The 115343-nt window shown below is 39.2% G+C and carries 112 protein-coding genes, 10 tRNA genes and 1 pseudogene (2 of these 123 cut by a window edge); 56 read left to right on the forward strand and 67 right to left on the reverse strand.

Going from position 1 to position 115343, the window contains the following annotated elements:
* The 3 genes from fdxH to fdhE form a co-directional block, all read left to right on the forward strand.
* A protein-coding gene (gene fdxH / locus E4T92_RS00245; protein WP_077540435.1) for a formate dehydrogenase subunit beta crosses the window boundary here: on the forward strand, window positions 1–440 show its final stretch. It extends 484 nt beyond the left edge of the window; the window shows 440 of its 924 coding nt (coding positions 485–924); its start codon lies off the left edge, out of view; it ends in the stop codon at window positions 438–440.
* Complete coding sequence (locus tag E4T92_RS00250) at window positions 433–1143, forward strand: formate dehydrogenase subunit gamma (protein ID WP_135092966.1); 711 nt, start codon at window positions 433–435, stop codon at window positions 1141–1143. The genes fdxH and E4T92_RS00250 overlap by 8 nt, the downstream gene beginning before the upstream one ends.
* Window positions 1144–1212: 69 nt before the next feature.
* Window positions 1213–2124, forward strand: coding sequence for a formate dehydrogenase accessory protein FdhE (gene fdhE, locus E4T92_RS00255; protein WP_077540431.1), 912 nt, complete (start codon window positions 1213–1215; stop codon window positions 2122–2124).
* 39 nt (window positions 2125–2163) lie between these two features.
* Here the strand turns inward: fdhE and rimI are convergent, their stop codons facing one another.
* The 3 genes from rimI to E4T92_RS00270 are packed head-to-tail and all read right to left on the reverse strand — an operon-like array spanning window position 2164 to window position 3601.
* On the reverse strand, window positions 2164–2604 hold the full coding sequence (gene rimI, locus E4T92_RS00260; RefSeq protein ID WP_135092967.1) for a ribosomal protein S18-alanine N-acetyltransferase: 441 nt from the start codon (window positions 2602–2604) through the stop codon (window positions 2164–2166).
* 4 nt (window positions 2605–2608) lie between these two features.
* Window positions 2609–3013 (reverse strand): DNA polymerase III subunit psi, encoded by a 405-nt coding sequence (gene holD, locus E4T92_RS00265; protein ID WP_135092968.1) that lies wholly within the window; start codon window positions 3011–3013, stop codon window positions 2609–2611.
* A gap of 9 nt (window positions 3014–3022) precedes the next feature.
* Window positions 3023–3601 carry a hypothetical protein gene (locus E4T92_RS00270; protein WP_135092969.1) on the reverse strand — a complete coding sequence of 193 codons (579 nt, stop codon included), beginning with the start codon at window positions 3599–3601 and terminating at the stop codon, window positions 3023–3025.
* A 112-nt stretch (window positions 3602–3713) separates the two neighbouring features.
* Between E4T92_RS00270 and rsmC the strand changes: the two genes are divergently transcribed.
* The 6 genes from rsmC (at window position 3714) to E4T92_RS00300 (ending at window position 10500) form a co-directional block, all read left to right on the forward strand.
* Window positions 3714–4706 (forward strand): 16S rRNA (guanine(1207)-N(2))-methyltransferase RsmC, encoded by a 993-nt coding sequence (gene rsmC / locus E4T92_RS00275; protein WP_135092970.1) that lies wholly within the window; start codon window positions 3714–3716, stop codon window positions 4704–4706.
* Window positions 4707–4709: 3 nt separating this feature from the next.
* A complete protein-coding gene (locus E4T92_RS00280; protein ID WP_135092971.1) occupies window positions 4710–5654 on the forward strand; it encodes a substrate-binding domain-containing protein in 945 nt (314 codons plus the stop codon).
* Window positions 5655–5961: 307 nt separating this feature from the next.
* Window positions 5962–7377, forward strand: coding sequence for a PTS trehalose transporter subunit IIBC (treB, locus tag E4T92_RS00285; protein ID WP_135092972.1), 1416 nt, complete (start codon window positions 5962–5964; stop codon window positions 7375–7377).
* Window positions 7378–7390: 13 nt separating this feature from the next.
* A complete protein-coding gene (gene bla / locus E4T92_RS00290; protein WP_135092973.1) occupies window positions 7391–8239 on the forward strand; it encodes a class A beta-lactamase in 849 nt (282 codons plus the stop codon).
* Window positions 8240–8297: 58 nt separating this feature from the next.
* Complete coding sequence (gene treC / locus E4T92_RS00295; RefSeq protein WP_135092974.1) at window positions 8298–9923, forward strand: alpha,alpha-phosphotrehalase; 1626 nt, start codon at window positions 8298–8300, stop codon at window positions 9921–9923.
* Window positions 9924–10002: 79 nt separating this feature from the next.
* Window positions 10003–10500 carry a YbhB/YbcL family Raf kinase inhibitor-like protein gene (locus E4T92_RS00300; protein WP_135093242.1) on the forward strand — a complete coding sequence of 166 codons (498 nt, stop codon included), beginning with the start codon at window positions 10003–10005 and terminating at the stop codon, window positions 10498–10500.
* A 24-nt stretch (window positions 10501–10524) separates the two neighbouring features.
* Here the strand turns inward: E4T92_RS00300 and E4T92_RS00305 are convergent, their stop codons facing one another.
* From E4T92_RS00305 to rng, 8 genes are all read right to left on the reverse strand, one after another.
* Window positions 10525–11796, reverse strand: a complete 1272-nt coding sequence (locus E4T92_RS00305) for an MFS transporter (protein ID WP_135092975.1) — start codon at window positions 11794–11796, stop codon at window positions 10525–10527.
* A gap of 1 nt (window position 11797) precedes the next feature.
* The gene (gene uhpB / locus E4T92_RS00310; protein WP_135092976.1) at window positions 11798–13309 is read right to left on the reverse strand and encodes a signal transduction histidine-protein kinase/phosphatase UhpB; all 1512 of its coding nucleotides are present in this window, start codon (window positions 13307–13309) and stop codon (window positions 11798–11800) included.
* Entirely contained in the window at window positions 13306–13914 is a 609-nt protein-coding gene (gene uhpA / locus E4T92_RS00315; protein ID WP_135092977.1) for a transcriptional regulator UhpA, read from the reverse strand. The genes uhpB and uhpA overlap by 4 nt, the downstream gene beginning before the upstream one ends.
* A 245-nt stretch (window positions 13915–14159) precedes the next feature.
* Window positions 14160–15548 (reverse strand): hexose-6-phosphate:phosphate antiporter, encoded by a 1389-nt coding sequence (gene uhpT, locus E4T92_RS00320; RefSeq protein ID WP_135092978.1) that lies wholly within the window; start codon window positions 15546–15548, stop codon window positions 14160–14162.
* Window positions 15549–15928: 380 nt separating this feature from the next.
* Window positions 15929–18661, reverse strand: a complete 2733-nt coding sequence (locus tag E4T92_RS00325; RefSeq protein ID WP_167753968.1) for a M16 family metallopeptidase — start codon at window positions 18659–18661, stop codon at window positions 15929–15931.
* An 86-nt stretch (window positions 18662–18747) separates the two neighbouring features.
* Window positions 18748–21381 carry a Plug domain-containing protein gene (locus E4T92_RS00330; RefSeq protein ID WP_135092980.1) on the reverse strand — a complete coding sequence of 878 codons (2634 nt, stop codon included), beginning with the start codon at window positions 21379–21381 and terminating at the stop codon, window positions 18748–18750.
* A gap of 169 nt (window positions 21382–21550) precedes the next feature.
* Window positions 21551–23338, reverse strand: a complete 1788-nt coding sequence (locus E4T92_RS00335; protein WP_135092981.1) for an ABC transporter ATP-binding protein/permease — start codon at window positions 23336–23338, stop codon at window positions 21551–21553.
* 341 nt (window positions 23339–23679) lie between these two features.
* Complete coding sequence (gene rng / locus E4T92_RS00340; RefSeq protein WP_135092982.1) at window positions 23680–25155, reverse strand: ribonuclease G; 1476 nt, start codon at window positions 25153–25155, stop codon at window positions 23680–23682.
* Between the two features lie 131 nt (window positions 25156–25286).
* Here rng and cmoB point away from each other — a divergent pair, with 131 nt between their 5' ends.
* Window positions 25287–26252, forward strand: a complete 966-nt coding sequence (gene cmoB, locus E4T92_RS00345) for a tRNA 5-methoxyuridine(34)/uridine 5-oxyacetic acid(34) synthase CmoB (RefSeq protein WP_135092983.1) — start codon at window positions 25287–25289, stop codon at window positions 26250–26252.
* A gap of 71 nt (window positions 26253–26323) precedes the next feature.
* On the opposite strand, the gene E4T92_RS00350 is transcribed toward cmoB, so the two are convergent.
* Window positions 26324–28594, reverse strand: coding sequence for an NADP-dependent malic enzyme (locus tag E4T92_RS00350; RefSeq protein WP_135092984.1), 2271 nt, complete (start codon window positions 28592–28594; stop codon window positions 26324–26326).
* A 191-nt stretch (window positions 28595–28785) separates the two neighbouring features.
* On the opposite strand from E4T92_RS00350, the gene E4T92_RS00355 reads away from it, so the two are divergent.
* The 3 genes from E4T92_RS00355 (at window position 28786) to E4T92_RS00365 (ending at window position 31412) form a co-directional block, all read left to right on the forward strand.
* Window positions 28786–29409 carry a DUF1919 domain-containing protein gene (locus tag E4T92_RS00355; protein WP_135092985.1) on the forward strand — a complete coding sequence of 208 codons (624 nt, stop codon included), beginning with the start codon at window positions 28786–28788 and terminating at the stop codon, window positions 29407–29409.
* 109 nt (window positions 29410–29518) lie between these two features.
* Window positions 29519–30217 (forward strand): 16S rRNA pseudouridine(516) synthase RsuA, encoded by a 699-nt coding sequence (rsuA, locus tag E4T92_RS00360; protein ID WP_077550553.1) that lies wholly within the window; start codon window positions 29519–29521, stop codon window positions 30215–30217.
* 1 nt (window position 30218) lies between these two features.
* The gene (locus tag E4T92_RS00365) at window positions 30219–31412 is read left to right on the forward strand and encodes a Bcr/CflA family multidrug efflux MFS transporter (RefSeq protein ID WP_135092986.1); all 1194 of its coding nucleotides are present in this window, start codon (window positions 30219–30221) and stop codon (window positions 31410–31412) included.
* Window positions 31413–31554: 142 nt separating this feature from the next.
* On the opposite strand, the gene E4T92_RS00370 is transcribed toward E4T92_RS00365, so the two are convergent.
* From E4T92_RS00370 to E4T92_RS00380, 3 genes are all read right to left on the reverse strand, one after another.
* Window positions 31555–32988, reverse strand: coding sequence for a sodium:alanine symporter family protein (locus tag E4T92_RS00370; RefSeq protein WP_135092987.1), 1434 nt, complete (start codon window positions 32986–32988; stop codon window positions 31555–31557).
* Between the two features lie 177 nt (window positions 32989–33165).
* Complete coding sequence (gene nagK / locus E4T92_RS00375; protein WP_135092988.1) at window positions 33166–34080, reverse strand: N-acetylglucosamine kinase; 915 nt, start codon at window positions 34078–34080, stop codon at window positions 33166–33168.
* A 64-nt stretch (window positions 34081–34144) separates the two neighbouring features.
* A complete protein-coding gene (locus E4T92_RS00380; protein ID WP_135092989.1) occupies window positions 34145–34864 on the reverse strand; it encodes a phosphatase PAP2 family protein in 720 nt (239 codons plus the stop codon).
* Window positions 34865–34934: 70 nt separating this feature from the next.
* On the opposite strand from E4T92_RS00380, the gene ribA reads away from it, so the two are divergent.
* On the forward strand, window positions 34935–35594 hold the full coding sequence (gene ribA, locus E4T92_RS00385; protein WP_077540378.1) for a GTP cyclohydrolase II: 660 nt from the start codon (window positions 34935–34937) through the stop codon (window positions 35592–35594).
* A 141-nt stretch (window positions 35595–35735) separates the two neighbouring features.
* On the opposite strand, the gene E4T92_RS00390 is transcribed toward ribA, so the two are convergent.
* The 7 genes from E4T92_RS00390 to gloB all read right to left on the reverse strand — a co-directional run bounded on the left by E4T92_RS00390 (window position 35736) and on the right by gloB (window position 39114).
* Window positions 35736–35810, reverse strand: a tRNA-Gln gene (locus tag E4T92_RS00390).
* A 45-nt stretch (window positions 35811–35855) separates the two neighbouring features.
* Window positions 35856–35930: transfer RNA gene (locus E4T92_RS00395), tRNA-Gln, on the reverse strand.
* 29 nt (window positions 35931–35959) lie between these two features.
* A tRNA-Leu gene (locus tag E4T92_RS00400) sits at window positions 35960–36044 on the reverse strand.
* 1 nt (window position 36045) lies between these two features.
* Window positions 36046–36122 (reverse strand) — tRNA-Met (locus E4T92_RS00405).
* A gap of 132 nt (window positions 36123–36254) precedes the next feature.
* A complete protein-coding gene (locus E4T92_RS00410; RefSeq protein WP_077540376.1) occupies window positions 36255–36974 on the reverse strand; it encodes a phosphodiester glycosidase family protein in 720 nt (239 codons plus the stop codon).
* The gene (hemA, locus tag E4T92_RS00415; protein ID WP_135092990.1) at window positions 36958–38280 is read right to left on the reverse strand and encodes a glutamyl-tRNA reductase; all 1323 of its coding nucleotides are present in this window, start codon (window positions 38278–38280) and stop codon (window positions 36958–36960) included. The genes E4T92_RS00410 and hemA overlap by 17 nt, the downstream gene beginning before the upstream one ends.
* A 132-nt stretch (window positions 38281–38412) precedes the next feature.
* Complete coding sequence (gene gloB / locus E4T92_RS00420; RefSeq protein WP_135092991.1) at window positions 38413–39114, reverse strand: hydroxyacylglutathione hydrolase; 702 nt, start codon at window positions 39112–39114, stop codon at window positions 38413–38415.
* 26 nt (window positions 39115–39140) lie between these two features.
* Between gloB and E4T92_RS00425 the strand changes: the two genes are divergently transcribed.
* Both E4T92_RS00425 and ycaO read left to right on the forward strand, forming a co-directional pair.
* A complete protein-coding gene (locus E4T92_RS00425; RefSeq protein ID WP_135092992.1) occupies window positions 39141–39869 on the forward strand; it encodes a methyltransferase domain-containing protein in 729 nt (242 codons plus the stop codon).
* A gap of 85 nt (window positions 39870–39954) precedes the next feature.
* Window positions 39955–41703 carry a 30S ribosomal protein S12 methylthiotransferase accessory factor YcaO gene (gene ycaO, locus E4T92_RS00430; RefSeq protein WP_135092993.1) on the forward strand — a complete coding sequence of 583 codons (1749 nt, stop codon included), beginning with the start codon at window positions 39955–39957 and terminating at the stop codon, window positions 41701–41703.
* 96 nt (window positions 41704–41799) lie between these two features.
* Here ycaO and uxuA read toward each other — a convergent pair whose 3' ends face one another.
* Together uxuA and E4T92_RS00440 are read right to left on the reverse strand one after the other, a co-directional pair.
* Complete coding sequence (uxuA, locus tag E4T92_RS00435) at window positions 41800–42984, reverse strand: mannonate dehydratase (protein ID WP_135092994.1); 1185 nt, start codon at window positions 42982–42984, stop codon at window positions 41800–41802.
* A gap of 28 nt (window positions 42985–43012) precedes the next feature.
* Window positions 43013–43765, reverse strand: a complete 753-nt coding sequence (locus E4T92_RS00440; protein ID WP_135092995.1) for a GntR family transcriptional regulator — start codon at window positions 43763–43765, stop codon at window positions 43013–43015.
* Between the two features lie 161 nt (window positions 43766–43926).
* On the opposite strand from E4T92_RS00440, the gene E4T92_RS00445 reads away from it, so the two are divergent.
* The 8 genes from E4T92_RS00445 to E4T92_RS00480 all read left to right on the forward strand — a co-directional run bounded on the left by E4T92_RS00445 (window position 43927) and on the right by E4T92_RS00480 (window position 51684).
* Window positions 43927–44967, forward strand: a complete 1041-nt coding sequence (locus tag E4T92_RS00445; protein ID WP_135092996.1) for a zinc-binding alcohol dehydrogenase family protein — start codon at window positions 43927–43929, stop codon at window positions 44965–44967.
* 16 nt (window positions 44968–44983) lie between these two features.
* Complete coding sequence (locus E4T92_RS00450; protein ID WP_135092997.1) at window positions 44984–45967, forward strand: TRAP transporter substrate-binding protein; 984 nt, start codon at window positions 44984–44986, stop codon at window positions 45965–45967.
* Between the two features lie 71 nt (window positions 45968–46038).
* Window positions 46039–46509 (forward strand): TRAP transporter small permease, encoded by a 471-nt coding sequence (locus E4T92_RS00455; protein WP_135092998.1) that lies wholly within the window; start codon window positions 46039–46041, stop codon window positions 46507–46509.
* A 9-nt stretch (window positions 46510–46518) separates the two neighbouring features.
* Entirely contained in the window at window positions 46519–47790 is a 1272-nt protein-coding gene (locus E4T92_RS00460) for a TRAP transporter large permease (RefSeq protein WP_135092999.1), read from the forward strand.
* A gap of 30 nt (window positions 47791–47820) precedes the next feature.
* A complete protein-coding gene (locus tag E4T92_RS00465) occupies window positions 47821–48765 on the forward strand; it encodes a sugar kinase (RefSeq protein ID WP_135093000.1) in 945 nt (314 codons plus the stop codon).
* 12 nt (window positions 48766–48777) lie between these two features.
* Window positions 48778–49623, forward strand: a complete 846-nt coding sequence (locus tag E4T92_RS00470; protein WP_135093001.1) for an SDR family oxidoreductase — start codon at window positions 48778–48780, stop codon at window positions 49621–49623.
* Window positions 49624–49632: 9 nt separating this feature from the next.
* Window positions 49633–51036: a glucuronate isomerase gene (gene uxaC / locus E4T92_RS00475; protein WP_135093002.1), complete on the forward strand. Its 1404-nt coding sequence runs from the start codon at window positions 49633–49635 to the stop codon at window positions 51034–51036.
* Window positions 51037–51045: 9 nt separating this feature from the next.
* Complete coding sequence (locus E4T92_RS00480; protein WP_135093003.1) at window positions 51046–51684, forward strand: bifunctional 4-hydroxy-2-oxoglutarate aldolase/2-dehydro-3-deoxy-phosphogluconate aldolase; 639 nt, start codon at window positions 51046–51048, stop codon at window positions 51682–51684.
* Window positions 51685–51748: 64 nt separating this feature from the next.
* Here E4T92_RS00480 and E4T92_RS00485 read toward each other — a convergent pair whose 3' ends face one another.
* Window positions 51749–52075: a zinc ribbon domain-containing protein YjdM gene (locus E4T92_RS00485; RefSeq protein WP_135093004.1), complete on the reverse strand. Its 327-nt coding sequence runs from the start codon at window positions 52073–52075 to the stop codon at window positions 51749–51751.
* A 106-nt stretch (window positions 52076–52181) separates the two neighbouring features.
* Here E4T92_RS00485 and E4T92_RS00490 point away from each other — a divergent pair, with 106 nt between their 5' ends.
* Window positions 52182–52739, forward strand: a complete 558-nt coding sequence (locus E4T92_RS00490) for a YtfJ family protein (protein WP_135093005.1) — start codon at window positions 52182–52184, stop codon at window positions 52737–52739.
* 16 nt (window positions 52740–52755) lie between these two features.
* On the opposite strand, the gene E4T92_RS00495 is transcribed toward E4T92_RS00490, so the two are convergent.
* Window positions 52756–52950, reverse strand: a complete 195-nt coding sequence (locus tag E4T92_RS00495) for a zf-HC2 domain-containing protein (RefSeq protein ID WP_077540341.1) — start codon at window positions 52948–52950, stop codon at window positions 52756–52758.
* 9 nt (window positions 52951–52959) lie between these two features.
* Complete coding sequence (locus E4T92_RS00500) at window positions 52960–53511, reverse strand: sigma-70 family RNA polymerase sigma factor (RefSeq protein ID WP_135093006.1); 552 nt, start codon at window positions 53509–53511, stop codon at window positions 52960–52962.
* A gap of 109 nt (window positions 53512–53620) precedes the next feature.
* Here E4T92_RS00500 and E4T92_RS11130 point away from each other — a divergent pair, with 109 nt between their 5' ends.
* On the forward strand, window positions 53621–53854 hold the full coding sequence (locus E4T92_RS11130) for a hypothetical protein (RefSeq protein WP_077540337.1): 234 nt from the start codon (window positions 53621–53623) through the stop codon (window positions 53852–53854).
* Window positions 53855–53890: 36 nt separating this feature from the next.
* On the opposite strand, the gene prfC is transcribed toward E4T92_RS11130, so the two are convergent.
* Complete coding sequence (gene prfC, locus E4T92_RS00510) at window positions 53891–55471, reverse strand: peptide chain release factor 3 (RefSeq protein ID WP_135093007.1); 1581 nt, start codon at window positions 55469–55471, stop codon at window positions 53891–53893.
* 178 nt (window positions 55472–55649) lie between these two features.
* Between prfC and E4T92_RS00515 the strand changes: the two genes are divergently transcribed.
* Both E4T92_RS00515 and argG read left to right on the forward strand, forming a co-directional pair.
* On the forward strand, window positions 55650–56516 hold the full coding sequence (locus E4T92_RS00515) for a phosphoribosylaminoimidazolesuccinocarboxamide synthase (protein WP_077540333.1): 867 nt from the start codon (window positions 55650–55652) through the stop codon (window positions 56514–56516).
* 176 nt (window positions 56517–56692) lie between these two features.
* Entirely contained in the window at window positions 56693–58027 is a 1335-nt protein-coding gene (argG, locus tag E4T92_RS00520; RefSeq protein ID WP_135093008.1) for an argininosuccinate synthase, read from the forward strand.
* A gap of 73 nt (window positions 58028–58100) precedes the next feature.
* Here argG and E4T92_RS00525 read toward each other — a convergent pair whose 3' ends face one another.
* Complete coding sequence (locus tag E4T92_RS00525) at window positions 58101–58805, reverse strand: YggS family pyridoxal phosphate-dependent enzyme (protein WP_135093009.1); 705 nt, start codon at window positions 58803–58805, stop codon at window positions 58101–58103.
* Between the two features lie 315 nt (window positions 58806–59120).
* Between E4T92_RS00525 and thrA the strand changes: the two genes are divergently transcribed.
* From thrA to E4T92_RS00570, 9 genes are all read left to right on the forward strand, one after another.
* Window positions 59121–61568, forward strand: a complete 2448-nt coding sequence (gene thrA / locus E4T92_RS00530; protein WP_077540326.1) for a bifunctional aspartate kinase/homoserine dehydrogenase I — start codon at window positions 59121–59123, stop codon at window positions 61566–61568.
* A gap of 12 nt (window positions 61569–61580) precedes the next feature.
* Window positions 61581–62525 (forward strand): homoserine kinase, encoded by a 945-nt coding sequence (thrB, locus tag E4T92_RS00535; RefSeq protein WP_135093010.1) that lies wholly within the window; start codon window positions 61581–61583, stop codon window positions 62523–62525.
* 67 nt (window positions 62526–62592) lie between these two features.
* On the forward strand, window positions 62593–63867 hold the full coding sequence (gene thrC, locus E4T92_RS00540; RefSeq protein WP_135093011.1) for a threonine synthase: 1275 nt from the start codon (window positions 62593–62595) through the stop codon (window positions 63865–63867).
* 44 nt (window positions 63868–63911) lie between these two features.
* A complete protein-coding gene (locus tag E4T92_RS00545) occupies window positions 63912–64622 on the forward strand; it encodes a 4'-phosphopantetheinyl transferase superfamily protein (RefSeq protein WP_135093012.1) in 711 nt (236 codons plus the stop codon).
* Between the two features lie 119 nt (window positions 64623–64741).
* A complete protein-coding gene (hflK, locus tag E4T92_RS00550; protein WP_077540318.1) occupies window positions 64742–65965 on the forward strand; it encodes an FtsH protease activity modulator HflK in 1224 nt (407 codons plus the stop codon).
* A complete protein-coding gene (hflC, locus tag E4T92_RS00555; RefSeq protein WP_135093014.1) occupies window positions 65965–66852 on the forward strand; it encodes a protease modulator HflC in 888 nt (295 codons plus the stop codon). Before hflK ends, hflC begins: the two co-directional genes overlap by 1 nt.
* Window positions 66853–66993: 141 nt before the next feature.
* Window positions 66994–67069, forward strand: a tRNA-Gly gene (locus E4T92_RS00560).
* Window positions 67070–67073: 4 nt separating this feature from the next.
* Window positions 67074–67160 (forward strand) — tRNA-Leu (locus E4T92_RS00565).
* A 49-nt stretch (window positions 67161–67209) separates the two neighbouring features.
* A tRNA-Lys gene (locus tag E4T92_RS00570) sits at window positions 67210–67285 on the forward strand.
* 191 nt (window positions 67286–67476) lie between these two features.
* On the opposite strand, the gene rlmC is transcribed toward E4T92_RS00570, so the two are convergent.
* The 11 genes from rlmC to rpmH form a co-directional block, all read right to left on the reverse strand.
* Window positions 67477–68628 (reverse strand): 23S rRNA (uracil(747)-C(5))-methyltransferase RlmC, encoded by a 1152-nt coding sequence (rlmC, locus tag E4T92_RS00575; RefSeq protein WP_135093243.1) that lies wholly within the window; start codon window positions 68626–68628, stop codon window positions 67477–67479.
* A complete protein-coding gene (gene nagZ, locus E4T92_RS00580; RefSeq protein ID WP_135093015.1) occupies window positions 68625–69671 on the reverse strand; it encodes a beta-N-acetylhexosaminidase in 1047 nt (348 codons plus the stop codon). The genes rlmC and nagZ overlap by 4 nt, the downstream gene beginning before the upstream one ends.
* Window positions 69672–69674: 3 nt before the next feature.
* Window positions 69675–70025 (reverse strand): DUF1425 domain-containing protein, encoded by a 351-nt coding sequence (locus E4T92_RS00585; RefSeq protein WP_077542838.1) that lies wholly within the window; start codon window positions 70023–70025, stop codon window positions 69675–69677.
* On the reverse strand, window positions 70022–70375 hold the full coding sequence (gene hinT / locus E4T92_RS00590) for a purine nucleoside phosphoramidase (RefSeq protein WP_135093016.1): 354 nt from the start codon (window positions 70373–70375) through the stop codon (window positions 70022–70024). The genes E4T92_RS00585 and hinT overlap by 4 nt, the downstream gene beginning before the upstream one ends.
* Window positions 70376–70497: 122 nt before the next feature.
* On the reverse strand, window positions 70498–72360 hold the full coding sequence (locus E4T92_RS00595; RefSeq protein ID WP_135093017.1) for a SurA N-terminal domain-containing protein: 1863 nt from the start codon (window positions 72358–72360) through the stop codon (window positions 70498–70500).
* A 63-nt stretch (window positions 72361–72423) separates the two neighbouring features.
* Window positions 72424–72990 carry a manganese efflux pump MntP family protein gene (locus E4T92_RS00600; protein WP_135093018.1) on the reverse strand — a complete coding sequence of 189 codons (567 nt, stop codon included), beginning with the start codon at window positions 72988–72990 and terminating at the stop codon, window positions 72424–72426.
* A gap of 12 nt (window positions 72991–73002) precedes the next feature.
* On the reverse strand, window positions 73003–74361 hold the full coding sequence (gene mnmE, locus E4T92_RS00605; RefSeq protein WP_135093019.1) for a tRNA uridine-5-carboxymethylaminomethyl(34) synthesis GTPase MnmE: 1359 nt from the start codon (window positions 74359–74361) through the stop codon (window positions 73003–73005).
* 136 nt (window positions 74362–74497) lie between these two features.
* Window positions 74498–76117 (reverse strand): membrane protein insertase YidC, encoded by a 1620-nt coding sequence (gene yidC, locus E4T92_RS00610; protein WP_135093020.1) that lies wholly within the window; start codon window positions 76115–76117, stop codon window positions 74498–74500.
* Window positions 76117–76377 (reverse strand): membrane protein insertion efficiency factor YidD, encoded by a 261-nt coding sequence (yidD, locus tag E4T92_RS00615; protein ID WP_077542832.1) that lies wholly within the window; start codon window positions 76375–76377, stop codon window positions 76117–76119. The genes yidC and yidD overlap by 1 nt, the downstream gene beginning before the upstream one ends.
* Window positions 76341–76700 (reverse strand): ribonuclease P protein component, encoded by a 360-nt coding sequence (rnpA, locus tag E4T92_RS00620; protein WP_077542831.1) that lies wholly within the window; start codon window positions 76698–76700, stop codon window positions 76341–76343. The genes yidD and rnpA overlap by 37 nt, the downstream gene beginning before the upstream one ends.
* An 11-nt stretch (window positions 76701–76711) precedes the next feature.
* A complete protein-coding gene (rpmH, locus tag E4T92_RS00625) occupies window positions 76712–76846 on the reverse strand; it encodes a 50S ribosomal protein L34 (protein ID WP_005539760.1) in 135 nt (44 codons plus the stop codon).
* A 328-nt stretch (window positions 76847–77174) separates the two neighbouring features.
* On the opposite strand from rpmH, the gene dnaA reads away from it, so the two are divergent.
* The 7 genes from dnaA (at window position 77175) to E4T92_RS00660 (ending at window position 84174) form a co-directional block, all read left to right on the forward strand.
* Window positions 77175–78533, forward strand: coding sequence for a chromosomal replication initiator protein DnaA (gene dnaA / locus E4T92_RS00630; protein ID WP_077542830.1), 1359 nt, complete (start codon window positions 77175–77177; stop codon window positions 78531–78533).
* Window positions 78534–78542: 9 nt separating this feature from the next.
* Window positions 78543–79643 (forward strand): DNA polymerase III subunit beta, encoded by a 1101-nt coding sequence (gene dnaN, locus E4T92_RS00635; RefSeq protein ID WP_077542829.1) that lies wholly within the window; start codon window positions 78543–78545, stop codon window positions 79641–79643.
* Between the two features lies 1 nt (window position 79644).
* A complete protein-coding gene (gene recF, locus E4T92_RS00640) occupies window positions 79645–80721 on the forward strand; it encodes a DNA replication/repair protein RecF (RefSeq protein WP_135093021.1) in 1077 nt (358 codons plus the stop codon).
* A gap of 237 nt (window positions 80722–80958) precedes the next feature.
* Complete coding sequence (gene manX, locus E4T92_RS00645) at window positions 80959–81933, forward strand: PTS mannose transporter subunit IIAB (protein ID WP_135093022.1); 975 nt, start codon at window positions 80959–80961, stop codon at window positions 81931–81933.
* 10 nt (window positions 81934–81943) lie between these two features.
* Window positions 81944–82744: a PTS mannose/fructose/sorbose transporter subunit IIC gene (locus tag E4T92_RS00650; protein ID WP_077542826.1), complete on the forward strand. Its 801-nt coding sequence runs from the start codon at window positions 81944–81946 to the stop codon at window positions 82742–82744.
* Between the two features lie 13 nt (window positions 82745–82757).
* Complete coding sequence (locus tag E4T92_RS00655; protein WP_077542825.1) at window positions 82758–83594, forward strand: PTS mannose transporter subunit IID; 837 nt, start codon at window positions 82758–82760, stop codon at window positions 83592–83594.
* A 118-nt stretch (window positions 83595–83712) separates the two neighbouring features.
* Window positions 83713–84174 carry a DUF986 family protein gene (locus E4T92_RS00660; protein WP_135093023.1) on the forward strand — a complete coding sequence of 154 codons (462 nt, stop codon included), beginning with the start codon at window positions 83713–83715 and terminating at the stop codon, window positions 84172–84174.
* A gap of 89 nt (window positions 84175–84263) precedes the next feature.
* On the opposite strand, the gene E4T92_RS11175 is transcribed toward E4T92_RS00660, so the two are convergent.
* On the reverse strand, window positions 84264–84422 hold the full coding sequence (locus E4T92_RS11175) for a hypothetical protein (protein WP_245232412.1): 159 nt from the start codon (window positions 84420–84422) through the stop codon (window positions 84264–84266).
* Window positions 84423–84470: 48 nt separating this feature from the next.
* Between E4T92_RS11175 and E4T92_RS00670 the strand changes: the two genes are divergently transcribed.
* Entirely contained in the window at window positions 84471–85010 is a 540-nt protein-coding gene (locus tag E4T92_RS00670; protein ID WP_245232418.1) for a class I SAM-dependent methyltransferase, read from the forward strand.
* A 134-nt stretch (window positions 85011–85144) separates the two neighbouring features.
* Here E4T92_RS00670 and iscX read toward each other — a convergent pair whose 3' ends face one another.
* The 20 genes from iscX to E4T92_RS00770 form a co-directional block, all read right to left on the reverse strand.
* Window positions 85145–85339: a Fe-S cluster assembly protein IscX gene (iscX, locus tag E4T92_RS00675; RefSeq protein WP_077542821.1), complete on the reverse strand. Its 195-nt coding sequence runs from the start codon at window positions 85337–85339 to the stop codon at window positions 85145–85147.
* Window positions 85339–85680, reverse strand: coding sequence for an ISC system 2Fe-2S type ferredoxin (gene fdx / locus E4T92_RS00680; RefSeq protein ID WP_077542820.1), 342 nt, complete (start codon window positions 85678–85680; stop codon window positions 85339–85341). Before fdx ends, iscX begins: the two co-directional genes overlap by 1 nt.
* Before the next feature lie 88 nt (window positions 85681–85768).
* Window positions 85769–87628: a Fe-S protein assembly chaperone HscA gene (gene hscA, locus E4T92_RS00685; RefSeq protein ID WP_135093025.1), complete on the reverse strand. Its 1860-nt coding sequence runs from the start codon at window positions 87626–87628 to the stop codon at window positions 85769–85771.
* Between the two features lie 25 nt (window positions 87629–87653).
* On the reverse strand, window positions 87654–88340 hold the full coding sequence (locus E4T92_RS00690; RefSeq protein ID WP_135093026.1) for a DUF2625 domain-containing protein: 687 nt from the start codon (window positions 88338–88340) through the stop codon (window positions 87654–87656).
* Window positions 88341–88388: 48 nt separating this feature from the next.
* On the reverse strand, window positions 88389–88907 hold the full coding sequence (gene hscB / locus E4T92_RS00695) for a Fe-S protein assembly co-chaperone HscB (RefSeq protein WP_135093027.1): 519 nt from the start codon (window positions 88905–88907) through the stop codon (window positions 88389–88391).
* A 17-nt stretch (window positions 88908–88924) separates the two neighbouring features.
* Window positions 88925–89248 (reverse strand): iron-sulfur cluster assembly protein IscA, encoded by a 324-nt coding sequence (gene iscA / locus E4T92_RS00700; protein ID WP_077542816.1) that lies wholly within the window; start codon window positions 89246–89248, stop codon window positions 88925–88927.
* Window positions 89249–89302: 54 nt separating this feature from the next.
* Window positions 89303–89686, reverse strand: a complete 384-nt coding sequence (gene iscU, locus E4T92_RS00705; RefSeq protein ID WP_077542815.1) for a Fe-S cluster assembly scaffold IscU — start codon at window positions 89684–89686, stop codon at window positions 89303–89305.
* Window positions 89687–89753: 67 nt separating this feature from the next.
* Window positions 89754–90968, reverse strand: a complete 1215-nt coding sequence (locus E4T92_RS00710) for an IscS subfamily cysteine desulfurase (RefSeq protein ID WP_077542814.1) — start codon at window positions 90966–90968, stop codon at window positions 89754–89756.
* Window positions 90969–91023: 55 nt separating this feature from the next.
* Window positions 91024–91473, reverse strand: coding sequence for a Fe-S cluster assembly transcriptional regulator IscR (gene iscR / locus E4T92_RS00715; protein ID WP_135093028.1), 450 nt, complete (start codon window positions 91471–91473; stop codon window positions 91024–91026).
* Window positions 91474–91523: 50 nt separating this feature from the next.
* Complete coding sequence (gene trmJ, locus E4T92_RS00720) at window positions 91524–92243, reverse strand: tRNA (cytosine(32)/uridine(32)-2'-O)-methyltransferase TrmJ (protein WP_135093029.1); 720 nt, start codon at window positions 92241–92243, stop codon at window positions 91524–91526.
* 201 nt (window positions 92244–92444) lie between these two features.
* Window positions 92445–92520, reverse strand: a tRNA-Lys gene (locus tag E4T92_RS00725).
* A 174-nt stretch (window positions 92521–92694) separates the two neighbouring features.
* On the reverse strand, window positions 92695–93162 hold the full coding sequence (gene pal, locus E4T92_RS00730) for a peptidoglycan-associated lipoprotein Pal (RefSeq protein WP_077542840.1): 468 nt from the start codon (window positions 93160–93162) through the stop codon (window positions 92695–92697).
* Window positions 93163–93183: 21 nt separating this feature from the next.
* The gene (gene tolB / locus E4T92_RS00735; protein WP_135093030.1) at window positions 93184–94467 is read right to left on the reverse strand and encodes a Tol-Pal system beta propeller repeat protein TolB; all 1284 of its coding nucleotides are present in this window, start codon (window positions 94465–94467) and stop codon (window positions 93184–93186) included.
* A gap of 41 nt (window positions 94468–94508) precedes the next feature.
* On the reverse strand, window positions 94509–95672 hold the full coding sequence (gene tolA, locus E4T92_RS00740; RefSeq protein ID WP_135093031.1) for a cell envelope integrity protein TolA: 1164 nt from the start codon (window positions 95670–95672) through the stop codon (window positions 94509–94511).
* A gap of 15 nt (window positions 95673–95687) precedes the next feature.
* Window positions 95688–96107, reverse strand: coding sequence for a colicin uptake protein TolR (tolR, locus tag E4T92_RS00745; protein ID WP_135093032.1), 420 nt, complete (start codon window positions 96105–96107; stop codon window positions 95688–95690).
* 67 nt (window positions 96108–96174) lie between these two features.
* A complete protein-coding gene (gene tolQ, locus E4T92_RS00750) occupies window positions 96175–96867 on the reverse strand; it encodes a protein TolQ (RefSeq protein ID WP_135093033.1) in 693 nt (230 codons plus the stop codon).
* Between the two features lie 3 nt (window positions 96868–96870).
* Window positions 96871–97293, reverse strand: coding sequence for a tol-pal system-associated acyl-CoA thioesterase (gene ybgC, locus E4T92_RS00755; RefSeq protein WP_135093034.1), 423 nt, complete (start codon window positions 97291–97293; stop codon window positions 96871–96873).
* A gap of 89 nt (window positions 97294–97382) precedes the next feature.
* Complete coding sequence (gene ybgE / locus E4T92_RS00760; RefSeq protein WP_135093035.1) at window positions 97383–97667, reverse strand: cyd operon protein YbgE; 285 nt, start codon at window positions 97665–97667, stop codon at window positions 97383–97385.
* A gap of 110 nt (window positions 97668–97777) precedes the next feature.
* Window positions 97778–98914 carry a cytochrome d ubiquinol oxidase subunit II gene (gene cydB, locus E4T92_RS00765; protein ID WP_135093036.1) on the reverse strand — a complete coding sequence of 379 codons (1137 nt, stop codon included), beginning with the start codon at window positions 98912–98914 and terminating at the stop codon, window positions 97778–97780.
* Window positions 98915–98928: 14 nt separating this feature from the next.
* Window positions 98929–100494, reverse strand: a complete 1566-nt coding sequence (locus tag E4T92_RS00770; RefSeq protein WP_135093037.1) for a cytochrome ubiquinol oxidase subunit I — start codon at window positions 100492–100494, stop codon at window positions 98929–98931.
* 571 nt (window positions 100495–101065) lie between these two features.
* Here E4T92_RS00770 and E4T92_RS00775 point away from each other — a divergent pair.
* The gene (locus E4T92_RS00775) at window positions 101066–102397 is read left to right on the forward strand and encodes an anaerobic C4-dicarboxylate transporter (protein WP_135093038.1); all 1332 of its coding nucleotides are present in this window, start codon (window positions 101066–101068) and stop codon (window positions 102395–102397) included.
* A gap of 165 nt (window positions 102398–102562) precedes the next feature.
* On the opposite strand, the gene E4T92_RS00780 is transcribed toward E4T92_RS00775, so the two are convergent.
* Both E4T92_RS00780 and trmB read right to left on the reverse strand, forming a co-directional pair.
* Window positions 102563–102907 (reverse strand): YggL family protein, encoded by a 345-nt coding sequence (locus E4T92_RS00780; protein WP_135093039.1) that lies wholly within the window; start codon window positions 102905–102907, stop codon window positions 102563–102565.
* 82 nt (window positions 102908–102989) lie between these two features.
* Window positions 102990–103730, reverse strand: coding sequence for a tRNA (guanosine(46)-N7)-methyltransferase TrmB (gene trmB / locus E4T92_RS00785; protein WP_135093040.1), 741 nt, complete (start codon window positions 103728–103730; stop codon window positions 102990–102992).
* Between the two features lie 102 nt (window positions 103731–103832).
* Here trmB and priA point away from each other — a divergent pair, with 102 nt between their 5' ends.
* From priA to E4T92_RS00820, 7 genes are all read left to right on the forward strand, one after another.
* The gene (gene priA / locus E4T92_RS00790; RefSeq protein WP_135093041.1) at window positions 103833–106025 is read left to right on the forward strand and encodes a primosomal protein N'; all 2193 of its coding nucleotides are present in this window, start codon (window positions 103833–103835) and stop codon (window positions 106023–106025) included.
* Between the two features lie 77 nt (window positions 106026–106102).
* Window positions 106103–106906: a cell division protein FtsN gene (ftsN, locus tag E4T92_RS00795; RefSeq protein ID WP_135093042.1), complete on the forward strand. Its 804-nt coding sequence runs from the start codon at window positions 106103–106105 to the stop codon at window positions 106904–106906.
* Window positions 106907–107016: 110 nt separating this feature from the next.
* The gene (gene apaH, locus E4T92_RS00800; RefSeq protein WP_135093043.1) at window positions 107017–107844 is read left to right on the forward strand and encodes a bis(5'-nucleosyl)-tetraphosphatase (symmetrical) ApaH; all 828 of its coding nucleotides are present in this window, start codon (window positions 107017–107019) and stop codon (window positions 107842–107844) included.
* Window positions 107845–107885: 41 nt separating this feature from the next.
* A complete protein-coding gene (locus tag E4T92_RS00805; protein ID WP_135093044.1) occupies window positions 107886–108533 on the forward strand; it encodes an HI_0552 family protein in 648 nt (215 codons plus the stop codon).
* 78 nt (window positions 108534–108611) lie between these two features.
* Entirely contained in the window at window positions 108612–109946 is a 1335-nt protein-coding gene (locus E4T92_RS00810; RefSeq protein ID WP_077542854.1) for an NAD(P)/FAD-dependent oxidoreductase, read from the forward strand.
* A 144-nt stretch (window positions 109947–110090) separates the two neighbouring features.
* Window positions 110091–110279 (forward strand): transposase, encoded by a 189-nt coding sequence (locus tag E4T92_RS00815; RefSeq protein WP_228063515.1) that lies wholly within the window; start codon window positions 110091–110093, stop codon window positions 110277–110279.
* Between the two features lie 204 nt (window positions 110280–110483).
* Entirely contained in the window at window positions 110484–110924 is a 441-nt protein-coding gene (locus tag E4T92_RS00820) for an IS3 family transposase (protein WP_135093045.1), read from the forward strand.
* A 588-nt stretch (window positions 110925–111512) separates the two neighbouring features.
* Here E4T92_RS00820 and E4T92_RS00830 read toward each other — a convergent pair.
* Window positions 111513–111986: a hypothetical protein gene (locus E4T92_RS00830; protein ID WP_135093046.1), complete on the reverse strand. Its 474-nt coding sequence runs from the start codon at window positions 111984–111986 to the stop codon at window positions 111513–111515.
* 93 nt (window positions 111987–112079) lie between these two features.
* On the opposite strand from E4T92_RS00830, the pseudogene E4T92_RS00835 reads away from it, so the two are divergent.
* Window positions 112080–112298, forward strand: a pseudogene (locus tag E4T92_RS00835) (IS3 family transposase); the annotation flags it as partial.
* A gap of 49 nt (window positions 112299–112347) precedes the next feature.
* Here the strand turns inward: E4T92_RS00835 and folD are convergent.
* Window positions 112348–113205, reverse strand: a complete 858-nt coding sequence (folD, locus tag E4T92_RS00840) for a bifunctional methylenetetrahydrofolate dehydrogenase/methenyltetrahydrofolate cyclohydrolase FolD (protein WP_135093048.1) — start codon at window positions 113203–113205, stop codon at window positions 112348–112350.
* A 175-nt stretch (window positions 113206–113380) separates the two neighbouring features.
* On the opposite strand from folD, the gene E4T92_RS00845 reads away from it, so the two are divergent.
* Both E4T92_RS00845 and E4T92_RS00850 read left to right on the forward strand, forming a co-directional pair.
* Window positions 113381–113457: transfer RNA gene (locus E4T92_RS00845), tRNA-Pro, on the forward strand.
* Between the two features lie 56 nt (window positions 113458–113513).
* Window positions 113514–113590 (forward strand) — tRNA-Arg (locus tag E4T92_RS00850).
* Between the two features lie 1048 nt (window positions 113591–114638).
* Here E4T92_RS00850 and crp read toward each other — a convergent pair.
* Both crp and E4T92_RS00860 read right to left on the reverse strand, forming a co-directional pair.
* Window positions 114639–115310, reverse strand: coding sequence for a cAMP-activated global transcriptional regulator CRP (crp, locus tag E4T92_RS00855; protein WP_135093049.1), 672 nt, complete (start codon window positions 115308–115310; stop codon window positions 114639–114641).
* Between the two features lie 19 nt (window positions 115311–115329).
* Window positions 115330–115343, reverse strand: the final stretch of a protein-coding gene (locus tag E4T92_RS00860) for a YheU family protein (RefSeq protein ID WP_077542858.1). The gene runs 205 nt beyond the window's last position; 14 of the gene's 219 nt are visible here — the last part of the coding sequence; its start codon lies beyond the right edge, outside the window; the stop codon is at window positions 115330–115332.

Raw genomic sequence — 115343 nt, forward strand, 5'->3', positions numbered from 1 at the left:
CCCTTTGTGTCGATCGCGTTTCTGTCGGACAAGAGCCGGCTTGTGTCAAAACCTGTCCAACGGGGGCGATTCGTTTCGGCTCAAAAGAAGAAATGAAGATCTATGCGGAACAACGTGTTGCCGATCTTAAATCACGTGGTTATGAAAATGCCGGACTTTATGATCCACCGGGAGTCGGTGGCACGCACGTGATGTATGTGCTACATCACGCAGACAGACCTGAACTTTACAATGGTCTCCCGAAAGATCCGCAAATCGACCTCAGTATCACCTTATGGAAAGATGTGTTAAAACCGGTTGCAGCTGTTGCAATGGGTGGCTTAGCCCTAGCTGAACTAGGTCATTACTTAACTGTTGGCCCAAATGTTGAGACGGATGTCGAAGATCACCATGAAAAATTTGAGAATGAAGATAAACATGGAGGAAAAAAAGATGAGTAAATTTGAAATTACGAACGATACCCGTATCGTTCGTCATCGAATTCCTGCACGTTTAAGTCACTGGTTCTTGGTGATCACCTTTTTCCTAACCATGTTTACCGGGGTTGCATTTTTCTTCCCTGATTTTGCCTGGCTAACGGATATTTTAGGTACACCACAACTTGCACGAGCAGTTCATCCGTTCACAGGGCTTTTAATGTTCGTTGCCTTTATCTTCTTATGTTCTTTATATTGGCATCATAACATTCCTGAAAAAAATGATATTCGTTGGTTAAAAGGTGTCGTTGAAGTCCTAAAAGGTAATGAACACGAAGTGGCATACAACGGAAAATACAATCTTGGTCAGAAAATGCTATTTTGGACATTGATTCTTGCTATGTTCACCTTATTAGCAACCGGTATTGTGATGTGGCGTCAATATTTTTCACACCACTTTTCAATTCCAGTTCTAAGATTTGCAATTCTTCTCCATTCTGCAAGTGCATTTATGCTCTTCACCGGTATTATGGTGCATATGTATATGGCATTCTGGGTGAAAGGTTCAATTCGCGGGATCATAGAAGGCTGGGTCACCGTTCGTTGGGCGAAAAAACACCATCCAAAATGGTATCGTGAAGAAATTCTACCTGAATTAGAAAAAGACGGAGAACGTGAAACCAAAGGTGAAAAAACCAAAGCTTTATTTAAACGTATCTCAGACTAAGTCCAGTTCACTCACTCAAAAAGTGCGGTCATTTTTAACCGCACTTTTTACTTATAGACAGAGAATATTATGAGTATCAAAATTCTTTCCGAAGCTGAAATCAAAGAACAGAAAAAAAATGCCTACGAAACACCCGCCGTACTGTTTGCCAATCCGAAAAATCTTTATCAACGCCGAGCCAAACGCTTACGTGATTTAGCCCAAGATCATCCATTGGCAGATTATCTTTTATTTGCTGCCGATGTCGTAGAAAGCCAACTGGCAACCCTTGAGAAAAATCCGCTTCCTCAGCAAGAGATTGAAAATACAAGCGGTATAGAACCACTTAATGCCAAAATATTTAAACGTGACGGCATTTGGCGTGAATACCTTGCAGAAATCCTGCACAACATCAAACCCAAAGCCAATGAACAAATGGCGGCAACCATTGAGTCTTTAGAGAAAGCCTCCAGCACAGAGTTAGAAGGAATGGCAAGCCAATTATTGGCGGAAGAATTCAATCTTGTAAGCAGTGACAAAGCCGTATTCCTTTGGTCGGCGCTTTCCCTATACTGGCTACAACTCTCTCAACAAATTCCACATGCAAGCCGTTTAGAAAATACAGAAAATATCCATTATTGTCCTGTTTGTGGTTCAGCGCCGGTAGCAAGTATGATTCACATCGGCACCTCACAAGGTTTACGCTATTTGCATTGCTCACTATGTGAAAGTGAATGGAATCTGGTACGGGCACAATGCACCAATTGTAATGGCCACGATAAATTAGAAATGTGGTCACTCAATGAGGAATTAGCACTCATTCGGGCAGAGACCTGTGGCAGTTGCGAAACCTATCTAAAAATGATGTTTCAAGAAAAAAATCCAAATGTTGAAGCGGTCGCCGATGATTTAGCCTCTATTTTCTTAGATGTCGAAATGGAAGAAAAAGGCTTTTCTCGAAGCGGCCTCAATCCATTTCTTTTTCCTTCACAAGAAATGTAATAGAAAACGGTCGTTATTTCCTCAATAACGACCGCTCTTTTATAAATAACACGCCATAACAACCGCATTCTCTCTTTTCCCATCAGGCAATGGATAGTAATTTTTACGGATATCCACCTCGTTAAATCCTTGTTTTTCATAGAGCCAACGAGCCGGATTTGATTCCCTCACTTCAAGCCATAGAGTTTGGATTCCCTTTTCTTTAAGCTGTTCTATGAGTTCCTTCAAAAGGAATGAGCCGAATCCCTTTCCTTGCATAACAGGTTCAATAGCAATATTAAACAAGGTTGCTTCATCTAATACTTTTTGGCAAATTGCGAACCCGATAATTCGATCATCTTTAACCAATTTCAGATTCAAATACCGCTCGCCTTGATTATTTTTTAGCGTTCCGAAAGACCAAGGCACTAAATGTGCTTGTTGTTCAATCTCGTACAAACGTTCAAAATCGCATTCTTCAATAGTAAATATTTGAGGCATAGCATTAAATTTGTTGAATTTGCTGCCAAAGTTCACGTTTAGCAGCGGGGGAAGATTGGAAATCCCGATAACACGGTGAGCGATAAATACGTTCAGCATGCAAACAATGAGGCAAAGTGCGGTCAATTTTCTCCGTATTTTCAGCAAGTAGCCAATAACGTACGGAATGGTTTAACTCAAGATGTTGAATTTGATCGTAATTCAAACAAAGGCAATCCTCTTTTTTCAATGTTAGGCTTAACAACACATCCGTAAATAAAGGCGACTGACTCAAATTTTCATCAGATACAATAATAAACCGAATATGCTCCGCCACAGCAATCCCCACCTCTCCTTGCAAAACTTCAGGGCGGTGTAATTGCCATTGGGTAATCCCCATTTCTTTCAAAAGAAGATTGCGTCTGTCCATATTAAATGATTAGCGGGAAATAGAATCAAACGGATAGCTCATTAAGCCTTTTACAATGGCTTTTTCTTCCACCTCTGTTGGTTTTTGTTGATAGGCTTTTAAGCTACGGAATGACAAAATATTTTTCTCTTTATGGATCACCGCAATAAAACGTTGGAAATCCTTACCATTACATACATAGTAAGAAGATGTATCATCGCTTAAGGTTTGCAAATCACATATTTTTTTATTAGCTTCTAAATATTTTGAAATTAGGTTAGGTTCATGAGTCAAATCTTTTAAATAATAAGTCTCACTGAGAATTGATTTTCTGTTTTTACGATCCACACTTGCCGCAAGACTCACAAAACGCGGTTCTTCACTCTTTATAGCTTGTGTTTGTTTCACATATTTTTCGCCATTAAATTCAATTTTAATGCCCGCTTTTTTCACACGCTCAAATTGAGCATCTAATTTCTTGTATTGTTCAATTTGTTCCGGTGTCTCTTCTATTTTAGAAGGTGTTTGAGGCTTACCTTGTAATTGCTCAATTAATTGACACCCTGACAACAACATCGCCATAGTTGTTGCTAATACGATTTTTTTCATAAAACATTCCTTAACAGTAAAATGGCATAATGCCATGAAATCATTTTTTATCAGTGCTATCTTTGTTAGAATAGCACGTGATTTTAAACCAATAATTCATAGGATTCAAAGCGTGATTTCTCTTGAAAGCGAAGTTTTAGAACGCCATCTTCCCCTTTTCCACGGTAAGTCCATTATCCTCGCCGGCGGCATTAAGGATCAATTTCCACAAAAATTAGCACCGTATTGCCAATCCATTCAGGTTTGGAGCTGCTATTTTGATTATGCCCGCACCCAAAGTGCGGTCAATTTTTCCATTGAATTTCAAGGTAAAGCAGATCTCATTGTTTATTACTGGACAAAAAACAAGCAAGAAGTACAATTCCAGCTAATGCAACTCCTTGCCAATGCACAAGACGGACAAGAAATCCTCATCATTGGTGAAAACCGCTGCGGTGTACGTTCGGCAGAAAAAATCCTCTCACCGTTTGGCGACATTGCCAAAATTGATTCTGCACGTCGCTGCGGTTTATATCATTTTTCTCTGAAAAAACGACCGCTCTTTTCCCTCAATACTTTTTGGAAAACCTATCAACATCCTCAACTACAAGGCTTAACAATCCATAGTTTGCCCGGCGTGTTCAGTGCAAATGAATTAGATGTGGGGACGGCACTTTTACTTTCGACACTCAATCACCCGATTAAAGGGAAGGTACTTGATCTCGGTTGTGGGGCCGGCATAATTGGTTCACTCATCAAAAAAACAAATCCTAAATCAACCGTCATAATGACCGATATTAATGCAATGGCATTGGAATCTGCCCGCAAAACCCTTTCGGAAAACCAATTAGAAGGCAAGGTTTTTGCCAGCGATGTGTTCTCTAATATTGAAGGAAAATTTGACTTAATCATTTCCAATCCACCATTCCACGATGGGATTGATACGGCTTATCAGGCGGTAGAGACACTGATTAGCCAAGCCAAATGGCATTTAAATCAAGGGGGTGAACTCCGTATTGTAGCCAATGCGTTCCTCCCCTATCCCGATTTATTACAACAATATTTTGGAAAATTTGAGATATTGGCACAAACCTCTAAATTTAAAGTTTATTCTGTAAAAAATTAATCCATGACGGAAAAACATTATACGATTAAGGATATCGCAAAACTATGCCAAGTGGGAAAATCCACGGTTTCCCGTGTATTAAACCACGATCCTAAAGTCAATGAGACAACACGGAAAAAAGTCCAAACTGTCATTGATTCCATTGGGTTCAAACCAAATCGCTCTGCCCGAGCGATGCGTGGTGCACAAGATCCCGTAGTGGGCATTATCGTTTCAAAACTCAATTCAAGCGGTGAATCTCAAACATTACGTGCGATTCTGACCGCACTTTATCGCCAAAAAATTACGCCGATCATTGTTGAAAGCCAGTTCGATGAAAAACAAGTTGCCCACCATCTCAATTTATTCAAACAACGTCAAGTAGATAGTGTCATTGTCTTTGGGTTTTCCCCTCTTTCCAAAGATATACTACAACAATGGCAGGGCAATATGGTTGTGATTGCTCGCTATTTTAAGGAGATTTCTTGCGTTTATTATGATGATCAAGGTGCAATTCATGCGCTTATGCATAAACTCCATAGCCAAGGCTATCACCATATTGGCTATCTCGGCATACACAATCAAGATGAAACAACCGGACGATTACGAACGCAAAGCTATTTGGATTTCTGCCACCGGCATAAACTCCCCCCTAATTTTTCCCTCACTGAACTTAATATTGAAGCGGGCTATCAGCACTGTGCTCGACTCAGTCTCCCGATTGATGCCTTATTATGTGCCACCACCAGCCTTGCTGTTGGTGCGGTAAAGTATTTACAAGAGCAGAAATTAATGTGCCCGCTTGCTTACATTGGACAAAATCCCCTTTTGGAACATTTCGTACCAAATTTGATAAGCCTAGATTTTGGCTATGAACAAGCCGGAAACCAAGCAGTGGACTTACTACTGGCACAAATTCGTGGAAATAGAGACGTACAACAGCAATTAGTTTCGTTTCAGCTATCTTAATTGCACTCCCTAAAAAATTAGGTAAAATTATGAAGTCAAAACATAATTATGCTTACCTTACATAATTTTGCATAAAAGGAATAAAAAATGACCGCACTTAAGCCTGATCTATTCTATTTCCCCTGTCTATAACTTGCCGATCTGCTTACATCTCATACAAATAACCCATAATTTCTCAATTTCGTGATCTTCCTCACATTTCTGATATAAACTTTTACCATCATGGGAACGTTCCCATTTACTTTCTCTATCTAAAGCGTATAATCCGCAACGGTTTAATTTTTATACGAAAAAGAAGGTTTTTCTTATGGCAAAACAAAAAATTGATCCGCAAAATGTGGATAAGCTGATCGTAGCGATTGGTGGACGTGAAAATATTGCAACAGTGACACATTGCATTACCCGTTTACGTTTCGTGTTAAATGATGAAAGTAAGGTTGACGCCAAGGCGATTGAAGCCTTACCAATGGTAAAAGCCAATTTCTCAACCGGCGGACAATATCAAGTTGTGATCGGTCAAGAGGTCGGCGACTATTACAAAATTTTGCTTGAAAAAACAGGCTTGGCAAGCGTGGATAAAGAACAGATAAAAGCAGCCGCACGTCAAAATCAAAAATGGTACGAAAGCCTAATTTCGCACATGGCGGATATTTTTATTCCCCTTCTACCGGCATTAATTAGCGGCGGTTTGATTCTTGGTTTCCGTAATGTGATTGGCGATATAGCCATGTTCGACGGTAAAACGCTAACACAAATCAGCCCATTCTGGAACAGTATGCACAGTTTCTTATGGTTGATTGGTGAAGCCATTTTCCATTTCTTACCGGTGGGAATTTGTTGGTCTATTGCCCGTAAAATGGGTACTTCGCCTATTTTAGGTATTGTTCTTGGGATTACCCTTGTTTCCCCACAGTTAATGAATTCTTATGCTCTTGGTTCACAATTGCCGGAAGCTTGGAATTTTGGTTGGTTTAGTATTGAAAAAGTCGGCTACCAAGCACAAGTGATTCCGGCAATTATGGCGGGTTTAACGCTCTCTTACATTGAGCGTTTGATGACAAAAATCGTACCTGATTTCTTAAACCTTATCATTGTACCGGTTGTCTCCATTATCCTTGCCGTGTTCCTAGCTCATAGCATTATCGGACCTATCGGTCGTGAAATCGGTAATGGCGTAGCCTTTGTGGTGAAATATGCCATGACGGGAGATTTTGCCCCAATCGGTGCAGCATTATTCGGGTTTCTCTATGCGCCGCTTGTGGTTACGGGCGTACATCAAACCTCACTTGCGATTGATATGCAGATGATCCAAAGTATTGGCGGAACACCGGTATGGCCAATCATTGCGTTGTCCAATATCGCTCAGGCATCTGCGGTTGTCGGAATTATCTATGTGAATAAAAGTGCGCAATCTCGCGAAGTGGCAGTTCCTGCCGCTCTTTCCGCTTATCTCGGCGTAACCGAACCCGCCATGTATGGGATTAACCTCAAATATCGTTTCCCGATGTTATGTGCAATGATCGGTGCAGCCGTAGCAGGCTTAATCTGCGGTTTATCCGGCGTGTTAGCCGGTAGTATTGGTGTGGGTGGCTTGCCTGGTATTCTTTCCGTTCAACATCAATATTGGGGCGTATTCAGTCTTGCAATGCTCGCAGCGATCGTGATCCCATTTGTGTTGACAACCATTGTTTACAAACGTAAAGCCGCAACAGGAACCTTATAATAGGAGAACCCTGATGTGGAATAAGGGAATTTTAGTCTTCAGTTTACTTTTGGCATTGCCCCTTACGGCAATGTCAAAGGCAGATTGGAAACAAACCATTACGCAGCAAGAACAAAAATTAAAAGCGGATATTGGGGTAGCCCTGCTTTCATCAGATGGAGAAGTACTGTTTGAATATCAAGGAAACCGTGCTTTTCCGCTTAATAGTACCCATAAAGCTTTCATTTGTGGGATTGCATTAGATTTAGCGGAAGACAATGCTCTTTCTTTCACACAGAAATTGCCGATTCAGGCAACGGACATTGTCAGCTACTCACCGATAACCAAAAATAAGACCACAATGAACTTGGCGGAACTTTGCTCAGCAGCGGTCAGTTATAGTGATAACACGGCAGCCAACCTCATTGTAAAGCAAATTGGTGGCGTGAAAGCAGTCAGTGATTATTTCAAACAGCACGGGCTAAATAAAACCCGTCTTGATCGGCGTGAACCTGAGATGAACAGAGATAATCTCCAAAAAGGATTGGATCTCACCACCCCAATTGAAGCGGCTCGATTACTTCACCAATTTGTTTTTACTGATCTACTCACCGCTCCCTCAAAAATGCTGCTCACCCAATGGATGTTAGATGATCAAGTAGCCAATGATCTACTTCGCTCAACCTTGCCAGAGGGGTGGAAAATTGCCGATAAAACGGGGGCAGGAAGTCATGGCTCAAGATCAATCATTAGCATTTTCTGGAAACCTGACGGCACCGGCTATCTGCTCTCAATTTATCTCACAAACACCCGAGCAACAATGGCACAACGTAACCAAGCTATTGCAGAAATTGGCAGAGTAATTTTTGAGCAATTGCCTTGATTAGACTAATAAATTGATGTCAATCACTTTTGGCACAAAATATAAAAAGGACAATAAAATGAATAACCAAAACTGGTGGAAAAACGGCGTTATCTACCAAATCTACCCAAAATCATTCCAAGATACCAGCGGCAGCGGTACAGGCGATATTCAAGGCATCATTAAACGTTTGGACTATTTACAAACCCTAGGCATTGATGGCATTTGGATCACGCCTATGTATCTTTCCCCACAAATTGATAACGGTTACGATATCGCCAATTACCGTGAAATTGATCCGATCTACGGTACGATGGCAGATTTCGAGCAGCTGATCGCAGAAGTCCATAAACGCAATATTCGTATTGTGATGGATATGGTGTTTAATCATAGTTCTACTTTCCACCGTTGGTTTGAAGAAGGGGAAAATCCGCAAAGTGAATACCACGACTACTATGTTTGGCGTGAAAACCCGACTAACTGGAAATCAAAATTTGGCGGTTCGGCATGGAAATGGTCAGACAAAGCACAAAAATATTATTTGCACTTATTCGCCCCCGAGCAAGCAGATTTAAATTGGGAAAATCCCAAAGTGCGGTCAGAATTGTTTGAAATTTGCCGTTTTTGGGCAGAAAAAGGCATTGACGGATTGCGTTTGGATGTGGTGAATTTGATTTCTAAACCCGAGCATTTTGAAGATGATTTCGAGGGAGATGGTCGCCGTTTCTATACCGATGGACATAAGATCCACGAATATTTGCAAATGCTCAATCAACATGCTCTCACGCCTTACGGCTTGATGAGTGTGGGTGAAATGTCTTCCACCAGTCTTGAACATTGCCAACGCTATGCCAATTTGAACGGCACAGAGTTATCTATGACTTTCAATTTCCATCACCTCAAAGTGGATTACCCGAACGGTGACAAATGGACATACGCCCAACCTGATTTTGTCGAACTGAAGTCAATTTTTAACTACTGGCAACAGGGAATGCACAGCAAAGCGTGGAATGCCTTATTTTGGTGTAATCATGATCAACCTCGCATTGTTTCACGTTTTGGCAATGAAGGGAAACTTCGCACGGTTTCCGCTAAAATGTTAGCGATGCTGCTTCACGGTATGCAAGGTACGCCTTATATTTATCAAGGTGAAGAAATTGGTATGACCAATCCGAATTTCACCACGATAGAAGAATATCGCGATGTGGAAAGCTTAAATGCGTATGAGGAACTCAAAGAAAAAGGCGTCAATGACGATCTGATTATAAAAATTCTGGCACAGAAATCCCGTGATAATTCCCGCACGCCGGTACAATGGGACGAGAGTGAAAATGCCGGTTTCTCCACAGCCCAACCTTGGATCGATGTCGCACGCAACTATACTGAAATCAATGTAGAAAAAGCGTTAGCGGATAAACACTCGGTGTTCTACACTTATCAGGCACTCATCAAACTTCGCAAAGAATTATCTATTCTAACCGAGGGCAATTACACCGATTTACTGCCGAATCACAAGTTCGTTTGGACATATCAACGCCAAGCCAACGGACAAACCTTGACCGTGTTGGCAAACTTAAGCGATCAACCACAACAAATTGCGTTAAATGTGAAAGGCGAGATTCTAATGAATAACTATGATGATCTGTCATTAGAAGAAAATAAAGTGTTGTTAATGCCTTATCAAAGCATCTATTTGTTGGATTAACCTCATCAGTGGTGGTTTTCTAAGCAAGATATGCTAGTATTTCAGACCACCGCTTATTACTCAAAATAAGGAGAATATGATGATCGTAACCAGCTCCGCTATCAAAAATGGCGTATTCGAAGACAAATATGGCAAACGAGGCACACAATTTAGCCCAAACGGTATGCCAACTTATTCCATTCCCTTTGAAATCAAAGATGTGCCGGAAGGCACAAAATCTTTTGCTGTGGTGCTTGAAGATAAAGATGCCATTACCGCAAGCGGATTTGTCTGGATTCACTGGCTAATCGCCAATCTTGAACGCACAAGCGTGCAAGAAAATGAAAGCCAAACCGCAACAGATTATGTGCAAGGCGCCAATTCTTGGGCAAGCGTATTAGGCAAATTTGAGCTTGAGGAAGCCTCCGCTTACGGTGGAATGGCACCGCCTAATTGCTTACACCGCTATGAATTAATCGTCTATGCTCTTGATACCAAACTCGATCTCAAAACGGGATTTCGTTTCAACGATCTCCATTTTGCTATGCAAGGGCATATTTTAGATCAAGCTATGGTAATGGGCACTTATGATGTTTAACGAAAAATAAATAGAGGAAAAAAGCTATCCTTGCGCTTTCAAAAACGGCAATAAGGAAAGCGCAATGCCGGCGGCACAACAAGCCACCACGATAAAAAATCCAGTCCAATGGAATTGTTGCACGATGAGAGCTAAAGGATAGCCGGCAATCGCAGCACCAAGATAAGCAAATAATCCCACAAACCCGGTCGCAGTGCCGGGTGTTTTTTTATGGGAACATTCTGCCGCTGCCATACCGATTAACATTTGAGGGCCAAAAATAAAAAAGCCAACCACAAAGAAAAGTGCGGTCTGTAAAATATAATTTTCTTTTGGTAGCAACCATAAAGCGGTAATGGAAAAGAAAATACCAATGGCGAAAAGCAATGCCATCGGCCCACGATTACTGGAAAATAGACGATCCGATCCCCAACCGGCTACAAGTGATCCTAAAAAGCCCCCCACTTCAAATAACGCTAAGACACTGTTGGCTGAAACCAAGTCGTAATGGTATTTTTCAGTAAGATAAATATTGCCCCAATCATTAATCGCTGTTCGCACCACATAAACGAGGGTATAACTTAACGCTAACAACCAAATATATTTATTCAAAAAAACATAACGGCGCAAAATTTCCCGCCAACTTAAATGGGGAGCTAGAGATTCTTGCTTGAGTTCCAATTCGTCATTTCGCCAATGTCCGACACTGGGTAGTCCCATGGACTCCGGTGTATTACGTAATCGCCATAACAAGAAAAAACCAATAAAAATCGCCAATCCCCCGGCAATGGCAAAACCATGGCGCCAACTATAATGTAACGTCACATAACCAATAAGCAAAGGAATCAATGCGCCTCCCACATTGTGCGCTGTATTCCAAATCGACCACCAATGCCCACGTTCATGACGAGAATACCAACTCGTCAATAACTTAGAACAGGCAGGCCAGCCCCAGCCTTGAAACCACGCATTAGCCACCCAAAGTGCGGTAAAAAACAACACAGAATTTGATAATCCAAAGACAATATTAAGAATCCCCGTCATAATCAGACCCATTGCCATAAAATGACGAGGATTTGATTTATCGGAAAATATCCCTGAAAAAAATTTTGATCCCCCGTAGGTGATATAAAATAAGGTCGCCATCAACCCAATATCACTTTTTTCAATACCAAGATCGGTGATCATTTCCGGTACGGCAAAATTAAAACTCTTTCTTGTGAGATAAAAGCCTGCATAACCGATATACATGGCGATCATCAAATGCATACGCCAATAGCTATAAGTGCGGTCAATTTTTGAGGAAAATATTGTCATCTTAAATCCTTGGCAGAGTAATTTTAATCGTTGTGCCGTGCTGCTTTGGTGATATTCTTTGTTCACAGGAAATCAATTGAAATGTCCCACATAAAATATCAACCCGTTCTTGCATCCCTTTCAAGCCAAAACCTTGTTTGACTTTTGTCGGATCAAATCCCTTACCGTTATCCTGAATGATTAATTGAATATCTTTACGAATAATAATGGCAAGACTCACCGCAGTGGCAGAGGAATGTTTAACAATATTATTCAATCCTTCTTGACATAAACGATAAAGGGTAATTTCTTGGATATGCTCAAACTTTACATTATCTTTATTTTCCCAAGAAAGTGCGGTCGAAATTCCGTGAGTTTTGAGATCGAGTTCTAAAAGTAAATTCTGAATCGCCTGCTGGAGTGAAACATCATCTAACATTTTAGGGCGAATACGGTTTAATAATCCCTTTGTAGTATCGTAAATGTTTAGAGAAAGTTGCTCAATCATCCCGACCACTTCCGTTATTTTAGGGGAAGGTTCCAAACGTTTCATAATAGAAGCCTGCATACGAATTGCCGTGATGTTTTGTCCTATTTCATCGTGTAATTCACGGGAGATGTCTTGACGAATCGCCTCTTCCGTATTAATAAGTTTCCGAGTGAGATGGCGATTACGATTCAGTTCTGTCGACAAACTTTGATTCAGATCCCGTTGTCGCTGAATCGCTAAACCGAGAAAAATTCCCGTAATCGTTTGTGCAGAAAGGGAAAGTAACAAATCCGTTAATGCCCCACTCGAAAAATTCCCCATCGTCGCCGTGAGCGCAATACTATTTAACAATGTACCAAGCAATGCCCCCTGCCAACCATAGGCATAGGCGAGCAAAATAATGGGGACAGAGAGGAAAAATAAAGTAAACCGATGAAACTCTTCCGGCGTATAAATTTGAATAAGTATATTCAATAAAAACAATAAGATATAAATTAGAATATGTTTGGCTCGTAACGAAATCGGCTTATGTACCAATCGTGCGGTAAGCGGAATCCAAGCACGCTTAAAAAGATATTCATCGACTAAAAAGCAGGCGGGCATTATCAATAACATTCCGGTAAAACTGACCAGAAACGTATAAAAAAAGGAAAATGAAAGTATCGCCCCAACCAAGCCATTCATGAAACTCATCACAAGTGCTAATCCACTCTGTACGATGAGCTTACTGATTTCATTACCTTGGTAATATTCCTTTATCACCAGCGTAATAGGCACACTAATGAGAGCCAAAATGCCGGACGACAAATAATATTCATCCTGTGACGCATAGATTAGCAACCCCAAGACAGAAAATTCAGCACCATAACTTACCCACCAAAATACTTTTGGCATATGTAAATTAACCCCTAACCGAAAAGCAAAAGGTAAAAACAGTAATGCCATTAAGGTATTTTCGAGTAAATAATCGGAAATCGCCCACAAAGAAAAGTAGGCACAAAACAAAATGAAACCACTGTAAAGAAAGGTCAGCAATGACGTCATACTTTATAATGTTGGTGAAATAAATTCGTCAATTCTACGTTATTTTTCACTTCCAACTTGCTCATAATATTGGCACGATGGGCATGAATCGTTTTAAAACTCAAGCCTAATTTTTCGCCCATCTCTTTAGCCTCAAGTCCCTGACTTAGCAATTCGCAAATTTGCAATTCACGTTTTGTTAGCAGATCAAATGGGTTGCCGGTGCGATTTGAAACCAATTTCACCGTCAATTCCGGCATTAAATAAACGCCACCGGCATACACGGTGCGAACAGCTTGTATCAGCTCATCAGGACTGCAACGCTTGCTTAAGTAGCCTTTTGCACCTTGTTCCAACGCTTTTTTAACCACAATGTCGCTATCATTTACACTGAGCATAATGCAATGAATACCTGAGGGAATACTTTTTAACAGTTCCAATCCACTTTCATCAGGCATTGAAATATCAATAATACACACATCGGCTTTTGTGTGAGGTAACTTTTGGCGGGTTTCTTTCGCCGAACCAAACTCCCCCACCACAACCATATCTTCTTCCAGTGAAAGTAACTGCGCAAATCCTGAGCGCACAATGATGTGATCATCAATGAGTACAACTTTTATCATTGTGGTTTCCTCGTTTTTTAGAAGGGACGGATTTTAGCACTGAAAAAAGTGCGGTCAATTCTTGATGATTTTATGGCATGATGTAGCAATCGCACAAAACTGATTTTGGGATACTTGTAGGGACAGCCAACCACTGTCCCTATATTTAGTTGGAATTTCTATTCTTATGCATTTGCTACAAATACCAAAAATCTTTCTATTTTGACCGCACTTTGCATAATGAATGATGGGATTAAACGCATCTTCTAAGATTTTGCCGCTTCTCGTTTTTTCAAATAACGGATTTTACGTTCTTCAGCAATCGCCACAAAGGCCAATAACACCATACAGACTACCGCAGAAATATCTAAGGCGGCGAAAGTGCCTTCCCAACCGGTTAAACCAAAAATAGGTGTACCATCTGCAATCATTCCCAAGCCTAATTTCGCAAAACTATCACCGATTAAATAAGCAAAAGTTCCTTTTACACCATCTGCGACCGCAATCGCTTTTTTCGGTACGAAACCGACAGCAGCGACACCAATTAATAATTGTGGACCGAAAACTAAGAAACCAAGAATAAATAAGGTGACTAAATACATGGTCTCATTTGTTGCAAATTGATAGAACTCAAGAGAGAACACAATAAGGATTAATGCCACACACGCCAACAACGTACGGCGACCATTCGCTAAATCAGATAAATATCCCCACAAAAATGTCCCAACAAGCGCACCGACTTCAAAGAGAGCGAAACCTGAAATTGCAGCATCTTTTGAAAAACCTAATTCTTGGTAAGCATACACTGGAGACCATTGGTCGATACCGATACGCACAATGTAAAGAAAAATATTTGCAACGCAAAGTAACCAAATTACTTTGTTTTTCAAAACATATTGGATAAAAATCTGCTTTTTCGTGAGTTGATTTTCTTCTGCATCTTTATCTTCTTCAGAAATTTTCTCCCCAAATAATTCCTCCGCTTTGCCTAAACCATAAGCTTCAGGAGAATCACTCCCATAACGCAAACCAATAAAACCGATGATTAATGCAACAATTGAAGGGAACACAAACATTCCTAGCACATGGCCATCAAAAAATACATTTGCACCAAACAATGCCACACCCGCTGCGGCTGCACCACCCACATTATGGGAAAGATTCCAAAAACCTAAAAACGTGCCACGTTTTTTACGTGGTGTCCATTTTGTAATGGTAGAATAACTTGAAGATCCGCCGGTACTTTGGAAGAAACCACTTAACGCATAGAATGCCACCATCAGGAAAATTGCAACGCTACCGCTGCCCATACTTGCACTGAATCCCAACATACAGAGGGCAGAAAGAATTAACATAAACGGAACAAATTGCTTGGTATTTTTCCCGTCTGCATAATAAGACACCACGGTTTTACCAATACCGTAAGTGATGGAGAATCCCAGCCCTATCATCCCTAATTGGGTTTTGGTTAGCCCATAAGTATCGATCATATCATTTTGGGCAATATTGAAATTTTTACGCACCAAATACATGGCCATATAACCAAAAAATACCACCAAATAAGATTGCATAAAAGGTTTAAACCACATTTTGCGACGTTCCTCAACCGGTAAGTCAAGTGTCGGTTTTCTCACTTCGTTTAAAAAATTAAGCATAATATAGACTCCGAATAAAATAATTTTGCGCATATTAGATCGGAATCCATTATTTCCCTTGCAAATATCACGTAGAAACCCTAAGAATTTTTCCTAGATTACAGTGTTTTCTTATAAAAATGTGAGGTAGATCACAAATTGAAAGAAAAAAGTGCGGTCAATTTTCACCGCACTTTTTCTTTTATTCGGTATTATGTAGCAAATGCACAAAATAGAAATTTCAACGACATTGTAGGGATACACTGCGTGTATCCGTTATAAAAATCAAGTTATTTCAACAGGTTAAAATTTTGACGGTTTGAAATGATTTGGTTTTATAACGCCCCTATATTTCATTGAAATACTTTTTTGTTTATTGCTATGAACTTCCCATAGAAAATTTATTTTTTATGCGTTGTAATAAATATCCGTTGATTTTCAGGATTATAGAGATATTTCGCAACAGACTTTACTTCATCAAGGGTAATGCTTTCAACAAGCTGATTAATTTCCGTTAAATACTGAGGGGTATGAAAACGGTTTTCGCTATAAATGAGTCGCTCTAACCATGCCTCAGGAGATTGCTGTTGGCTTTCTTCCGTTTGGTAAAAATAACGTTTTGCCGTATCAAATTCTTCTGCCGTGATGCTGGTAGGTAAATCAGCTAATACCCGTTTTGCCATTTCAATCAGTTTATCTGTCATCTCAGGATTGGAGGAAAAAGTTAATGTTGTTTGTGTTCGGTTAGTCTCCGCTTGTAAGCGGCTTTTAAAGCGTTTGCTATAAATACCGAGTGTTTCATCCCGCATTTTTTGGCTTAATTTTTCCGAAGCAATGTTACCGGCAAATTCAATCATCAAGGCTTTTTTCGCTTCCCAGTTATCCGGCGTAAACCACGAGATATACACGTTATCCTTTGGCTCAGGATTCATCGCAAATTTTTCTTCTAAAGACCCCGCCTGCACTTTTAAGGGCTCGGTTTCAATATTTTTTCCCCGTTCAATCCCGGCTAAATTCTGTTCCAGAAGTGACCGCACTTTTCTTTCTTCCATATTATTCAGAATAAAGTAGGTAACCGGTACACGAGAAAGAGCCTGCCATTGTTGCATCAGATCTGACTCTGTGAGCATTTCAATTTGTTTAATACTCGGTTGAGGATTGATAGGCTGCCCGTAAACAAAGGTTTCCCATGCTAAATTACGTTTAAAGTTATCAGACTGAGACTGTAACTCAACACTGCGGATTTTTTCCCTTTTCGTTTTATCAAATTCTTCTTTTATTGTCGTTTCTTTCTGTTGTGCATAGTAGAAACGAAGTAAGTCGGCAAATTTATTGTTTTCAACAGTACTGAGAATATTAAGCTTGTCAAAACTTTGCCGAATAACAAGGGGAATATGATTATTTTCTTTCCACTCCAGCATTTGATTACGTGTCCAATTGAGTGGTGCATTATTGCCAATAAGTTGTATTGCCAATTTGCCCTTCCAATCTTGAATAATCGAGGCATTGGAGCCGGCCTGATTTTGTGCAACAAAGTAGCTTTTTGTTTTTGCAATCGGAGATTTTAACCAAACGACAATATCCCCATTAGAAAGCGTCCAACGCACTGTATTTTGTGTTGGAAAACGTTGCTCTTTCACAATACGACCTTGTTGTTTTAGTGGAGAAAATGTCATTTTCTCATTTGCACTTTCTGTAGGGCGACGAAAATCAGCTTGTCTAGCGATTTTCCACCATTGTTGAATTTCCGTCAGTTTAATTGGCGACATTTCAACATTTAATGGCGGCATATATTGAAAAACTTGATCGGAGGCATTGAGCCAATCTTGAATACGCTGATTAATCTCCTCCAAACTGATTTTTTCTATTCCATTTTTAGTCATTTGTTCAATTTGAACTTGGTTATAGTAGGCTTTCTCATTCAGTAGGGTATTAATCATAGCTTGCACCCAATCTTCAAAGGTGAAATTTTGTTGGGTTACCTTGTCGTTTTCTAGCTGAAATAAAATTTTTTCTTTCTGTTTATCCAATTCTGTCTGTGTAATCGGATAACGTTTTAGTCGCTCGGCTTGCTCAATAATATAATTTGCCCCAACACGATGTGATTGTTTCTCAACATTAGCCGAAAGAACTAAAGCCGATGTTATTTTTCCTACTGGGATCTGGCGGGCAGAGAGAGAAGACAAGGTTGTCGGTATTTGATCTTTTTCGTTTCTAAAACGCTGATTTAAACTATTTACGGCTAATTGATTAATAAGACGTTGTTCAAACCCCATCTCTGTTTGAGCTTGGCTTGCACTGTCATCAAACCGCCATAAATAGCTCACTTGACTATTGCTATTTTGGGGATCACTAAGCCTATCAACTTTAATTTGTTCATCTAATGCAGGCTCATAATAATCGTTACCCCGAGTAGGAAGTACTTTTCGTGGCAAATCGGCAAAAAACGTTTTGATTAATTTTTCAGCCTCATTTGCTTTAATATCTCCAACAAGCAGTAACTGCATATTATTGGGTACATACCACGTTTTGTAATATCGTTGTAATTCCGTAACCGGCATCGTGTTGATACTCTTTTCCGTACCAATCACCGGGCGATTTTCATAACGTGAACCAACACGATAAGAACTTTGGCGTTGTTCAAAGAGACGTCGTTTTGAGCTGTCTCTTGTCCGCCACTCCTCTAAAATAATTTTACGTTCATCTTCCCAATCACTCGCCGTAATTTGAGCCTTAAAAAGCATTTGTTTCACCACATCCAATGTTTCCGTTAGGCTGAATGCTTTCGGTGGAATATAAATATAGGTCGTGTTTTCTTGGTTGGTAAAGGCATTGTAATTTTTTCCCCGTAACCAACCTTGCTGATGAAGGTAGGGCATCACGCCTTTTGAATGAGTTTCCGTGGCACGAAACGCCATATGTTCCACCATATGAGCAACGCCACTTTGTGCCGGCGTTTCATCAATCGCACCGGCATAAACCCGCATAATGACATCAACACGCTGTGGCTGGGTATGAATAGGTAAAATCGTGTAACGTAAACCGTTTTCTAATTGTCCCTGAACAGGAATAGGGGAAACGGCAACAACGTTTGCCGAAAATAAAAATAAGAAAAGATAAAATAGGTTACGCAAAATCAACTCCATAAACTGCAAATAAAAACCACGTTAGGACATCATCATCCTAACGTGTTCTCTTTTTTGATAAATAGATATATTGGTTACCAGTGGTAAGCAATGCCTAGCCAAAATTGACGGCCTAATTCATAACTCGTTATGCTTTGGCTTTCCGTTCCGCCTAAATATTCAGAACGAGGACTCGCGGTTGCAATCCGACTGTTAAAGACATTCAATACATCAAGGCTCACTTCCATTTTTTGTTCACGGATAGGTAATGCCCAAAGTAAATGCCAATCTAATGTAGCTTTTCCACTGTATTTTTTCAGACGGTAATCATAAACCGCCCCACTATAATCACCGCAGGCTTGAGGCTGGCTTGAGTTCACACATTGAGCAACATCATAGCGGTTATAAGCTTTATAGCCCGTTTTATAATTAAGAGTATGTGTCCACTTTAAATTCCAAGCCGGAATATCGGTTTGAAGTTCAAGAAAGCCTTCCCAAGGTTGATTAAAGTTAAACGGTGGTAATTCATTTACCGTGGCATAACGTTTCCCTTCAAAAAGGTAGTATCGACCATTAAATGCAGCGGGATCGAAAACTAAGCTATCATCATAATTACCATGATAATTCACATGTCGATTTTGATAGCGTAAACCTGCACGATAGTTCATCAATATTTTACCCAATTGATAGGCTTTATTATTTTGGAAGCTAAGTGTAAAGGTGTTTGTTTGCCCTTTCCCCTCATTTGACATTTCTTTAGGGGCGTTCTTTTTCAAATCTTGTTTCACCGGTGTAAATTGGCGCTCACTTTTACGATGAACCCAGTTAAATACCAAGGTGTGATCCGCTAGCCGGTAGTTAAAACCAAGGTTATATTCATCACTATAAGGTGTTTTTAAATCCCGACTGTTCGCCCAAGAAATAGAGTTGTTGGTACAATCACCTAATTTCCATTCTCCCGAACCATTTTTATCCGCATAACGCTCTCCTTCCCGATTACAAGGAATATTTGAACGTAACGCATAAGCCAACATATTGTTAGCAAAATAACGGTTATAACCCCCTGTAATATTAAAACTGTCATCATTTAACACATTAATATTAAAGGCAAAACGAGGGGCAATATTGAGATTTTTTAAGAAGCTGTCATAGTTTACATTGACACCCGGTACAAATTTAAAACGTTGCCAATAAATTTCGTCAGAAAAATAGAGATTATAGTTATTCACATTGACTTTCGTATTAAAAGCCGAGTAATAGGTCATTCTATTTTGAAATTGTTCAGTTGGAATACAATCAAGGCAATTTTTTCCCGTATTTCTGAATAATGAATTAAAATTTGGTGCTAAAACAACCCGTCCATCTTTTCCGTTATAATTAAGAACTGATTGCATATAACGCACAGCATTTGGACGCTCAGACTGTGCGGAAGCAAAATCTATCTGCCAGCCCAAAGAGAGCTTATGTTCGCTCTTTCCCCAATTTAGAGGCTCTAATTCATAATCTTGTTTCAATGTTAATGTTTTAAGCTCTGAAGATAACTCACCGATTCCCCCTTCTCGCTTATAATCACATTTTCCCGATTTTTTATTTTTTAACGAACACCATTCTGTGCCGGCTGTACTCAGCAAAGTATTCCCTACCCAATTGTAATAATTTGTACCTGCATCATAAGCGATTCGATTGCGGTTATACTGATAAGCAAGAATACTCTTCACTATCCCCCAATCATCTGCATATTGTGATTCAATGTTAGCACGCCAACCACCACCATCACTTACATAGCGCCCATTTTTAACATTGTCGTTGTAATACACACTTTCATGAGGAGAATATAGTAATGTAGCCAATAGTTTATGTTGATCACTTGTTTGATAGCTGCCTTTCACCAAAAAGGTTTCTGCTAAACGCCGCTCTTTTTCCCAACGATTTAGTCCCTGATGATATTCCGGCATTTTAGACTGTGTACGGTTATAGCTGAATAATATACCGGCTTTATCATTAATAGGCTGATTTAACGTGAAATCAAAAATATGTTTAGTAAATTTTGGTTGGACATTGCTTTCAGCGTAAGCATTATCAAATTCTAACCGCTCTTCATCACTAAGTTGAAACGATGTCCAACTATCACGAGTGGTACGGTAGCTGATTGAACCACTTGATTTTGAGACTTCAGGTTCTTTAATTTGTGCATCGACAACACCACCGGTAAAGCGAGAATATTTTGCCGGTACATTGCTATCATAAACAGCAACATTGCCTAATAAACGACTATTAATGTAGAAAGATTCCGGCGACCCGGGGGCAATATACATAGAAGTGGGTTGAGTAAAATCCTCAGCAGATCGATACCCTCCATTAGATGAACCAGGGTTAAGCATATCACTGTTTGATAAACCATCAATTAAATAGCTATTGTTATAATAGGGCTCACCATGAAAACTGACTAAATCAGGGGCAATTTCACCCGCCTGTGCTGAATTATTTGTTGTACCGCTAAACTGTACTGCCGGATTATTCTTAAGTAATTCTGAAATATTCCCATTTCTTGCCGGTTTACGGGCGATATCCTCCGATGAAAGTGTTACAGCGCCGGAAAACCCCGATGATGAGTTCGCAATCACAGAAATCGTCTCTAATTGATTTTCCGATTCCAAACTATCAGCATAGGCTATTGAAGTAATAAATAAAGAAGAAATGAATGTCGCAACCTGTGTTTTTTTCATCATAATAAGCTAAACCCTTTTACAAATAAGAAAGATTATCATTAAGGATTTTAGAGTGTACTAAAAATAAAATGAAAAAAATGAGAGATAGATCACAAATTCAAACAAATGAGGGAGATATTTTCAATAAATCTCCCCCAAAATTCAAAAAGAATTCATATTCGAACTATGGTTAAAGGTTAGTTAAGTACCAAGTCCCATCAGTATGAAGTCGTAAACATTGCTGGTGATGATGAAATAATGTAGAACGATGTCCCACACTAATAATGATACTTCCCGGCAGCGCTTTTCTCAGAAGAAGATACATCTGCTCTTCCAGATACTCATCGAGTGCTGACGTTGACTCATCTAAAAAAATCATCATAGGACGATAAAGTAATATTCGGGCAAAAGAAATACGTTGTTGCTCACCAAGCGATAAAATTCTTGTCCAATCATTTTCTTCCTCTAATTTTTCAACAAGATGTGCTAATTGAACCCTATCTAAAACGCTTGCAACATTACTGAGATTAACATCAGTAGGCACAGTATTTGGGTAATATAGTGCATCAATCAAACGACCTTGAGGTAAATACGTTTTTTGAGCAATAAATAAACTATTATGGAATGGGTAAGATATTTTTCCTTCTGCATATCGCCACAAACCGGCAACCGCTCTCAATAGGGTCGTCTTCCCTGAACCTGAAAGACCTTGAATTAATAATGTATCTCCTAAAGATAAATGAATGTTAAGTTCCCTAACTAAAACCTCCCCTTCAGGGGTTTTAACAGTAAGATCTTCAAAAATAACGTTATTTTTATCTTCTTCAATTTTAATATTGACAAAATGGCGGGCTTCCCCAGTGGCTTGATAAAAACCGTTCAAACGTTCCAACACCGCACGATAACCGGCAAAATCATCATAAATATTACGGAAAAAAGAGAGAGAGGACTGAACCCTTCTAAAAGCTTGGGCCGTTTGCATTAATTCACCTAATTGGATCTGCTTCTCAAAAAAGCGGGTCGCCTGAATTAAAAAGGGAAAAATTGTCGACACCTGTGTCACCGCAAGATTAAATCCATTAAATTTTAGGGTTCGATGTACAATTTTCCAAACATTATCAATCACTTTGTTAAATTGAGCGAGTAGCTGATTTTTTTCCACTTTTTCACCTTTAAAAAAGGCGATAGTTTCGGCATATTCTTTCATACGCATTAAAGAGTAACGATAATTAGCGTTCAATCTCTCATTATTAAAATTAAGCCTGATTAAAGGTTTACCAATTTTAAAAGCAAATACGGTGCTGGATAATACATAAATAAAAACCAAAAACACCATAGCATGAGGCAACGTAAAATCCCCTATCGGCATAGGACCTGATAGCCCCCATAAAATAATCGTAAATGACACCATTGAAGTCACGGACTTGATTAATCCCAAGGATAAATTTAAGGAATTTGTAATATAAGCGGTAATATCCTGTTGAATACGTTGATCCGGATTATCGGTTTTTTCACTATCACAGAGCATTTTATAATAGGCTTGATTGACAAACCATTTATCTAAAATGGCTTCATTTGCCCATTTTCGCCAATGAATCGTGAAGGCTTTCTGTACATAATAAATTAATAAGGCATTGGCAATATGCACGCTTGATAACACAGCAAAAACAATAATTTGCCCCCAAAATTCAGCGGCATCCAACTTTTGCAATGCGTTGTATAAGGCTTTATTCCATTCTGATAATAAAATATCAATTCGAACTGTCACCAAGCTAAAAAATAGCACAGTGAAAAAATAAGCCAAAGGTTTAATTCTGCGTTTAATTGAAAAATAATCAGCACTTAAAAGCCAAAACTCTCTTCCCCACTTAGTCATCCTGATCAAAAGGAATGCAACCAGGGGAGAAATCGTCAAGATAATCCCCATGACACTGATTATCCAATAAAAAGAATTCAACAATTCTTGCGTCCAATTCATTTCGCGTCCTTAGTGGATAAGTAAAAACCATTTATGGTTTCGCAGTATAACATTAAACTCTAGTTGATAATCAATCGTAATAAGAAATGATTTGATATTATTTCATTTCAAAAGTGATAATGTTATGTGGCAAGTACAAAACAGAAATTTCAACGAAAGTAGGGAGATACTGCGTGTGTCCCTTATAAGAAACAAATCATTTCAATATATTAAAATTTTGTCACTTGCAATATATCCCTACAAGCGAGCCCAAAAATAGCGTTGTGCAACAGATACATAATATCGAAAACATAAAAAAGCGCGGTCAAAATTGACCGCACTTTTGTTTTACCACCACTTTGTTACATCACCACAACATCAAACTGCTCTTGGTTATAAAAGGGTTCTGTTTTTACTTGGACACGTTTGCCAATAAACATTTCCACTTCGGGTAAAAGCCCATGAGATTCTTCGTTAATTAAATATTCCGCCACTGCAGGGGAAGCATATACAACAAATTGCTCGCTGCTGAATAAATGATACACGCGAATTACCTCACGCATAATTTCATAACATACCGTTTCCACCGTTTTCACATGACCACGACCACGGCACGCCGGACATTCATCACATAGGATATGTTCAAGGCTTTCACGGGTTCGCTTACGTGTCATTTCAACTAAACCAAGTTGAGTGAAACCATTAACATTTGTTTTAACACGATCTTTGGAAAGAGCCTCTTGTAAAGATTCCAATACTCGATTGCGGTGATCCTCCAAGTGCATATCAATAAAATCAATGATGATAATTCCACCAAGATTGCGTAACTGAAGTTGTTGGGCAATAGCTTTTGTTGCTTCAATATTGATGTTAAAAATCGTTTCTGCTAAATCACGATGCCCGACAAATGCGCCGGTGTTAATGTCAATAGTCGTCATCGCCTCTGTTTGTTCGATAATCAAATAACCACCGGATTTTAAATTCACCCGTCTATCTAAAGCCTGTTGAATGCTATTTTCTACACCATACACATCAAAGAGCGGTTGATTTCCGGAGTAAAGTACTAACTTATCGCTTAATTCCGGCATAAATTCATCGGTAAATTCTTTCACTTCGTTAAAACAAAGCTTTGAATCAATACGGATTCTTTCCAATCTCGTCCCAATAAAATCACGTAAAATTCGCTGTGGGAGTGCAGGTTCACCATAAATCTTTGAGCGGGTAGGATATTTACTTTTACGTTCTAATACCTTTCGCCATAAACGTTTAAGAAATTCCGCATCTTGGCGAAGCTCTTCCTCAGTTGCCCCCTCTGTTGCCGTGCGAATAATAAATCCCCCTAATTCATCACAGAAAGGTTCTACCAATGCCTTCAAACGGGTACGTTCTTCTTCACTTTCAATACGTTGTGACACCCCTACATGGCTATTTTCCGGCATAAATACAAGATAGCGGGAAGGTAATGTAATATCAGTGGTTAAACGTGCACCTTTTGTACCTAGGGGATCTTTTACAACTTGTACGACAATATCCTGTCCCTCTCGAACCAGCTCAGAAATACTTTTTACTTTAAATTGTTTCTGTTCATTCTCATCCACGCATTCAGTATGAGATACAATATCGGAGGCGTGCAGAAATGCCGCTTTTTCCAAGCCTATATCCACAAAAGCGGACTGCATACCGGGCAATACACGCATTACCCGCCCTTTATAAATATTTCCCACAATGCCACGTTTTGCTTGGCGTTCTACATGAACTTCTTTCAATCCGCCCATTTCCATCAATGCAATACGGGTTTCATTGGGGGTTACATTCATCAATAACTCTACGGCATCCATTATTTCTTGTCTCTGAATCTTATTTTCACAAATAGAATAATAAATCTAAATAAGGTAGAATGCGAGCTTTCTTAGATCCTCAATACCTTTTCTAGGATTATTTTGCTCTCAAAAGCCCGTAAGGAAACAAAATGATCGATTTTCGCCCATTTTATCAACAAATTGCTACAAGCCCATTATCCGATTGGTTAGATACCCTCCCCCTTCAACTCAAAGCGTGGGAAAAACAAACCCATGGTGACTATGAAAAATGGTCAAAAGTCGTGGATTTTTTGCCTGATTTATATGCCGAGAGTATTGATCTCAAAAATGCAGTGAAATCCGACCGCACTTATCCGCTTTCAGAAGGTGAAAAACAACGTATTATTCACCATTTAAAACAGCTCATGCCTTGGCGGAAAGGCCCTTATCATTTATTCGGTATTCATGTGGATTGCGAATGGCGTTCTGATTTTAAATGGGATCGTGTGCTTCCTCATCTCTCCCCACTAAAAGATCGCACTATTTTAGATGTAGGCTGCGGTAGCGGTTATCATATGTGGCGAATGCTGGGTGAAGGGGCAAAAATGGTGGTGGGGATTGATCCCACAGAACTTTTCCTTTGTCAATTTGAAGCAGTTCGTAAACTCCTCAATAATGATCGCCGTGTAAACCTCATTCCTCTTGGAATAGAGCAAATGCAACCGCTTGCTGCCTTTGATACCGTGTTTTCAATGGGCGTGTTATACCACCGAAAATCCCCCCTCGATCATCTTATTCAACTTAAGAATCAATTGAAGAAAGGTGGAGAACTCGTACTAGAAACCCTTGTGGTAGATGGCGATGCCAATACTGTTCTCCTGCCAACAGATCGCTATGCCAAAATGAAAAATGTCTATTTTATTCCCTCGGTTGCCACATTAATTAACTGGTTAGAAAAAGTAGGTTTCACTCACGCTCGCTGTGTCGATGTCGCCCCAACCACATTGGAAGAACAGCGTAAAACCGATTGGTTGGAAAACGAAAGCCTGATTGATTTTTTAGATCCAAATGATCAGAGTAAAACCATTGAAGGTTACCAAGCCCCAACAAGAGCCGTAATTTTAGCGAATAAATAACTAGCTAATTAAAAACAAAGTGCGGTCAATAAAACAGAAATTTAATTGACCGCACTTTTTACTCAAACAAATTAGTCTTGTTGTGCTTTTACTGCTGCATAAGCAATCATATTAATGATCCGGCGAACAGAAGCGCTTGGGTTTAATATATGGGCTGATTTATTCATTCCCATTAAGATTGGTCCTACTGTGACGGCCGTGGTAGTGCCACGCAATAAGCTGTAACTAATACGTGCCGCACTTAAATTAGGAAACACAAGTAAGTTCGCCGAACCTTTTAACGGGCTATCCGGCATAACCTCTGTACGTTGTGCTGCACAAAGTGCAATGTCACCTCTCATTTCGCCATCAATCATTAACTGTGGGTTATGTTCTTGTACAATTTTCAAAGCATCACGTACTTTTGGTGCGCCTAGCGTGTTTGATGAACCAAAATTGGAATGAGAAAGCAAGGCAACCGCCGGCTCAATACCAAAACGATGAACTTCATCAGCCGCCATTAAGGTTATTTCTGCTAATTCTTCTGCACTTGGATCATCATTGACATGCGTATCCGTTAAGAAAACATTACCGCTTGGCAATACAAGGCTATTTAAAGCTGCGGCGGTTTTTACCCCATCTTTTAAGCCAATAATATCTCTAATAGAATCTAAATGTTTGCCATAAGAACCAAACAAACCGCATACTAATCCATCTGCATAGCCTAAATTGACTAAGACGGAGGCAAGTACAGTTGTGTTTGAACGCACAACACGTTTAGCGATTGCTGGTGTGACGCCCTTGCGTTTTGTGAGGTTGTAATAATATTTCCAACATTCTTCATAACGTGGATTATTTTCATTATCTACTACTTCGACGTTTCCCCCTACTTCCAAACGTAAACCCAGTTTTTTGATTTTTTCTTCAATCACATCTTTACGACCAATTAAAATTGGCAAGGCAAGTTCCATGGAAACCACTTCTTGTACCGCATGTAAGGCTTTTGCCTCTTCCCCCTCCGCAAGGATAATACGCTGTTTTGCAGATTTGGCTTGATTAAAAATCGGTCGCATAAACAAGCTGGTTTTGTAAACGAATTGAGTCAATTTTTCAATGTATCCATTCCAATCCAAGACGGGGCGTGTAGCGACACCTGAATCCATTGCGGCTTTTGCCACAGCAGGAGCGATACGTACAATTAAACGAGGGTCAAACGGACGTGGAATCACATAATCTGCACCAAAGGTTGCGCCTTCTCCGCCATAGGCTGAAGTCACTACGTCATTTTGTTCTTCAAGTGCCAAATCGGCAATGGCATAAACCGTCGCACGCTTCATTTCTTCATTAATCGTGGTTGCCCCCACATCTAATGCCCCACGGAAAATAAATGGGAAACAAAGGACATTGTTAACTTGATTCGGATAGTCTGAACGACCGGTACAAACTATCGCATCAGGACGAACGGCTTTGGCTTCCGGCGGGGTAATTTCAGGATTAGGATTAGCCAAGGCAAGAATTATTGGGTGCGCCGCCATAGTTTTAACCATATCTTGTGTCAATGCCCCTGCGGCAGAACAACCGAGGAAAATATCCGCATTCGGGATAGCATCAGCTAATGTGCGCCAACCGTTGTCTTCAATCGCATAATCTTCTTTCGTTTTATCCATACGATCACCACGATTTTTATATACCACACCTTTTGAATCACAAATAGTGATATTTTCACGTTTCATCCCAAGGGAGAGTAATAAATTCAAACAAGCAATAGAAGCAGCCCCAGCTCCGGAGGCAACGAGACGTACGTCTTCAATTTTTTTACCAATAATGCGAAGTGAATTAATAATTGCTGCCGCACTAATAATTGCTGTACCGTGTTGATCGTCATGGAACACGGGAATATTCATACGCTCACGTAATTTTTGCTCAATATAGAAACATTCCGGTGCTTTAATATCTTCAAGGTTTACACCACCAAAAGTAGGCCCAAGCGAGGCGATAATATCCACTAACTTGTCCGGATCATGTTCATTTACTTCAATATCAAATACATTAATACCGGCAAACTTTTTAAATAAGACACCTTTTCCTTCCATCACAGGCTTACCGGCAAGCGCACCGATATTGCCTAATCCTAGAACTGCGGTACCGTTTGAAATCACAGCCACCAAGTTCCCGCGTGCAGTGTATTTATAAGATGCTAAAGGATCTTTTTCAATTTCTAAACAAGGCTCCGCCACACCCGGAGAATAAGCGAGGGCTAAATCGCGTTGGGTTGCCAATGATTTAGTGGGGGTAACTTCAATTTTTCCCGGGATAGGGAACTCGTGGAAATCCAATGCGGCTTGACGTAGTTGTTCGCTCATATAAATACTCCATTGTGGTGATACGGAACCTTGGTTCGCATAGAACCAAATTAAAAAAACGACCTGATTATACGCCCTTTTTTCGCCTAAATTTGTGATGAACCGCAAATTTTTACAAATTTGTTACAAAAATTATCGGTTGAATTCATAGATTAAAGAGAGTAGCATACAACCATTCAGGAGAGGCGCTATTGCTATCAAAAATCAACACAGCAGTGAATCAACTGCAAAGAAAATTCATTAATCATCAACTCAAATCACGTTTAAAAAACCATGGTATGACGGTTATCTCCGCCAACTGTGTCGGTGCGTTTATTTTGCATGATCTTGGTGAACCTTTTAACTCACCTTTTGTAAATCTCTATTTAAGCCCAAGAGACTTTATTCGTTATTTGCAAAATATTGATTTTTATCAACAGCAATCCCTTGAGTTTATCGCCTCTGAGAAAGCCTATCCGGTCGGAAAACTGTCAGATATTGAAATCCATTTTATGCACTATCATAGTGAGCAAGAAGCAAGAGAAAAATGGCAAATCCGATCTGCTCGGATCAATCCTGATAATTTATTTATCATCATGACGGATAAAGACGGTGCACAAGGTATCACTTATGAGAATCTTGTCGCCTTTGATCAACTTCCATTCAAAAATAAAGTGGTATTTACCCATAAACCTTATCCGGAGTTACGCTCTGCGTTTTATATCCAAGGTTTTGAACGACAAAATCAGGTGGGTGATTTATTTGCTTTTTCCGGTTGGAATGGAATGAAGTATTATGATCAATTTGATTATGTATCTTGGTTTAACCAAACTTAATTTATCACTACCCCAATAATCCCATAGGGTGTTTTTTTATTTTTCCTTTCTCATCGGCAGATTCAAGTCTGCGGAAAAACGCCCTAATAAATAAAAAAGAGAAAATCTTATGCGATTAGATAAATTCATTGCCGAAAATACCGGCTTAACCCGTTCTCAAGCCAGCAAAGCCATTCGCCAAAGTGCGGTCAAAATTAACGGTGAAATTGAAAAAAATAGTGCCCGTAAAATTTCACCGGAAGATGAGATTTATTTCGAAGAAACCCGACTGACTTGGTTAGAAGGTGGACAATACTTGATGTTGAACAAGCCACAAGGTTGTGTATGTTCAAATGATGATGGTGACTATCCGACTATTTATCAATTTTTTGATTACCCGCTCGCCGGAAAGTTACACAGTGCCGGGCGTTTAGATGTGGATACCACAGGGCTAGTGTTGCTCACTGATGATGGGCAATGGTCGCACCGCATTACTTCGCCGAAACATCATTGTGAAAAAACCTATCTTGTCACCTTGGCTGATCCGGTTGAACCTCATTATGAGCGAACTTTTGAAGAAGGGATTTTATTACGTGGAGAAAAAACGCCGACCAAACCCGCAAAACTTGAAATTTTAGACGATTACAATGTCAATCTGACCATCTCGGAAGGACGCTATCACCAAGTTAAACGAATGTTTGCCGCACTTGGTAATAAAGTCGTCGAATTGCACCGTTGGAAAATCGGTGAAGTCGTATTGGATGAAACCCTAGAAGAAGGTGAATACCGCCCCCTTACACAAGCAGAAATCGCAAGTTTAGGAAAATAATATGAACAAAACGACCCAACCTACCTTTATCTTTATTATGACATTGGGCATTTTATCCATGTTGCCACCTTTCGGTGTCGATATGTATTTGCCCTCTTTTTTAGAAATTGCCAAAGATCTGCAAATCAGCCCAGAGCAAGTTCAACACACACTCACCGCCTTTGCCTATGGTATGGCATTCGGGCAGTTGTTTTGGGGTCCTTTCGGCGATAGTTTCGGACGTAAACCGATCATTTTACTTGGCGTGGTTATCGGTGCGATCAGCGCATTAGTTCTAACCGAAATCAATTCTATCGGAAATTTCACCGCACTTCGTTTTGTACAAGGTTTCTTTGGTGCCGCGCCTGTAGTGCTTTCCGGTGCATTATTGCGAGATTTATTCAGTAAAAATGAACTCTCAAAAGTGATGTCCACCATCACGCTGGTATTTATGGTTGCGCCATTGGTTGCACCAATTATCGGTGGTTATATCGTAAAATATTTCCACTGGCACGCCATTTTTTATGTTATTTCGTTAATGGGAGCATTATCTGCATTTTTAGTATTTTTTATCATTCCTGAAACCCACAAAAAAGAAAATCGTATTCCACTTCGTTTGAATATTATTGCTCGAAACTTTATGAGCCTGTGGAAGCAAAAAGAAGTGCTGGGTTACATGTTCGCTGCCTCTTTCGGTTTTGGTGGTTTATTTGCCTTTGTGACTGCGGGCTCTATTGTGTATATCGGTATTTACGGCATTCCCGTAGATCAATTCGGTTATTTCTTTATGCTGAATATTGCAATTATGACTTTCGCCTCTTTTCTTAACGGACGATTTGTCACAAAAGTTGGTGCGGAAACCATGTTACGTACTGGTCTTACCGTTCAATTTTTATCGGGAATGTGGCTCATTTTAACCGCACTTTTTGATTTCGGTTTTTGGTCAATGGCGCTAGGCGTGGCGTTTTTTGTCGGGCAAAATCCGCTGATTTCTTCTAATGCGATGGCATCCATTTTAGAGAAATTCCCAACAATGTCCGGCACGGCTAATTCCTTGGTGGGTAGTGTGCGTTTTGCCACCGGTGCGATTATGGGAAGCTTAGTCGCCACCATGAAAATGGACACGGCAGCGCCCATGCTGTTCACAATGGGGGCTTGTGTCGTAATCGCGGTTCTCGCTTATTATTTTTTAACTTATCGAAATTTGAAGGGATAAAAAAAGTGCGGTCAATTTTGACCGCACTTTACTATTTCTCAACATTATATGTTGTACAAATCTCATTTAGGGTTTATTTGAAAGGTGTATGTTCCTACCTCTCGGTAAAATTCCTACCCTATATATTTGCGACATCATACCGTTATTTCCAAGTTTGCTGTTCAAACACCCGTTTTTTCAATTCCGGATAATCTTCAATTTTAAATTCCGGTGTTTTTCCGGCTTTAAGTTGACGTTGATAATCTTTCAGTAATTTCCACACAATTGGTGAAAGTAGCACGATTGCCACCAAATTCAGAATTGCCATCACAGCCATCACTGTATCGGCAAAATTCCATACCACATTGCCTGAACGCACAGCACCGAAATAAACGAAAAACAGAACCGTTAAACGGAATAACAACACAAACCAAGGTTTATTTTTAATAAAGCGGATATTACTTTCTGCGTAAGCGTAGTTTCCAATAATTGAAGAATAAGCAAAAAGCAACAAAATAAAGGCAAGGAAATGCAAGCCAAATTCACCCACATGATATTGCAAAGCGCTTTGCGTGAGAGAAATACTTTTAAGCTCCTCACCTCCATAGTTGTTTGAAAGTAAAATCACGATAGCCGTACAAGTGCACACCATCATCGTGTCCACAAACACACCAAGCATTTGGACTAAACCTTGGCTAACAGGGTGCTTCACATGAGCAGCCGCTGCGGCATTAGGGGCTGACCCCATCCCTGCTTCATTAGAAAACAACCCCCGCTTAATTCCCATCATCATAGCTTTGGAAACCATTGCGCCGAAAAAGCCACCTGCTGCTGCATCAAAGGTAAACGCACTTTTGATAATGTTATTGATCACCGTTGGTACCAATTCAATATTCATCCCCAGAATAATCACCGCCATAATTAAATAGAACAATGCCATTATTGGCACGAGACTACTAGAAATGACAGCAATGCGTTTGATACCGCCAAAAATAATCGCAGCAGTTAAAACCACCAATGCAATACCAACATATTCACCTTGCCAGTTCCAAGCATTACGGGTCGCTTCTACAATGGAATTTGACTGCACTGAATTGAAAGCGAAGCCAAAGGTAAAAATGAGTGCTATGGCAAACGCCACCGCCATAGTACGTGATTTCAATCCTTGTACCATATAGTAAGCCGGGCCACCACGAAATGAGCCATCTTTATCTTGAATTTTAAATAATTGTGCTAACGTGGATTCGGCAAAGGCACTCGACATGCCAATAAAAGCGGTGATCCACATCCAAAATACCGCCCCTTCGCCACCAAGAGCTATCGCCGTTGCAACACCACCAATATTCCCTACCCCTACTCGGCTGGCAAGCCCTGTAGCAAAGGCTTGGAAAGGGGTTAAAGAGCTACCTTCTGCCGCCCGTCCAAACCACATTTCTCGAATACTCATCGGAAATAATCGTAACTGCACAAACCCCGTTGTGATGGTAAAAAATAAACCGACACCAAGCAAAATGACAATAGTCAAATTCCATAGTGGCCCATCAAGATGATCAACAATCCAAACTAATAATTGTTCTAAATAGTGAATCAATTCCATAAAGCTCCTCCCAAATGAAAATAAAGAGAAAGAATTGTAGAGAAAAAGAGGAAAAAAAACGATATTTATCAAAAAATATTGAAAAGAAATGAGATTTGAGAAGATTTTATTTAATAAAATGGACAATTATTAGATAAAAACAAAAAGCGTATGAAAAATTCATACGCCTTAAGAAAATCATTTAGTTAAAAATAACGCCGCCGCACCGCGCACACCACCGGAATCACCATGTTTGGCTTTTTTAATTGGCGGAACTTTTGCCGTACGCATTAAATGAGCCGGTAACGCTTTTGGTAAGGCTTCATATAAATAATCAAAATTTGATAATCCCCCACCCAGCACAATCATGTGCGGATCAAACGCCGTTATAATGTTTCCAATAGAAATCGCCGCTAATTCCACAAAAAGGTTCACAAAATCGACCGCACTTTCTTTCCCACCATAAAAGGCATCAATAATTTCACGGGCAGATAGCTTTTCACCTTTAAGATCATGATACAACATTTCAAACCCACGACCGGAGAGATAGGTATCTAAGCAGGCTTTATTACCACAACCGCAATCATAAATCGGGGCATTATCCCAACCAAGCAATTTCAGGGCGTGATAATTTAACTGCAAATGTCCAAGCTCACCAGCCATCCCAACTTGCCCGGAATGTACTTTCCCATTTAACACAAAACCGCCACCAAATCCTGTGCCGAGAATTAACCCGAGTACGCTAGGATATTGTTGATTTTCTTCATCCCAGGCTTCAGATAAGGCAAAACAATTCGCATCATTTTCCGCTCTCACTTCACGCCCTAAACGTTCGGAAAGATCACGTAGAATAGGCTTGTTATCCGCCACACGAATATTGGTAATTTCCGCCAGCCCCGTTTGTTGATTCACAAATCCCGGTACGCCTAATCCAACCGTGCCACGCTCGCCAAATTGTTCATCCGCACGATTGACTAAATCCACAATCACGTTGAGCCACTCATCGTAATCGGTTTTAGGAGTAGGAACACGTTCAGAATATAATTTTTCTAACTTTTCATTAAATACCGCAAGCTCAATTTTTGTGCCACCGATATCCAAACCATAGTACATAATCAAATCCTCTTATAAAAAATGGAAAACTAAGCGAAATTTTAACCGCACTTTTATTTTGATTTTATGACGAAGATCGTTTTTTCTGTAAAAAACCGAAAATAGCGAGGTTGATTATCCAAGCAAAAACCGTTGAAACAAAAAGATCGATAGGATAATGCATCCCCAAACGGACGCGACTGACTAACATCAACAAACTCCATAATGCTATAGCTCCAACCAGCCATTTAGCTTGCCACGAACGATTACCTAATAATTGCGTAAACCCTACGGCAAGCATTAACCAAGTCGCCGCAAAAATGGTGTGTCCTGATGGGAAAGAATAACCCGTTTCATTTTCGTAGTGGTTTACAAGCCAAGCTGGCGTGTCTGGCTGAGTAGAATAAAAGTTTTTTGCAATCGCAGCCCGCTGAGTGCGGTCATTTCTATAAAAGTTTTCTGTAGTTTGATTGGTTTGTTCCGCTAGATATACCGTGAACGGGCGTGGCTCTTTAAAAACCGCTTTTAAACCTGTTTTCACTGCTTGAGTCGCGACCACAGAAAATGCCATTACAGCCACACCTAGCATCCACTGTTTACGACTTTTAAACAAAAAGCCAAAAATAACAGCAAACACACCACAGGTAATCAACGCATAGGGCACACTGCCTGTTTCGGTGAGCAAATAAAGCCAATAATCAGCTTCCGTGAGTTGAGCATTACCGTTCCATTGATAGGAAAAACCCCACATAAAAAACGGTACAAGACAAAGTAATAACGTATATAATGACAGCCTTTTAAACATGCTCGCCCCTTGATAATAAAAAAACAAAGTGTGCATTTTAGCAGAAATGAAAAGGAATAAGGATAACTTTATGGCAAAAATTCAACTGGTCACTCAAGCTAATTTACCGACTGAATATGGTATTTTTAAAATGGTCGGGTTTGAATTTCCCGATACGAAAAAAGAACATGTTGCATTAGTAATGGGCGATATTTCAAATAGTGATGAACCTGTTTTAGCCCGCATTCATTCCGAATGTTTAACCGGTGATGCCCTGCATAGTTTAAAATGCGACTGCGGTTTCCAACTTGCTACCGCACTTCGTCAAATTAAGGAAGAAGGCCGTGGCGTCTTAATTTATCACCGTGAAGAAGGGCGTGGTATCGGTCTAATCAATAAAATTCGTGCTTATTCTTTACAGGATCAGGGGATGGATACGATTGAAGCCAATCTTGCCCTCGGTTTTAAAGCGGATGAACGCAATTTTGAGGTCTGTGCCGATATGTTTGAGTTACTTGGCGTAAAAAAAGTCCGTTTAATGACAAATAATCCGGAAAAAGTAGAAACAATGAAAAAAGCAGGTATTAACGTGGTGGAACGGGTGCCTCTAAATGTGGGGGAAAATCGCTATAATACGAAATATTTAGATACAAAAGCCAAAAAAATGGGACACTATATTGTGCATAACCATGAGGAACACCTCATAAATTGCCCTCATTGCCAGGAAGAAGTGATACCTAATAAAAAATAAAAAATTTGTGGTTAATCCTTTGAATCAAGGTTTTATTTTGATAAGAATTCTTAAAGTGCGGTCAATTTTGATCGCATTTTTACATTGGAAATGAGAAATTTCAAAACAAGGCGAAACGAAGCAAAAAAACAAAAATTGATATGGCTGGGGTACTAGGATTCGAACCTAGGGATGCCGAGATCAAAACCCGGTGCCTTACCGCTTGGCGATACCCCAATAGAAATTCTTTTAACTAAGAATATAGGATAAACTAGGATAGTATGGCTGGGGTACTAGGATTCGAACCTAGGGATGCCGAGATCAAAACCCGGTGCCTTACCGCTTGGCGATACCCCAACTACTATTTTGACTTACAAAGCGATAAATGGTGCGGGACGAGGGACTTGAACCCACACACCTCTCGGCGCCAGAACCTAAATCTGGTGCGTCTACCAATTTCGCCAGTCCCGCATGGTGGCTACAGCGAGATTCGAACTTGCGACCCCAACATTATGAGTGTTGTGCTCTAACCAACTGAGCTATGTAGCCATCTTGCTAACCATATCGGCTTTGCGGGGCGTATTATGCTGATTTGTCCCAATCTAGTCAATCACTTTTTATAAAAAATCCTATTTTTGGATTTAGTTGCTTATAAAAAAAACGCTTTTATTATTTTTTACCCTACTCTGCAACAGAAATCATCCCAACAAAATGGTGCCAGTGAAAACTATTAAACATGCTAGGAATATACCAATTAGAAATTGTACCATCTAGATATAAGGCATTATGGCAACCAATTTTCTGTAATCCCTGACTGAATGTATAAAGATTTGGTTTCCCTGATGTCGTCAGAATAAATAAAAGTTCATTTTGCTTATTCAAACATACTGCATTACGTTTATGATAACTTTCTAACGTTGGGCTGAATTGATGATTGATTTTCCCTTCAATTAACAACATTGGACCGGATTGCAGTGCAAATATGGGGTTCAATTTTTTCTGTTGATATGCTTTCGTGGTAAGAATGTAAGCCTGTTTTCCCACCAATGCCAATACCCCATTGGGTTGAATATGAAAATTTCCACGGCCTCGTTTTATATTTAATGGATTCAATTCTTTACCATTTTCAATCCATAGACCAGCAGGGACATCGTTTTTACTGTAAATACCGGCATTCATAATCATTTTTACCTGATAATTTTTTTCCAACTCGCGTTTTAAATTCGTCAGAGAGCGATAATTTTTGCCTTCACTATCACGCCAGTGTAACCTTACGTCTTCCGGTTTCGCTTGGAAAATACCATAAGTAATATTCGATTCTGTAAAAGTGCGATATGACGCTTGTAGAGAAAAGACCAAAAAGCCACAAAGTGCGGTCAAAAATTTAATTATTTTTTTCATCGAGGGGATGGGAAAGATTGAGAGTATTAGAAAACAAATGCAACCCTTCGGCATTGCCTGCTTTCATCATGGATTGCATTGTCTGTGTCGGCGCATGAATAAGTTTGTTCATTAACTTATAACTAAATTCTTGCAGTACACTTTCCACATTATCGCCTTGAGCCAAATGTTGTAATGCTTTCCCCAACAAATCTTGGCGAATATGTTCTGCGTCAGCACGATAATGCTTAATAAGATTGGAAAATTGACGTACTTTTAACCATTCAAAAAAATCGGCACATTCTTGTGCAATAATTCCCTCAGCTTGTTTAGAGGCTTGCTCACGTTGGTTTAAGTTACGTTGAATAATACCTTGTAAATCATCAACGGTGTAATGATAAACGCTGTCTAATTTTTCCACATTTTCATCAATATCTCTTGGCACCGCAATATCCACTAACAGCATTGGCGAATAATGCCGTTTTTTCTGTGCAAGCTTCACCATCTTTTGATGAATTAATACATTAGGGCTACCGGTAGAACTAATGACAATATCAGCCTGATTCAAAGCGTTTTGCAAATTTTCTAAGGAAAAGACCTCAATTTTAGTTTCTGTAACCAAGGTATCGACCAGCTGTTCAGCCCTTGCTAATGTCCTGTTCGCTATCATTAATTTTTTTACACCATGGCGTAATAAATGACGGCTCACTAATTCAATCGTTTCTCCTGCGCCGACAAGCAAAATGGTCAAATCCTGTAGTGATTCAAAAATCTGACGCGCCAAACTGCAAGCCGCATAGGCAACAGAGACCGCACTCTCTCCAATATTAGTTTCCGTACGTACACGTTTTGCCGTAGAAAATGTTTTTTGGAACAAGCGGGAAAGCTCTGTGGAAAAAGGTGAGTTTTCCGTTTGATAATAGTCTTCGCTCACCTGAAAAGCTTGTTTAACCTGTCCTAAAATTTGTGGTTCACCTAAAATTAAAGAATCTAAACCACAAGCTACTCTCATTAAATGATTCGCCGCTTGTTGATTTTGATGGACATAAATACAGGAAACAAGTTCGTCTAAAGGGATTTGATGAATATTTGCAAACCATTTTTCTGCACTTCTCTGCCATTCATCACATTCTTGTGGTGAAATTTGGCGATGATGCAAATAGACCTCTGTTCGATTACAAGTAGAAAGAATCACTGCACCTTGGGCAAGGTTCTGCTGTTTAATTTGTTGCAAGGCAATACGCCGCTTTTCATCAGAAAAAGCGACTTTTTCACGTACAGAAACTGAAGCCGTTTTATGATTAATACCAAGAACAAGAAGGGTCATAATACATTTAAAAATAACCGCACTTTTAACGTGCGGTGAAAAATTAGAGAGAAACTTATGGGCTATTTTAATGAATTGCCGTCGTTTGAGCAAATCAACTCTCTGTCATCCTCTCAGAATAACGCAAAATAGTTAGAATTGATCTTTCGCTTTTCGTAATGCAGTAAATACCTCCAGCGTTTTTGCCTGTAAAAAAGGATTAATTAATTTTTCCAATTCTAGCGTTGTTGGTAAACTCGGCTTGCCTTCCGCACGTAAACGCGCCACCAAAGTGCGGTGATTTTTAACCGCACTTTTATCTGTTATCACAGTTTCCGCAAAAGCTAAATTACCCAACGTATATTCATGAGCAGGGCAAACAATGGTGTCATCAGGTAATGTTTTTAGGCGTGATAACCCCTCAAACATTTGCTCATAATCACCGGTAAATACACGCCCACAACCGGCAGAAAATAACGCATCGCCACAAAATAAATGATTATCGACAACAAAACTGATATGTTGTGCAGTATGCCCGCCGGTGGGAATCACTTGGATATGATAATTTGGCGTAATAATCACTCCCTCATTAACAATCTGGGTTGCCCCCTTTGACGCACATTCTTGTGAACCATAAATGGGCACATTCGGATAACGTAACTTGAATGCCTCAACACCTTGAGTGTGATCATCATGTTCATGGGTTAATAATAGCACTTCAATAGGTGAATGATTCACGTCAAGCCAAGTAAAAAGCTTGTCAGTTTCCGGTAAATCAACAATAATAAGCGGTAAATTTTCACGTTGATAAAGCCAAATATAATTGTCATTCAAGGCGGGTAAGGCAAATAACATAATTCCTCTCTAAATTTGGATATCTGATGATCATCAACTGGCAAGCAAAGGCAAAACACCCTCTTTCTTCCCCAATAAGTTGGCAGCAACTCCCACAGGGCGAGGCATATTGTAACGCATTACAAAAAACATTGTCGCCTTGGCTATCAAAAATTTTAGATTACCAAATATTAAAACTCGGTGCGTTAAGTGCAGAAGTCATCGCCGAGTTGCCTATGCGCCATCAAATATTGGTCAGCGAAAAAATCTCGCCAAATTTAACCGCACTTTTAACCGCAAATGATACGTTGCTCCAAGCAAAATTAACGGCATTGCCGCTTGTTCAAAAGGAAATTAGCGCCTGCTTTCTGATCAATACACTTAACTTTGCACAAGATCCTCACCAAATCTTACGTGAAATACACCGAGTATTATCGGATGACGGTTGGCTATTTCTTTCTTTATTTAATCCTCTCAGCCCACTTATTTTTAAGCATAAACTTGGGAATTTTCCTTTCCGCCAATACCCGACTTGGCGTATTATTGACTGGCTAGCGTTGCTCCATTTTGATATTGTGGAACGCAAAAATATTGCTATCAAACATCAATACGCCACGATATTTTCCCCTTTAACGCTGATAATCGCACAAAAACGTCACACTCCCTTCACGCTCAATACTGAGAAAGAGCGGTCAAAAACACCAACGTTTTTACAACCGGCGGAAGCTTTCCAAGAGGAAATGCCCGATTACCACCGTTCACCTCACGCCAAGTAATGCGCTATGCTTAAAATCAATTCTTGCTCCCTCGCCCAAACTCCCCTATTATTCACCGCACTTTTCTTTTTATTTAGGAACAAAAATGACTGAACAAACCTTTATTCCGGGCAAAGATGCCGCCTTAGAAGATAGCATCGAAAAATTTCAACAAAAATTAACCGCACTTGGTTTTAATATTGAGGAAGCCTCATGGCTTAATCCTGTACCGAATGTTTGGTCGGTTCATATTCGTGATAAAGATTGTCCTCAATGTTTCTCAAACGGCAAAGGAGCAAGCAAAAAAGCGGCGCTCGCATCAGCATTAGGAGAATATTTTGAACGTCTTTCCACTAACTACTTTTTTGCAGATTTCTATTTAGGGCAAGAAATTGCAAATAGCAGTTTTGTTCACTATCCAAGTGAAAAATGGTTTCCAATTGAAGATGAATCAATGCTACCGAAAGGTATTTTAGATGATGACCTACTTGCCTATTTTGATCCTAATGGTGAACTCACACCGGAATTGTTAGTCGATTTACAATCAGGTAATTACGATCGTGGTATTGTCGCAATGCCTTATATTCGCCAATCCGATGAAAAAACGCTATATATTCCACAAAGTATTATCGCTAATCTTTATGTATCAAATGGTATGTCGGCAGGTAACTCCAGATTTGAAGCCCGTGTACAAGGTCTATCGGAAGTGTTTGAACGCTATGTCAAAAACAAAATTATCGCTGAAGCGATAAGCTTACCGGAAATTCCAACCACAGTGATGGCTCGCTATCCATCTATCCAAGTTTCTATCAATAAATTAGAAGAAGAAGGCTTTCCAATCTACGCTTTTGATGCTTCCTTAGGTGGTCAATATCCGGTGATTTGCGTAGTGTTATTCAATCCCAATAACGGCACTTGCTTTGCCTCTTTCGGCGCTCATCCTAATTTCCAAGTGGCATTAGAACGTACCGTGACAGAACTTCTCCAAGGTCGTAGTTTGAAAGATTTAGACGTATTTTCACCACCTTCCTTTAGTAATGAAGATGTCGCCGAGCATGCCAATCTTGAAACCCATTTCATTGATTCCAGTGGTTTAATTTCGTGGGATTTATTCAAACAAACGCCTGATTATACATTTGTCGATTGGGATTTTTCCGGCACAACCCAAGAAGAATACAACAACCTCATGGCGATTTTTCGTCAGGAAAATAAAGAGGTGTACATTATGGATTACAACCATTTGGGCGTATATGCTTGCCGTATCATCGTACCGGGCATGTCAGATATTTACCCGGCAGACGACTTGATCTATGCCAATAACAATATGGGAATGGATTGGCGAGAAATTCTATTAGATTTACCAAACTGGCACCACGTCCCTGAAACTTACGCAGAATTGTTAGAAGAATTGGACAGTCAAAATATTGATGATGCGACCCGCGTTCAAGAGTTTATCGGCATCGTTGCTCCTAAAACTAGCGGCTGGACAACCTTACGGGTAGGCGAATTGAAATCCATGTTACACCTCGCATTAGGCGAATTAGAACAAGCATTGGATTGGGCTAACTGGACGCTAAATATGAATAGTTCTGTGTTCACACCGGAACGTACCAATTATTATCGTGCGCTCATTAGCGTACTTGAACTTTGTTTAGATAAAAATCGTGTTCCTGAACAATATCGCAGTGCATTTGAAAAAATGTATGGCAAGGAAACCACTGAACAGGCTTGGGCTGCCGTCATAGAGAATGGAAATCCTTTCTACAATCTTCCGGCAAGTGATGAGAAATTAGAGAATTTCAAAGAACATCAGGCGTTGTTAAACGCCTATGCTAAGCTACAAAAAGCAAAATGAAAATATTTAACAAGTAAATAACCTTAATATATTTTCTACTAAATAAAATCAGCACGGATTCACGTGCTGATTTTATTCAATTTACAAGAAATCATTTTATTTATTAAAATAAACTTTCTTTAACGCCATTTCTAACCCACGAAATTCGGCTAAACCTTTTAATCGGCCAATCGCAGAATAACCCGGGTTGGTTTTTTTATGTAAATCATCTAACATCTGATGACCGTGATCCGGACGCATTGGGATTAAACGGGTTTCACCATGATTTAAGCGACGATATTCTTCGCTTAATAACGCTTTCACTACATTAAACATATCTACATCGCCTTCTAAGTGCGCCGCTTCATGGAAACTAAAAGGATTATCCTCACGTTGGGTGGAGCGTAAATGAGCAAAATAAATTCTGTCGGCAAATTGCTCCGTCATTTTCACTAAATCATTATCAGAACGCACACCATAAGAGCCGGTACACATTGTGAAACCATTAGCAGGTAAAGGCTGGGTTTCTACAAACCATTGCATATCTTCAATAGTTGATACGATTCGTGGTAAACCTAAAATCGGGCGGGGTGGATCATCAGGATGAATCGCCATTTTAATCCCAACTTCTTGTGCAACCGGTACAATTTCATTTAAGAAATAAGACAAATGCGAGCGGAATTTTTCCGGTAAAATCTCTTTATAGCGGTCTAATTGGCTTTGAAATTCATCTAACGTATAGCCTTCTTCAGCCCCAGGAAGCCCAGCGATAATATTTCGGGTAAGCTGCTGAACTTCATCTTCCGTCATTTGATCGTAGTAGGTTTTTGCTGCAGTGATTTCGTCTTGGTTATAAATGCTTTCAGCCCCTGGACGTTTTAGAATATGAAGTTCAAAGGCGGCAAAAGCAATATGATCAAACCGCAATGCTTTAGAACCGTCCGGCAATTCATAGGCTAAATCGGTGCGGGTCCAATCTAAAACAGGCATAAAGTTGTAGCACACAGTGTCAATGCCGCATTGGGCCAAGTTACGTAGCGTTTGTTTGTAGTGATCAATCCATTTTTGATAATTACCGGTTTGTGTTTTAATTTCTTCATGAACCGGTACACTCTCCACAACAGACCAAGTTAAGCCTGCATGTTCTATTTCAGCCTTACGTTTTTCAATTTCTTCAATACACCACACTTCTCCATTTGGAATATGGTGAAGTGCGGTCACAATACCGGTTGCACCGGCCTGACGAATATCAGATAAAGAAACCGGATCTTTGGGGCCATACCAACGCCATGTTTGTTCCATTTTTAAACTCCTATGTTATTGTAAGTAGTTAGATACCTACAACAACCGGATTTGTATTGAATAGGTATCCGTCAAAATGTGGATCTTCTACATCAGATAACTCAAACAACTTTACTTTTACATTTTCTAAGTGCTGCCACATTGCTTTTCTAGCAGCATTAGCATTTTTCTTCTGAATCGCTAGTAAAATTGCGTGATGATCTTTTATCCATAAATGGTGATAATCTTTTTGTAAAATTCTAGTGTGTAACTGAGCCCACATTGCACTGTTAAAACGATATTGCCATAATTGTTCTTGCAATTTTACTAGTACATCATTTTGTGTTATCTCTGCTAATGCGATATGGAAATCTTTATCTGCGCTGTAGTCATCTTGATTTAGAGCAAGTAATTCTTTTTCTCGATGTAAAATTTGTTTTAAATTTAAAATATCTTTCTTTGTTGCCTGTAGTGCTGCAAATTCTACAATACTACTTTCTAATAACTGGCGAGCTTGTAATAATTCAAAAGGACCAACATCTGGTAGACTAGTATTTTCTGGTTCGGAATGAGTTTTGGGTATCCTAACAACGTAAACCCCAGACCCTTTCTTAACTTCTACTAATTTTTCAACTTCTAGCATTACCATTGCTTCGCGCACAATAGTTCGACTTACTCCAAATTTTTCAGAAATTTCTCGTTCAGTAGGCAGCTTATCTCCAACGTCATAAATGCCTTGAGATATATCTCGCTTAAGAAACTCTCCAATTCGGGTATATGTTCTATTAATGATATTTTCCATATTTTTTCCAAAATTGGTATTCCAATTTTTTATTTTTGTGATTTGTGTCACAAAAATAAAATTTTGGTATTCCAAAATATTTTTTAATGTCTCATAATCATATCATAGTTAAATACAACAAGTAATTTTTATTCCATCAAGAAAACATGAGGAGTCTAAATATGACAAAGTTAATTAGAGCTATATGCTTGGAAGAGCCTAATAAGGTATCAGTAAAAGAAATTATGTACCCTCAGAAAGGCAACAATGATGTACTTATCCAAGTTGAATCAATGGGAATCTGTGGATCGGATATTGGGGCATATAGAGGTACAAATCCATTAGTAACCTACCCAAGGATATTAGGTCATGAGATTGTAGGTAAAATTATAGAAAGTGGAATTGGTATGCCTAAAGATGTTAAAGTTGGCGATCGTGTTATAGTCGATCCCTACGTTTACTGTGGTAAATGCTATCCTTGCTCAATAGGTAAAACAAATTGTTGTGAATCATTAAAAGTTATTGGTGTACATATTGATGGGGGAATGCAAGAGGTAATTAGACATCCTGCTCATCTTGTAACGAAAGTACCTGATAATTTACCAATCAACCAACTGCCTTTGGCAGAGCCTTTAACCATTGCTTTGCATGCTTTACATAGAGCAAATTTAAAAGAGAACGAACATATTGTTATTATCGGTGCGGGAGCTATCGGATTAATGGCAGCATTAGTGGCCATTCAATATGGAGCTATTCCTATCTTAGTCGATATTTTAGATAAACGACTTGAGTATGCCCAATCTTTGGGAATAAAACATATCATCAATCCTCAAAAAGAAGATGATATTAACAGAATCAAAGAAATCACAAATGGCCGTATGGCTGAAGTCGTAATGGAAGCTTCGGGTGCAAACAGTTCAATAAAAAATACGTTGCATTATGCATCTTTTGCAGGACGTATTGCCCTAACAGGATGGCCAAAAGCAGAAACACCGTTGCCAACCAATTTAATAACATTCAAAGAACTAAATATCTATGGTTCTAGAACAAGTAAAGGTGAATTTGAAGAAGCATTAAACATGCTTTCTACACATAAAATTGATGCATCTAATATCATTACCAAAAATATAAATTTTGAGGAAATCCCTAATTTTATTTCTGAATTATCAAATAACCCGGAGAATTATTTAAAAATTAATGCTGTTTTCCAGATGAATAATTAATAATGAGGATAAAATCATGAGAAGAAATACATTGAGTAAATTATTACTCGTTTCTAGCATACTATTTAGTGGTAGTGTTTTTGCAAAAACAATTATTAAGTTAGGACATTATAATTCTGATGTGCATCCATCGCATATAGCATTACAAGAATATTTTAAGAAAACAGTTGAAAATGAAACAGATCATCGCTACGAAATTAGAATTTATCCTAATAACCAATTAGGTGGGGAAGATCAAATTTTAAATGGTTTACGTAACGGCACTATTGAAGCCGGTATTACCGGTTTATTATTACAAAATGTTGATCCTATTTTTGGTGTATGGGAATGGCCTTATCTCTTTAAAGACAATCAAGAAGCAAAAAAAGTGTTAGAGTCTCCAGTTGCCGATGAAATTAGTCAAAAAATGGAAACCTATGGTATTAAATTACTCGCTTATGGTATGAATGGATTTCGTGTCATTTCATCAAATAGAACATTAGAAAAATTTGATGACTTCAAAGGGTTGCGATTAAGAGTTCCATTAAACTCATTATTTGTTGATTGGGCAAAAGCAATGAATATTAACCCACAAAGTATGCCGCTTAGTGAGGTATTTACGGCATTAGAACAAAAAGTTATTGATGGTCAAGAAAACCCTTATATGCTAATTAAGGACTCCGGTTTATACGAAGTGCAAAAATATATTATTCAGACTAACCATATTTTCTCTCCCGGTTTATTACAAATTAGCTTAAAAACGTGGAATAAAATTCCTAAAGAAGATCAAGTTATTTTCCAAAAAGCAGCTAAATTATACCAAGAGAAAGAATGGGAATTAGCAATAGAGAAAGAGTCTGAAGTTAAAGAGTATCTTGCTAAGCATGGAAATACAATCATTGTCCCTAATGAATCATTCAAGACTGATATGATAAGTGCTTCAAAATCTTTATATGATGATTTTTATAAGAAGTATGATTGGGCTAAAGAGATTGTTCATAAAATTAATGATGCTAAATAATAAAATATGAGTATATCCTCCACTTTAATTCAATTAAAGATATTATAGTGGAGGAATAGGGGAATAATCTTATGAAAATAGTAAAGTATTTGGATAAAATATTAGAATATATTTCTATATTAGCCTTAATTATTATAATTTCACTTGTCTTTTTCAACTCATTATTAAGGTACTTTTTTGATTCTGGTATTGCTTTTTCGGAAGAGTTTTCTAGGATTTGTTTTGTATATATGATTTTCTTAGGAATAATTTTAGTTGCTAAAGATAAAGCCCATTTGACAGTTGATATTATTACTTCGTCCTTACCTGAAAAATATAAAAAAATAGTATCACTTATTTCTAATTTATGTGTCTTGGTTGCAATGACATTCATCGCTTTTGGTGCATTGCAATTAATGGCTTTAACATATACACAAAAAATGCCTGCAACAGGAATATCTTCATCTTTTCTATATCTTGCAGCGGTTATCTCATCTGTCTCATATTTCTTTATTATCATATTTAGTGTAATCAAAGATAACAAAAAGTCTTTGGATAAATAGGAGATTAAAATGTTACTATTATTTTTAGGTAGTTTATTTTTCTTATTATTCCTTGGCGTTCCTGTTGCTTTATCAATGTTACTAAGTGCAAGCATTATGCTATATCATCTTGATATGTTTGACACACAATTAATTACAGAAAATTTTGTAATGGGAACTAATAACTTTCCTCTAATGGCTATTCCGTTTTTCATGCTTACGGGGGAAATTATGAAACACGGTGGAATATCAGAGAGAATTATTAACTTCGCCACAAGTATGGTAGGGCATATTAAAGGTGGATTAGGTTATGTTGCAATTATTTCAGGGTTAATTTTTGCTGGTTTATCCGGATCTGCTGTTGCAGATACCGCTGCGTTGGGTGCAATACTTATTCCAATGATGGTATCAAAAAAATATGATGCTGCCCGTTCCACTGGACTTATTTGTGCAGCTGGTATTATTTCTGTCGTTATTCCCCCTAGTATTCCTATGATTATTTATGGCATTACTGCAGGTGCTTCTATAACTAAACTATTTATGGGGGGAACAGTTCCCGGTCTGTTAATGGTTGCAGGATTATGGTTCGTCTGGAAAATTCTTTATCGGAATAATGATTCAAGTTTAGAGAGAAAACAAAGTGGAAAAGAGAGATGGGAAGCATTTAAAAAAGCATTCTGGCCATTACTTCTACCTGTAATTATTATTGTTGGATTAAGAGGAGGAATTTTTACACCAACGGAAGCGGGAGTTGTGGCAGCTATTTATGCCGGATTAGTTAGTGCAGCTTATAGAGAATTAACATTAGCTAAATTAAGAGAAGTCTTTATCGGAACGATTAAAACAACCTCAATGGTAATGTTTGTTGCAGCGGCGGCAATGATTTCAGCTTTTGCAATAACAGTTGCTCAAATTCCAACTGAATTAGTTCAAACGATTAAGGGATTAACTGATAGTCCAACAATTCTCATGCTAATTATGATGCTATTTTTATTATTAGTAGGATGTGTTATGGATTTAATTCCGGCTGTATTAATTTTTGTACCGGTATTATTACCTCTATTAAGAGCATATAATATTGATATTGCTTATTTCGGTATCATGATGGTAATTAATTTATCTATTGGACTAATCACTCCACCGGTTGGAACGGTATTATATGTTGGTTCCGGAATATCTAAATTGGGCATTGGAAAGTTATCTAAAGGTATTTCTCCATTCTTACTAATATACGCAATTATTATGCTATTAATGGTATTTTTTCCTGATATCGTCATTGTTCCAATGAATTGGTTATCTTAATGGAGTAGAAATATTATTTCTAATTTTATAATGAAAAAAATTGCATTTATCGGCGAATGTATGATTGAACTGAATGGTAAGCCATTTGGTGAAATGTGGCAAAGTTATGGCGGTGATACACTAAATTCCGCTACTTATCTGAGTCGAATGAGTTCTCCAAATGATATTCAAGTTCATTATGTGTCAGCATTAGGTACGGATAACTTAAGTTCACAAATGTGTCGTTGTTGGCAAGCAGATAATATCCATACGAATTGGGTATTAAAAGATGAAACACATCAACCGGGGCTATATCTTATCCAACTTGATGAGCAAGGCGAGCGTACCTTTCTTTATTGGCGTAACCAATCCGCTGCGCACTATATGATACAACATCCTGATTTTCATCAAGTTTTAACCGAGCTTCAACAAGTGGATATGATTTATTTAAGCGGTATTTCACTTGCAATCTTGCCTAAAAATGACCGCTCTTTTTTAATTGAACAGTTAATATCATTAACTAAATTAGGTATAGAAATTGCATTTGATAGCAATTTTCGCCCTAAATTATGGAATTCATGGAAAGAGGCTCAAGACTGTTATTTGCAGTTATTACCTCATGTAAGCTTGGCATTAGTCACCTTTGATGATGAACAATTACTATGGGGAGATGATAACGAACAAGCCACACAAACACGTTTACATCAAATTGGCATACCAACAGTGATTGTAAAGTGCGGTCAAAATGGTGCTTGTTTTTCAGATTCTCAATCACACCAATATGGGCAGGTTATACCTGAAAAGATACAAAATGTTGTTGATACAACATCGGCGGGAGATTCCTTCAACGCAGGATTTTTAAACGGTTACTTACGCAATAAACCGCTCAATATTTGTTGCTATCAAGGCAATCGTGTTGCCGGCATCGTGATTCAACACAAAGGTGCAATTATTGATAAGCACGCCACATCCCATCTTCCATCTGAATTTAATTAACGGAGTATTAATATGAATATTGCAGCTAACCATCATCTGGAAAATAAAGTTATTGTTATCTCCGGTGCCGGAGGCATATTGTGTGCCTTTCTAGCAAAGCAACTGGCTTACACTAAAGCGAGCATTGCCCTACTTGATATTAATTTTGAAGCTGCTGATAAAGTCGCACAAGAAATTAACCAAGCGGGAGGCAATGCCAAAGCCTATAAAACAAACGTATTGGAATTTGAAAGTATTAAAGAAGTACGGAATCAAATTGTGGCTGATTTTGGTACTTGTGACATTTTAATTAACGGTGCAGGCGGCAATAATCCAAAAGCGACAACAGATAATGAATTTCATCAGTTTCATTTAAATGAAAGCACAAAAACTTTCTTTGATTTGGATAAATCCGGTATTGAGTTTGTTTTTAATCTCAATTATTTGGGAACCTTATTGCCAACTCAAGTTTTTGCCAAAGATATGCTTGGTAAAAAAGGCGCAAATATTATCAATATTTCCAGTATGAATGCCTTTACACCGCTCACAAAAATCCCTGCATATTCAGGCGCCAAAGCGGCAATTAGTAATTTCACTCAATGGCTTGCGGTATATTTTTCAAAAGTCGGCATTCGTTGTAATGCTATCGCACCGGGCTTTTTAATCAGCAATCAAAATCGTGCTTTATTATTTGACGCAGAAGGAAAACCTACCGCACGTGCAAATAAAATTCTGACGAATACCCCAATGGAACGTTTTGGCGAACCGGAAGAATTGCTCGGTGCCTTATTATTCTTGATTGATGACAATTATTCCAGCTTTGTGAATGGTGTTGTTGTCCCTGTTGACGGTGGGTTCTCGGCTTATAGTGGTGTATAGGAGAACCAAATGAAACAATTTATGGACGAAGATTTTTTGCTTTCAACGAATACAGCAAAAACACTCTATCATGACTATGCCAAACATCAGCCTATTTTTGATTATCACTGTCATCTAAACCCAAAAGAAGTCGCTGAGAATCGCCAATTTAAAGACTTAGCTGAAATTTGGTTAGAGGGGGATCATTATAAATGGCGGGCATTGCGTACCGCCGGTGTCCCTGAAGAATTGATTACAGGAAAAGCAGATAATTATCAAAAATATTTGGCTTGGGCAAAAACCGTTCCACTTTGTATTGGTAATCCTATTTACCATTGGACGCATTTAGAATTACGCCGCCCCTTTGGTATAACTAATACTTTATTCAATCCGCAAAATGCAGATAAAATTTGGTATCAATGTAACGAAATGTTACAGCAACCGGAATTTTCCGCACGTGGTATCATGCAACAAATGAATGTAAAACTGGCCGGTACAACAGATGATCCCATTGATTCGTTAGAATATCATCAAGCGGTTAAAAACGATGAAAGTTTTGATATTGATATGGTACCAAGCTGGCGACCGGATAAAGTGTTCAAAATTGAGTTGCCACAATTTAACGACTATATCGCTCAATTAAGCGAGGTTTCAGATGTGGAAATTCGTACCTTTGCAGATTTACAAAAAGCATTGTTAAAACGTCTTGAACATTTTGATATGCATGGCTGTAAATCAGCGGATCATGGTATGGAAATTGTACGCTTTGCCCCTATTCCCGATGAATCCGTCCTTAACGCTATTCTTCAAAAACGCTTGCAAAATCAACCGCTCTTAGAAGAAGAAATTGCCCAGTTTAGTACTGCTATTTTAGTATGGTTAGCCGCTGAATATTGTAAACGTCAGTGGGTAATGCAAATGCATATTGGCGCAATCCGTAATAATAACAGCAGAATGTTTGCTTTACTTGGTGCAGATAGCGGATTTGATTCTATTGGTGATCGCACTTATGCAGAGCCGCTTTCCCGTTTATTGGATGCAATGGATCGCCAAAATCAGTTACCTAAAACTATTTTATATTGTTTAAATCCACGTGATAACGAAATGATTGCCAGTATGATAGGTAATTTTCAAACCGATGGCATTGCAGGAAAAATCCAATTTGGTTCAGGTTGGTGGTTCAATGATCAAAAAGATGGGATGGAACGTCAGTTACAACAGCTCTCACAATTAGGCTTATTAAGCCAATTCGTTGGAATGTTAACGGATTCTCGGAGTTTCTTATCCTATACCCGCCATGAATATTTCCGACGCATTCTATGTGAAATGGTTGGGAAATGGGTCGAGAACGGTGAGGTGCCAAATGATATGCCTCTGTTAAGCAAAATGATTGAAAATATCTGCTTTAACAATGCTAAACATTATTTTAAATAGGGAAAAACTATGCCATACACAACCAATCAAATCATCGAAAAACTCCGTCAGTTTAAAGTTGTTCCAGTGATTGCATTAGACAATGCAGAGGATATTTTACCATTAGCCGATACCTTGGCTGAGAATGGTTTACCGGTGGCGGAAATTACTTTCCGTTCTGATGCAGCGGCAGAGGCAATTCGTCTATTACGCACGAATAAACCGGATTTTTTAATCGCAGCAGGGACAGTTTTAACCGCCGAACAGGTGGTTTTAGCTAAAAATAGTGGTGCTGATTTTGTCGTTACACCGGGTTTTAACCCGAGAATTGTGAAATTATGTCAAGACCTTGATTTCCCGATTACACCGGGTGTGAATAATCCGATGTCAATTGAAGCTGCGCTAGAATTGGGAATTTCTGCAGTGAAATTTTTTCCGGCAGAAGCGTCAGGCGGCATTAAAATGATCAAAGCCTTACTTGGGCCTTATGGGCAATTACAAATTATGCCGACCGGTGGTATCGGGTTACATAATATTAAAGATTATCTCGCCATTCCTAATATCATAGCTTGCGGTAGTTCTTGGTTTGTAGAGAAAAAACTGATTCAGGAAAAAAACTGGGGCGAGATTGGACGTTTAGTCAAAGAAGTAGTTGATTTAACGAGATAAAATGAGAAGCTAAAGGGAAAGTGCGGTCATAAAAATTATTGTTTTTTAACCGCACTTTTTATCATTATGCCTTTTTCAAAAACTCGGACTTCAACATAATCTTGCCACAATCGACATTATGATCACCTTTAGCCAAGCGGATATTTTTGAATTTTGTGCCTTTTTTCAAGACTTCCGATGAACCTTTTAATTTTAGATCTTTAATTAAAAGCACATCATCACCATCTGCAAGCAGGTTGCCATTACTGTCTTTCACAATTAATTGATCTTCATCGGTTTCCGGTTGTTCATTACCATTCCATTCATTTCCACAATCCGGGCAAACAAAATTAACCGAATCATGATAAACATATTCGCCTTGGCATTTTGGGCAAGCCGGCATTTGTTCCATTGGGTTTTCCTTCTTTCTTCAATTATAATAGGCGCGAGAGTATAGCAAAAAATGCAACATTCGCCAAAAGTGCGGTTGTTTTTAAATGATTTTTAAAGGAAAACAAATGAAGAAACAAATGTTAATTTTTGTATTAGGTTCAGTGATGCTAAGCCGTTTTGCATTTGCACACAATATACAGCTTGAACAATCATTACCGGTAGCAAAAGTTGCAGAATATGGTGAAATCATACTTTCCGGAAAAGAAACTAAGTTCCAAATTTGGGCATCTTCCTCATTAACGGGAAAAGTACGGGTGGTTCATCATCTCGCAGGAAGAAGTGCTGCAAAAGAAAAAAATCAAGCGATGATAGATGCCATCAAAGCAGCCCATTTTTCGCCAGCCAACTATCAAACAACGACAATTATCAATGCTGATGACGCCATCGTTGGCACCGGTATGTTTGTGAAAAGTAGTGCGGAAAAGGGAAAAATAGAAAATCCACATAGCCAAGTGGTACTCGATGATAAAAGTGCGGTAAAAAACGCTTGGAATTTGAATGCTAAAGACAGTGCGATTATTGTGTTGGATAAAAAAGGTAAAGTGAAATTTGTGAAAGAAGGCAAGTTATCTCATACCGATATTCAAACCGTGATTTCTTTAGTCACCGAATTAACGAAGTAACGTTCACGCGGAAGCTTCAAACTTCGGCTTTTTTATTTTTTGAACTTTTTGCGAATGCCTTCATTAATTGACTTAGTTCGCCACAATTTTGCTTAAAATTACGGCAATGAGGGCAGGTCACTAAATGAAGACGTAAGCCGACTTTTTCTTGTAAAGTTAACGAACGTTCATGAGAATCTGAAATGATTCTTGTCGCTTGACGACAACGCATAGAGGCTCCTTATAATTTTCGAGAAAGACAATGTTGCAGCTGTAAGCGTGCACGATAAAGTGTGGTATGTAAATTAGAGGTACTTAACTGAGTTTCTTCGCAAATCTCATCTGATGATAGTTCTAAAAATTCACGCATCATAAAAATTCGGGCTTGCTGAGCCGGCAGGCAAGTTAGGCAAGTTTCAAAAATCAACCAGAATTCTTCGGCATAAACCTTTTCTTCATATTCCTGTAAATTATTCGGTGTGAAAGCTAGATTCCAATGCCCCGCTTCATCAAAAAATGTATTTGGCGAATCGTCCTCTTCTATTATTTCACTTTCTAAAACAAATCGTCCCTTCTGACGGAAATAATCAATAATTTTATTTTTTAAAATAGCAAATATCCAAGTTTTAAATGCTGCCTCACGCTTAAAAAGATCGATATGTTTAAATGCGCTTAAAAAGGATTCTTGCACAAGATCTTCTGCAAGCTCATGGTTGTGTAATTGCAATTCGGCAAATTTCAACATCTGTTGCCGAATAACTGTTAATTCCTTTTCGGAAATGTGATTAACCATTGTGCTCCCTTTAAAAAATATTGTAAGAAATGAAACCTTTCTTCGTCTAATAGCAATGAATGATGTTCATTCATAAAAATAATGTATCACTTATAGAAGGAAACTAAAAATGAAAAATAGCACATTTAAAAATGCCATCATCAGTATAACCATGTTATTTGGGGCAACAAGCGTTTATGCCTCATCAATGCAAACCGAGTGTTCAAAAGACAAAATAGGTTGTGAAAAATCCGTGCAAATGGAATCCGAAAGTATGATGAAAGATGACAAGATGATGAAGGATGAGATGAAAATGAAATCCAGCAGTATGGAAAAGGACGGTATGAAAAAAGATAAGATGTAATAAAAAAGAGCGGTCAAATTGACCGCTCTTTTCACACTAATGTTCTCGAGTTTTAAAGAATTCCACGTCAGGATAACGCTCCTGCGCTAAATTCAAATTCACCATGGTTGGGGCAATATAAGTCAGATTATCACCGCCATCTAGGGCTAGGTTTTGCTCATTTTTACGCTTAAACTCTTCAAATTTCTTCCCATCGCTACATTCTACCCAGCGGGCTGTTGCAACGTTCACATTTTCGTAAATGGCTTCTACGTTGTATTCTGTTTTCAGGCGGGACACCACCACATCAAACTGTAACACCCCCACAGCACCTACGATCAAATCGTTATTGATTAACGGACGGAAAACTTGCACGGCCCCTTCTTCGGAAAGCTGTACTAAACCTTTTAACAACTGCTTTTGTTTGAGGGGATCTTTCAAACGAATCCGGCGGAATAATTCAGGGGCGAAATTTGGAATGCCTGTGAATTTTAAATTTTCGCCTTGAGTGAAAGTATCGCCAATTTGGATTGTGCCGTGATTATGCAAGCCGATAATATCGCCGGCATAGGCTTCTTCAGCATGTGAACGATCCCCCGCCATAAAGGTTAAGGCATCCGAAATTACCACGTCTTTACCAATACGCACATGCTTAAGCTTCATGCCTTTTTCATATTTACCGGAAACCACACGCATAAAGGCGACACGATCTCGGTGTTTTGGATCCATATTCGCTTGGATTTTGAACACAAAACCACTAAATTTTTCTTCTGAACTTTCCACTGTGCGGGTATCTGCTTGACGAGCCTGTGGTTTTGGCGCCCATTCCGTTAAACCGTCCAGGAAATGATCCACACCGAAATTACCCAATGCGGTGCCAAAAAATACAGGGGTTAATTCACCTTTGATAAAGGCATCATATTCAAATTCATTGCTCGCCCCTTGTACCAATTCCAATTCATCACGTAATTGTTGGGCTAAATCATCGCCCACCGCCTCATCTAATTCAGGGTTATTCAATCCTTTTACAATACGTACTTCTTGAATGGTTGAACCTTGCCCTGATTGGTATAAATAAGTTTCGTCTTTGCTAAGATGATAAACGCCTTTGAACAATTTACCGCAACCAATCGGCCAAGTGATTGGCGCACAACGAATTTGCAGGACATTTTCCACTTCGTCTAGCAATTCCATTGGGTCACGAATATCACGGTCAAGTTTGTTCATAAAGGTGATAATGGGCGTATCACGCAAACGGGTGACTTCCATTAATTTAATCGTCCGTTCCTCAACCCCTTTTGCGGAATCAATCACCATTAGGCAACTGTCCACCGCGGTTAAAGTGCGGTAGGTATCTTCCGAGAAATCCTCGTGTCCCGGGGTGTCAAGCAGATTGACCAAACAATCACTATAAGGAAATTGCATCACAGAAGTGGTAATGGAAATGCCGCGTTGCTTTTCCATTTCCATCCAGTCGGATTTTGCGTGTGCCGCCGATCCTTTGCCTTTAACTGAACCGGCGGTCTGGATGGCGTTACCATATAAAAGCACTTTTTCGGTGATAGTGGTTTTACCTGCATCAGGGTGGGAAATAATCGCAAAGGTTCTGCGTTTATTCACTTCTTGAGGATAAGTCATGATCTTCTCTTGTTAGTAAAAAATGTCCGCTATTCTCGCTGATTTTGGCATTTTGCTCAAATTAAATTGGAAAAATTCAACGAATTTGATTATTTTTTCAAAAATAGCAAACGTTTGCTTAAAAAGTGCGGTACAATATGCGCCGATTTTTTTACCGCAAATAAAAAAGGTGTAAACCATGACACAACAAAATCTAAGTCTGAAAAAAATCTACTCAGGCAAAGTGCGTGATCTTTATGAAATTGATGATAAGCGAATGTTGATGGTCGCCACAGATCGTCTCTCGGCATTCGATGTGATTTTAGACGATCCCATTCCAAGAAAAGGCGAGATTCTAACGCAAATTTCTAATTTTTGGTTTAACAAATTGGCACATATTATGCCAAATCATTTTACCGGTGACTCTGTTTACGATGTGCTACCAAAAGAGGAAGCGGATTTAGTGAAAGATCGTGCGGTAGTTTGCAAACGTTTGAATCCGATTAAAATTGAATCTATTGTGCGTGGCTATTTAACTGGAAGTGGGTTAAAAGATTATCAACAAACCGGAACAATTTGCGGTTTGAAATTAGCGGAAGGTTTGGTGGAAGCCAGTAAATTGCCCGAACCTATTTTTACCCCTTCAAGCAAAGAGGAAGTGGGAAGCCACGACATTAATATTAGCTATGAAGAATGTGAAAAATTAATTGGTGCGGACTTAGCATCACAAGTAAAAGAAAAAGCGATCGCGCTTTATACCGCCGCAGCAGAATATGCACTCACTAAAGGTATCATTATTTGCGATACGAAGTTTGAATTTGGTTTAGATGAAAATGGTACACTAACCCTAATGGATGAGGTATTAACGCCGGATTCTAGCCGTTTTTGGTCTGTTGAAACTTATAAAGAGGGGATAAATCCGCCTTCTTTTGACAAGCAATTTGTGCGTGACTGGCTAGAAAGTAGCGGTTGGAACAAGCAAGCACCAGCACCAAAAGTGCCAACTGATGTGATTGAAAAAACCGTGGCTAAATATCAAGAAGCCTTAAATCTTTTGATCCAATAATACTAAAAACCCTGCTAAAAGAAGGCAGGGATTTTTATGGGTAAAAGTTACCGTAAAGTTATTGGTTAACCGTGAAAATCACTAGACAAATGATGAAAGTGCGGTTATATTCTTGCGAGTTTTTATTCACTAAAAATGATTAAATATTCAAAATAACGTTAAGTTAAGGAAAAAATATGTCAAATACGATTTTACAAAATCTACCAACAGGGCAAAAAGTAGGTATCGCTTTCTCTGGCGGTTTGGATACTAGCGCTGCATTACTTTGGATGCGTCAAAAAGGCGCTGTGCCTTACGCTTACACGGCTAATTTAGGTCAGCCTGATGAAGATGATTACAATGCAATCCCTAAAAAAGCGATGGCTTATGGCGCAGAAAATGCCCGTCTAATTGATTGTCGTGCGCAGCTTGTTCACGAAGGAATTGCAGCAATTCAATGTGGTGCATTTCATATTTCAACAGGCGGAATTCCTTATTTCAATACCACCCCTCTTGGTCGTGCCGTGACCGGTACTATGCTTGTTGCAGCCATGAAAGAAGATGATGTTAATATTTGGGGTGATGGTTCGACTTTTAAAGGTAACGACATTGAGCGTTTCTACCGTTACGGATTATTAACCAACCCTCAATTAAAAATTTATAAACCTTGGTTGGACGATCAGTTTATTCATGAACTTGGCGGTCGTTTTGAAATGTCACAATTCTTAATTGAAAATGGCTTTGACTACAAAATGTCCGTTGAGAAAGCCTATTCAACCGATTCTAATATGCTGGGTGCCACTCACGAAGCGAAAGACTTAGAAGAATTAAGCACCGGTATGAAGATCGTTAAACCGATTATGGGGGTTGCTTTTTGGGACGAAAGCGTTGAAATCAAACCGGAAACCGTTACGGTCACGTTTGAAGAAGGCGTACCGGTCGCATTAAACGGTAAACGTTTTGATGATGCCGTCGAAATGATGCAAGAAGCCAATCGTATCGGTGGTCGCCATGGTCTAGGGATGTCCGATCAAATTGAAAACCGTATCATTGAAGCAAAATCCCGCGGTATTTATGAAGCACCGGGAATGGCATTATTGCACATTGCCTACGAACGTTTAATCACAGGTATCCATAATGAAGATACCATTGAACAATATCGTATCAATGGTTTACGTTTAGGGCGTTTATTATACCAAGGTCGTTGGTTTGATCCGCAAGCATTAATGTTGCGTGAAACAGCACAACGTTGGGTTGCGAAGGCGATTACAGGTACGGTGACGATAGAATTACGTCGTGGAAACGATTTCACAATCTTGAATACAGAATCGCCGAATTTAACTTATGAGGCAGAGCGTTTGAGTATGGAAAAAGTGGAAGATGCCCCATTCGATCCAATCGATCGTATTGGTCAATTAACCATGCGCAATCTTGATGTTGCCGATACCCGTGGTAAATTGGGGATCTATGCAGAAACCGGCTTACTTGTGTCCAATAAAAATTCTGTTTTGCCACAGTTAGGCAAGAAATAATCTTCAATGGATCTGAATAACCGCACAAAAGTGTGGTTATTTTTTTGAGTAATTTTATCAACTACTTAGGTTTCTACTTCTCTGAATAATCCCTTTCACCAAAAATTGCTGTGCCGATACGCACCATTGTTGATCCATATTTAATTGCACTTGCCATATCATTGCTCATTCCCATTGAAAGTGTGTCAATTTCTTGTGTAGGCAATGCTTGCTTGAGTTGTTCAAATAAATCGACCATTTTTTTGAAGGTATTTTCTTGTTCAGTCATATCGACTGTTGGTGCAGGAATCGCCATTAAACCACGTAAACGTAAGTGCGGTAGATTTTCAATGTGTTTTGCAAGATCCAACATCGCTTCGGGCTGAATACCGGATTTACTTTCTTCATCGCTGATATTAATTTGAATCAACACGTTTAGTGGTGCTTTATTTACAGGGCGTTGTTCATTTAATCGTTCCGCAATTTTCACCCGATCAAGGGTTTGCATCCAATCAAAATATTCAGCAACTAATCGACTCTTATTTGATTGCAATGGGCCAATAAAATGCCACTCTAGCTTAACTCCCTGCGCATCAAAATATTGAATTTTTTCCACACCTTCTTGTACATAATTTTCCCCGAAAGCGATTTGACCAGCCTGATAAGCCTCGAGAATATCTGAAACAGGTTTAGTTTTGGAAACAGCCAGTAATGTTACCGCACTTGAAGACCTATGAACTTGCTCACATAGACGATGAATCGCTTGCTGAATGCCTTTTAAATTATGTTGAATATCCATCAAATTCTCCTTATTCAAAGTGCGGTTAGTTTACACGAAATTTAGTCAGACGAGAAAATTTCTAGAGAATCATCATTTTCTGTTTGACAAGTTACATAAATTTCAGTATTTCTTAACGCACTCGTTTTGAAAAATAAAAACACCATGAAAAATAACCGCACTTTTAACACCATTACCATTATTATGATGACTATTACGATGCTTAATGGTGCGGGTTGTTAGTACATAGAAAATAGGATACCGAAAACCCGCGATTCAACCGAATGCGGGTTTTTTTATAAATTTTAAAAATACAACATCTTTAGGAGAACGAATATGCGCGTACTCAAATTTGGTGGCACTTCGCTTGCAAATCCCGAACGTTTTTCTCAGGCAGCAAAACTGATTGAACAGGCTCACTTAGAAGAGCAAGCCGCAGGCGTCTTGTCCGCACCGGCAAAAATTACCAATCACCTTGTTGCCCTCTCAGAAAAAGCTGCACTAAACCAACCCACCGATACTCATTTCAACGAAGCTCTTGATATTTTCTACAACATTATTAATGGGTTACATGCAGAAAATAATCAGTTTGACTTAAATGGTACAAAAGCACTCATTGATGCGGAGTTTTCTCAAATTAAAGGGCTATTGGAAGAAATACGTCAAGCAGGTAAAGTTGAAGATTCGGTGAAAGCAACGATTGATTGTCGTGGTGAAAAGCTTTCCATCGCAATGATGAAAGCTTGGTTTGAAGCCCGTGGTTATCACGTCCATATTGTCGATCCGGTAAAACAATTATTAGCAACAGGAGGATATTTAGAATCCTCCGTTGAAATTGCCGAATCCACCAAACGAGTCAGTGCTGAAAATATTGCAAAAGATAAAGTGGTATTAATGGCAGGTTTCACTGCCGGCAATGAAAAAGGGGAACTCGTACTATTAGGTCGCAACGGTTCGGATTATTCTGCGGCTTGTCTGGCCGCTTGTTTAAATGCCCGTGTATGTGAAATTTGGACAGATGTGGACGGGGTTTACACTTGTGATCCCCGTTTAGTACCGGATGCGAGATTATTACCTACCCTTTCTTATCGTGAAGCAATGGAACTTTCCTATTTCGGAGCAAAAGTGATTCATCCTCGCACTATCGGTCCATTATTACCACAAAATATTCCTTGTGTGATTAAAAATACCGGTAATCCCTCCGCACCGGGATCGATTATTGATGGCAATGTAAAATCCGAAGGTTTACAAGTAAAAGGCATTACCAATTTAGATAATGTGGCAATGTTCAATATTTCAGGCCCTGGTATGCAAGGTATGGTAGGAATGGCAGCCCGTGTATTTTCAGCAATGTCGAGCGCAGGTATTTCAGTGATTTTAATTACTCAGTCCTCATCCGAATACAGTATCAGTTTCTGTGTTCCGGTGAAATCTTCAGAAACCGCTAAAGTTGTGCTTGAAACTGAATTTTCGAACGAACTTAATGCAAATCAATTAGAGCCGATTGAGGTGATTAAAGATTTATCCATTATCTCGGTAGTAGGCGATGGAATGAAACAAGCGAAAGGTATTGCCGCCCGTTTCTTCTCCGCATTAGCACAGGCGAATATCAGCATTGTAGCAATCGCACAGGGTTCTAGCGAACGTTCTATTTCTGCTGTTGTACCACAAAATAAAGCAATTGAAGCGGTGAAAGCCACACATCAAGCCCTTTTTAACAATAAAAAGGTCGTAGATATGTTTCTTGTGGGCGTCGGTGGTGTCGGTGGTGAATTGATTGAGCAGGTAAAGCGCCAAAAGGAGTATTTGGCGAAGAAAGAGGTGGAAATTCGCGTCTGTGCCATTGCAAACTCCAACAAAATGCTCCTCAATGAAAATGGCTTAGATTTAGAAAATTGGAAAACCGATCTTGAAAATGCAACCCAGCCTTCTGATTTTGATGTCTTACTTTCGTTCATTAAATTACATCATGTGGTTAACCCGGTATTCGTTGATTGTACCTCGGCAGAATCTGTCGCAGGTCTTTATGCTCGAGCATTAAAAGAAGGTTTTCATGTCGTCACACCAAATAAAAAAGCCAACACACGCGATCTGTCCTATTATCATGAGTTACGCCAAAATGCGCAGGCAAGTCAGCATAAGTTTTTATATGAGACCAATGTCGGTGCAGGCTTACCCGTGATTGAAAACTTGCAAAATCTCCTTGCGGCCGGTGATGAGTTAGAACGTTTTGAAGGAATTTTATCCGGCTCGCTATCCTTTATTTTTGGTAAATTGGAAGAAGGCTTTTCTCTATCAGAAGTGACCGCACTTGCTCGTGAAAAAGGATTTACCGAACCGGATCCCCGAGATGACCTATCAGGTCAAGATGTGGCACGTAAACTCTTAATTCTCGCACGTGAAGCAGGCCTAGAATTAGAGCTTTCTAATGTCGAAGTGGAGGGGGTATTACCACAAGGTTTCTCTGAAGGTAAATCAGCCGATGAGTTTATGGCGATGTTGCCACAGCTTGATGATGACTTCAAAGCACGGGTAGAAGCAGCCAAGGCCGAAGGAAAAGTATTACGTTATGTCGGACAAATTATCGAGGGGAAATGCAAAGTTTCGATTGTTGCCGTTGATCAAAATAACCCACTTTACAAAGTAAAAGACGGAGAAAACGCCCTCGCTTTCTACACTCGCTATTATCAGCCTATTCCATTATTATTACGTGGTTATGGTGCAGGTAATGCAGTCACGGCTGCCGGCATCTTCGCTGATATTTTAAGAACATTACAACATTAATGAGGACTTCCGATGTTACGAATTTATGCACCGGCATCAAGTGCAAACATCAGCGTGGGCTTCGATACATTGGGGGCGGCAATCTCCCCCATTGACGGTTCATTATTAGGCGATGTGATTCAAATTGAATCAATCACAAGTGGTTTTGAACTAGAAAGTGCGGGCTATTTTGTCCGTAAATTACCAAAAGAGCCACAAAAAAATATCGTCTATCAAGCCTATGTATTATTCAGTGAACAATTAAAATTACGAGGTGGTCATATTAAACCACTTCGATTAACCCTTGAAAAAAATATGCCCATTGGTTCCGGCTTAGGTTCAAGTGCTTGCTCAATTGTGGCTGCATTAGTGGCACTAAATCAATTCCATAATGAACCATTCTCAAAAATGGAATTACTTGAAATGATGGGGGAATTAGAGGGGCGAATTTCAGGGTCTATTCACTATGATAATGTCGCACCTTGTTATCTTGGTGGGGTACAATTTATGGTACAGTCCCTTGGTAATATTTGTCAAAAACTACCATTCTTTGATAATTGGTATTGGGTTTTAGCTTATCCGGGCATTGAAGTTTCTACTGCTGAGGCTCGGGCGATTTTACCTAAAAGCTACACAAGACAGGATGTGATCACCCACGGTCGTCACTTGGGTGGTTTTGTTCATGCTTGTCACACCCGCCAAGAAAATTTAGCCGCAATGATGATGAAAGATGTCATTGCGGAGCCGTATCGTGAGTCATTATTACCGAATTTTTCAGAAGTGAAACAGGCAACCCGTGATTTAGGCGCACTTGCTACCGGCATTTCAGGCTCAGGTCCAACGATTTTTTCCATTGCCTCAGATTTACAAACGGCCACTAAACTTGCGACTTATCTTGAAAATCATTACTTGCAAAATAACGAAGGTTTTGTGCATATTTGCAAGGTGGATAATGAGGGCGCACGAGTACTTGGCTAATGCGCATCTCGTTAAACAAGCAATACCATTAAAATTAAGAGATTAAAATATTAACATAGGATCAAGAATGAACCTTTATAACATCAAACATCCAGAACAACAGGTGAATTTCGCCCAAGCTGTCCGCCAAGGGCTAGGAAAAGAGCAAGGCTTATTTTTTCCACAAATCATTCCTCAACTTTCTCATATTAACGAACTACTCAACCTCCCACTTGTAGAGCGTAGTCAAAAAATTCTCTCTGCGCTCATTGGCGATGAAATCCCCTCTGAAACACTCAATGTGATGGTGAAAAATGCCTTTACTTTCCAAGCGCCTTTAGAAAAAGTTGAAGAAGATATTTATGCCCTTGAACTTTTCCACGGACCAACATTGGCATTTAAAGACTTTGGCGGTCGTTTTATGGCACAAGCACTCGCTGCTGTGCGTGGAGATGGCAAAATTACGATTCTAACAGCAACATCCGGTGATACCGGTGCAGCGGTGGCGCACGCATTTTATGGTTTGGAAAATATCAATGTCGTGATTCTATATCCAAAAGGTAAAATCAGCCCGTTACAAGAAAAATTGTTCTGCACACTAGGGGGAAATATCCGCACCGTTGCCATTAATGGTGATTTTGATGCCTGTCAAGCGCTGGTAAAACAAGCCTTTGACGATGCAACGTTGCGTGAAGCGATCGGCTTAAACTCTGCCAACTCCATTAATATTAGCCGTTTATTAGCCCAAATTTGCTATTATTTTGAGGCTGTCGCCCAATTACCAAAAGAAAAACGAGATAATGTGGTTATTTCTGTACCAAGTGGGAATTTTGGTAATTTAACCGCGGGATTAATTGCAAAAACCTTAGGTTTACCAATTAAGCGTTTTATCGCCTCAACCAACGCGAATGATACCGTACCACGGTATTTACAATCTGGTGAATGGGCACCGAAAGCCACCGTTGTCACACTTTCTAATGCGATGGATGTCAGTCGTCCAAATAACTGGCCACGCGTAGAAGAATTATTTAAACGTAATAGCTGGAATTTAGCGGAATTAGGTGCGGGTATGCTCACTGATACACAAACAGAAAAAACCCTCAAAGCGATGCACAAGATAGGATATGTTTGCGAACCCCATGGTGCTATCGCTTACCAAGTGCTAAAAGATCAGCTTAATGCGGGCGAGACCGGTATTTTCCTTTGTACTGCACACCCGGCAAAATTTAAAGAATCTGTTGAGAGGATTCTCAACCTTGAATTAGCCTTGCCTGAAACATTAGATAAACACAATAAGCTCCCACTGCTTTCTGATGAAATGGACAATGATTTTGCACAATTACGTGCATATTTGTTGAAATAACAAAAAGTGCGGTTAATTTTGACCGCACTTTTTCACACTTTCTTATGACAACGATTATCGCTTACGCCAATATTCAGCAACCTTTCCCATTCCACGAAATACCAAATGAACTGGTTCCTGAAAAATTAATTATCACACCTAACCATCAATATCACCGTGTTCAACAACGCCATCAGTGTCGGAGATTAGCCCACTTCCTATTATGGAAATTATTAAGAATAACAGGGAAAAATACCTCACTTTTAGGAAACATTGAACGCACCAAAAGTGGGCGTCCTTATTTCCCCAATGAAACTATTGATTTTAATATTAGCCATTCAGCTGATTGGGTGGCCGTGGTATTAGATATTAATCGAAGAGAACAAAGTACGGTCGGCATTGACATTGAATGTCCCAGACCACGTGATTTTCTTGCCCTAATGAAACATTTTGCATCTCAAGATGAATTGGCGTGGTTTGAGCAACAATCTTGTTCCAAGCTGACATTTTATCGTTGTTGGTGCCTACGTGAAGCGATATTGAAATCACAAGGCGTTGGAATTGCAAAATTATCGGAAGTCCATCATTTTCCCCATGCGCAAAAAATCTTTTCTGAGCATTGCCCTCAAGGTAGGATCTTTTTTACAGGTGAACTCCCCTTTTATTTAGCGGCATTTGTCAATCAACGTCAAAATCAACCGCACTTTTTCCATTGGGAAGGGAATACTTTGGTTCCTCAAAAACATCTCCCACTTATGCATTATGACGTTAACTAAAGCTAGAAATCCTGGAGAATATTCAAGGATTTTTATTGTGGAAATCTCTTGTATTTTAATAGACGTATCCCCATTATTCCGATAAACTCGTAACAATTTTTTGACAAATGGAGAACGACATGTCGCAGAATGGTTCAAGCCAAGATCCTTGGGGCAAGCCGGGGCAACGCAATGAGCAAAAGCCCGAAAACTCATCAAATAACGGATGGGATTCAAATCAAAATCGCGGTAATCAAGAACAATCACCGCCAGATATTGAAGAGATTTTTAATAATCTATTAAAAAAATTAGGTGGGGGCAACGGCAAAAAGCGCGGTCAAAATCATGGCGGTTCTAATTCGCCTCCATCTCTCCCATTAAATTTTGGTAAAACCTTACCTGTTGTAGCCGTATTAGGCGCTATTATTTGGGGCGCAAGTGGTTTCTATACCATCAAAGAAGCTGAACGTGGTGTGGTATTACGTTTTGGAGAACTACATTCCATTGTTCAACCGGGCTTAAATTGGAAACCTACTTTTGTAGATAAAGTGCTACCGGTCAATGTAGAACAGGTAAAAGAGCTAAAAACCCAAGGTTCAATGCTTACCCAAGATGAAAACATGGTGAAAGTCGAAATGACTGTACAGTATCGTGTGCAAGATCCAGCAAAATATCGTTTTAACGTAACCAACGCTGACGATAGTTTAAATCAAGCAACGGATAGTGCTTTACGTTACGTCGTCGGGCATATGACAATGGATGATATTCTCACAACCGGTCGTGCCGTGGTACGTGAAAATACTTGGAAAGCTTTGAATGATATTATCAAACCTTACGATATGGGGCTTGAAGTAATTGATGTAAACTTCCAATCCGCACGTCCTCCGGAAGAAGTCAAAGATGCCTTTGATGATGCTATTAAAGCACAAGAAGATGAACAACGCTTTATTCGTGAGGCAGAAGCCTATGCGCGTGAGAAGGAACCGATTGCACGTGGTGATGCGCAGCGAATCGTAGAGGAAGCAACTGCTTATAAAGATCGAATTGTATTAGATGCACAGGGGGAAGTAGAACGTTTCCAACGTTTATTACCGGAATTTAAAGCCGCACCGGATCTATTGCGTGAACGTTTATACATTCAAACAATGGAAAAAGTGATGGCAAATACGCCGAAAGTGATGTTAGATGGCAATAACAGTAACAATTTAACCGTGCTGCCACTTGAACAGATTATGGCTAAAAAAGTAGTACAGAAAGGGCAAAATGTGGTTAATCCTACACCGAATTTAATCTCATCTGAAAATCAATCAAATAGTGCTCAACCAAGCAAATCCGAACCTGTTCGCCAAGGGAGATTTAACTAATGCGTAAACTTTTATTACCCGTTATTTTCGTCATCGTGGCGGTAATTTACTCAAGTATTGTTGTCGTTACTGAAGGCACTAGAGGGATTATGTTGCGTTTTAACAAAGTTCAGCGTGATGCCGATAATAAGGTGGTGGTATATGAGCCTGGGTTACATTTTAAAATCCCCCTTATTGATAGTATTAAACTACTTGATGCACGCATTCGCACTTTAGATGGTTCAGCAACACGTTTTGTCACCGTTGAGAAAAAAGACTTATTGGTAGATTCCTATGTAAAATGGAAAATTAGCGATTTTGGTCGTTTCTATACTTCAACCGGTGGTGGTGATTACAACCAAGCTGCAAGTTTATTAAGCCGCAAAGTCAATGACCGTTTACGTTCCGAAATTGGTACGAGAACAATTAAAGACATTGTTTCCGGTACTCGTGGTGAGCTCATGGAAGGTGCCAAAAAAGCCTTAAATTCAGGTCAAGACAGCACTGCAGAGCTAGGTATTGAAGTCATTGATGTACGTGTAAAACAAATTAACCTACCGGATGAAGTTTCATCTTCAATTTATCAACGTATGCGTGCAGAGCGTGATGCTGTGGCTCGTGAACATCGTTCACAAGGTAAGGAAAAGGCTGCGTTTATTCAAGCCGATGTTGATCGTAAAGTCACCTTAATCCTCGCAAATGCAAATAAAACTGCGCAAGAATTGCGGGGTTCAGGTGATGCTAGCGCAGCAAAACTTTATTCCGATGCATTCTCACAAAATCCACAATTCTTCAGTTTTGTCCGCAGTCTAAAAGCTTATGAAGCAAGTTTTTCCAATTCGGAAAATATGATGCTTTTAAAACCTGATAGTGATTTCTTCCGCTTTATGCAAGCACCAAATAAATAGCCAAAATTATATAAAAGTGCGGTTAATACCAACCGCACTTTTTTTGAGTTATTTTTAAGCAATCAATTTATTTTTTACTATTTTTATTTGACAGCATGTCATAAATCAGTAAAATACACCTCGCTGTTTAGCAATAGCGATGCGGGAATAGCTCAGTTGGTAGAGCACGACCTTGCCAAGGTCGGGGTCGCGAGTTCGAGCCTCGTTTCCCGCTCCAATTTGCCCGAGTGGTGGAATCGGTAGACACAAGGGATTTAAAATCCCTCGCCTTTCGAGGCGTGCCAGTTCAAGTCTGGCTTCGGGCACCATTTTACAAAATCTCAATTTTGTAAAAAACTCCTTTAAAATCCTATATTTGGGTCGTTAGCTCAGTCGGTAGAGCAGCGGACTTTTAATCCGTTGGTCGAAGGTTCGAATCCTTCACGACCCACCATCTAGCCTTAGAATTACGATAAAGAGTAAATATCTTATTAATAAAGATTGTAAGGTTGGGTTAAATATTCAAGCTCATTATTCACTAATTAATATTCCTAAATATAGCACACACTATTCAACCCACTAATTCTTTGCTTAATAAGCATCAATACAGTAATACCTATTTAATCAGTAAAGACAACTATTCATCTAGCAACATTCTAATAGCACGAGTACTTCGTAGTGTGCCGTATTAGGAAACATATCAAACAGTTGAATTCTCGTTGGGTTATAATGCGTAAGATATTGTAAATCTTTGCTCATTGAAACGGCATTACAGCTAGAATATAAAATAAAATGCGGTTTCATATTATTGAGAAATTCACTTAATTGTTGACCAATACCACGACGGGGTGGGTTAACAATAACTAAATCAGGTTTAGTTTCATGTTGATTCAAAGTAAAATTTGCTGCATCTAAAGATTGAAATTTTATTCTCTTCATACCCAATGCTTGGGCAGACATTTTTGCTGCAAAAATAGCGGAGGAAGAAATCTCGATCCCTGTAAGTTCAATAGGCGATGATGTTGCTTCTTGTAAAGCTTTTACACAATGTAAACCAAATCCCCCAACACCACAAAATAAATCCCATACTTTTGATATAGGTAATCCCTTAATCCATTGTTGTGCTGTAGCATAAAGTCCCGAGGCAACATGAGGATTAGTTTGAAAAAAGCCTTGGGGACGAATAAAAAGTGGCACATTGTTAAAATTTTCCAGTAGATACTGCTCCTCGGTTAAAAAGATTTCTTTTTCACCTTCTAAAATGGCAGCATGCTGAGGCTGTAAATTAACACTCACGACTTCAAGTTGTGGCAATTTAGTTAAAAGTGCTTTTAGTTCACGCTGAATTAGTGGTAATTTATTTTCGGAGCGCAACACAAACCGTAACATTAATTTTCCTGTTGCCGTGCTTTCGGTGAGTAAGATATATTTTAGCTCTCCCTTTCGCTTTTCTACGTTATACGGCACCAACCCTGCTCGTCCGATAAAATCCTTAATAATAGGAAAAACTGCACTAAAACTTATAGGATATAAAGGGCAATCGCATAAATCGACTGAACTTTGAGAATTACCCAAAATAGGCTTTTCTACCGCGCCACTGACCACCATTTTGGCTTTATTACGAAATACGGTTTGTGAGGATTGAAAAGGCCGCTCCCAAACTAAATTATCACAGTTTAAAGAGGCGAGTTGATCCTTAAGATGGGCTATCTTTTCAGAAATTTGTCGCGCATAAGGCATTTCAAGCCATTGACATGAGCGACAGTTTCCCTTTTGATAATGATGGCAGTGAATCATATTTTTTGGGCTAACCATTCTTGTTGAAGTGCGGTCAGTTTTTCATGATTTTCTAACCAGCGCGAAGTTTTCGTCAATTCTTCCCAGGTGAGGGACTTTGTCTTAAAGAGGGTATTTAAACGAGTTTTCCGTTGAGCAAGGTAAGGTTGATTTTCTGTCAGTTTCAAATTATCAAGAACTTGAATCACTCCTTTCCGTTCATTACAAAGCAATAATAAATCACAACCAGCATTCAATGCTTTTTCACTCCGTTCAACAAAATCCCCCATAAATCCTGCTCCTTTCATCCCAAGATCATCTGAAAAAATCGCACCTTTGAAGTTTAATTGCCCACGTAAAATATCTTTTAACCAATATTCTGAGCCGCTCGCTGGTTGGTTATCACATTGTGAGTAAATAACATGTGCTGGCATAATCGCGTCCAGTTTTTTCTGTCGGATTAATTGTTGAAAAGGTTGAATATCTTGACTAAAAATCTCCGTTTGAGAGCGTTCATCATAAGGTGTCTCTAAATGAGAATCAGCCAACACATGACCGTGTCCGGGAAAATGTTTCCCCGTTGCTGCCATGCCTACTTCATGCATACCATCAATAAAAACACTCGCTAAACTGACCGCACTTTGAACATCACTTGTAAAACTACGATCACCAATAGCTCGGCATTCATGACCTAAATCTAAAACGGGGGCAAAGCTTAAATCAATATCAAGTGCAATCATTTCTGCTGCCATTTGCCAACCGGTTTCACGTGCCCAAGTTTGCTGTTGAAGTGAATTCTTGGATAATTGTGCAAAAGCCTGCATTGCCGGTAATTGCGTAAAACCTTCTCGAAAGCGTTGTACCCGTCCACCTTCTTGATCAACAGTAATTAATAATGGTTTTTTTACACGTTTACGAACCGATGCTATAAGATATTGAATTTGTTCACGATTATAAAAATTGCGTGTAAACAAAATTATCCCAGCTACCAAAGGATGAGACAATAACTCCACTTCCTCTTGGGTCAGTTCATAGCCTTCAAGATCAATTAATAATGTAGACATAATTTATTGTAAATAAAGACGATAATTTGTACTTTCCGGTGTTGGTTTAGCAAGCTCAATAGACTTTTGTTCTTGTGCTTGTAGATATAGATTACCCATCATACTTTCACGCTGCTGTTCCCAAACTTGTGTCACCCCCTGTTCGTTATACCAGAAAAGGTGATAATTCACATTTATAGGTTGAATACTTTTATTTTTTACCCAAGCTGAATTGAAGTCTGTTTTAACTTCGACTAAGGGCGAAAGGTCGGCAGTGATATTCAAAATCGGACGGTTTGTATGAACTAAATTCGGTACAGGGCTTGAGCAGGCTGCGAGCATACAAAGCATCAGTGCTATCAGTAATCTTTTCATGATTTGTCCAACATTTTTCCAAGGGGTTCACCACCAACAAGGTGCATATGAATATGGAACACCTCTTGCCCACCATGTTTATTACAATTTACGATGAGTCGATACCCCTCTTCCGCTATTCCTTCCTGTTTAGCCAATTTTGCTGCCACGGTAAATAAACGCCCAAGAGAAACTTCATCTTGCTCAGTAACATCATTTACAGTTGGAATTAATTTATTGGGAACGATTAAAATATGAGTTTTTGCTTGTGGAGAGATATCACGAAATGCTGTCACAAGCTCATCTTGATAAACAACATTCGCCGGAATTTCTTTACGAATAATTTTACTAAAAATCGTTTCTTCTACCATAGGATTTCCTTTCATCAATGAAAAAATGCGGTTAAAAACTACCGCACTTTTTATCAAAAATTAAATTGAATTGCAATTTACCTTTGCCATCAAAAAGCCTATGAGAGCATAGGCTTTAATCATTAATTTTCGTCTTCTTGTTTAATAAAAGATTCATTTATTTCAATTTGAGCCTTATCACGTAAGGCCTGTAAAAGTTGCGCACGTAGCTCCACCTGACGAGCTTGGTTTAGTTGAGTACCAAATTGCGCTAATTCTTCCTTATTTAATGAACCTTGTTCTACCTTCTCAAGTGCCACCACAATCACATCGCCTTTACTATTACGTGCCACTTTATAAGAGACCTTTCCCTGTTCAGGCTTTTCCATCGAAAAAATGCTATTGATTAAAATCGGATCTTGAGTTTCAGCAAAACTGAAAGTTTGTGCCGGCGAGAAAGTCATTCCCTCCGGCAATTTATTCGGATTTGCAGGAAGAGCATCTACCCATTGTGTTGCTGTTGCTATTAAAGCGTTTTCTGCTTTCTCACGTTTTAAGAACGTTTCGATATCTGTTTTTGCTTCCTCGAACACTTTTACGCCTTCCGCCTTATGATCTAATACACGAACTAAAACGAAATGCTGTTCACCCACGTTCAATGGTTCTGAATTAACGCCCCCATTGGAAATATCCGACTCAAACATCGCAGAAACCACATTAGGGAAATTTAACTCAGCCGGTATATTTTGACGAGAAAAATAACCGCTTTCTTGAATTTTCACCCCTGCTACTTTCGCTGCGCCTTCTAAAGATTTACTGTCCTCAAAGGCTTTTTCACGCATATTTTTTTCAATCGAATAAAAATGATTTTCTAATAAGGAGCGGCGCACGAGATCGGCAACGTGTGTTTTTACCTCATCCAATGTTTTCTCTTTCCGCTCTTCTACTAAGATAAGGTGAAAATTGCCATCAACATTCACCGGTTCACTATATTTCCCTACAGGAAGTACGAGTGCGGCTTCTTCAAAAGCTTTCGGCAATTCATTTGTATTAATCCAACCAAGATCCCCCCCGTTTTCGCCTGAAATTTTATCCAATGAATGCGCTTTGGCTAGCTCTGCAAAATTTGCTCCATTTTGTAATGCTTGATAGGCTGACTGTGCGTCTTTTTCATTAGCGAATTGTATATGTGCTAAACGCTGAGACATAAATTGCGCTTTATTGTCTTGATAATATTGTGCAATCTCAACATCACTTACCTTAATACCTTTTGATACATCAGCACCGGAAACCTCAATATATTGCACTTTGACTTGCTCAGGTTGAACAAAGTTTTTTTGATTTGCCTCATAGTAGACTTTAATCTCCTCTTCAGATACATTTTGTTTTTCCATTGCCTCTGAAAGAGATAAGGTCGCTAAACGTGCTACACGTTTTTGGAAGAAAACCTGTGCATTATCTTTAACTTGGACAGGCACCACAAATTCACTGTCCGCAATGCCTTTTTGCATTTGTTCTAGCGTGAGGGCAGCACGTAGAATACTTGCATAAGCATCCGAACTTAAACGATTTTGCACAAGGATTTGTTGGTATAAAGCATTATCAAATTTACCATTAGATTGAAAATTAGGATCAGAAACAATAGCACGCTTAATCATCTCATCACTGACACTTAATTTCAGTTCTTTTGCATACTGACGAAGCAACTCTTGATCCACTAAACCTTCAATTAAGCCTTGGCGCAAAGCATTAACAAACACAGGTGAATCAGATTGGGTTAAAAAAGATTCGCCCTCTTGTGCCGCACGTGCTTCAAATTCTTGATTATAACGATCCATAAAATACTGCTGAGAAATAGTCTCACCATTAACTTTAGCTGCATAGGTATCGTTTGTGCTAAACAAATAACCGGACATTCCCCCGACTAAAAACGAAACAGTAATTAGCCCGAGAATAAACTTAGCAATCTTGGTGTTTGCCACACCATGCATTTTTTCAATCAACATACTTACCCTTTTAGAAAGACAAAAATTTTGCAGATTATAATCGAAAGTGAAAAAAATCGCACCTTAAAATGCGAATACACCGTGTTCAAATAGGACTTTAACGCCCATAATCATCAGTATTAAGCCACCAAAAATTTCCGCTTTACTTTTAAATTTTTTCCCTAAAAAATGACCGCTCTTCACTCCAATAAAATAAATCATAAAAGTTGTAAAACCAATCACCCATACCGCTTCGATAATATTCACATGCAAAAAAGCAAATGAGATACCAACAGCCAAAGCATCAACACTTGTTGCCAAACCCAAAGTAAGTAGCCGTTTAACATTGATTATCTCCGAAATCTGTTCTTCTTCCTCTTCGGTGAAACCTTCACGAATCATATTTGTACCAATTAACAATAGGAGAATGAAAGCAACCCAATGATCCCAATTTTGAATCATTGCGCTAAATTGTGAACCTAATACATAACCAATAAACGGCATCATGGCTTGAAAACAACCAAAACACAAAGCAATTATTAATCCCTGTTTCCAACGAAAAGATCGCATTGCTAATCCTTTGGAAATGGCAACAGCAAAGGCATCCATCGAAAGCCCTAATGCAATAATCCATAATGTATAAAATGCCATTACTCTCAGCCTTTACTTACCAATACAGAATGAGCTGAAAATATTTCCAAGCAGATCATCGGAGGTAAATTGTCCCGTGATTTCACTTAGATTCGTTTGAACTAAACGCAATTCTTCCGCCAATAATTCTCCCGCATGAAATTCCGTCAATTGTGTTAGACCAATTTGTAAATGCTCTGCGGCTTTTTCTAACGCATCTAAATGACGACGACGTGCCAGAAACCCACCTTCCATACCGGTTTGAAAGCCCATTGTCTTTTTTAGATGATCACGTAGTAATTGCACGCCTTTGTGGGTTTGAGCAGATAGTCGAATCACTTGATAGCCGTTTTCTTCCGTCAATCCATCCGACTCGCCGCTTACATCAATTTTATTACGTACTATCGTAACGGGAATTGTAGCGGGTAATTTTTCCAAAAATTCTGACCGCACTTTGTCGAGATCTAGACTATCAAGCTCAGTACTATCAAGCATTAAAATAATACGATCAGCCTGTTCAATTTCCGTCCATGCTCGTGAGATGCCAATTCGCTCGACTTCATCTGTTGCATCACGAAGTCCTGCCGTATCAATAATATGCAGTGGCATACCATCAATATGAATATGTTCACGCAACACATCACGTGTTGTTCCGGCAATCTCAGTCACAATCGCGGCTTCACGTCCGGCAAGGGCATTTAACAGACTGGATTTACCCGCATTCGGACGACCTGCAATCACCACTTTCATCCCCTCACGCAAAATCGCACCTTGTTTTGCTTCACGGCGTACATCATCTAATTGGGTAATAATTCCACGTAAATTCGCTTCAATTTTACCATCGGCTAAGAAATCAATTTCTTCATCAGGGAAATCAATTGCCGCTTCCACATAGGTGCGTAGGTAGATAACTGAATCAACCAATTCATTCACTTTGCGGGAGAATTCACCTTGTAAGGATTTTAACGCTGAGCGCGCGGCTTGTTCAGATGTTGCATCAATTAGATCTGCAATAGCTTCAGCTTGGGCTAAATCTAATTTATCATTCAAAAAGGCTTGTTCAGAAAACTCTCCCGGACGTGCTAAGCGAATCCCCTCAATTTGCAAAATACGTTTCAGCAATAAATCAAGGACGACTTGCCCACCATGCCCCTGTAATTCCAATACATCCTCACCCGTAAAAGAATGGGGAGATTTAAAATATAAAGCAATGCCTTGATCCAACACTGTTCCATCTGCATCTTTAAAGGGCAAGTAATCCGCTATTCTTGGTTTTGGACACTTACCTAATACCGTTTGTGCAACACGGGTTGCTAACGGGCCTGAAATTCTTAAAATCCCAATACCACCACGCCCCGGTGCGGTAGCTTGAGCAACAATTGTCTCTTTCATAAAAACTCTTCTAAGAATGACCGCACTTTTATTGCGGCTTAAAATAAAATAGGGTGATTACACACCATCGAAAATATATTCAAATACTCAATGATAAAAAAGGCACCTTTCGATGCCTTTTCTATATAGTTAAAGATTATTTCTTACGAGAATGTAGTCCTTTTTTCTCTAACCCACGATAAATTAGCTGTTGCTGTACAATGGTAATTAAGTTAGACACCAACCAGTACAGAACTAAACCTGACGGGAACCAAAGGAAGAAGAACATAAAGATTAATGGCATAAAATTCATCACTTTTTGCTGCATTGGATCAGCCACCGGTGTCGGCGACATTTTTTGCAACAAATACATCGAAATCCCCATCAAAATCGGCAGAATGTAATATGGATCTTGTGCAGATAAATCTTGAATCCAACCAAAGAATGGCGCATGACGAAGTTCAACGGCTTCCATAAATGTCCAATATAACGCAATGAAAATCGGCATTTGCAGAAGGATGGGTAAACAACCGCCTAATGGATTCACTTTTTCCTCTTTATAGAGTTTCATCATTTCTTGGCTCATACGCTGACGATCATCACCAAAACGTTCACGCATTTCTTGCATTTTTGGTTGTAGCATACGCATTTTCGCCATAGAGGTATATTGTGCTTTAGTGAGAGGGTATAAAATCGCTTTAACAACGATAGTTACACAAATAATCGCTAAACCCCAGTTAGACACAATACTTTGAATGAAAGTAAGCAACCAGAATAACGGTTTTGCAATAAACCATGCCCAACCGTAATCAACGGTTAAATCTAAGTGATTTGCAACTTTTGCCATATCATTTTGAAGCTTAGGGCCTGTCCATAATGAGCTGGAAATTGTTTCTTGCGCACCGGCAGGAATTGTTACAATCGGACCACGATAACCGATAGAAGCCACATTATTTTTGGTATCGGTGAGAGTATAAAGTTGATTATCCGCATCTTGATTCGGAATCCATGCAGAAACAAAGTAATGTTGTAATACTGCGACCCAACCGGCTTTGGTATTGATGGAAAGATTAGCATCTTTCATATCTGAGAAGCTGTATTTTTTATAGTTGGTTTCTGATGAAGAGTAAGCCCCACCGGTGTAAGTTGGCATCGCTACATTGCCGCTACTTTCCACTAATGTATGTTTTAATTGACCATAAGGCTCTATCTCAATAGCTTCAGTACTTTGGTTATTAATTTTATAATCTACACTAAGATCATAGCTACCACGTTTTAAAACAAAGACTTTTTGATAGGTTACCCCATCTTTTTCAAAAATTAATGGAACAGAAAGAGAATCTTGCCCTTCTGCTAATTTGAAATGATCACCTTCAATTTGATATTGTGCACGTCTGGATTTGGTATCAATCCCATTTTTACCAATCAAGCCACTTTGTGCGATATAAATATGTTCCGGAGAATCTTTTAGTAGCACAAATGGTGTTTTAGAATCTAACTCAGCATCATATTTCAAGAGCTCGGAACTTACTACATCACCACCCAAAGTATCTACTTTCAAGCGTAAAACATCATTTTCTAGGGTAATTAAACGCCCTTTAAGTACAGAATCAGACGCAAGTTGTGTCGATGAAGAGGAACTTTCAGGTACATCAGAAATAATTGAAGTTGTTTGTGCAGGTACAGGCGGTGGATTTTTATCCATTTGCCATTGCTGATAAACAAGGAAAGAAATAAAAATTAGTGCTAACACTAACAGGCTACGTCTTGAGTCCATTATTTTTTCTCATCGTTATTATTGGTTTTTGGTGGAACCGGATCGAATCCACCCGCATTCAAAGGGTGACATTTTAATACACGTTTTAATGTAAGCCAACCACCTTTTAACAATCCATGGTTTTTTAAGGCCTCAATGCCATAACACGAACAAGTAGGAACAAATCGACAACGGGGGCCAATCAAAGGACTGATAATAACTTGATAAATTCGGATTAAAGCAATTAAGATTTTTGAGCCAAGCGAATATGTCGTAGCCATAATTTTTCCAGCGTTTGACGAAATGTGACATTATCAAGCTTCGCTATCCCGCCTTTTGCCACAAAAACAAAGTCACAAGCAGGTAGCTGGTGTTGATACAAGCGAAAACTTTCACGCACTAAACGCTTAATTCGATTGCGATCATGCGCACGTTTTAAATGTTTTTTAGCGACAGTTAAACCCAATCTGGGATGTTCAAGGTTATTTTTTCTGGCGAGAATACTTAGTTCAGGCGTGCTAGCTCGAAACGGTTGTTCAAAGACATTTTTAAATTGAAGGGGAGTTAGCAGACGTAACTCCCTGGAAAAGTTTAGTTTAACCACTAAGAAAGCGATTATGCAGATAAACTTTTACGACCTTTAGCACGACGACGAGCTAAAACTTGACGGCCGTTTTTAGTTGCCATACGAGCACGAAAACCGTGGGTACGGCTACGTTTTAATACTGAAGGTTGAAATGTACGTTTCATTGTAATCTACCTAAATCAAAAAATTATCGTGTTTTGAATCCAAAACAGGGGTTAAAAAAATAGAGCGCAATTCTAAACATAAATTGGGCTGCCGTCAAACAAAGAAAGGGATATTTATCAAACTATCGCCCGTTTGTTTAAAAAATCAGGGCGGATTATACTGATTTCAGCAAGAATCTCAAGCAAACCTTTTTATCCTTTTCTCTCTTTTGAAAGAAGATTTTTTTTCAAAATTATAGTAGAATCCGCAAGAATTTTTGACCGCACTTTGAATTGTAATTTACTACGCATTACAAATGGAAAAAGCATAACCTAAGGATAATTTATCGTGAGCCTTTCTAATCTTTGGCAAAGCTGCCTTTCTCAATTGCAAGATCAAGTTTCAGCGACCGATTTAAGTACTTGGCTTCGTCCACTACAGGCTGATGTTGTTTCTGAGGATCAAATCGTGCTTTATGCTTCAAATATGTTTGTCAAAGGTTGGGTAGAAACACACTACCTTGCACAAATTCACCAAATTTGCCAAACACTTTCACAAAATCCCAAGTTACAAATTATCCTTAAAGAGGGCGTGAAACCCACGCCTAAAACAGTGCCACCGGTACCGTCTCAACAAAGAGAAAGTGCGGTCAATATTGGGGCTGAAATTGAAAGACCACAGAAGTTTGAATCACACCTCAACACAAAACATTTGTTTGAGAATTTTGTGGAGGGAAAATCTAACCAATTAGCTCGTGCGGTCGGGCAAAAATTGGCACAAGCCCCCGGTGAGGCGGCTGCCAATCCCTTTTTCTTATATGGGGGTACCGGTTTAGGAAAAACCCACTTATTGCACGCTATTGGCAATGGGATTTTAGCCAATAAACCTCATGCCCGTGTCCTTTACATTCACGCAAATAATTTCATGCAACACATGGTAAAAGCGATGCGTGACAATAATATGGATCAATTTAAAAAGTTTTATCGTTCACTTGATGCCCTTTTAGTGGATGATATTCAGTTTTTCGCCGAAAAAGAAAAAACCCAAGAAGAGTTTTTCCATATTTTCAATAACTTATTTGAGACTGGTCGCCAGATTATTTTAACCTCTGACCGCTATCCTAAAGAAATTGAGAAAATTGAAGAACGCTTAAAATCCCGTTTTGGCTGGGGATTAACCACAGCTATTGAACCACCGGACTTAGAAACCCGTGTAGCAATTTTATTGAAAAAAGCGGAAGAGCATCAAATGCACTTACCGGAAGAAGTGGCATTTTTTATCGCTCAACGTTTACGCACGAATGTACGTGAATTAGAAGGGGCACTCAATCGAGTGAAAGCAATGCAGGATTTTAAAGGTGGCGAGATTAATATTGATTTTGTGCGTGATACTCTAAAAGATATTCTTGCTTTACAAGAACGTTTGGTGACGATTGATAACATTCAGAAAACTGTAGCGGAATACTATCGAATCAAAGTGTCGGATTTAAAATCCAAAAGTCGTCAACGCTCGGTAACCCGTCCTCGCCAAATTGCTATGGCTCTGGCAAAAGAATTAACCAACCGTAGTTTACCGGAAATTGGACGTGCTTTTGATCGTGATCATACCACCGTGCTAAACGCTTGCCGTGAAGTGCCAAAATTTCGTGAAAAAGATAATAGTATTCAAGAAGACTGGGCGAATTTAATTCGTACCTTATCTGCATAAGGAGCCACCATGCAATTTAGTATTTCTAGAGAAAATCTCTTAAAACCGTTACAACAAGTTTGTGGCGTATTAAGCAGTCGCCCAAATATTCCCGTATTGAATAATGTATTACTGCAAATTGAAAATAACCGCTTAACCATTACCGGTACGGATTTAGAAGTCGAGCTTTCAACGCAAACTCAACTTTCTTCTTCCACAACCAATGGTAACTTCACTATTCCGGCAAAAAAATTCTTAGATATTTGCCGCACATTATCTGACGAATTTGAAATTACCGTCACGTTTGAAGAAGATCGTGCAATTGTGCAATCAGGCAGAAGTAAATTTAATCTCACCACGCTTCCTGCAGAAGACTATCCAAATCTAACCGATTGGCAATCGGAAGTAGATTTTGCCTTACCACAAAATACCTTACACCGTTTAATTGAAGCGACCCAGTTTTCGATGGCAAACCAAGATGCGCGCTATTTTTTAAATGGTATGAAATTTGAAACGGAAGGTAACTTACTCCGTACCGTTGCAACGGACGGACACCGACTGGCAGTTTGCACCATTGCTCTTGATCAGGAATTACAAAATCATGCGGTCATTTTGCCACGCAAAGGGGTGCTGGAATTAAATCGTCTGTTGGAAAGCAGTGAAGAACCTGCCCGTTTACAAATTGGTACAAATAATCTTCGCATTCATCTCAATCATATTACCTTTACATCAAAATTGATTGATGGGCGTTTCCCTGACTACCGTCGTGTATTACCACGCAATGCCGATAAAATTGTAGAAGGTCATTGGGATACCCTAAAACAAGCTTTTGTGCGAGCCTCTATTCTTTCCAATGAACGTGTACGTAGCGTACGCTTAAACTTAAGTGAAAACCAACTTAAAATCACCGCCTCCAATCCGGAACACGAAGTGGCGGAAGAAATTGTTGATGTGATCTATTCCGGTGAAGAACTGGAGGTCGGTTTCAATGTTACTTATATTCTAGACGTACTTAACGCTTTAAAATGCCAACAAGTACGTATTCGCCTAACGGATGCGTCCTCTAGCTGCTTAATTGAAGACTGTGAAGATAGCAGCAGCGAGTACGTGATTATGCCAATGCGTCTATAAAATGGCAATTTCCCGTTTACTGATTGAGAAATTTAGAAATTTAAATGCCGTTGATCTTGAATTAGATCGCGGCTTTAACTTTTTAGTCGGCAATAACGGGAGCGGAAAAACCAGCTTGTTAGAAGCAATTTTCTATCTCGGGCATGGGCGTTCCTTTAAAAGTGCGGTCACAAATCGCATTATTTCTTATGATGAACCACACTTTACGTTGTTTGCGAATATCCAAGAAAACCAACATCAGTGGTCAATAGGATTACAGAAACTTCGCCAAGGTAACAGCATTGTTAAAATCAATGGTGAAGATGGAAACAAAATTTCCGATCTTGCTCACTTACTCCCGATGCAACTTATCACGCCGGAAGGCTTAACTTTGCTTAATGGCGGGCCAAGCTATCGCCGAGCATTTTTAGATTGGGGTTTATTCCACCATCACACTCATTTTCATTCCGCTTGGCGCAACCTAAATCGCCTATTAAAACAACGCAATGCTGCACTCAGTCAACATCAACCCTATGCAGCAATAAAAATCTGGGATATTGAATTATCAAAACTGGCTCACGATGTTAGTACTTGGCGTTCAGAATATGCAGAAGCCTTACGCCCAAATATTGAAAAAACCTGCCAACTATTTTTACCGGAATTAGAGATTAACGTCAGTTTCCATCAAGGTTGGGACAAAGATACTGAATATAGTGATTTACTGGAACAAAATTTTGAGCGAGATAAAGCCCTTGGCTACACGTTTTCCGGCCCACAAAAAGCAGATTTTCGTTTTAAAGCGAATGGATTGCCTGTGGAAGATGTGCTTTCTCGCGGGCAATTAAAATTACTGATGTGTGCCTTACGCCTCGCCCAAGGCGAACATTTAATGGAAGAAAAGCAACGCCATTGTATTTTTTTAGTAGATGATTTCGCTTCAGAATTAGATCCACTCAAACGAACATTACTCTCAGAACGCCTACAACAAATTGGTTCACAAGTTTTTGTCACTGCAATCACATTAGAACAGCTGAAAGAAATGCCAATGGAAAAAGGGCAATTATTTGATGTGAAAGAGGGTGTGATCCAAGCTTTATAAGCGCTCTCTTTCCTCACAAAAAAATCACGCCAAATACAATATCAAGCGTGATATTCTCTCCATTACTCAATTCCCTTTCCTTTCGTTACGAGGTCGTACCTCTCCCTAATAATGCATAGATATTCATCAAAAATGTGATTCATATCACCTTTTCTAAAAATAAAGCCAAGTAAATTAAAAATTTATTGCTATAATCCGCGCGGCTTAAATTTATCAAACTTAATGTAAGGAGCGTCAATGAGCATTGCTATCATTATAGCTACTCACGGGGTAGCAGCCGAACAGCTTCTCAGAACTACTGAGATGCTAATAGGTGAACAAGAAAATGTAGCATTTATTGATTTTGTCCCAGGTGAAAATGCAGAAACCATTATGGGCAAATATCAACAAAAATTATCAACGGATCTCGCACATTGTGATCAAGTACTCTTTTTAGTCGATACTTGGGGTGGTAGCCCATTTAATGCGGCAAATCGTGTTGCCGAAGGCAAAGACAACATGGATATTGTCACCGGGGTAAATGTGCCTATGTTAGTAGAAACCTTTATGGCTCGAGATGATGATCCGTCTTTACCGGAACTGGTCGCCATTGCTTTAGAAACAGGTCGCACCGGTGTTCGAGCTTTACGCTTCAATGAACCGGAAGAAACTCAACCAAAACAGACCGCACTTGCACAACCGGATAAACCGGCTCAAGTAGGTAACCAAGGGAATGGGCATCTAACTATTGGTTTAGCTCGAATTGATGATCGCTTAATTCACGGTCAGGTAGCCACCCGCTGGACAAAAGAAAGCAAGGTGAGCCGTATTGTGGTTGTCAATGATGATGTGGCAAAAGACAGCGTACGTTCCACTATGCTGAAAAGCGTTGCGCCACCGGGCGTCACAGCGCATGTTGTGGATATTGAGAAAATGATCCGAGTTTACAATAACCCGGAATACACTAATGAACGAATGATGTTACTCTTCACCAATCCAACAGATGTAGTGCGTTTAATGGATGCGGGGGTAAAATTCGATTCTATCAATATCGGGGGAATGGCATATCGTGAAGGTAAAAAAATGATCACTAGCGCCGTTGCTGTAGATGACAAAGATATTGAAGCCTTCAAACAATTAGATGCCCAAGGCATTGAATTGGATGTGCGCAAAGTTTCAAACGATAGCCGTCAATATATGATGGATTTATTAAAGAAAAATAACTTAATCTAAGGAAATCACTATGGAAATTTCTACTTTACAAATTGTGCTGGTCTTCCTTTGTGCCTGTATTTCAGGTATGGGATCTATTCTTGATGAATGGCAAACACATCGCCCGTTAATTGCTTGTACTCTTATTGGCTTAGTGCTAGGCGATATGAAAACAGGGATTATTGTGGGTGGTACATTAGAATTACTCGCTTTAGGCTGGATGAATATCGGTGCAGCACTTGCGCCTGATGCGGCATTAGCTTCCGTGGTTTCAACTTTGTTAGTGATTGTTGGCGGACAAGATATTCCAACGGCAATTGCTCTGGCGATTCCACTTGCAGCTGCCGGACAAGTTCTCACCTATGTGGTGCGTGCAATTACCGTGGGTTTCCAACATGCAGCGGATAATGCGGTAGAAACCGGTGATTTAACCAAGCTTGATTGGATTCACCGTTCTGCACTTTTACTTCAAGCAATGCGTATTGCGATTCCGGCTTTAATTGTGGCTTTAACAGCCGGCACAGATAGTGTACAAACAATGTTACAGGCAATTCCGCCGGTGATTACAATGGGATTAAAAATTGCAGGAGGCTTCATTGCCATTGTAGGTTATGCCATGGTCATTAATATGATGAGAGCAGGCCACCTAATGCCATTCTTCTATGCCGGTTTTGTTATCGCAGCATTTACCAATTTTAACTTGGTCGCATTAGGTGTACTGGGAACGGTTATGGCGATCCTTTACATCCAACTTCACCCTAAATACAACCAAAGTAAAAATGTCGTACAAACGGTAAGCAACGATAATCACCTTGACAACAGATTAGACTAATGAGAGGTAAATTATGACAACAGAAGTAAAAAAAGTAACACAAAGTGATTTAAATGCGGTTGTCCGCCGCTCTAATTTATTTCAAGGTTCTTGGAATTTTGAACGAATGCAGGCTCTAGGCTTTGCTTATTCAATGGCACCTGTTATTAAACGTTTATATCCGGATCCTCACTCACAAGAACGTAAGGATGCAATGAAACGCCACCTTGAGTTTTTTAATACTCAACCTTTCGTTGCGGCCCCAGTATTAGGTGTAACCATTGCAATGGAAGAAGAAAGAGCCAATGGAAAACCAATTGATGATGCCGCAATCAATGGGATCAAAGTCGGATTAATGGGGCCTTTAGCCGGTGTAGGTGATCCTATCTATTGGGGAACCGCACGTCCTGTATTTGCCGCATTAGGGGCCGGCCTAGCTCTAAACGGTAGTATTCTTGGTCCGCTACTTTTCTTTATTCTCTTTAATTTGGTGCGATTGGCTACTCGTTATTTTGGTGTCACTTATGGTTATAAAAAAGGCTTAAATGTGGTACAAGATATGAGCGGTGGTTTACTACAAAAACTCACCGAAGGTGCTTCTATTCTTGGCTTATTTATTATGGGGGCATTAGTACAAAAATGGACAAGCATTAACGTTCCTCTTGTTGTCTCCGTAATAGAAAAACAAGACGGCACAGTAGAAACGACAACTGTACAAGGCATTTTAGATAGTTTAATGCCGGGGTTATTACCATTATTACTTACCTTTGCTTGTATGTGGTTATTGCGTAACCGAGTCAATGCATTATGGATTATCATTGGTTTCTTCGCTATTGGTATCTTTGGTGCATGGACAGGTATTCTGGCATAACCCGCTCTCATAAAATATACCGCTTGACCAAGCGGTATATTTTCAGCACAACATCACAAATTATATAATCTGCCCCAATCTCATTTTCAATATGAGTGTTTTTATTTAAAGGTAACTTATGGTAAATGTCATCTTATTCCTCACAATCCTTCTCTTTTTTTCCTATGCAATTTACGAACAATTCCTCATAGAAAAGAGAAAGGGACAAACCAAATTAAAAGTTCCATTAAAAAAGCAACATAAAATTGATTCTCTGATCTTTATTGGCCTAATTATAATTTTGGTTTATCAATCTTTTACACAATCAGGCTATATTTCACCAACCACCCTATTCTTGCTGGCTGCCATTATTATATTGGCAATTTACAATACCTTTTTCCGTACCTCGATGCTCATATTCAAAACCGAAGGCGTTTTCTATCTCAATATTTATATTGATTATCAAAAAATACACCAATTAAATCTCACTCAAAATAATATTTTAGTCATTAATTTGAAGAATAAAAAATCTCTCTTTGCTCCTCTAGCTCGAGAAGAAGACGGCCAGCGTGTAGTAAATTTTTTCGGTGCAGACAAATGATGGGATTGAGATAAAAGAGATAGAGAGATTTTCTTTAAAAAGCTTGTTGATTGATAGCAAATATAAAAATACTATAAAATGGTTGACGCTTAATAATTTAGGAGGAAACATGACCAACCAACCAACCAACCAACCAACCAACCAACCAACCAACCAACCAACCAACCAACCAACCAACCAACCAACCAACCAACCAACCAACCAACCAACCAATAGATTATATCTTTTCTTCTGACTGGTTTAGCCATAATTTACCGTCTTTAAATGCAATTTTTAACCATTTTAAACCACAAAAAATATTAGAAGTAGGTTCCTTTGAAGGGCGCTCGACGGTTCATTTCTTAGAAAAAGCACTTGAGTTTCATCGTAAAATTGAAATTCACTGTATTGATAGTTGGGAAGGTGGGCGTGAACATATAGGACGTTGGGATATGAGTTCTGTTGAAAACCGCTTTGACCATAATCTCAATTTAGCTTGTCAAAAACTCAACAAGTCAAAAATTGCAATAACAAAACATAAAGGCTACTCTCATCCTAAAATGATTGAATTACTCGCCAATAGTTATAACAATTATTTTGATTTTATTTATGTGGATGGCTCCCACGAAGCACCTGATGTACTACTTGATGCTCTACTCGCCCACAAATTGGTAAAAATCAACGGTATTATTGCATTTGATGATTACCTTTGGTCACCAAACAAGCCAACTGAAGATGATCACTATTTGTTAGTAAAACCTGCGGTGGACCATTATGTCAATACTTATCAACGAAAAGTACATGTACTTCAGGGACTACCCGGATATCAGCTATATGTGCAAAAATTAACTGATTAAGTACAGGATAAAAGAGAATTTTTGAGAATTAAAATAATCTGCTCCCTAGCTTGAAATTATCCAAGCTAGGGAGCAGATTCCTTATCTCTTAATTACCCTCTAATAATAGAGTATTAACTCATTGAAAAATACGCTTATTCAAACTCATCAAGCCACTTCAATAAAATCGCTTCAAGAATCGCCTCGTTAGATTTCTGTGGATCATCATCAAAACCATCTAATTCACAAATCCACTGATGTAAATCCGTAAAACGTACGGTTTTAGGATCAAGATCTGGGTAGCGATCATACAATTCTTCCGCAATACGTTGTGAATCCGTCCATTTCATTAGTGAGCCGCCTCATTAGCATGATTAAGATTATATTTTGGAATTTCCACTACTAAATCTTCCTCACCCACAACACACTGGCAAGAAAGACGGCTATCCATTTCTAAACCCCAAGCTTTATCCAACATATCTTCTTCTTGATCGCTGGTTTCATTTAAAGAATCAAATCCCTCACGAATAACCACGTGACAAGTGGTACAAGCACAAGAACCATCGCAGGCGTGGTGAATCTCTACCCCGGCATTATGTGCGATGTCTAATAAGTTATCACCGGTAGCCGCATCCACGACCATACCCTCTGGGCAAAATTCTTCATTTGGTAAAAAAATCACTTTTGGCATAATACTTTCCTCAAATCACAATGCTTAAAAAACAACTTAGGTTAAATAATATCGGTGAAAAATCATCTCAATTTAACCGCACTTTTCCTTACAATTCTTCCATATCCGATACATTCTTACCGGTTAAGGCTCGATTAATACTGGCATTCATTCGCCTTGCAGCAAATTCTTGTGTAGCAGCATCTAAGGCTTTAATGCCTTGTGTAATGGCATGACGATCACTCCCCAGTTTCACCTCCATCAATTGTTTCAACACTGCTTCAATATGATGAAATTCTTCAGTGCTAAGCAATGCAGAACCATCTGCCTGTAATGCCACAATCACACTCTCAATCACACGATCAGCCTCCACACGTTGCTCCGCCAACTCACGAGCCTGCAAATCTTCTTGTGCATGGTCAAAGGAAGATTTGATCATCGCCGTCACTTCTTCATCCGTTAAACCATAAGAAGGCTTAATTTGAATAGATGCCTGCACTTTTGTAGATTTTTCCATGGCAGTGACACTTAATAAACCGTCAGCATCCACTTGATAGGTCACTCTAATATGCGCTGCACCGGCTGCCATTGGCGGAATGCCACGTAGGGTAAAGCGCCCCAGTGAACGGCAATCTTCCACTAATTCACGCTCACCTTGCACAATATGTACAGACATAGCCGTTTGACCGTCTTTAAAGGTAGTAAATTCTTGCGCTCGGGCAACAGGGATCGTGGTATTGCGTGGAATGATTTTTTCCACCAATCCCCCCATAGTTTCAATACCAAGTGAAAGCGGCACGACATCAAGCAATAACATATTGGCATCGGTTTTATTGCCAACTAAAATATCCGCCTGAATCGCTGCACCTAGTGCAACCACTTTATCCGGATCAATAGACGTTAATGGTGTTTTACCAAAAAACTCGCCAACTTGCTCACGAACATAAGGCACACGTGTTGAACCACCGACCATCACTACATTTTGAATCTCATCTGCCTCCACATTCGCATCTTTTAATGCTCGGCGACAAGCGAGTAACGAGCGTTTTACAAGAGGATGAATTAATTCATTAAATTGATCACGTGTCATTGTAATGGAAAAATCTTGCCAAGAAATGACCGCACTTTCCGTCTTGCTCAAAGCAATTTTTGTTTGACAGGCAAGGGTTAACAGTTCACGTTGCTGATTGACATTTTGTGGTTGGCACTGTGTTTGTTTGACCACCCAGTCAGCAATGCAATGATCGAAATCATCGCCCCCCAATGCTGTATCACCACCGGTTGCTAATACCTCAAACACACCTTTGGATAAACGCAGGATAGAAATATCAAAGGTGCCACCGCCTAAATCATAAACGGCAATAATCCCTTCTTGGCCACTATCTAAACCGTATGCCACTGCCGCTGCGGTAGGTTCATTTAATAAGCGTAATACATTCAATCCTGCCAAACGTGCAGCATCTTTCGTACTTTGGCGTTGAGCATCATCAAAATAGGCAGGGACGGTAATCACAACCCCTGAAAGTTCTGAGCCAAGACGCTGTTCTGCGATGTGGTTTAAATGTGCCAAAATATCAGCCGACACTTCCACAGGGCTTTTTTTTCCTTGGTTTGTGAGAATTAATGGCAAGCCATTTTCACTTGCCACAAAATCATAAGGCATAGTTGGATAGCGAGCCTGTACATCACTTAAGCTCCGACCGATTAAGCGTTTGGCAGAAATTACCGTATTTTTAGGATCACTTGATGCTTGAGTAAACGCGCCTCTCCCCACCTGTTTACCATTTTTTCCATAATACACAACGGAGGGGACGAGGCTATGATCTTGCTCATCATTTAAAATCAGGGCTTGCCCGCTTCTTACGGACGCAATCAAGGAATTGGTTGTCCCTAAATCAATTCCTACCGCTAAACGATGTTGATGAGGCGCTGCGGTTTGTCCGGGTTCTGAAATCTGTAATAATGCCATAATATTTCTTTTCTATTTCAATAAGTTATTCCACAGAATAAGCCATTTCAAATTTATCTTTTTTAACGAAACAGGCATTATAATGGGTTTCAATATTCACTTCACGTTTTTGGCGTTGATCCATTGTCATCGCTTTATCTTCGTTTAAATCCGGAGTGAAAACAAACACTTGGTTACCATCAAGTTGTTTCACTTCTTCGTGCCAATTTTGCCAAAATAAGCCTTGGTAGAACGCTTCCAGATCGCCATTTAATGCCCAAGCTAGAAACTCCGTATAAGTAAAATTCAAATTATGCCAAACTAAATCCTTTGGCGAAAAATAGTAAACTTTACCGAGATTATTCCCCAAAGAACCTCCGTTTAACGCAAAATAGCCCCCAATTACATCATCTGCCACCAATAAATATTGCGGTTTTTCCCCTGATTCTTTAAAAGATTTACTAAAATTCCAATCCATCAGCCCCCGTGGTAATTGAAAACTCCCTGAGCCTAAAATACGTAACCAACCATAATGAATAAGAATACCACCCGTTTCATAAATCACTGCGCCCATAGGGGATGAAGTAGGCATTTGCATGGTAAATAATTCACGTTCAGCACTAGACTGATCTTTCTTTATGACTCCGCAATGATTGCGAGCCTGTTCAATCCATTTTAAAAGTGTGGGCCAAGCAGAAGCTTCTGGGGAAATCAATTGTTCGAGAGTTTGCATAATAGGATTACATCACTAAAAGTGCGGTCAATTTTCACCGGCACTTTATCATTCAAAAAAGCGTTCCTCTACACGTTCAATTTCTTCTTTGAGTTTGCGTGTAAAGCGTAATTTATCACAAAGTTGCGTGGTCTGAGTCCACTGTTGGGTCTGGATACTATGAGAAAGTGCGGTCAATAATTGCTGTGTTTCTTGCCGGATTTCGGCTGCCAGTGCATCCAATGATTGTTCATTTTTTTGGCGTTCTACATTTTCCAACTGCTCACGCCATTGTAACTGTTGCATTAAAAACGCCACATCTTGTGTACTCTTTTGTTCAATATCTTGTTGTTCACCTAGGTGAATTGCAACAATCGCTTCTGCACGAAGAATCGGATCTTTTAACGTTTTTAAGGCATCATTCACTTCTGTTGATTTTTGCATTGCTACTCTCTGCTCTGAGGCACTGGCGGAAACAAAATTATCAGGGTGTAAAGCCTTTTGTAATTCCAGATAACGGCTATTTAACGCTTGTGTATCCAACTGGAAATCAACAGGTAAATCAAAAATTTCAAAGGGATTTAACATTATCTTTTAACTCAAACTTAAACGTGGAAACTTTCACCGCAGCCACAGGATTCCTTCACATTTGGATTGTTATATTTGAACCCCTCGTTCAAGCCTTCTTTGACATAATCCAATTCGATACCTTTGAGATACACTAAACTTTTTGGATCGACAATCACATTTACACCGTGCTGTTCAAAGACTTGATCTTCCTCATTTAATACATCCACAAACTCCAGTACATAGGCTAAACCGGAACATCCTGATGTTTTAACTCCTAAACGCAAACCGATACCTTTTCCTCGGTTGTCCAAAAAAGCCTTTACGCGTTGTGCTGCTTTTTCTGTTAATGTAATACTCATTCTTCCCCCAAGAAATCAACAAAAGTGCGGTTAAAATCAACCGCACTTTTTTATTTATTCACCTTGCTTTGCTTTATAATCGGCAATTGCTGCTTTTATTGCATCCTCAGCTAAAATTGAACAGTGAACTTTCACCGGCGGCAGTTCTAATTCTTCCGCAATTTGGCTGTTTTTAATGGCTCCGGCTTCCTCTAAAGATTTGCCTTTCACCCATTCAGTAATCAATGAGCTTGATGCAATCGCAGAACCACAACCGTAGGTTTTAAATTTCGCATCTTCGATGATACCATTTTCATTCACCTTAATTTGTAGTTGCATCACATCACCACAAGCCGGGGCACCAACCATTCCCGTGCCAACCGTGCTGTCTTTTTTATCCATTGACCCCACATTGCGTGGGTTTTCATAATGGTCAATTACTTTTTCGCTATAAGCCATATTAACTTTCCTTTTTCAAATCAATAATAAATGCCGTTTTATACTATCATCAACGGCAAATGAAACCTTAGTGAGCAGACCACTCAATGGTGTTGAGGTCAACCCCTTCTTTGAACATATCCCATAATGGAGATAAAGCACGCAATTTTTCAACCGCACCTTTCATCAAATTAATGGTGTAATCAATTTCTTCTTCGGTTGTATAACGTCCCAGAGTGAAACGAATTGAGCTATGTGCTAGTTCATCATTCAAGCCTAATGCTCTCAATACATAAGATGGTTCAAGGCTTGCAGAAGTACAAGCAGAGCCGGATGAGACCGCAATATCACGTAATGCCATCATTAGTGATTCACCTTCTACATAATTAAAACTAATGTTTAAATTATTATCAAGACGATGTTCCATAGAACCATTAACATAGGTTTCTTCAATATCTTTCAAACCGTTATATAAACGGTCACGAAGCGCTTTCAAACGAGGCATTTCTGTTGCCATTTCTTCTTTTGCAATACGATAAGCTTCACCCATACCCACAATTTGGTGAACGGGTAACGTACCGGAACGCATACCACGCTCATGACCACCACCATGAATAATCGCTTCTAAACGCACACGTGGTTTACGGCGTACATACAATGCCCCAATACCTTTAGGTCCATAAAGCTTATGACTAGACATTGACATTAAATCTACCGGCAATTCGGAAAGATTAATTGCGACTTTCCCCACACTTTGGGTTGCATCAACATGGAAAAGAGTTTTATTTTCACGGCAAAGATCGCCTATCGCTTTAATATCTTGCAACACACCAATTTCATTATTTGCGTGCATAATAGACACTAAAATCGTATCAGGACGAAGTGCTGCTTTGAATTTTTCTAAATCAATGAGACCATCAGATTCCGGCGATAAATAAGTTACCTCAAAACCCTCACGTTCTAATTGACGACAAGTATCTAGTACCGCTTTATGTTCGGTTTTGCAGGTAATAATATGTTTACCTTTGGTTTGATAAAAATGCGCAGCACCTTTAATCGCCAAGTTATCAGATTCTGTTGCACCAGATGTGAATACAATTTCACGAGAATCCGCTCCGATTAAATCAGCAATTTGGTTACGTGCAATATCTACTGCCTCTTCCGCTTGCCAACCAAACTTATGAGAGCGTGAAGCCGGATTTCCGAACGTGCCATCAATGGTTAAAAACTCCATCATTTTTTTAGCAACTCGTTCATCTACCGGACAGGTTGCTGCATAATCCAAATAAATAGGTAATTTCATTTTCACTCCTAAAATCATTCTAAATTTGACCGCCTTAAAATAAACGGCTACTTTCCTATTGATTGACTAATATTAAATTTTCAGTGCGATGAGAATGAGCCTTAACATGCTTATTTACAAGCTCTGCCAGGGTAATGTCATTCAAAAAGCTTTCAATACGATTACTTAATTCTTCCCAAAGGGTATGAGTTAAACATTCCGTACCTTGTTGGCAATTTCCTCCTCCCAAACATTTTGTAACATGAATATTCTCATTCACTGCAGAAATAATCATGCCGACAGAAATTTGTTCGCTTGCTAAACCAAGTTGGTACCCCCCACCAGGTCCACGGACACTTTTTACCAATCCTCCACGGCGTAACTTAGCAAAAAGCTGCTCTAAATAAGATAGTGAAATATTTTGACGTTCAGAAATATCAGCAAGGTTTACAGGACCAACGCTAGAATTTAATGCTATATCCAAAACAGCCGTCACAGCATAACGTCCCTTTGAGGTAAGTTTCATAAAGTTTCCTTAAAAAATCCTGATAATCTTTACATATCCGACTAAACTAATCAACTATTTATTTTAGGTAAATTTACTCGTTTCTCAACCGCACTTAACATGCCACGTAAAATATTTAATTCGTTCTGTTCTATATTGATACGATTATATAAACGTCTTAACTTTTGCATCACACCTTGGTTTTGAATAAACCCAAGATCTTGATATAGTTGCTCGGTATGCTTGAAAAAATATTCCATATCCTGTGCTGTTGCATATTGGCTGTCAGAACTGATATCAGAATACCTTTGTTCTATTCGCTGTACCATACGTAATTCATAGCAGACAAGTTGAACCGCCATGGCCAAATTTAACGAGGAATAGTTAGGATTAGCCGGAATCGTTAAATGATAATGACACTTAAGTAATTCATCATTATGCAAGCCCACACGTTCTCGTCCAAAAACGATAGCAACATTTCCTTGATGTTGTGCAACTTTTTTCGCACACTCTCTAGGCTCGATCAATGTGCTCTGTAGATGACGTAAACGTGCACTTGTACCTACCACTAAAGAGCAATCAGAAACCGCCTCATTAAACGTAGAAACAATATGTGCATTATTGACAATATCTTCCGCTCCTGCCGCAAGTGCAAGAGCTTGTTCATCAATTGCCTTAGGCGCAACAAGACATAGTTGAGAAAGTCCCATAGTCTTCATCGCTCTTGCCGCAGAACCAATATTTCCACTGTGTGAAGTTTCGATGAGAACAATACGGACATTATCAAGCATAATACTTTATTATCTGACTAAATATGAGGGATATTCTATCACAATAACCTTTAATTTAGGTCAGAATTTTCTTATCTTAATGATAAAGATTACTTATCAATAAAGTGGACAACTATAAATGAGAGAACGCAAAGACTAGCTTTTAGACTAGATGAGTAATATTAGAAAACTAAGAAAAACTTTAAGTATAAATTGGACAAATGGTGGGTCGTGAAGGATTCGAACCTTCGACCAACGGATTAAAAGTCCGCTGCTCTACCGACTGAGCTAACGACCCTAGGTCACTGATTATTTTCTGTAATGTTACTGATTTTATTTTTCAATGCAAGAATTTTTTTAGCTTTTAATACTTATTGGATTAAACAAGCAACAATTTGTTGGGTATATGAACAAAAAACTAAAGGCAGAAGATCTGAATTTCTGCCTTTTGAAATAAAAATTTCTTTAACAATTAGTATGCTAATACTGCACGACGGTTTTTAGAATACGCAGCTTCATCATGACCTAAAACAGCTGGTTTTTCTTCGCCATAAGAAACGGTTGAAACTTTACTACCTTCCACACCTTTACCAGCTAAGAAAGATTTAACTGCATCTGCACGACGTTGGCCTAAAGCAATGTTGTACTCAGGTGTACCACGTTCGTCAGTATTACCTTCAACAACCACTTTTGATGCAGGTGTTGCATTTAAGTATGCTGCGTGAGCATCTAAGATTTGAACGTATTCACCTTCAATATTGTATTTGTCAAAACCGAAATACACGGTGTTGTAACGTTGTTGAAGATCTTCAACAGAGTAACCACCGAAAGTTTGACCACTTGTTGCGCCGTTACCAGCTGCATCATTGTTAGAAGAGCTACATGCTGCTAATGCAGCTACAGAACCTGCAACTAATAATGATTTAACAAATTTGTTCATTAGATTCTCCTAATTACATTTTTATTTAGTTAAATATGGCGACCAAGCTGGAAATTTCACTTGGCCATTACTTCCTGGAAGACTCGCTTTAAAGCGACCATCTGCAGAAACTAATTGTAGCACCTTTCCTAATCCTTGGGTAGAACTATAAATAATCATAATACCATTAGGAGAGATACTTGGACTTTCTCCTAAGAAAGATGTACTTAAAACCTCAGAAGCACCTGTTGTAAGATCCTGTTTAACAACATTGTTATTACCATTAATCATAACAAGTGTTTTGCCATCAGCGCTGATTTGAGCACTACCCCGACCACCTACAGGCGTTGCTCCACCACCATTTGCACTCATGCGATATACTTGAGGTGAACCACTTCTATCAGAAGTGAATAAAATAGAGTTCCCATCCGGTGACCATGAAGGTTCAGTATTATTTCCTACCCCTCGTGTTAACTGAGTTGCTGCCCCCCCATTTGAACTCATCACATAAATATTCAATGCGCCATCTTGTGACGAAGCAAAAGCTAAGCGAGATCCATCAGGAGAGAACGCAGGCGCACCATTATGTCCAGGAAATGAAGCAACCACTTTACGAGCACCAGAACCCAAATCTTGTACGACTAATTGTGATTTCTTATTTTCGAAAGAAACATAGGCTAGACGTTTACCATCAGGTGACCAAGCAGGAGACATAATAGGTTGTGAACTGCGATTTACAACAAACTGATTATACCCATCATAGTCAGCTACACGAACCTCGTAGGGTTGTGAGCCACCATTTTTTTGCACCACGTAGGCAATACGTGTCCTGAAAGCCCCACGAATAGCAGTCAATTTCTCAAACACTTCATCACTAACAGTATGTGCACCATAACGTAGCCACTTATTTGTCACAGTATAGCTGTTTTGGGCAAGTATTGAACCCGCATTACCAGATGCCCCAACCGTATCAACAAGCTGATAAGAAATATTATAACCACTACCGGTCGCTGTTACTTGTCCTACAACAACAGCATCAATACCTAAAGCACTCCAAGCTTCCGGATTGACTTCAGACACAGAAGTCGGTTTTTGAGGCATTTGAGCCACGGGAATCGGATTAAATTTACCACTATTACGTAAATCATCCGCAACAATTTTACCAATATCTTCAGGCGCGGATCCTGCAAATGGCACGACTGCAATTGGACGGGCACCATCAACACCTTCATCAATCACAATACGAACTTCATCTTCTGCGACAGCATTACCTACGAAAGCAAGAACGATTGCAAACGCGCCTAAAAGCTTTTTAATTAATTTCATTTTGTTTTACCCTTGAGTAAATAGATTAAACACGTTATAAATTATCTACGGTCAAAATCAATAGGGAATGTTTTGAACCTATTGTATACGGCATCAGAGGGTGGGGCAGGCACTTTTTTCGTTCTTGCCACCGCACTTAATGCCGCTGTACAAATATCTTCCGGACCCGATATTTTTTGATAGCCTAAAATCGTTCCATCCCGTCCCAATTGAATTTGAATACGGCAAACTTTACCGGCAAAACTAGGTTCTACTAAGAAACGGCGTGTGATTTCCCGTTTAACTACTCCAGCATACTGATCACCCACTTTGCCTCCGTCACCGGCGCCTAATCCAGCCCCCCTGCCTTGCGCCCCCCCTTTATTGGCATTACCGCCTTTAGAAGCACTACCGCCACCAATATTACCGCCATTCATAAAATCATCTAAAGCAGCCTGATCGGCCTTCCGTCTTGCTGCAGCTTCAGCTGTCGCTTTCGCTTTAACTTCCGCTGCGGCCTTCGCCTTAGCTTCCGCATCAGCTTTAGCTTTCGCCTCTGCTTCTGCTTTTGCCTCAGCTGCCGCCTTCGATTTCGCTTCTAATTCGGCTTTTTGTTTTTCTTCTGCTTGTTTTTTGGCTTTTTCTTCAGCCTGTTTTTTTGCTCTTTCTACCGCTGCCTTCTCGGCTTTTGCTTTCGCTTCTTCCGCCTGTTTTGCCGCCGCCGCTAAACGTTTGGCCTCTGCTTCTGCTTTTAACTTGGCGGCTTCTGCCATCTGTTTTGCCTTAGCCTCTTCTGCCTGTTTTTTTAAAGTTTCCTGACGGGCTATTTCTAGCTGTTTTTGTTTTTCCGCTGCTTCTTGTTTCTGACGCTCAATTTCTCTTTGACGCTGAATTTCCTGTTGGCGTTTTAGCTCTTCTTGTTTAACAATTTCTTGTTGACGAATGTCTTCTTGTTCTACCGTCGGTTTTTCTTCAACAACAGCCTCAGACTTTTTTTGTTTATCGGCTTGGCCTTTTTTCTGTTGTTGGATACGTCCCCATTCTTGCGCAGCATTACCGGTATCAACCATGACTGCACCTAGCGCTTCGCCATCACCTTCACCACCGCCCATAATTTCAACAGTTCGATAGAAAGAACTCCAAATCAACAGCCCAAATAAAGCAAGGTGCATAAGAATCGAAATGACAAACGCATTCGCTCCTTTTTTTTGTCGATTATTCTGCACGTTTTACCTACTCGATTAAATTGGATTTGTCATTAAACCAACAGATTTAATACCTGCCAAATGAAGTAAATTCAACGCTTTAATGACTTCCTCATAAGGCACTTCTTTTGCTCCTCCAACAAGAAACATCGTATTATTATCTTTATCAAATTCTTGTTTTGATAGTTGTGTTACCATTTCTTCTGTCAATCCTTCTTGACGGTTTCCAGCAATAGAAAGGGCATACTGACCTATGCCGGAAACTTCCAAAATAACAGGCATTTTATCTTCATTTGATACATTTTGACTTTGAACCGAATCCGGAAGTTCAACTTGCACACTTTGACTAATGATAGGGGCTGTTGCCATGAAAATTAGCACAAGTACAAGCAATACATCCAAGAACGGAACAATATTAATTTCAGATTTGATCTCTTTACGTGGACGACGAGCCATATTTTCCTCTAAAATTTTGCTAAAAATGACCACACTTTCCTAAAGTACGGTTGATTTCCCTATTATTTTAATAGGAATTAGGCACTTTACCAAAGGCTTGGCGATGTAAAATCGTGGTAAATTCATCAATAAAGTTACCATAATTTTGTTCAATCGCATTCACACGTAAACTTAAACGGTTATATGCCATAACAGCAGGGATTGCAGCAAATAAACCGATTGCTGTCGCAATTAAAGCTTCTGCGATCCCCGGTGCAACCATTTGTAAAGTCGCTTGTTTTGCACCACTTAATGCCATAAATGCGTGCATGATACCCCATACGGTCCCAAACAAACCGATATAAGGGCTTACAGAAGCAACGGTTGCCAAAAATGGAACGCGACTTTCAAGCGTTTCAACTTCGCGATTCATCGCTAAATTCATTGCTCGGGTTGTTCCTTTAATAATGGCTTCAGGTGCATCTGCATTCACTTGCTTTAAACGTGAAAACTCTTTAAACCCAACAAAGAAAATTTGTTCGCTGCCGGTTAATAAATCGCGACGATTAGATAAGCCTTCATACAATTTATTGAGATCTTCACCAGACCAAAATCTATCTTCAAAAGCATTGGCTTCCTTTAAAGCATTTCCCAATATACGGCTACGTTGAATAATAATTGCCCAAGATGTAATAGAAAATAAAATCAAAATCACAATGACAAGCTGTACAACGATACTTGCTTTTAGAAAAAGATCTAAAAAATTTAATTCTGCGGTCATCACCTACTCCGAGAAAGTTATATTGTTTGAAAAGGCGGATTTTATTTCGGTTGGAATTGCCACCGGTTTCATTTTTCCAAGATCAACATAGGCTACTTTTACAGTAGCCTTCGATAGAATTATTGTCTCTCGTACTAGTCGCTGCTCAAAAAGGATTGTAGCCCCTTTTATTACGGTGACTTCTGTTTCAACAATAAGATAATCATCCAATTTTGCCGGAATGCAATAGTCAATTGCCATTGATTTGACAACGAACGCTGCTTGTTGTTCCTGTAATAATATTTGTTGAGAAAAATTCTGCTTTCTTAGATACTCTGTCCTTGCACGTTCAAAAAAATGCAGGTAACGTGCGTGATAAACCACTCCACCTGCATCTGTATCTTCATAATACACCCGAACTGGGAAACGAAAGATCCTTGAATCCACACGATTTTCCTTATTCAACAACCTAAGGTTGCGTATTTTAGAGTCAGATCCTACTATTCGCAAGTACTTTCAAATAGGCAAGATCGAATTTATGAATAATGTAAAACTATTAAGGATAAAAACGAGAAATAGCCAAAATAAGGGGAAAATATCGCTTTCCAAAAAGTGTGCTTAATCTCAAAGCCAATTCCGTGAATCCATGCGCAAACTACCCCCCATAGAATGAAAAGAACCAGGAACGGGTTAGCTGTTCTTAATTGAGTAGAAAACTGATTGAAATTAAACAGAAAGACAAGCGTCAAGATAATCGCTAAGATAAATGAAAGGGTTCTAAACGAACCCTTGTTAACATATTGATAGAGAAACTGAATCATTATTCGTCAAATTGCCCTAAATTTTCTTTGTTTTTTGTGACTTTAACGCTTGCAAAAATTGCCGCTAAAATACCCACTACCCAAATTATATATAACATCTCATATCTCCTTTAGTATAATGAGTTTGTGTTTTCTTCCACAAAACGCTCATCCAAACGACCAAACATTTTAATGTATGACCAAATGGTATAAGCAAGGGAAATAACCACAAATACTAGCGCTAAGAAAAGCATCCAAGTAAGCGTTAATTCGCTAGATGTCGCATCCCACATTAACAAACTTTGTTCAGGATGTGAGCTTGAAGGCATCACAAATGGGAACATAGAAACTGCGGCAGTGATAATCACGCCAGCCATGGTTAATGAGGAGAATAAAAATGCAAATCCACAACGATTCGCTTTTGAGAAAACCACATTCAATAATGCACTTGCCACGGCTAATGCAGGGAAAATCCATAAAATAGGCATATCATTAAAGTTTCTGAACCATGCTCCAGTTTCAACTGCAACTTCTTTACCCATAGGAGAAGATGGTGCAAAGTGATCAACTGTACTGGTGACAACATAACCCTCTTTGAAGTATAGCCACACTCCAGCAAGAACAAACGCGATTAAAGTGACAAATGCACCAACTTGGGTTATCGCACGAGCTCGATCTCTTAATTCTGAGGTCGTTTTCATTTGTAGCCAATTTGCACCGTGTGTTACAAGCATTGCTAAGCTAATCACACCGCATAGCAAGGCAAATGGATTTAATAATGCAAAGAACGAACCGGTATAAGTTACCTGTGCGATTTCGTTAAATTCAAATGGAACACCTTGTAGTAAGTTACCAAATGCCACACCGAAAACTAACGCTGGGACAAAACCTCCGGCAAACAAGCCCCAATCCCATACTGTACGCCATGTCGGGTTATCAATTTTTGCACGATATTCAAACCCGATTGGACGGAAGAAAAGTGCAGCTAGCACCAACACGAGTGCAATATAGAAACCAGAGAATGATACCGCATAGACAATTGGCCATGCCGCGAACACCGCACCACCAGCTGTTAATAACCAAACTTGGTTACCATCCCAGTGAGGGGCAATTGAGTTTATCATAATACGGCGTTCCACTTCTTTTTTACCGGCAACAGGTAAAAGTGCGGTTACGCCCATATCAAATCCATCAGTTACAGAGAAACCGATCAATAATACAACAACTAACACCCACCAAATAAAACGTAGAAATTCATAATCAATCATAATTCGTCTCCTGCTTATTTAGATGATTGTTCAAAGTAGTATTTGCCGGTTTTCAATGCACTCGGGCCCAAACGTGCATATTTAAACATTAAATACATCTCTACAATGATAAACGCCATATAAAGTGCACAGATCAAACCAATAGAGAACCAAAGATCACCAACTCCTAAATTTGAAGCAGATACGCCCACCGGTAACACTTCATAAATTGCCCATGGCTGACGACCATACTCTGCTAAAAACCAGCCACATTCAATGGCAATCCAAGGTAGAGGTAAACTCCATACTAATGCTTTTAATAATAATGGACTTTGAGTCACCTTATTACGTAGATTTTGAACAAAAGCACCGAATGCTAATAAGGCAAGTAAACCACCAACAGCAAGCATTACACGGAATGCCCAAAAGTTAGGGCCTACGTTTGGAATAGTATCGCGTGCAGCCTGTTTAATTTGTTCTTCTGTCGCATCCACTACTTTATCGGTATAGCGTTTTAGCAATAAACCAAATCCAAGATCTTTTTTCACTTCTTCAAATTTTGCTCTCGTTTCTGGATTCACTTGACCCGATGCTTTTTTCTCTGCTTTTAATTGAGTGAAAAGATCATAAGCTACGATACCACTGCGTACTCTTTGCTCATTTAAAGCTTGGAGTTCTTTTAAACCTGTGATTTCTTTATCAAAAGAACGGGTTGCAACAATACCGCCAATCATTGGTACACTAATTTCGAAATCATTTTTCATTTCAGCTGTGTTAGGTATCGCAGCGATATGAAACGCAGCCGGTGCAGGCTGAGTTTCAAACTCAGCTTCCATCGCTGCTAATTTTACCGGTTGTGCTTTACCAATATCATAACCTGATTCATCACCGAGAATTAATACCGAGATAGCTGCAATAAAACCAAAGGTTGCTGCAATCGAGAAGGAACGTTTTGCAAATCCAAGATCACGACCTTTTAATAGATAGTATGCACTAATCCCTAATACAAAGAACGAACCCGTTACATAACCGGCAGAAAGCGTATGTAAGAATTTACTTTGAGCAACCGGATTTAGCCATAAATCCATAAAGCTTGTCATTTCCATACGCACAGTTTCAAAATTGAATTCCGATGCAACAGGATTCTGCATCCAACCATTTGCAACAAGAATCCACATTGCAGAAAGGTTCGAACCAAAGGCAACACAGTATGTAGCTAGTAAGTGTTTACCTTTAGATAAACGATCCCAGCCAAAGAAGAATAAACCAACAAATGTTGATTCTAAGAAGAATGCAAGCAATGCTTCAATCGCCAATGGCGCACCGAAAATATCACCTACATAATGAGAATAGTAAGACCAGTTAGTACCAAATTGGAATTCCATAATGATACCGGTAGTCACCCCAAGGGCAAAGTTAATACCAAATAACTTACCCCAGAATTTTGTCATATCTTTATAGACTTCTTTGCCAGTTACAACATAGGTGGTTTCCATAATTACCAATACGAAAGTCAAACCTAATGTTAAAGGGACAAAAATGAAGTGATATAACGCAGTCAAGGCAAACTGCAAGCGAGAAAGTTCAACAACGTCTAACATCTCAACCTCTTGTAAAAATTACAAGTCATTCACTATGATTAATAAAGGTCACCCTTAAATAACCACCCCAAACTTAATCCCGCTAAAATAACCGGACTAAGCAAACACTGAATATCCACACACAACAAATCCTTTTGCACATTTCACAAAACAATAGGTTATAAAGTAGATAACTCAAGATACATCAGTATTTTACTACTAATCATAAGGATAAAAAACATCAAAAACGTTATCTCGATCACATTTTTGATATAAACAGGGAAATAACCTTTATAAATTATATTTTTATAAATTGATCCATATCAAATTTGGAAATTCTCAATAAAAAGAAATTCATCATTAAGAACAAAATTAGCGTTCATATTATTTAATACCAAACAAAAATATTGAATGTTTTTTATTCATTACTACATTCATCCCAAAAATGAAACCGTTTTCTAACATTATTCTTACAAGCTAGAAGCCAAATTAAATTTAGTATAAAAATCCCCCGTAAAATGACAAACATCTTCTAGCCTTATTCCTCAAAAGTGGTATGATTCGCGCAGTTTTTAACTTTTTTGAGGTATTTATGCTTTATTTAGAATTTTTATTCTTGTTATTAATGCTTTACGTAGGAAGCCGCTTTGGCGGTATCGGATTAGGCGTGGTATCCGGTATCGGATTGGCAATTGAAGTATTTATATTCCGAATGCCGGTAGGAAAAGCTCCAATTGACGTAATGCTCATCATTCTTGCTGTAGTCACATGTGCTTCCATACTGGAAGCTGCCGGCGGTTTAAAATTTATGTTACAAATCGCAGAGCGAATTCTTCGTAAAAATCCTAAACGAGTCACCTTACTCGGTCCATTAGTAGTGTATTTTTTAACCTTTATGTTAGGTACCGGCCATTCTGTTTATACAATTATGCCAATTATTGGTGACGTTGCACTAAAAAATAAGATTCGTCCTGAACGCCCAATGGCAGCTTCTTCTGTTGCCTCCCAATTAGCCATCACCTCCAGCCCACTTTCTGCAGCCGTAGTCTTCTATTTAGGTAAAATTACAGCGATGCCGGGCTTTGAACATATTAGCTTATTAGATATTATTTGTGTCACCGTACCCGCAACTCTTGCCGGCACTATTGCGCTTTCCTTATATAGTATGCGTCGTGGCAAAGAGCTAGATCAAGATCCAGAATATCAACGTCGTTTAGAAGACCCTATATGGCGAGATCGTATTTTAAATACCACGAGTACAACCTTAAATGAAGCACTTCCTCAAGGTGCAAAGAAATCTGTTTATCTTTTCTTATTAGCCTTAGTCGTTATTGTTGCTATCGCAATGATTCCTGATATTCGTACTATTGCAGGCAATAAACCAATTTCTATGTCACTTATCATCCAAATGATGATGCTATGCTTCGGTGGGATTATTTTACTTGCCACGAAAACGAATCCACAAATTGTACCAAACGGCGTTGTCTTTAAATCCGGTATGGTGGCAGCCATTGCCATTTATGGTATCGCTTGGATGAGTGATACTTACTTTCAGTATGCTATGCCTGAATTTAAAGCCGCAATCACAGGTATGGTACAAAGCTATCCTTGGACATTTGCTCTAGCTTTATTTGCAGTATCCGTGGTCATTAATAGCCAAGCTGCAACGGCTGTTATGTTACTCCCCGTTGGTATTGGTTTAGGTATCCCCGCACCAATTTTGGTGGGATTAATGCCTGCAACCTACGCTTACTTCTTTATCCCTAACTATCCATCAGATATTGCAACTGTAAACTTTGACGTAACAGGAACAACAAAAATTGGTAAGTATTATTTCAATCACAGCTTTATGATCCCAGGGTTGATCGGTGTTGTAGTTGCTTGCCTTGTTGGAGTAACTGTTGCAGAACTCATCATTAACTAATTTCCTTAAAAAAGCACCTGACTAAACAGGTGCTTTTTCATTACTCCCTGCTCTCAAAGTGCGGTCACAAAGAGTATCGTTTTTTCGACTATTCCTGATATTGTTAATCTTGAAAAAACAGCATAAAAAGATAAGAGTGTTATGCTGTTTCTTGATGTGAAAAATTTAACCTTCCGAGACCGGATAATCCCACCAAATATCAAATAATTCACTGATTTCGATTTGTTGTAACCCGTTGCTTTCCAACCATTTTTTTACGATTTCACGGTGGCCTTCATCACATTTACCCATTTTTTCTAAGCACACTAAACCTTCCCAGTGTAAATAGCCGCTGCCTTCATAAGCGAGTCCATTTGGTTGGATCACTTCGCTAATGAAACGATCAACAACTTCATCCACCGCTTCAATTGAAGTGCCTTCGGCAAATTGGAAATTGACCAAAAAACCTAATTCTTGGAACTCGGCAAGATGAAGTTTTTTACGTTGACGTTGATTGTAAGATTTAGACATTTTGAGGTTCTCCTATTTAAATTGTTGCGAGGAATTAATGTGGCGCATCAGAATTTCACTGATGCCTTTATAAAATCAAAAATTATTTCTTCGTAAAGAATAAGTCCCAAACACCATGACCTAGTCGTTGTCCACGTGCTTCAAATTTTGTTAATGGACGAAAACTCGGGCGGGGAATATAGTCGCCCTTTTCTGATGTGTTGGATAAATTTGTATTGGTACTGAGTACCTCTAGCATTTGTTCTGCGTAGTTTTCCCAGTCCGTTGCCATGTGAATAAAACCCTGTTCACCCAGTTTTTTCACCACTTGATCGACAAAGTGCGGCTGAACAATACGGCGTTTATGATGTTTTGCTTTATGCCAGGGATCGGGGAAAAAGAGCTGTAATCCGCCCAATGTATTATCCGCAATACTATCGCGTAAAATTTCAGTAGCATCGTGACAGATTACTCGAAGATTTTTCACACCTTTCTCTACGGCATAAGCAATACAAGCACCGACACCCGGAGTATGGACTTCAATACCGAGATAATTTTTATCCGGATTGGCATACGCCATATCCACCAAAGATTTTCCCATACCGAAGCCGATTTCCAAAATCACCGGATTGGTATTACCATAAATTCTTGCAAAATCAAAAGGGGTGGTTTGATAATCTAAGCCTAACCTCCCCCAATGCTCGTTCATCATATTTTTTTGAAATTCACTTAAACGCCCGGTGCGTAGCACAAAACTACGCACTTTACGTTTATAACGACCATCTTCGGTAAATTCGGCCGTTTCTACGGTTTTACGTTTTTGATCGGCAAAGGTGTGTGTCATAACGTTTAGATTGCAAAATGAATATGTAAAATTGCCAGCGATTATACACGAAATCATTTCGTTTTCCCGTATAATACGCCAAATTTTTTCCCGAAGGTGATTATGAAAATTGTCCGTGTTGCACTGCCTGTGCCGCTTCCCCGTTTGTTTGATTATCTTGTTTCTGATGATATGCCATTGGTTGTAGGCTCGCGCGTACTTGTTCCCTTCGGCACGCAGAAAAAAGTCGCGATTGTGGTGGAATTGCCGGAAACCACGGAGATACCAAAGGATAAATTAAAGGAAATTATTGCGATTTTAGATTTAACCTCCTTATTCTCTTCCACCACTTGGGAATGGTTGTTATGGGCAGCGAATTATTATCAAGCTCCATTGGGGGAAGTGCTATTTCAAGCATTGCCGGTGAAATTACGTCATGGTGAAAGTGCGGTGAAAAATGACCGCACTTTTTGGCGTATCACCGATGAGGGGAAAAACGCCCTATGGCGTGGTGAATTAACGCGTTCGAAAAAACAAGCGGAAGTTTTGAGATGTTTGTTGGAAAAGGACTTAGAAAAAGGGGAGGGAGATTTCAGCTACTCTGTGTGGTCGGCATTAAAAAGCAAACATTTTGTGAAGGAAATCTCCGTTCAAAAGGAACCAAAAAGTTGGCAATCTGTTCTAGGCAATAATCCTTTAGTAAATAGTGATAATCGTCTGACTTTAAATAAACAGCAAGCTTTAGCATTTAGCCAATTAATGTTTCAGCGTGAATTTAATGTGTGGTTGCTGGATGGCGTAACGGGTTCAGGTAAGACAGAAATTTATTTGCAATATATTGAAGAGATTTTGAAATCCGGTAAACAAGTGCTGGTGTTGGTACCGGAAATAGGGCTTACACCACAAACTGTTCAACGTTTTAAAAAGCGTTTTAATGTGGAAATTGATGTTCTACATTCCAATTTGAATGATACCCAAAGGTTCAATGTGTGGATACGGGCTAAAACAGGGCAAAGTGCGGTGGTGATTGGGACGCGATCTGCATTATTTACACAATTTGCAAATTTGGGGGCGATTATTTTGGATGAGGAACATGATGCTTCTTTCAAACAACAAGAGGGGTGGCGTTATCATGCCCGTGATTTGGCAATTGTGCTTGCTCAAAAACTGAATATTCCAATGTTGATGGGATCGGCAACACCCAGTTTGGAAAGTATTAATAATGTCCAAAATGGTAAATATAAACATCTGACCTTGTCAAAAAGAGCCGGCAATGCGACCGCACTTCGCCAATTTGTTATTGATTTAAAAAATCAGCCAGTGCAACAGGGGCTATCGCAGCCGTTATTGGCTAGAATGAAAAATCATCTTGAAAAAGGCAATCAGGTTTTATTATTTCTCAATCGTCGTGGCTTTGCCCCTGTTTTGCTTTGCCACGAATGTGGTTGGATTGCCCAATGTCCCCATTGTGAAAAACCTTATACCTATCATCAACATCAACGTGTGTTGCGTTGTCATCATTGTGGCTCACAAAAAAACATCCCACGTCAATGTGGTGATTGTGGTTCGCCCCATTTAGTCACAACAGGGCTTGGTACGGAACAGTTGGAAGAGACCTTGAAAGCTCAGTTCCCTACTTATTCGGTGGCTCGTATTGACCGAGATAGCACATCTCGAAAAGGCGCCTTGGAAAACTATTTAGAGGCGATTCAAAAAGGGAAAAGCCAAATTTTAATCGGTACACAGATGTTGGCAAAAGGACATCACTTTCCTAATGTCACGTTAGTTGCCTTAGTAAATGTGGATAGTGCGTTGTTTTCGTTGGATTTTCGTGCAGAAGAACGATTGGCGCAGCTTTACGTGCAAGTCTCTGGTCGCTCAGGTCGTGCAGAAAAACAAGGCGAGGTCGTATTACAAACCCATTATCCGGATCATCCGTTATTGACAACGTTATTAGAGAAAGGCTATCAGGCATTTACGGAAGAAACCTTACGTTTACGCCATACCATGGGATTACCGCCTTTTAGCTTTCAAGCCTTGTTTAAAGCCCAAGCTCGCGATTCTGAGCAGGCTGAGGAATGTTTAATTCGGATCGCAGATTTTTTTCATTCAAAGCAAATTGAAAGGTTACAAATTTTAGGGCCGCTGCCTGCACCATTTAGCAAAAAAGCGGGACAATATCGTTGGCAACTGCTTTTGCAAAACCCCTCTCGTAGAGCATTACAAAAAGCATTAAGTGATTACCGGCAGGCAAATTTGGAAAAAAATAGCCAAGTGCGGTTGGTTTTAGATGTAGATCCTCTGGATTTAAGCTAGAAAATCACAATATTTTTCAGTAAACTTGGCGAGTTTTACAAAATTTTTAGAAATCATTTAATGTTTAGGATTTTATTGTGGCACATCGAGATTTTGCCGCTCGTCGCGGTTCAAATAAGAAAAAGAAGACAACAAATAAAAATGTATTAATTGGTATTGCTTTAGCAGTATTGATTGGCTTTGGTGTCGGACTTTATTTTTTAAAGAGCAAAACGCCTGAGCCGGTTTCAACCGTGGTAACCCAGCCTGAAAAAACACAGCCGAAAAGCGTATTACCTAATCGACCGGAAGAAGTGTGGAGTTACATTAAGGCGTTAGAAACCCGTACTGTACCGGTGGATGATAAGCCCGCCAGTGTAGAAAAAAATATGCGCCTAACGGAAGAACAGCGCCAAGTACTGATTCAAATGGAAAAAGAACAAAAAGCGGCAGAAGAAGCACGCAGATTGGCGGAAAAACGTAAAGCCGAAGAGGCTGAAAAAGCCCAAAGGGCTGTGGAAACAGTGAAGGCTGACCTACCAAAACAAGAGGTGAAGAAAGCGCCTGAAATTGTGAAGAAGTCTGAGCCTGTGAAAAAGCCGGAAACGGTGAAAATTGAGACGGCAAAAAAAGTTGAAACCAAAACCGAGGAAACTCAACCAACAAATACCACGGCTACAACCGGTGGTAAACGTTTTGGTTTACAATGTGGTGCGTTTAAAAATCGTGCACAAGCAGAAAACTTACAAGGTCGTTTAGTCATGTCTGGTATTAATGCGCAGGTGATGGTGAATGGCGAGTGGAATCGAGTTCGAGTAGGACCATTCGCAAACCGTGATGCAGCGGTGCAAGCACAAGATAAAGCAAAATCTGTGACAGGTTGTGTGATTATCGGTATGTAGGTTTCACGATAATATAGGTAATAGCGCTTATACATCCCAGAATGAATAGCGTATGAAAAAGTTTCACGGATAGTTTAATTATCACAATTCACTTAAAAAAATAATCAGAAATGGCAACTTATTTAGTCGGTGATTTGCAAGGTTGTTTTGATGAGTTACAACTTCTATTATCACGAGTTCAATTTAATCCCGCACAAGATAAACTTTACCTTGTGGGCGATTTGGTGGCCCGTGGCGATAAGTCCCTAGAATGCTTACGTTTTGTTAAAAGTCTAGGGAACGCAGCACAAACGGTACTTGGTAATCACGATTTACATTTAATTTCGACCGCACTTGGTATTAAAAATGTGAAACCACGTGATCGTGTGGAAGCCATTTTTAATGCCCCCGATTTTGAGGAACTTATTGACTGGCTTCGTCATCAACCACTACTGATACACAATGAAACTCTTGGTTTTGTGATGGTTCATGCCGGTATTTCACCGGATTGGGATCTTACAACGGCGAAAACTTGTGCAAGAGAGGTGGAAGAGATTTTACAACATGGTGATTTTGTTAACCTAATTTCACAAATGTATGACAATCAACCTGAACATTGGTCGCCTCATTTGCAAGGAATTGAGCGTTGGCGTTATACCATTAATGCCTGTACCCGCATGCGTTTTTGCTATTGGGATCATCGTTTAGATTTTTCTTGTAAACGCCCCCCCAAAGATGCTCCAAAAGAGCTCACACCTTGGTTTAATTTGAATAATCCGCTTTATCAAGAAATTCCCATTCTATTTGGACATTGGGCAAGTTTGATAGATGAAACCACACCTCCCAATATTTATGCTCTGGATACCGGGTGTGTTTGGAACAATAGAATGACAATATTGCGCTGGGAAGACAAACAATATTTTACTCAAAGTGCGGTCAAAAATTACTGTGATTTTTAATGAGAGTGCTTTTCGCGCTTGTGTTTCTAGAAATGCCAACCATGTTCACTTTATCTGAAGAATCTTGCGATCTTTTTAATATTCCATTCTTCCAATTTTCTCAAATGAAGAAATTTTGTCCTGAAGATATTCCGATGATAAAAGCACGTTATAAAGCGGAATGGAACAATTGGAAAGGAATAATTCAGGATGTATCTCATCAACTTGGCACACCATTTGCCAAACCACATGTTGAAAGTTGGACAAATGGATGGCAAGTTAGGGCTCACTTCTTTGCTTTTTTTAAATATGAATTTAATCAAAACTCGGCTGCTATTTTTTCTATCTTATTGAATCGTCGCCGTCTTTCGGTCAGTTTGGATTGGCATTGCTATCGTGCAGATAGTTCACAAATTAATATTCAACAATATAACCAGTGGTTGGAAAATTTTGATTTCTCACGCTTTGCAAAATTTGATTTATGGCGCAGTGATGAAAGTGAATATGATGATTTTAGAGAAGTCTCTCAATTTTCGGAAGATGATTTAAGTTTACGTCACGACCAGGATTTTTGGTGTATTGGAAAGAATGTAGAAAAATCGGAGTTAGCATGTTTAAATCCCGTTGAGTTTATTACAAAAACCATTCTAGCGCTCGCGCCTCTATATGAGCGTATACACCAAATCTCATTATCTTCTCATATTGAATAATGATTTTTTTCCGCTCCTTATGTTATCATTACACCAATTTAACATTTTTAACAAATTTTATTATTTCAGGAGAATTTCATGAAAAATATCGTGATCGTTGGCGGGGGAGCTGGAGGTATTGAACTCGCAACTTTCTTAGGCGATAAACTTGGACGTAAAAAACAAGCAAAAGTTACACTTGTGGATCGTAATGCGACACATCTTTGGAAACCGCTATTACACGAAATTGCTACGGGTGTAATGGATGATGGGGTGGACTCATTAAGTTATCGTGCACATGGTAAAAATCATTATTTCAGCTTCGAACAAGGTTCAATAACACGTATCAACCGTGAACAAAAATATATAGAGCTTGCACCGATTTATGGTCAAGAAGGTGACATGCTTGTGATTGCTCGTCGTATTCCTTACGATTATTTAGTCATGGCAATTGGGAGTAAGTCTAACGATTTCAATACAAAAGGAGTGGCTGAAAACTGTATTTTCTTAGACAGTTCTGACCAAGCGTTACGTTTTCAACATAAAATGTTGGAGTTGTTCCTAAAATTCTCTGAAAATCGTGCGTTAGATGATATTGGTGAAGAGGAATCAAAACAAAAACTAGTCGATGAAAACAAAGTTAATATTGCCATTGTGGGCGGCGGCGCTACAGGGGTAGAGCTTACTGCGGAACTTTATCATGCTGCAGAAGATTTATCTTCTTATGGTTACGGTAAAATTGATAGTGCTTGTTTACAAGTGACTCTCGTTGAGGCAGGAGAACGTTTACTACCTGCATTACCAGAAGACTTGTCAGCTGCCGTATTGGAAGAACTTCGTGAAATGGGTGCTAATGTAAAACTTGGCACGATGATCACTGAAGCTCAGCCCAATACGCTTCTCACTAAAGACGGAGAAGAAATCAAAGCGGATCTCATTGTTTGGGCGGCAGGTGTAAGAACATCAACCGTAACCCAACATTTTGATGGTTTAGAAATTAACCGCATCAACCAATTAGTGGTAAGAGATACATTACAAACTACGATTGATGATAGCATTTTTGCTATTGGTGATTGTGCGGCATTAACCCAAGAAAACGGGAAATTAGTACCGCCACGTGCTCAGGCTGCACATCAAATGGCAAAGGCTTGTGCCAAAAATATCTTTTCAATTTTTGAAAACAAACCGTTAAAAGCATTTAAATATAACGATAAAGGCACGCTTGTTTCGCTTTCTAGCTTTACTGCATTGGGTAGCTTAACAAATAAATTTGGTAAAAACCCATTAACCGTACACGGTAAATTTGCTCAGTTTGCTTACGTTTCTCTTTATCGAATGCATCAGCATGCATTACACGGCTGTATTAAAATTGGTCTGATTATTCTAGTTGATAAAATTAATCGTTATTTAAAACCGAGATTAAAGTTACATTAATCTATAAAAATATCGGTTAAAATGATCCGCACCCCAAAAGTTAGACTAAACTTCAACTCACATAAGGTGCAGATTTATAATGGTCTCCTCTGCAACATTTCAAAGACTGTTTTTGGTAAACTTTCCTAAAAATGGAAAACAAAAATGGTTAAAAAATTCACACCGGATTACAAAAAACAGTGCTTTGAAATGGTCCTTGCCAAACAGCATACAACCGTCCAAATCTGTAAAATGATGGGCGTGAGTCAATCGGCTATAAATCGTTGGGTTCGGCAATTTCAGCTGGAAAATCAAGGTATTACTCCAAAAGCAGCCGCTATCACCGCCAAGTAGCGGAAAATTCAACGGTTACGGGCAGAAGTGGAGCAACTTCGTAGCGACAATGCATTGCTAAAAAAGGTTTCAGCCTTCTTGCTCAAGGACAACTGACCAACCACATTAAGGCTCTAGGGTGAGAATGAGTGAATACCTCTCCACTTGCCCGTTGTTTCGGACTGCATCGGTCAAGCTGTTGGCAATTCAAACAAGCTAAACCGAATGGGACGCTGCTCACCTTGCGAAGGTGCTGCAACAGGCATTCGCACAAAGTGGCTAAACCGGTTGAGTATGGTGTTGAAGCGGCAGGGGGCAGATATCGTGCAGTATAAAGTCCACAATCTGATGCAACAGATAGGGCTGAAAACCCGCTACCCCAAAGCGAAATATCCCTGCCAACAAGCGGTCGGATTAGTGGAGAATATAGCAAGGGACATCGTTGTCGTTTCGCCTAACCAGGTATGGTCGGGGAAATGCACGGACAATGCGATTACCGAACGCTTTTTCCGTAGTTTGAAGTCGGAACGGCTGTTTGGTTATCACTTTGAGACGCGAATACAGGCTATGCTTTGCGTGGCGGAATACATTGAGGATTTTTATAATCCAAGGCTGCTCCATTCGGTGTTGGGTTATCAATCGCCGATACAGCTTGAATTGGGGTAGTCAGTCTTTAATTTGTTGCTGAAAGTTGAACCATTACAAAATAATACGATGGCTGCAATTGCCGTCGAATAAGTGGCAATAGATTGAGTAAGTGATAATTTTTTATCTTTTGTTATCGTCCATTGACACGCTGTTCCTTTAGATTTGCATAAATTCGCTCAAGCTGTTCAGATAAGGTAGGAAAAGGTTAAATCTAACTCGGCATAACCGATAAACTGATCTTTATACCAACGACAGATTTTAACTTTTTGATAAGGAAAAAGAAAAATCTAATTTTTTGACTCAATCTCTCTCCCACTCGTACCCACATAGGAATAGATAAAACTATCCCTATGGTTAAAAATATATTTGTGAGCAATTCAATGTTAGTCATTTTCTGTTAGTTTACAGTCTTCACCTACCAAGTGTTCTAAAACTTCAGTTATTATGCACGTTGCTTTGCATACCAAAGGTTTTCACTATTTTTAGATTTCTTTCAACCATCGCCTTTACGGAAACCCGCTTGATCGGCGGTAATTTTTGGTAAGAAAACTATATCTCGTAATACAGCAGCCCGTTCCTTACCACTTTCTATCATAAACGGTCTTGTTATTCTTTTGTACCATCAGCGTTATCACTTTTAATTTTAAACACGGCATTAGCTTTATTTGCTAAAGGTACAATAGTTAAATCTTTAATCACCCGACAGATTTCAGAATCCGGCATAAGTACTGCAGTATCTCGGCTAGTTTTAATTTTAGTATTTTCTGTAAACAATTCTATTTCATCAGAAGTATTATAAGTTTTTACATAAATAACAGGTTCACCTTTGGTGCGGAAAATATCTTTAAATACACCATAGCCAACACTTGCACTAGGAATACAAAAACCAAGTGCCGCAAAAACATCTTTTGTGTCAACAGTTGTAACAATATCTTTTACAGTACAAGCATATTCGTATAGTTCTACTGCAAAAGGGATTTGTAATGAGCCTTCTTTCACAATCACACCAGAATCAGAGGCTTGCAAGAAAATTTCTACTGTTTTTTCGTCCATTAAGTAATCTGCTGAACGTTCAATCAATGTTATCATTTCTTACACAACTTTTATTAAATTATGAGCGTTAATTTTATTTTCAAAATATTCATTATCTGTTGCACAGGCCTATCAACGTTTGTTGAAAAAAATGGGATTGGACTAAGTATGTCGAGAAAAGGCAACTGTCTTGATAATAGCTCGGATAGCGAGCTTCTTTGCTTGATTAAATACAGCAAGCAGCTTGAAACTTTTGAGCAGTCTGAAAAAGCTATTCATGATTATATTTATTATAATCATAAGCGGCTTCAAGTTAAACTAAAAGGACCAAGCTCTGTGGAATACAGAGATCAGTCCTGAATTAAATGAGCCAGGCTTGCAGAATCAGTTCAAATTGATCTCTATTTTACTATATAACATTATTGCTATGTTCATAGGCGTAGAGTGTGTTATGCATTAACATTGCAACGGTCATCGGTCCCACACCGCCTGGAACAGGGGTAATATAACTGGCTTTTTGAGCGGCTGCCTCAAATCCTATATCACCTACTAGCTTTCCTTCCATTCGATTAATACCGACATCAATTACAATAGCCCCTTCTTTTACCCATTCGCCTGGTACAAGGTTTGGTTTGCCTACAGCGACAACTAGAACATCAGCTTGACGGACGTAGTTTTCAAGATTTTTTGTAAAACGATGAGTAACAGTTACCGTCGCACCTGCAAGTAATAATTCTAAGGACATCGGGCGACCAACAATATTTGATGCCCCAACGATCACTGCATGTTTACCATGCAAATCGACACCAGTTGTTTCCAATAGCTTCATCACGCCATAAGGCGTACAAGCGCGTAAAGTGGGAATACGCTGACACAAACGCCCGACATTATAAGGATGGAAGCCATCTACATCTTTTTGGGGAGTAATACGTTCAATAATAGCTTCTGAATTAATTTGTTTTGGAAGAGGAAGTTGTACCAGAATACCATCAATGGTTTCATCAGCATTTAATGTATCAATAAGTGTTAAAAGTTCTTGTTCCGTAGTCGTTTCTGGTAAATCGTAGGATTGAGAGAGAATACCTACTTCTTCACAGCTACGACGCTTACTTTCTACATAAACTTGGGAAGCAGGATCTGAACCGACAAGAATCACGGCAAGTCCGGGAGCACGCTTGATTTTATTACGATAGGTTGAGATTTTTTGTGAAATATCTGATTTTATTTGTTTGGAAAGCGTTGTACCTGAGATAATTTTTGCTGTCATTGGGAAGCCTTAATAATAAAAAGTAAACGTTTGCTATTTTAGCTAACAATAAAGAATTTTACAAAAATCAAATGTATTAGAACGGTAAATTGAGATAATTTTGAGCAATTAAATGTAAAAATAATAAAAACTGATTGACTGAATAATAAACCTCACTATAATTAAGCTCACTTTTCGGCGAGTAGCGCAGCTTGGTAGCGCAACTGGTTTGGGACCAGTGGGTCGTAGGTTCAAATCCTATCTCGCCGACCACTTCCTTCTTTTATATTTCCCTAGAAATTTCATACAGAAGATGTAACCCTTAAAATGCGCCCTTAGCTCAGCTGGATAGAGCAACGCCCTTCTAAGGCGTGGGTCAAAGGTTCGAATCCTTTAGGGCGTGCCATTTAGCTTCCTCTATTTTTCTACTAAAAGAAACGGGTTGGTACAAGCAAGGATTACTCAAAAGGGACTAAAACCTTATAAAGCAAGCCTTCAATCCTATTTTTTGAAAAATGAATAAAAAGCTGCATTTCCTACTAAAGTTCAAATATCTGTAAGTTTCGCATGGGAAATAATTGCTAAAACTACAGATTTAGTATCTACTTTAAAATCTTGATCTTTAAGGCAAAATTAAATCCAATAAGGTTGAATATGATTAAGGCTGAGGATCACAAACCGCCTACCAATAAATATTACGGGACCGAAGTAGATTATCTCTAAAGAATTAATTAGAGTCCTCAAACTTAACACTAAATTCATATTTTATATCTACTCACGTAAGTAGTATATCGAACATAAAGTTTATCTAGAAGAGCATTCCACTAAGGCCAACAATTAAGGAAAAATCCCTATAGATATAGGGATTTAAGATAAACCGAAGAACCAAATTATTTATTCTATTTTAAAGCATGCTGCGAACAAGAGATAGAAAAACAAATAATAGATTAAGGGAACCATTTAATGAACTTAAGAATAAATTATCTGTTCATAATGGGCTAACAAAGTATCATTGAGATTATGTTTATTAAATAAAAAAGAGTTGAGAGTAAATCTACGTTAAACCATTTTTCCACTATACCGTACTCACTACGATCCTAGTAAAGGGGAAATAAAAAGATAAGAGAAAAATACTGAAGTCTTTAGGGTGGTGAACTAGGCAGAATTGGTCTTAACAGCAAGTGGCTTACTGCGCGCATCCCTGCGGGATTTCTACCTAGCCCACCATTGAAGGTGTTCTAGTCTGTGCGACATAAAACAATATAAAAGGTTTTTCACCTATTAAGCCACTTTTCAGGAGACCAATCCTGTTTTCCCTACATACCCTGTAGGAATCTTCTGTATCATAAAATCCTTTCAGTTCATTGTCAATTAATGTATATCTATTCGGGGATTAAATATCCAAAAAATAATGTTTTCGTATAAAAAAACCACCTTTCGGTGGCTTTACATTGCTATCTTACGCCATAAACAACAATCGTTTTTCCATGTGCATGAATTAAATTTTGATCCTCTAACATTTTAATGATACGTCCTACTGTTTCACGGGAACAACCAACCATTTGCCCAATTTCTTGGCGAGTAATTTTTATCTGCATACCATCTGGATGAGTCATTGCTTCTGGCTGTTTTGCAAGATTAATCAGAGTTTGTGCGATACGCCCTGCGACATCTAAAAATGCAAGATTACTCACTTGACGAGATGTATTTTGCACCCGACGAGCTAATTGAGCCGTCAAAAACATAAGAATTTCAGGATTAATCTGGATCAATTGACGGTATTTTTTATAAGAAATTTCAGCCACCTCGCAAGGTGTTTTTGTTTTCACCCAAGCCGAGCGTTTTGATCCTTCATCAAATAACCCCACTTCACCAAAAAACTCTCCCGCACTGAGATAAGTTAAAATCATCTCTTTGCCTTCATCGTCCTTTGCCGAAACCATTACCGTTCCTTTAATTACATAATAAAGTGTGGTGGCATCTTCACCGGCGTGAATCAACGTCGATTTAGCAGGATATTTATGTAAATGGCAATGTGTCAAAAACCAATCTAAAGCGGGATCTCTTGTCGAATGTTCTTCAGAGGCTTGCTCCACTTCAACATCTGCATTGATATAATCTGACATATTGACTCCTTATCAGTTTCTATTTCAAAAACT

The organism is Pasteurella sp. WM03, assembly GCF_004570945.1.
Classification (GTDB): Bacteria; Pseudomonadota; Gammaproteobacteria; order Enterobacterales; family Pasteurellaceae; genus Rodentibacter.

What these genes read in the sequence shown, in the direction of transcription:
- ycaO (WP_135092993.1), top strand. Translation starts at nt 39,955, where the DNA reads ATGACTGAACAAACCTTTATTCCGGGCAAAGATGCCGCCTTAGAAGAT.
- E4T92_RS00380 (WP_135092989.1), bottom strand. Translation starts at nt 34,864, where the DNA reads ATGTTTAAAAGGCTGTCATTATATACGTTATTACTTTGTCTTGTACCG.
- E4T92_RS00690 (WP_135093026.1), bottom strand. Translation starts at nt 88,340, where the DNA reads ATGCAAACTCTCGAACAATTGATTTCCCCAGAAGCTTCTGCTTGGCCC.
- E4T92_RS00515 (WP_077540333.1), top strand. Translation starts at nt 55,650, where the DNA reads ATGACACAACAAAATCTAAGTCTGAAAAAAATCTACTCAGGCAAAGTG.
- E4T92_RS00815 (WP_228063515.1), top strand. Translation starts at nt 110,091, where the DNA reads ATGGTTAAAAAATTCACACCGGATTACAAAAAACAGTGCTTTGAAATG.
- iscU (WP_077542815.1), bottom strand. Translation starts at nt 89,686, where the DNA reads ATGGCTTATAGCGAAAAAGTAATTGACCATTATGAAAACCCACGCAAT.
- fdx (WP_077542820.1), bottom strand. Translation starts at nt 85,680, where the DNA reads ATGCCAAAAGTGATTTTTTTACCAAATGAAGAATTTTGCCCAGAGGGT.
- E4T92_RS00595 (WP_135093017.1), bottom strand. Translation starts at nt 72,360, where the DNA reads ATGTTGATTGAAAAAATGCATGGTGTGGCAAACACCAAGATTGCTAAG.
- E4T92_RS00780 (WP_135093039.1), bottom strand. Translation starts at nt 102,907, where the DNA reads ATGTCTAAATCTTACAATCAACGTCAACGTAAAAAACTTCATCTTGCC.
- hscB (WP_135093027.1), bottom strand. Translation starts at nt 88,907, where the DNA reads ATGTTAAATCCCTTTGAAATTTTTGATTTACCTGTTGATTTCCAGTTG.
- E4T92_RS00365 (WP_135092986.1), top strand. Translation starts at nt 30,219, where the DNA reads ATGAACAAAACGACCCAACCTACCTTTATCTTTATTATGACATTGGGC.
- E4T92_RS11130 (WP_077540337.1), top strand. Translation starts at nt 53,621, where the DNA reads ATGAAAAATAGCACATTTAAAAATGCCATCATCAGTATAACCATGTTA.
- yidD (WP_077542832.1), bottom strand. Translation starts at nt 76,377, where the DNA reads ATGGCTACGACATATTCGCTTGGCTCAAAAATCTTAATTGCTTTAATC.
- recF (WP_135093021.1), top strand. Translation starts at nt 79,645, where the DNA reads ATGGCAATTTCCCGTTTACTGATTGAGAAATTTAGAAATTTAAATGCC.
- E4T92_RS00655 (WP_077542825.1), top strand. Translation starts at nt 82,758, where the DNA reads ATGACAACAGAAGTAAAAAAAGTAACACAAAGTGATTTAAATGCGGTT.
- treC (WP_135092974.1), top strand. Translation starts at nt 8,298, where the DNA reads ATGAATAACCAAAACTGGTGGAAAAACGGCGTTATCTACCAAATCTAC.
- E4T92_RS00650 (WP_077542826.1), top strand. Translation starts at nt 81,944, where the DNA reads ATGGAAATTTCTACTTTACAAATTGTGCTGGTCTTCCTTTGTGCCTGT.
- dnaN (WP_077542829.1), top strand. Translation starts at nt 78,543, where the DNA reads ATGCAATTTAGTATTTCTAGAGAAAATCTCTTAAAACCGTTACAACAA.
- fdhE (WP_077540431.1), top strand. Translation starts at nt 1,213, where the DNA reads ATGAGTATCAAAATTCTTTCCGAAGCTGAAATCAAAGAACAGAAAAAA.
- hemA (WP_135092990.1), bottom strand. Translation starts at nt 38,280, where the DNA reads ATGACCCTTCTTGTTCTTGGTATTAATCATAAAACGGCTTCAGTTTCT.
- E4T92_RS00525 (WP_135093009.1), bottom strand. Translation starts at nt 58,805, where the DNA reads ATGGATATTCAACATAATTTAAAAGGCATTCAGCAAGCGATTCATCGT.
- argG (WP_135093008.1), top strand. Translation starts at nt 56,693, where the DNA reads ATGTCAAATACGATTTTACAAAATCTACCAACAGGGCAAAAAGTAGGT.
- thrC (WP_135093011.1), top strand. Translation starts at nt 62,593, where the DNA reads ATGAACCTTTATAACATCAAACATCCAGAACAACAGGTGAATTTCGCC.
- ribA (WP_077540378.1), top strand. Translation starts at nt 34,935, where the DNA reads ATGGCAAAAATTCAACTGGTCACTCAAGCTAATTTACCGACTGAATAT.
- tolR (WP_135093032.1), bottom strand. Translation starts at nt 96,107, where the DNA reads ATGGCTCGTCGTCCACGTAAAGAGATCAAATCTGAAATTAATATTGTT.
- uhpB (WP_135092976.1), bottom strand. Translation starts at nt 13,309, where the DNA reads ATGACGTCATTGCTGACCTTTCTTTACAGTGGTTTCATTTTGTTTTGT.
- rng (WP_135092982.1), bottom strand. Translation starts at nt 25,155, where the DNA reads ATGGATGCCGTAGAGTTATTGATGAATGTAACCCCCAATGAAACCCGT.
- yidC (WP_135093020.1), bottom strand. Translation starts at nt 76,117, where the DNA reads ATGGACTCAAGACGTAGCCTGTTAGTGTTAGCACTAATTTTTATTTCT.
- crp (WP_135093049.1), bottom strand. Translation starts at nt 115,310, where the DNA reads ATGTCAGATTATATCAATGCAGATGTTGAAGTGGAGCAAGCCTCTGAA.
- cmoB (WP_135092983.1), top strand. Translation starts at nt 25,287, where the DNA reads ATGATCGATTTTCGCCCATTTTATCAACAAATTGCTACAAGCCCATTA.
- rlmC (WP_135093243.1), bottom strand. Translation starts at nt 68,628, where the DNA reads ATGATTCACTGCCATCATTATCAAAAGGGAAACTGTCGCTCATGTCAA.
- nagZ (WP_135093015.1), bottom strand. Translation starts at nt 69,671, where the DNA reads ATGTCTACATTATTAATTGATCTTGAAGGCTATGAACTGACCCAAGAG.
- E4T92_RS00455 (WP_135092998.1), top strand. Translation starts at nt 46,039, where the DNA reads ATGAAAATAGTAAAGTATTTGGATAAAATATTAGAATATATTTCTATA.
- E4T92_RS00775 (WP_135093038.1), top strand. Translation starts at nt 101,066, where the DNA reads ATGCTTTATTTAGAATTTTTATTCTTGTTATTAATGCTTTACGTAGGA.
- nagK (WP_135092988.1), bottom strand. Translation starts at nt 34,080, where the DNA reads ATGTACTATGGTTTGGATATCGGTGGCACAAAAATTGAGCTTGCGGTA.
- E4T92_RS00660 (WP_135093023.1), top strand. Translation starts at nt 83,713, where the DNA reads ATGGTAAATGTCATCTTATTCCTCACAATCCTTCTCTTTTTTTCCTAT.
- rpmH (WP_005539760.1), bottom strand. Translation starts at nt 76,846, where the DNA reads ATGAAACGTACATTTCAACCTTCAGTATTAAAACGTAGCCGTACCCAC.
- E4T92_RS00335 (WP_135092981.1), bottom strand. Translation starts at nt 23,338, where the DNA reads ATGAATTGGACGCAAGAATTGTTGAATTCTTTTTATTGGATAATCAGT.
- E4T92_RS00445 (WP_135092996.1), top strand. Translation starts at nt 43,927, where the DNA reads ATGACAAAGTTAATTAGAGCTATATGCTTGGAAGAGCCTAATAAGGTA.
- trmB (WP_135093040.1), bottom strand. Translation starts at nt 103,730, where the DNA reads ATGACACACACCTTTGCCGATCAAAAACGTAAAACCGTAGAAACGGCC.
- tolB (WP_135093030.1), bottom strand. Translation starts at nt 94,467, where the DNA reads ATGAAATTAATTAAAAAGCTTTTAGGCGCGTTTGCAATCGTTCTTGCT.
- E4T92_RS00330 (WP_135092980.1), bottom strand. Translation starts at nt 21,381, where the DNA reads ATGATGAAAAAAACACAGGTTGCGACATTCATTTCTTCTTTATTTATT.
- E4T92_RS00485 (WP_135093004.1), bottom strand. Translation starts at nt 52,075, where the DNA reads ATGGAACAAATGCCGGCTTGCCCAAAATGCCAAGGCGAATATGTTTAT.
- rimI (WP_135092967.1), bottom strand. Translation starts at nt 2,604, where the DNA reads ATGCCTCAAATATTTACTATTGAAGAATGCGATTTTGAACGTTTGTAC.
- thrA (WP_077540326.1), top strand. Translation starts at nt 59,121, where the DNA reads ATGCGCGTACTCAAATTTGGTGGCACTTCGCTTGCAAATCCCGAACGT.
- E4T92_RS00810 (WP_077542854.1), top strand. Translation starts at nt 108,612, where the DNA reads ATGAAAAATATCGTGATCGTTGGCGGGGGAGCTGGAGGTATTGAACTC.
- holD (WP_135092968.1), bottom strand. Translation starts at nt 3,013, where the DNA reads ATGGACAGACGCAATCTTCTTTTGAAAGAAATGGGGATTACCCAATGG.
- E4T92_RS00465 (WP_135093000.1), top strand. Translation starts at nt 47,821, where the DNA reads ATGAAAAAAATTGCATTTATCGGCGAATGTATGATTGAACTGAATGGT.
- E4T92_RS00305 (WP_135092975.1), bottom strand. Translation starts at nt 11,796, where the DNA reads ATGACAATATTTTCCTCAAAAATTGACCGCACTTATAGCTATTGGCGT.
- bla (WP_135092973.1), top strand. Translation starts at nt 7,391, where the DNA reads ATGTGGAATAAGGGAATTTTAGTCTTCAGTTTACTTTTGGCATTGCCC.
- E4T92_RS00820 (WP_135093045.1), top strand. Translation starts at nt 110,484, where the DNA reads ATGGGACGCTGCTCACCTTGCGAAGGTGCTGCAACAGGCATTCGCACA.
- E4T92_RS00350 (WP_135092984.1), bottom strand. Translation starts at nt 28,594, where the DNA reads ATGAGCGAACAACTACGTCAAGCCGCATTGGATTTCCACGAGTTCCCT.
- hflC (WP_135093014.1), top strand. Translation starts at nt 65,965, where the DNA reads ATGCGTAAACTTTTATTACCCGTTATTTTCGTCATCGTGGCGGTAATT.
- E4T92_RS00470 (WP_135093001.1), top strand. Translation starts at nt 48,778, where the DNA reads ATGAATATTGCAGCTAACCATCATCTGGAAAATAAAGTTATTGTTATC.
- ybgE (WP_135093035.1), bottom strand. Translation starts at nt 97,667, where the DNA reads ATGATTCAGTTTCTCTATCAATATGTTAACAAGGGTTCGTTTAGAACC.
- iscA (WP_077542816.1), bottom strand. Translation starts at nt 89,248, where the DNA reads ATGAGTATTACATTAACAGAAAAAGCAGCACAACGCGTAAAGGCTTTT.
- E4T92_RS00490 (WP_135093005.1), top strand. Translation starts at nt 52,182, where the DNA reads ATGAAGAAACAAATGTTAATTTTTGTATTAGGTTCAGTGATGCTAAGC.
- pal (WP_077542840.1), bottom strand. Translation starts at nt 93,162, where the DNA reads ATGAACAAATTTGTTAAATCATTATTAGTTGCAGGTTCTGTAGCTGCA.
- tolQ (WP_135093033.1), bottom strand. Translation starts at nt 96,867, where the DNA reads ATGACCGCAGAATTAAATTTTTTAGATCTTTTTCTAAAAGCAAGTATC.
- E4T92_RS00480 (WP_135093003.1), top strand. Translation starts at nt 51,046, where the DNA reads ATGCCATACACAACCAATCAAATCATCGAAAAACTCCGTCAGTTTAAA.
- E4T92_RS00250 (WP_135092966.1), top strand. Translation starts at nt 433, where the DNA reads ATGAGTAAATTTGAAATTACGAACGATACCCGTATCGTTCGTCATCGA.
- E4T92_RS00410 (WP_077540376.1), bottom strand. Translation starts at nt 36,974, where the DNA reads ATGAAAAAAATAATTAAATTTTTGACCGCACTTTGTGGCTTTTTGGTC.
- prfC (WP_135093007.1), bottom strand. Translation starts at nt 55,471, where the DNA reads ATGACTTATCCTCAAGAAGTGAATAAACGCAGAACCTTTGCGATTATT.
- uxaC (WP_135093002.1), top strand. Translation starts at nt 49,633, where the DNA reads ATGAAACAATTTATGGACGAAGATTTTTTGCTTTCAACGAATACAGCA.
- E4T92_RS11175 (WP_245232412.1), bottom strand. Translation starts at nt 84,422, where the DNA reads ATGGCTAAACCAGTCAGAAGAAAAGATATAATCTATTGGTTGGTTGGT.
- E4T92_RS00545 (WP_135093012.1), top strand. Translation starts at nt 63,912, where the DNA reads ATGACAACGATTATCGCTTACGCCAATATTCAGCAACCTTTCCCATTC.
- E4T92_RS00500 (WP_135093006.1), bottom strand. Translation starts at nt 53,511, where the DNA reads ATGGTTAATCACATTTCCGAAAAGGAATTAACAGTTATTCGGCAACAG.
- hscA (WP_135093025.1), bottom strand. Translation starts at nt 87,628, where the DNA reads ATGGCATTATTACAGATTTCAGAACCCGGACAAACCGCAGCGCCTCAT.
- E4T92_RS00300 (WP_135093242.1), top strand. Translation starts at nt 10,003, where the DNA reads ATGATCGTAACCAGCTCCGCTATCAAAAATGGCGTATTCGAAGACAAA.
- E4T92_RS00585 (WP_077542838.1), bottom strand. Translation starts at nt 70,025, where the DNA reads ATGAAAAGATTACTGATAGCACTGATGCTTTGTATGCTCGCAGCCTGC.
- gloB (WP_135092991.1), bottom strand. Translation starts at nt 39,114, where the DNA reads ATGTTATTTGCCTTACCCGCCTTGAATGACAATTATATTTGGCTTTAT.
- E4T92_RS00450 (WP_135092997.1), top strand. Translation starts at nt 44,984, where the DNA reads ATGAGAAGAAATACATTGAGTAAATTATTACTCGTTTCTAGCATACTA.
- iscR (WP_135093028.1), bottom strand. Translation starts at nt 91,473, where the DNA reads ATGAAACTTACCTCAAAGGGACGTTATGCTGTGACGGCTGTTTTGGAT.
- hinT (WP_135093016.1), bottom strand. Translation starts at nt 70,375, where the DNA reads ATGGTAGAAGAAACGATTTTTAGTAAAATTATTCGTAAAGAAATTCCG.
- E4T92_RS00280 (WP_135092971.1), top strand. Translation starts at nt 4,710, where the DNA reads ATGACGGAAAAACATTATACGATTAAGGATATCGCAAAACTATGCCAA.
- E4T92_RS00370 (WP_135092987.1), bottom strand. Translation starts at nt 32,988, where the DNA reads ATGGAATTGATTCACTATTTAGAACAATTATTAGTTTGGATTGTTGAT.
- rsuA (WP_077550553.1), top strand. Translation starts at nt 29,519, where the DNA reads ATGCGATTAGATAAATTCATTGCCGAAAATACCGGCTTAACCCGTTCT.
- mnmE (WP_135093019.1), bottom strand. Translation starts at nt 74,361, where the DNA reads ATGAAAGAGACAATTGTTGCTCAAGCTACCGCACCGGGGCGTGGTGGT.
- E4T92_RS00425 (WP_135092992.1), top strand. Translation starts at nt 39,141, where the DNA reads ATGATCATCAACTGGCAAGCAAAGGCAAAACACCCTCTTTCTTCCCCA.
- E4T92_RS00460 (WP_135092999.1), top strand. Translation starts at nt 46,519, where the DNA reads ATGTTACTATTATTTTTAGGTAGTTTATTTTTCTTATTATTCCTTGGC.
- E4T92_RS00805 (WP_135093044.1), top strand. Translation starts at nt 107,886, where the DNA reads ATGTTCACTTTATCTGAAGAATCTTGCGATCTTTTTAATATTCCATTC.
- hflK (WP_077540318.1), top strand. Translation starts at nt 64,742, where the DNA reads ATGTCGCAGAATGGTTCAAGCCAAGATCCTTGGGGCAAGCCGGGGCAA.
- manX (WP_135093022.1), top strand. Translation starts at nt 80,959, where the DNA reads ATGAGCATTGCTATCATTATAGCTACTCACGGGGTAGCAGCCGAACAG.
- cydB (WP_135093036.1), bottom strand. Translation starts at nt 98,914, where the DNA reads ATGATTGATTATGAATTTCTACGTTTTATTTGGTGGGTGTTAGTTGTT.
- E4T92_RS00770 (WP_135093037.1), bottom strand. Translation starts at nt 100,494, where the DNA reads ATGTTAGACGTTGTTGAACTTTCTCGCTTGCAGTTTGCCTTGACTGCG.
- uhpT (WP_135092978.1), bottom strand. Translation starts at nt 15,548, where the DNA reads ATGCTTAATTTTTTAAACGAAGTGAGAAAACCGACACTTGACTTACCG.
- iscX (WP_077542821.1), bottom strand. Translation starts at nt 85,339, where the DNA reads ATGAAATGGACGGATTCACAACGTATTGCGGAAGAATTGTATGATCGC.
- E4T92_RS00440 (WP_135092995.1), bottom strand. Translation starts at nt 43,765, where the DNA reads ATGGAAAATATCATTAATAGAACATATACCCGAATTGGAGAGTTTCTT.
- E4T92_RS00270 (WP_135092969.1), bottom strand. Translation starts at nt 3,601, where the DNA reads ATGAAAAAAATCGTATTAGCAACAACTATGGCGATGTTGTTGTCAGGG.
- E4T92_RS00495 (WP_077540341.1), bottom strand. Translation starts at nt 52,950, where the DNA reads ATGCGTTGTCGTCAAGCGACAAGAATCATTTCAGATTCTCATGAACGT.
- thrB (WP_135093010.1), top strand. Translation starts at nt 61,581, where the DNA reads ATGTTACGAATTTATGCACCGGCATCAAGTGCAAACATCAGCGTGGGC.
- uxuA (WP_135092994.1), bottom strand. Translation starts at nt 42,984, where the DNA reads ATGGAACAAACATGGCGTTGGTATGGCCCCAAAGATCCGGTTTCTTTA.
- folD (WP_135093048.1), bottom strand. Translation starts at nt 113,205, where the DNA reads ATGACAGCAAAAATTATCTCAGGTACAACGCTTTCCAAACAAATAAAA.
- treB (WP_135092972.1), top strand. Translation starts at nt 5,962, where the DNA reads ATGGCAAAACAAAAAATTGATCCGCAAAATGTGGATAAGCTGATCGTA.
- priA (WP_135093041.1), top strand. Translation starts at nt 103,833, where the DNA reads ATGAAAATTGTCCGTGTTGCACTGCCTGTGCCGCTTCCCCGTTTGTTT.
- uhpA (WP_135092977.1), bottom strand. Translation starts at nt 13,914, where the DNA reads ATGATAAAAGTTGTACTCATTGATGATCACATCATTGTGCGCTCAGGA.
- E4T92_RS00710 (WP_077542814.1), bottom strand. Translation starts at nt 90,968, where the DNA reads ATGAAATTACCTATTTATTTGGATTATGCAGCAACCTGTCCGGTAGAT.
- apaH (WP_135093043.1), top strand. Translation starts at nt 107,017, where the DNA reads ATGGCAACTTATTTAGTCGGTGATTTGCAAGGTTGTTTTGATGAGTTA.
- E4T92_RS00600 (WP_135093018.1), bottom strand. Translation starts at nt 72,990, where the DNA reads ATGGCATTTTATACATTATGGATTATTGCATTAGGGCTTTCGATGGAT.
- trmJ (WP_135093029.1), bottom strand. Translation starts at nt 92,243, where the DNA reads ATGCTTGATAATGTCCGTATTGTTCTCATCGAAACTTCACACAGTGGA.